Raw genomic sequence first — 115343 nt, 5'->3', positions numbered from 1 at the left:
TCCGGTTTCTTCCCAAACCAATTTTGCCAGAGTTTTTGCATGACTTTTTGCTGTCATCCGGATAGCCTCAATGATTCTGCGCCTGTCCTCAACTCTGTAATGTTCCACCCATTCACGCTGGGCTGTGTGGGCTGCACCAATCGCATCCTCCACACGTTCAAATACCCCGTTATCACTTTGAGCGGGAATATAAGAAAGCTTTGGGCCCCTGCTTTCTATGCCGGCAAGCACTTCCCTTACAATCAGTTCTATCTCTTTTGCCCCAATTTCCATAATCTGCCTCCTAGTTTAGCTGCTCTGTCACTCTTCTCACTACTTCGGCTATGATTTCCTCCTTTGCCTTGCCTAACGCCTCCGCCTGCACAGGCTTCACTTCCTCCGCAGGCAGAACCTGCCTTGTTACACCGGTGCATCCACAGCCGGTTGGCGCCAGGTTCTCTCCCGGCCTTACGATAGAGGTTACTCCCTTTAATACAGGCGCTGCCGTCTCAGCCGGACGGGCATCTGCAGCGGAAACCACATCCCTCATATTTGTTTCCTCTATGGCACAGGGTGGAATGCCTCCAGCTGTAATGCCAAGCTTATGCCGGATATCAAGCAGCTTATTTACCTGATCACAGGAAAGAAGATTCTGGCGTCCGATGATATTACCCGTATACATCAATATCGTCGCATAATACTCAATGGATTCCAGTCTGTAAAATGCCTGGTAAATATCTTTTCCCCAGGTAAGCGCCCCGTGATTTGCAAGAAGTACACCATTATGGGTATTCACAAAAGGGGCAATGGAATCAGGAACTTCATCCGTGCCGGGCGTTGCGTATTTTGCAACCGGGATAGATCCAAGCCCCAGGACCGCTTCCGTAAGGACCGCCGCATCCAGGCTGATTCCGGCAATGGCAAAGCTGGTGGCAACCAGCGGGTGGGCATGGGTGACTGCCTGCACATCGGGATTTTCCTTATAGACTCTCAGATGCATTTTTACTTCCGATGAGGGCTTCCATCTTCCCATCAGCACTTTTCCGTTTAAATCCATTTTCACCAGCATATCCTGTGTCATAAATCCCTTAGATACCCCGGTCGGCGTCGTCCAGATGGTGTTCGGCCCTACCTTACAGCTAATGTTTCCATCATTCGAGGCTACAAAGCCTTTGTCGTACATGCGTCTGCCGATGTCCAAAATTGCCTTTTTGGCTTCAAAATCAGACATGTACTTTTTGCCTTGAACTGTCATCATATCTTTACCTCCAAAGTCCAAACAATTACGCATTCTCTCTGTCGGAACTCTCATCTTTTATACTGTATTTTTACCACTTTTATGTTTGTTTGTCAATGTTTTATGTTGTTTTATTTCCGTTTATACCGTTTTATTTTTATTTCATCCATTTCTTCTTTACATTTCGTCAAAAAAATTATACAATATACTCATATACCACCTGATTCTTATGGTTTTATATTGTATTTTATTTTTAAATAAACATTTTTTGTTATAAAGAAAGGAACATGCCTATGTTAGCAGTAACGAGGAAGGCCAAGATCAAAGATATTATTTTAGAAAAGAAAAGCGTAACAGTGACCGAACTTTCCAAAATTTTCTCCGTGACCGAAGAAACCATCCGGCGGGATTTAAAGCAATTGGAAGATGACGGGTTCCTGACCAGAACATACGGCGGTGCATTCATACAAGACGGGGTTGAGAATAACGTAGATTTAACAATCCGGGAAACCGCATATATGGAAAGCAAGCAGTCCATCGCAAAGAAGTGCCTGTCAATCATACACAACGGGGACTCAATTTTCCTGGATGCCTCTACCACGGCCCTTCAACTGGCTAAGACCTTACAGGGAATGCGTCTCACTGTGGTAACAAATTCCCTCCTGATCATCAATGAGCTGTATGACAAAGAGGATATCCGCCTGATTTCCATCGGAGGCTCCTATACCCCCCGGGACAAGGCTTTTGTAGGCAATACAGCCCTTAAGAATTTGGAATCCTTTTACCTGGACAAAACCTTTATGTCCTGCCGGAGCGTTTCCATGGAGCACGGGATCACCGATTCCAATGAAGCCATTGCCGCTATACGCCAGATACTGATGACCAGGAGCAATCACGTTTACTTAATTGCAGACCACTCCAAATTCGATAAGACCTCATTCATACGGATATCAGGCTTTGAAACCATCACGGGTCTGGTCACTGACAAACGAATGGACGAACAGTGGAGAGAATACCTTTCCAAAAATGATGTAGAGCTTTACGAAGCAACGGAAGCATAGCCTGATTTTGGCAAGAGGATGTCCCAGTTCCTTTGAGACATCCTCTTTTTTCTTATGCAAAGTTCAGCTTTTGCCATCATAATCCGGCGGATATACTGTATTTCCCTATGGCAGGTATGTATGCTGCCTCATGTTCCTTCATGGCCAGACTGCAGTTTACATTTCCTTAGCTTTCAGGGCCTCTTCCTTTTTTCTGAATATTTCTTTTAATGATTCTGTGTAAGGTGCTTTGGCGATCCCGTACTCCGTCACGATTCCTGCGATCAGATCATTGTCCGTCACATCAAACGCAGGATTAAATACCTTTACCCCTTCCGGTGCCATCCGCTTTTTATACCACATTTCAACCACTTCCTCAGCAGGACGCTCCTCAATGTGGATCTCCTTGCCCGTAGGGGTGCTCATATCAATGGTGGAGGTGGGGGCACAGATATACATGGGCACTCCATAGCGCTTAGCTGCCAGGGCCACCATGGAGGTCCCGATTTTGTTTGCCGTATCCCCATTGGCCGCTACCCGGTCACAGCCTACAAATACAGCATCCACCCAGCCGTTTCTCATGACGGTAGCCGACATATTGTCACAGATCACTGTGACATCAAGGCCTGATTCCTTTAATTCGAAAGAAGTCAGCCGCGCCCCTTGAAGAAGGGGTCTGGTCTCATCGGAAAAAATGCGGAAGCCATAGCCTTTTTCGTGACCTAAATACATGGGAGCGGTTGCCGTTCCGTACTTTACAGTTGCCAGCTGTCCGGCATTGCAGTGAGTCAGCAGACCGTCTCCCGGCTTTACAAGAGACAAGCCATATTCTCCTATCATCCTGCAGACCCAGATATCCTCTTCCCTGATCTCGATTGCTTCTTTATGGAGAAGTTCTACGATCTCAGAAACCGTTTTATCCTTGTTTTTTAAAACCACCTGCTCCATCCGTTTTAAAGCCCACGATAAATTAACTGCTGTAGGACGGGCGGAATCCAGATAGTCCTTTGCCTTTTGAAATTTTGTATAAAATTCATCAAAACCATCTGCCTGGATCTCCCTTGCAGCCAGATAGATACCGATGGCGGCTGCCACACCGATGGCAGGTGCCCCTCTTACCTGAAGAAGATAGATTGCATTCCAGATATCCTTCTGTTTTGTCAGGGAAAGAATTTCCGTATGATACGGAAGCTGTGTCTGGTCTATGATTACCAGGGCGTTGTTCTCCTCATCAAGTGCCACGGTATCATAGTCCATGATGGATTTTTTTGTTTCTTCGCTCATGTTTATCCCTTTCTTGTTTACCGGCTTTCAATCCTGTTGCCGGCCTCAAAACTTGCCTGTTGCCTCTTTTACAGCCTTTAAATAATCTGCTCCGCACCGGAAACTACGGCGGTTCATAATATAATTCTTCGCCAGAGTAATGACAATTTTTTCCGCTCTCGCCCGTTTTTCCGCATCGGGAATCGTGGTAATATCAATAACGTTGGCCATTCCCACGGTCCGGCGGATGGATTCAAGTCCTGCCACTCCCGCAGTATCGGAAAGAATGCCTTCCAGATACCATTCTTTAAATCCCGGGACCTTTGCCATGGTTTCCGTGACATGTTCATCAAAAACTTTATTATATTTTTCAATGAACAAGTCCACAATGTCGGAAATCGTATTTAAGCACCAGCCGCAAAATTCTTCTTTTTCCTTCTCATCTTCTATGGTTGCATCACCGTTGCACCATGCAAAAAACATGTTTGCAATGACATTGCCGATATCATAGCCCATAGGTCCGTAGAAAGCGAATTCCGGATCAAAAATATAAGTATGCTCCTTGTTGATAAACACAGAGCCTGTATGCAAATCCCCGTGGATCAGAGACTGTGCATTGTTCATAAACTCGAATTTCAGCTTGGCAGCTTCCAGATGAAGGGCCTGGTCCTCGTACAATTCCTTTTTTACAAATTCTGCATTGGGTGGAAATACATTGTTCCTGTGGTTGTAATCAATAAATGGCTCGCTGTACACCAGGTCCTCTGATATCTCACACAAATCCGGATTGATAAAGCTTTTAACCAGCTCTTTCTTCTCCTTATGCCCCATGACAACATCCGTTGTGCGCAGAAGGGAATTAACCATAAAAGTGGTTACATGATCTGCGAACCTGGGATAAATCTCATGTTTTAACAGTCCGGTACGCATCATGGTATGGCCGGTCATATCCTCCATAGCCATGGCACACATGGTTCCGTCATACAGATAAACCTTCGGAACAAGCCCAGGCGCATAAGAATCCTGAATTCCCAGGATCTTAGCTTCAATTCTTCCCCGGTCAGTGGAAACATGCATTTCTGCTGAAATACGAAGTGCTTCTCCAGCCTGCTTTACGATGATGGATTTCCCGCTTGCCGGATCCTTGACACGAAATACATAGTTTAAGTTTCCGTCTCCAATCTCCTTGCATTCCAGCCTGGCATCCTTATCAAAATAGGAGAGCTTCTCCTGAACATAATCCGGTACCTCTTCCGCTTTCATCAAAAAATAACTGTCGTATTTAGACATTTCCGTCACCTTCCCCTGTTCAATATAACATATGTATGGTTAGTTTGCATTTTTTGTCTTGCCGCTTGCATAAGTCATAGCAAGAGCAATGGCAAGGACTGCACCCTTGATGATATTCATTGCATAATATGGTACGGACATCATAATCAAACCGTTTTCCAGCATACCCACTAACACCGCTCCGGCAAAGGTACCGAACGCATTGGCTTTTCCGGCGCCCATTACAGAAAATCCGATATAGGCAGCACAAACGGAAGGCATTAAATAGGCATCGCCCGCTGAAATCTGAGCGGTTCCCACACGGGCCGCAAGACAGATTCCGCCAATGGATGCAAAGGTAGCTGACAGAAAATAGGCAAGAATTTTATACTTTGCAACCGGAATTCCGGAAAGCTGGGCCGCCTCAGGATTCCCGCCTACTGCATACATGTATCTGCCGTGTTTTGTATAATTTAAGAAAAAGTATGCGAACAGCACCACGCAGATCATAATGATGATCAGCCATGGTTCCTTCCCCAATGCCCGGAATGCCTCCGGAACAAGACCGGGAGCCTGAGTCCCATCGGCACGGGTCATACGTTCCGTGATGGCACCGCCCTTGGAATACGTCATGGAAACTCCCTGATACATAAACATTACGGAAAGTGCCGCAACCATATCCGGTATTTTGAATTTAACAATCAAAATGCTGTTGATGACTGCAACGCTTAAACAAATAAGCACCGTTAGAATGACGGATACACCGATATTGATGTTGTGCCACACAAAGCATGTCATAACAAAAACATTGGCAAACTGAGCCGTAGCTCCAATGGAAAGATCCATGCCGTTTACCGCCAGGGCAAACGTAAGACCGATTGCAATGATGGTGGTAATGGATACCGCACGAAGAATCGTGATCATATTAGACTGGGTCAGAAACATGCTCGATCCCGTATCCTTACTCCAGTTCCCAAATGTAAACAGGATGAACATGATGAGCATTGTTGCGATGGTACCCCATTTTGTCACAAAATCTCCAACGTTCCTTTTCTTTTTTACCTTCTCTGCCCCAGACATATCATTTACCTCCTGTCGAATAATAAAGCAGTTCTTTTTCGTTCGTATCCGCTGCGTTTAATTCTTTGATGACCTCTCCGTCGTACATTACATAGATGCGGTCGCAGATACTCAATATTTCCTGGAATTCGCAGGTGGCATAAATAACACCCTTTCCCTTGGCTGCCAGGCCTTCAATCAGTTCATACATATCCTGCTTGGCACCCACATCGATTCCCTTGGTAGGTTCATCGAAAATATAAACCTCGGAATCCTTGTTCAGCCATTTTCCAACGACCACCTTCTGCTGGTTGCCGCCGGACAGCAGGGCAACGACCTGGTTTTCTGATGGAGTCTTGATTCCAAGGCCCCGTATCATATTTTTTGCATCCTCTTTTTCCCGCTTTTTGTTCACCACAGAAAGCCAATTCGTATACTTCTCCATGGCTGCCACAGAAATATTGGACACCACCGGGTCCGTGATCAGAACGCCTTCTTTTCTCCGTTCCTCCGGTACCAGCGCCAGCCCATGTTTCACAGCCTGGGTCGGCCCTTTTGCCTTGATCACTTTTCCGTTGAGCTTCATGGTACCGCCTGCCTGCTGGTATGCAGAAAACAAAGTCTTACAAAGCTCTGTTTTTCCTGCGCCAACCAGCCCTGCCACTCCGATAATTTCTCCTTTGCAGACGGTCATATTGATATTTTTAACTTTCCCTTCCTTTTCGGTAAGGTTTTCTATCTCAAGCAATGGCCCGCCGATTTCGCATTTTTTCTTGATGTAATTATCCTCATAGCTGCGGCCTAACATATATTCGACAAGAGTATTCACTTCCAGTTCCTTAGTAAGCGGCAGATTGGTTACCAGTTTGCCGTCTCTCATAATGGTAATACTTTCACAAATCTCGTAAAGCTCACTTAACCGGTGAGAAATAAACACAACTCCCACATTCTCTTTTGCAAGTTCACGCACAACCCGGAACAATTCCAATGTCTCAGAATTGGAAAGAGGGGCTGTCGGCTCATCCAAAATCAGGAACCGGCACTTTTCCGCCACACATCTGGCAATGAGAACCATTTGCTTTTGTGCAAGAGTAAGTCCTGATACCTGTTGATTAATATCCACATCTACATTTAATTTCTTTAATACTGCTGCTGCTGCCTGCCTGATTTCTTTCCAGTGTACAACCTGTTTCCGCCCCATTTTATTAACCAGCGTGTTGAACATTACATTCTCAGCTACGGACAGATAGGGGATCAATGCGGTGTCGACCTCCTGAAATACGATTTCTATTCCAAGATTTTTTGCGTCTTTGGGGCACCGGATTTCCACCGGTTCCCCTCCAACGTAAATTTGTCCTGTATAGTGCGTATTAACACCGGCAAGTACTTTCATCAAGGTGGACTTACCTGCGCCATTCGCACCCACGAGCGCATGAATCGTACCACTTTCCAGACTAAAATCAACTCCATCCAAAGCCTTAACTCCAGGAAATTCGATGGATATATCTTTCATTTCAAGTTTTACTTCGGTCATGGCATCTCTTCCTTAATTATGTAATGAATACAGAGCATTTTCCTTAATTTACATATTTGTTCTTGATCTCATCGGTAAACAAAGCACCCTTTGGATCTTCAGCATCGCCCCAGCCATCAATGATGCTGCCTAAATCGTTCATAGTGGTTTGAGCGGTAAGCTGAGTTGTTTCAATATTGCATGCATTTAAGTTAAAGTAATCCGGTGTCTCTTCTCCCATAAACTTCAAAGCCAGAAGGCGGGTATCGACAATACCGATCAGTTTCGGATCAACGGCTGCGGTAGATTTCCAAACATCAGGATTCTTAACCATTAACTGAATGTCATCGTTGGATACGTCAATGGTGTACATAGGGATATCGGTACGTCCTGCATCGTTTAATGCCTGAAGTACGCCCTTAGCCAGCTCATCGTAGCAGCCCCAGATGGCATCTACGGAGCCTTCCGGATACTTTGGAAGAATAGCAGCTGTCTTGTTGGTCATATCACCGCGGGCATTGGCTGAATCAGATGGTGCAATTACTTCCAGAGTCTGGATCTTGCCATCTGCTTCCAGCTTGGTATAGATTTCATTACGTCTGTCCAGCGGAGGGATTCCAGGGCCCATGAAGGTCTTTAAAACTTTCATCGGGTATTTTCCGCCTTTTGCTTCAAATTCCTTCATCATGTAGCCAAGAGAAAGTTCTGCAAGAGCCTGGTCGTTCTGAGCGGTAGAAGTTACCCCTTCAAGAAGCTCGCCGCTTGCATCGCCGCCCTTAAATGGCATGGTATCAAAGGTAACAACTTCCATGCCTTTGTCTCTGGCGGGTTTTAACATATCATAGGAATAAGACAACTGTCCATGAGATACGATAATTCCCTGATAATCCTTTGCAATGACCTGAGCTACCGTCTCCTGAGCCTTTGCATCATCGCCATCCGTTACAAAGGTGTCTACGGTCCAGCCAAACTTCTTTCCTTCGGATACACAGCCGTCTAAAAACTGCTGGGTATGATCTCCTGCTGCCAGGTTCCGCACAACGGCAATCTTCTTTCCTTCCAAAGAGCCTGTGGCCTGGGCTTTTTCTACCTTCTCCGCTGCAGTTGTCTGATCCGTCTTGGCAGCTTCTGTTTTTGCTTCTGTAGCTGCTGTTGTTGCGGCTGTGCCGCTGCTGCCGCATGCAGTTGCTGACAATACCATTGCCGCTGCAAGCACCATTGCTAACTTCTTTTTCATAAAGTAAACCTCCTTAAAAAATATAAAATATAGTTTTCTATTCCGGACACACCCATCATGTCCTTCCTGTAGAAATTGTAGCATATTATATCTGGTTTTGCAATATTTTTATTTGATTTTATTTATTTATTTTGTTTTATAATGTATTTTATTGTGTTTTTTGTTGTTTTGTGTCTTGTTCATGTTTTGATTTTCACCATTATATCTATTCATCCATTTTCTTCCATATAAAACAATATCAAATTAATAAAAATTATTTGCAATCAAATCTAATCTCGCTTTATCCTAGTTTAAAATCATGTTCTGGTTGTTTTTTACCATTCTCCGGGGGGCCAGCATCTCTCTTATGGATATCCATGAAAAGAGAGAAACGGCATCCTGCCAACCGAATCCAGCTAAAAAGCTGTCCCGTCCGGCAGGGTACTGTTTCTCTCTTTTTCTTGATCCATTATAATTTAAGAAGTTTTTGAAAATAATACCCTTAAGTCATGGTTAAATAATCCGCTACCGCTCTCACAACCATAGCGGCAGCCGCCCGGACCTCAGGATCAGCCTGCTGCATCGCGGCTCCGCCATAGTCCTTTATCATCTGCAAATCATTTGCGCTGTCACCAATGACCCTTATTTCATCAAAGCCGCCCCACAGTCTTACAATCCAGTCCACAGCAGCAGACTTGTTTACACCTTTTGCCACAATGTCCCCGTTCCAGACATTTGCATAGGCAGATATTAACGGAAACATGGCGTTCAGCCGGGCGCATAGCTCCTTAATCCACAGCACATCCTTCCTGCGCCTGTGAATTTGTAGAATTTCCTTAAGGTCATGGATCTGATCAATGGTAACCTGCCCGCGGCAGGGCTTTTGAGTGGTGGTACCGGAGCCTGAGAGTACATTTACCTTGGTCTTTCGCATGGATACGCCGCTTCCTTCATCCCCAAGGCCGTGAAGGAACCAAAGCACCTCCTGGGCTGTGGAATCGTCTATGGTCCTGCAAAACAGCTCTTTCCCTGTTTTATCCAGAATCAAGGCACCGTTGTTAAGTATGAGATAATCAGGCTTCAGGGAATAATTCTCTAAAAAACCATGGAGAGACGCTTCATTCCGCCCTGTGGCAATGGCAAACAGGTTTCCGGCTGCCTGCCACTTGTTCATAGCTCCTATGTTTTCAGGGCTGATCCATCCGTCTATATACAGGGTCCTGTCAAAATCACTTACCGCAAATTTCATCCCTTTCCCTTATCTCCTTCCCCCTGCAGAACACACTGATCAGGTTCAAATTTGAATCCACAACCGTCAGGTCCCCATCCTTGCCCGGGGCTATGCTGCCTTTCCGATCATCCACATAAATATATCTGGCAGGATTTAAACTGGTCATCCTCATAATATCAAACCAATCCACCCTGGAATGCTTTGCCATATTCCGTATGGATCCTATGTAACTTAGCTCAATCTCTCTGACCGCCTGATAATCCTTGGGGTCCATCCACTCCTCCCTGCCGTCATAATGAACGATCCGGACCATATCTCTATCCTTTATGAATTTCATTCTCCTGACATAATGGTCAAATTCCGTTTGTGTCTGGGCAAGTCCGCTGCAGTCAGTGGTCATGATGATTCTTCCGCTGCCCTTGATCCGGTAAGCGATGTCAAAGACTTCATGAGACACGGTCATGCCTGTCTGTTTGGCAAATTCACACATCATATCATCAAAATACAGAGCAGCTCCTGCTGCTCCCGGCTCCCGGTGATGCAATCCCCTCATCCCGCTGAAGGTATGAGTAAATCCCCCTACACCAGCATCTTTTATTTCCTGGATCTGGGCGAAGGTGGCCCCGCTGTGGCCGATGGCAGTCTGTATCCTGTGCTCCTTGCAGAATTTCAGCACCTCTCTTGCTCCCTCCAGTTCCACTGCAATGGTCATATGACGGCAGAGCTCCTTGTTCCGGAAGCCGTTATATAGGTCCTCCATCACTTTAAGACTTGGCAGAATGCAGCATTCCTCCCGCTGCATTCCGCGGTACCGGGGATTGATAAAAGGTCCCTCCAGATGAACCCCCAGCATCTCTGCCCCCGGATAATCTGCTTCATAGGCTTCGTCTGCCGCCTTAATGCATCGTTGAATCTCTTCTATGGTATCTGCTCCTGAAGTTGCCAGATAAGAAGTGACTCCGGCATAAGGAAGGGTACGGCACATTTCCTTTAATGCTCCTGCATTCTTTTCAAACCAGAAAGAGCCTGTTGCCCAGCCATGAATATGGATGTCTATAAATCCCGGCAGAATAATAAAATCAGAAAAATCCTCATATTGCCCTGAAAATTCCTTATGCAGCGCCTTTATTTTTCCATGCTCCAGTTCTAAAAATCCGTCAAATTCCTCATGTTCGAGAATAATATGCTTTGAATAAAGTACCATACTCCACCTACCTTAATATCCAATAATCTTTATTTGCTGCCATCAGGTCATCAAGCACTGCTTTTGCCTTGGAAGGATCCACCACGGTGCGGTTTAAGGTCAGGGCCATCAGCGCCTTCGTATAATCCTCTTCCATAAATGCCTCCACGGTCAGAAGCTCATAGGCGTACTGCCCTTCCATCAGTCCTTTGTAAAAAGGCTTGATGGTTCCATAGGGATATCCCATTGCCCCTTCCTTTCCAATGGTTCCCGCCACCTCTATAATTGCCTCCGGCTCAAAGTTGTCAATGATTCCACGGTTTTTCACCATTACAATAAATTCGTTGTTCAGGTCATAGGCAATGGATTCCGCCACTTCCACCATTAGGTTTCCAAACACACTGTTGGTAAGCATATCAAGCCCATCCATATTATCCTTTCCCACGGCCCTAGCGCAAATGTCAAAGACGTCTTTTTCCCTGGAATCCCTGGATTCCTCAGCGCGGGTGTAATTCGGGTCGCTTTCCGCCACAATTTCCTCAGGAAACATGTAATATTGCATGTAGGTGGTAGGGATGTATTCATCCAGCAGTTTCATGTATTTGTTCACTCTTACATAGGTGTCAAGCCAGGACTTTGAGCGCTGCTCCGCATTAAAGGGTTTAAAATCATGATTCTTTAAATAAGAACGCAAAGCATTAAAATAATCTTTTCCATCCGTGTCCTTCAGCTCCGTAAACCATCCGAAATGATTCAGACCAAAATAGCGGGCCCGGAGCCTTTCCTGAGGCACTTCAAGAATTTTAGAATAACTCTTCATTAAGGAGAAGGGCTGGTCGCAGAGGTTTAAAATGTGCTTATCATCAGGGAACATCCGGTCAAGACCCAAAGCCACGATGGCCGCAGGATTGGTATAATTTAAAATCCAGGTGTCCTTGGAATAGGAACGGACCTTTTCCACCATCTGCTTCATAGCTCCCAGGGAACGCATCCCATAGGCAAATCCGCCGGGTCCGCAGGTTTCCTGTCCGACCAGGCCATAACGCAGAGGAATCTTTTCATCCAGAGAACGCATGCTGGTCTTTCCCACCCGCATCTGGCAGAAAATAAAATCTGTATTTCTGTAGGCTTCCTCTTCATCCGTGGTAAAAACCACCTGGCATTTTGGATAGCGGCATTTTAACACCAAACGGTTATAAGCTTCCATCAATCCCATACGATCCTTATCTATATCATAAAAAATAATTTTTGAAAGAGGAAATCGTTCCTTATAATTCACCAGCGTACCCACAAGTGCAGGAACCCGGGCACTTCCCGCTCCGGAAATCGTAATCACGTGTTGTTTTCTCATGTTACTCTCCTTGTACTCTTAATGATGAAAGGGAATGCCGCAAACTTCTGCCGCATCCCCTTATTTGAATAAATACTGCTCCTTTATTCGTCAGCCGCAGCTTTCCTGTCGCCGTCTATTTCTTCCGGCTTCCTTGATTTTCTTATTTTTACCGCCCTCTCCAATGCCTTCCGAGACATCTCCTCTGCGAGCAAGCTGCATAGCCCCGTATAATTTCCAGGGTCGATCATGGATTTTAATTCATCTGCCGTAAACATGGATGCCAGCGTTTCATCCTTTGTCAGCACATGATAATAATCCTCACCTTCCAGCTCCGCCTTCATGGCCTTTTCGTACATAAGCTCATGTGCCTTGTCCTTACCGATTTTTTCAGCCACATGCATCATTATCCATTCACTGTTGTCCAGTCCCTGGTTTATGTTGGCATTTTTAAGCATCTGCTCTTTATTGACTTTAAGGGTGCGGCTTAGTTCTTCGGCCCGGATGAGTACCTCTGCAGTCAGCTGAAGCCCTTCCTCCATGATTCCGTCAAACAGCATATAGGAACTGCTGTCCCCCTCAAACATCCGCACCGCAGAATAAAGCCCTACAGCAGGAAGGGAATATAGCTTCTGAGAATTGGCGATAATGCCCTTTGCCAGCTTGGGGTTAATCTTCTGAGGCATGGTGGAGCTGCCAATGGTTCCCGGAGCAAAGGATTCACTGATCTCTGAAAACTCTTCCATTCCGGTATAATAAACCTCTTCCGCCATTTTATGAAAGGTATTGCACAGCAGCGCCAGATCCATCAGATATTCCACCTTCATCTGACTCATGTTCCGGCTGGGCACCTCCATGGAGCCCATGCCAAGCTTTCCGGCAACCCGTTTCTGAACGCTGCGTCCCGGAGCACCTGTGGCATGAAAGCCTCCCGCAGCCCCTCCCATCATTGCCACAAAAACCCGCTTCTCGCTTTCCTCCAGACGTTCCAGAGACATAATCAGTTCGCTGATCCAGACGGAAACCTTATAACCATAAGTAATGGGGATGGCATGCCTTCCATGGGTCCGTCCTGACATGACCGTATCTTTATGGTCCATAGCAAGCCTTCCCAGGTTTTCCAAAATATCTGCAAGAAAGCTTTTAAAAACAGAATTCACCTGCATTGCAGTATAAAGCTGGGCGGTTTGCTGGATATTTTGTGTGGTAACCCCATAGTGAACGTATTTTCCGCCGTTTTCCCCGCAAGCCTTAACCAGCACCTTTATAAAAGGGACAAACCCATGGCCTACCCTGGCTTTAATCCGCTCCATTTCTTCAAGGTCCAGATCTTCAAGCCGAACCGCCCCAATGTCCCTCGCAGCTTCCATAGGGATAAAACCTTCCTCTGCCTGAGAAAGTGCCAGGGCAGCCTCCACCTTCAGCCACGCTTCATATTTGGCCGTTTCAGTTAACAGCTTTTTAATTCCCCTGTCATCCAGTTTACTCTTTGAATCATAGAAAGCTCTCATCCTTCACCTCTGATTTCTTCATGGCGTCGTCCACAGCATGGCGGACAAATTCCACATGAGGCCCAAAAACAACATGAATGTGATCTGCTGACGGGAAAAAAATACCTGCACAGCCAGAATCCTTTATTTTTATCTGATCTACCTTAGATGGATCTTTTAAGTCCACCCGCAAGCGGGAAATACAGTTTTCCACACTGAGGATATTGTCTTTCCCTCCCAGTCCCTTAATAACGACTTCGGCAATGGCCCGCCAGTTCTTTTCCTTTAACAGAAGGCTGGCGGATTCTTCAATTTCAAACCCTTCTCTTCCTGGTGTTTCCAGATTAAATTTTACAATAAACCATTTGAACACAAAGTAAAACACAATAAAGTTTCCAATGCCTAAAAGAATTAAGTGAAACCAATGGGTATTTTCATACAGAAGTCCAAAAATTCCAAAGTCAAAAATCGTTCCGCGGATATAACCGATGGAAATATGAAGCATCTGATAAGGAATGGCGCCAATACCGCTCATAACGCAGTAAAGAATAAACAGAGGCGGGGAAATAAACAGGAATGAAAATTCCAGCGGCTCTGTGATATTTCCTAAAAACGCAGTCAGACAGCAGGTAAGAATGACTCCCTTAGCAATCTTTCTGTTTTTCAGATAAGATGTTCGGTACATGGCTAGGCCAACAGCAGGCACCCGGAACAGGGTAGTCAGCATCTGCGCACCTCCCAAGTAACTGGTAAGGGTGGGCATAAGCTGGCCCCAGTATTCGCTGCCGGGTCCTAAATGGAACAAAACTTCATTGGTTGCATTAAGGATACCCACGTATTCGGTTCCATTGATCATATACGTTCCGCCGGCCTCGGTAAAACGGACCATGGAAGAAAGAACGTGATGCAATCCAAAAGGAATCAGCGCACGGTTTAAGGCATAATAAACCGCGTTTCCTATGTACGGCGTGGTAAAGATAAAAGAAATGCTGATGAGGAAATTGGTCAGCAGATTCCAGAACACCGGAATCATCAGCCCGATAGGAACCATTATTCCAAAGGTGATAATGGGAATGGATTTCTTTCCTCCAAAAAATGCAAATGCAAGAGGCAGCTCCAGACGGTAAAACCGGTCCGCCGCCTTGGCGGCCACCAAACCTGCGATCAGGCCCCCCAGTGCCTCAATCTTCAGTGTCTGGATGCCTAGAACCGTTCCCTGCCCTACCTGAGCCGCAACCTCCGGGTCAGCCAGGGTTCCCGTCTGCTTTAAATAAATGCTCATAACCACATTTAAGGTCAAATAGCCCACAACGGCCGAAAAGACAGCTATCCCCTTTTCATTCTTTGCCATGCCCTGGGCAACGCCCATGGCAAACAGCAGCGGGATATTATTAAAAATGATACTGGTAATGGTCTGCAGACTGGATAACATAAGCTTCAGACCCTGACTTCCCAAAAACGGGAATTTCTCTATCATGTAGGACTGCCCTAACGCACTGCAAATACCCATAACCATACCAATAGGTGCAAGGAGCGCGATTGGCAGAAGGAGTGAACGGCCAAAGGTTTGAATGCCGTCCTTCCAGCTTGACTTTTTATTGCTCATATTTTTTCCCTTCCTTTGTTATGACATAGTGGTTTTAGGCGCCTTGAAACTGTGTTCATTATGGCAGATAACATCAGTTGCTTCAAGGCAAAATATTAACATTTTATTATTGCATTTCGTTGCCCTCAATTTTATAATAGAACCATTATCAACACTACAGCAAAGGAGGTGGGATTATGGGATTAAGTTACAGTGATTTAAGCCTGCTTCGGTTTCTGCAGAAAAGGCAGCGCATTTCCTTATCAAAGGTGGCCCTGGAGTTTCAAAAGGATGAGATATCCATACGGCGGACCATTGAGCGGATCAACCTTTTCTCCCATCAGCCCTTGGTAGAAATACAAAAGGGCATCTGTTTAAGCCGTTTCAGCTACAAAGAATTTGTGGACTTTATCCAGCAGATCACCATGAGCGACTATACCAGTTCTTACATCGAGCGGATCAGAGTCATGATTGTGACCATTTTTTTCAATGGCTATGTCAATGCTTCTTCCCTGTATGAACATTGGGGTCTTTCCCTGACCACAAAAAAACAGGACACGGCCCATCTCCGCCAACTTTTGGCCGGACACGGCCTGTCCCTTCTGACCTTAAAGAAAAAAGGACTTACCATTGAAGGGGATGAGCTGCAGTTAAGGTTTCTGGTCATTGATATCCTTCATCCCCTGCTGGAGTTTACGGCTGAAAACCGGATTGAAGCCCGCTACGCCAACACCCCCTTAGAAAAACAAAGCTATGATCTGGCCGGTGCCTATTTACAGCCTGTATCCCGCCAGGCAGTGGAGCAGCTGAATTCCTTTTTAACAGAATACAATCTGTCAGTGAATTATCCATCCAAAAAGTTTCTCCTGCTGTTTATCTGCATCATGGAAATCAGGCCCGTTGACAAATCCATGGTTTTTAGCTACCGGCTGCCCCTGTCACCGCTTCATATCAACTTTGTTGGCGGAATCCGGGAGAACAAGCTGTACAATGTGGCTTTCAGCATGATGAACTTCTCCCGCAGCCTGGATTTTCCCTTTGACAAACGGCTTTGGCATACTACTGAACAGTTTACAGAGCAAGTGGTAAGCCATCTAAATAGTCCGTTTGCCATCCAGGAAGAATTCATCAATGAGCTGTACGGCTATTTTTACCGGGAGATCACCCTGAATCATTTTCATTGCACCTTTGTGGATAAGACTGTAGAAAATACGAAAGGGCAGTTTTCAGCCCTGTATGAAACCATCAAAAAATATGAGGTATACTTTAAAGCCTCCTATAATTTTTCATTTATGGACGAGCACCTTTCCACTCTGACCCTGCTGGTGCAAAAGCATATCCTGCGAAACCGTATTGTAACCCGACAGCATAAGAAGATTGTGGTAATGACCAGCATCAATTTTGAACGGGTCAGCTTTTTTTTGGAGCAGATCAAGGAATATGTGGAACTGCAGTGGATGGGCACCCTGAATATAAACGAGATCCATAAGCTGAAAGATCTGGATTATGATCACATTTTCTGCTTCTCATCCCGGATTTATAATCTTCTCCATGGTCAGAACCTTCCTGTCATCCGAATGAACTTTTTTGTGGATAGCAGCGATATGAAAATCCTTGCGTCACACGGCTTTTCCACACGGAAGCATCGTTTTCTGACCGCCAGCTTTGTATCCGAAATCGGCGGGAAAAGTGAGTCTGAATTAGAAGCATATTTAAAGGAAAATTACGGAGATTATTTTGTGTAAGATGAAATAATGATGAGCTGTAACCTTAAGAGGAATATAAAAAAGCGCCAGAACTTGTTTGCAATGATGGATTTTTGATCCATCATCGCAAACAAGCGGCGCTTTTTTCATTTTTATTTATATTGGTGATAATCTTCTGATTATCCGGAATCTCTAAAGCAATTCCTCTATTGGCTCACCGATCATATCCTTGTCTTTATGCAAGCCGAAATTGTCCAGCACCGTAGCTCCGATCACCGCAAAGGTATTCCGTTCTTTTAATTCTTTGCAATTTCCATAAGAAGGAGAATAAGCCAGTAACGGCACCCTTTCCTTGGTGTGGTCGCTGCCCTTAAAGGTTGGATCATTGCCATGGTCTGCCGTTATCAGCAGAAGATCATCATCCTTAATGAGAGGAAGCAGCTCTCCAAGCTTTTCATCAAACCGTTCCAGCTCGGCCCCATAACCAACCGGATCCCTGCGGTGTCCCCAAAGTGCGTCAAAATCTACCAGATTCACAAAGCACAGTCCGTTAAAATCCCTTTTTGCGATCTCTATGGTCTGTTCCATGCCATGAACGCTGCTTTGGGATTTGTTGCCCTCCGTGAGTCCTTCGCCGTCAAAAATATCAAAGATCTTACCAACGCTTATCACATCCAGGCCTTTATCCTTCAATAGGTTAAGGGCAGTGGTTCCAAAGGGCTTTAAGGCGTAATCATGACGGTTGGCAGTTCTTTTAAACTCACCCTTTTTCATGCCTACATAAGGCCTGGCAATGACTCTGCCCACCTTCCATTCATCTTTTAAGGTAAGCTCTCTTGCAATTTCGCAGCAGCGGTAAAGCTCCTGCAGGCCAAAGGTATCTTCATTGGCGCATATCTGAAGAACCGAGTCAGCTGACGTATATACGATCATGTCTCCAGTGGCTATCTGATGCTCTCCCAGTTCATCCATGATTTCCGTACCGCTGGCAGATTTATTTCCTACGATCTTATGTCCTGTGCGTTTTTCCAGTTCTTCTAACAGTTCCTTTGGGAAACCTGTATCCGTAAATGTCTTGAAGGGCTTTGTTATGTAAAGCCCCATCATTTCCCAATGACCTGTCATTGTATCTTTTCCCACACTGGCTTCATTCAGCCTGCCATAATACGCCATAGGCTCTGCGACTGGCTTTACATGATTTAAGGCGCAAAGATTTCCCAAACCAAGCTTTTCCAAATGAGGCAGCAGCAAATGGTCCACAGAAGCATCAATATGCCCCAGGGTATCACTGCCCTCGTCACCGTACTGGGCGGCATTATCCATGGCTCCTATTCCCAAAGAATCAATGACAACAACAAAAATACGTTTAAATCGCTTCATATTCCCTCCCTGCAGATTGATCACAGCACCTGTTATCTTTTTATTCGTCTGAAGCTGCTAAATGATTCACTTAATTTCTGTCAGACTTTCATATTTCGAATTTGGAAACCGATATCCATCAAAACAACACTGCATGGTATCAAGGATCTTTTGATGATATCTTTCCACTTTTATTATACAATTTTGTAAAATTTTTGCAATCTTTTTCTCTATTTTCTCTAAATTTACCCAACTATGCTTATGACATCCGGATCATACCCGGCTGCAGTCCTGATTCCTGCATATCCCCACAGTCACTTCGAGTTGACAAAAATCAAGGGAAGATTTAAGATGTTTGTAAATGTGAGTATACAAAATTCGAATCAGCTGCGTCAGAGGAAGCTCAAATCAGCTAAAAGGAGTATAATTTTGTGATTAATGTTCTTTTAAGCATCCTGTTAATTATATCTTCCACATTACTAGGGAATTTAGTCCTCTATGGAATCAGAAAGAAGAAAATTCCAGGAGTTTTCTTTTTCTCTCTTCTCATGACAGCCATGATCATTCATTCTGTCGGTTATGCCTTTGAACTGCTGAGCAATACCCTGGACCAAATGTATTTCTGGATCAGAATTGAATACCTTGGAGCTGCCTTTTATCCGTTCCTGATTATGCTGTTTGCCAGGGAATATGCGGATGAGAAGCAGTTTGCCAATAAATATATGCTGACCCTGATGCTGACAGTAGGCCTTATTACATTAATATTAGTCAACACCAATTCGTATCATTGGCTGTATTATTCTTCCGTAGGCATTGATTCTTCCCCCGGTTTTCCTATACTGGCATCAAAAAAAGGCATGTGGTACTATGTACAGGTATTTTGCCTGTGTTTTGCAATCTTTTACAGTATCATAATCTTTAGTATCAAAGTAAAAATCACGAGAGGGGATTATAGAAAAAAGGTTATATTTATGCTGGTGGGGGTATCCATCCCTATGGTAACATTAATCATTTACATGCTTGGGCTGGGACCGGTCTATATTGATTTATTACCGTTTTCCTATTTTTTTATGAGCACATTCATAATCATCGGACTTTTAAGATATGACATCTTGTTTCTTGCGCCGGTCACTCATGAAATGGTATTCAATTCCATCGAAGAGGCCGTTCTTGTTGTTGATAAGGATGAATTGCTGGTTAACTTCAACAATGCTTCCAAACGGTTCTTCCCCTCCCTCGCAAAGATCAAAGTTGGAAATTCCATTCATATGATCCAGGAATTAAAGGGCTATGACTTTTCTTCCAAGCAGCCTGTTTACCAGATTCATGACAAAGTGCTTCGCTTTAAGGTCATACATATAAAAAGTGGCAAGGTGTGTATTTACGTTGTCGATGATATTACGGAATCAGAGCGCGTCAAGAAGCAGCTTGAAATTCTCGCTACGGAGGATGCTTTGACTGGGCTTTCTAACAGACGTTATTTTATGGAAAAGGTAGAAACCAGAACGGAGCAAGGGATTTTCGTGATCATTGACCTGGATCATTTCAAGTCTGTGAATGATACCTTCGGCCATGTGGAAGGTGACAGGGTTTTAAAGGCTTTCGGCGAATCGCTTAAGGAAACATTTGCTCCCCAGACCGTGTGCAGATATGGCGGCGAGGAATTTGCTGTATTTATGAACGGCCTTACCATGGAGGAAGCGTTTCAGCAGGTGGAAGCCATGAGAGAAAAAACCGCTTACATGAATTTTGCCCGTAAGGTGACTTTTTCGGCTGGAATGGCAGAATGCAGGAACTGCAATGTCTCAGAGGCCCTTATCATTGCAGACAGAAAACTATATGAGGCAAAGAAAAATGGAAGAAATCAGACCAGGTACTAGATAGCCGAAAGAAGCAGTTATTGATTATCAATTAATTAAATTTCTTAAGCAGCAGAAAAAGCAGCTGGATTACGAAAAAATCCAGCTGCTTTTTCTGGCAAAGAGTCAGGGAAAACCATTGGTTCAGTCAGCGCCTTTTTTAATCTCGTTTTTCATTTTCCGTTCAAAACTGCCGGAGATGCCTATCTCTTCACGATATTTTGCAATCACCCTGCGGGAAAGACTATATCCTTTCTTTTTAAGCAGTTCTGCAAGCCTTAAATCACTATACGGCTTTTCTTTGTCCTCTTCATCCACCAGTTCACGAATGAATTGCTTGATGCCATCCGAATTGATCCGGTCACCGTTACTTGTGGGAACCGATGTTGAAAACAGGTCTTTCATCAGAACACAACCTGCGGGGAACTGAAGGTATTTATCTTTCACGGCACGGCTTATGGTGGAGGTACTAACCGACAGTTTTTCCGACATTTGAGTCATGGTACAGGGTTTTAGCTTGCCGGAATACCGAAAAAATGCTTCCTGCTCTTCCAGTATTGCATTAGTTATTTGAATAATAGTCTTTCGCCTCTGCTCAACTGCATGGATCAGAAATCTAGCCCTCTCTAATTTTTTCTTAAAATATTCAAAAATTTCCGGATCTTTTGCTTCTGCCATCATCTGCAGATAATAATCGTTCAGTTGGTAATTCCCGCACCAATTATCATTGATCTCTATATACCATTTGCCATCCGGTTCCATGGTAACGATAACATCCGGAATAATATATTGTTTTTCGCTCAGTCCAAACCCTTGCAGCGGTCTTGGATTTAAAGTACTGATTAGAGCAACATATCTTCTAGCCTGCTCCGATGAGATATCCAGTTCACGGGTGATGGAACTTAATTTTCCCTGAGAGATATCCGTTAAATGATGGGAAATAATATGTTTTAGATTTGCATCATCCAATCCCAGCCGTTCAATCTGAATTAACAGGCATTCTGCCAGATTTTTTGCAAAAATACCGTCTGGTTCCAACTTTTTCAAATCCAACAAACAGCTTTCGATTATCTCCTCCTTTACACCGGTTAATTGTGCAATCTCAGAAACCTCCAAATCTATATATCCGTTACTATCCAGGCTTTGAATTAAATAATCGATCACTTGCAAATGTTGGTCAGAGTAACGATCCAGCTCCAGCTGCTCATAAATGCAGCTATAGATATTTTCCGTATTTAAAGCCTCCATTGCAAGACTGCCTTCTCCACTGACTTCCTCATAAAAGCCGGCAGTATTTTCAGATGGTCTGCTGTAATTTGAACGATACCATGCCTGATCATCTTCTTGAGTATAAGATTCCGCGTCAGTATTGGTATGTTCCAGCAAAGGATTTTCCATATATTCATTTTCCATATACTGATACAAATCACTGTTGCATAACGCGAGCAGTTCCAAAGAAGATATCTGATTTTGAGACAGCAACTGCCGTTGTTCAACAGTTAATTTATGTTTCATGGCAATCGTCCTCCTTATTTCTCCCGCTTATTATCCTATTGCTATTGCAATATTATCGTTATTATACCATCCGAATATATGAAATGCAGCATTATATTCCCCATCGCCTAAGCCAAAAGAGCGAAGTTTCATGAACTCCGCTCTTTTTACCATGGAGCAGGTAACGGTTATAGGAACCTGGCCTTAACCCTTACTTGATTCAATCAAGAATTGTAACCCCATCAATTAATTCCTTTTCAAATTCCACTCTATGATGCTTTGTGTATAATCCAGGCATCCCCCCTGTATGAATCATGATGATCTTCTCACCTTTTTTAATCTTCCCTTCCTTCATCATATCAATGATTGCGGCGAAACATTTTCCTGTGTAACACGGATCAAGTAAAATGGCTTCTTTTTCAGCCATCAGACGCACCGCCTCCCTGACTTCCCTTGAAGGAAGGTTATATCCTCCCCGGACATAATCTTTTTCAATATTAAAATCTTTTAACCCAGCGTTTATTTTCATTCCATATGCTTCTTTTACTCTGTCAAACAGCTTAACAATGCTCTGCTCTTTGTTATGATCAAACGGCATAATCGCTACACCGGTTAATTGCAGTCCGGAATTTTCATTATTAAACCCGCAGTACAGACCCATGTAGGTCCCCAGACTGCCTACTGCAGTTATGACCCGTGCATCACCGATTCCCATGGCAGCCGCCTGGCTGGTAAGCTCAACCGCACATTCATAGTAACCAAGGATACCGTTATCATCGGAACCGCCAAGGGGTATATAATAAACGGTTTCTCCCTGTGCTTCATATTTTTTGATGGTATTATTAACCAACTCTTTATACTGTACCGTTGATGGACGTCCATCATCTTTTTTTATGATTACTTCAGCACCCATTAACCGGTCCAATAGTAAGTTTGCCGACAATTCACCAGGGTAATCCCCGATCGCAACAATCCCGCACCTCATATTGTATTTAGCAGCCACAGCAGCCGTTAACCGGCCATGATTTGTTTGTACTCCGCCCTCCGTAATGAGCATTGTGGCTCCTTTGTCCAGCGCATCCTTTAATATATACTCCAGCTTACGAAGCTTATTGCCTCCCATACCAAGACCAGTCATATCATCACGCTTAAGATATAATTGGATTCCCAACTCATCTGAAAGATTTTTAAGATATTCCAAAGGAGTGGGTAAATTCAATATTGAGACTTTCTCCTGACCTAAAACCATCACCATACCTCCTGATTTCAATAGACGATGAATCTGCCTTTTGGGCTATGACAGCCGTTCTAATACCTCATTGAGGTTTAAGGTTTTGGTTCCATCTTCAAGAATAAAGAAGGGAATTCCAATGCCGCCGTTACTTTTTACCGCCTCAAATGCCGGTTCTGTTTCACGAACTGCAAGGTACGCCTTTAAATCCTTTAAATCTGCCGATAAATTTTTGAAATCCACGCTGGCCTTCATGGCTATCAGTTTATTTAATGCATACAGTGTATCCGGGCATAAGTGACTTCCAATGATTGTAATCTTCATAATGATCCTACCTTTCTTTTAAACTGTAATATCTGTATTTTCAACCAATTTTTCGTTGTTACCCTTTAAGCGGTTATGAATCCACTGTTTCCCCTCAACCATTCTGGCTACCATCATGGAAGCAATTGCATCACCGGATGCATTGAGGCAGGTAGCCGCAGGATCAAACAGGAAACCTAACGTTGCAATTAACGGAAATGCCTCCGGCGGAAATCCGAAAAGACCCACGATGAGCATTTCACCTACCAGACCTCCTCCCGGCGCTCCGGACAATACAAATGCAGATAAAATCGCTACAACAATTGACATGGCATACGTTCCAACACCAGCAAACGGCTGATTAAACACTCCAAACAAAAATGCAATCTTAACAATCGAAGATAATACCGATCCATCCATATGCATGGTTGCTCCCATGGGAAGAACAATTTCTCTGATATCCTTTGGAACTCCCATTTTATCACAGGCATCCAGATTTACCGGCAGAGTAGCCATTGAGCTTTGAGTTGCAAAAGCCGTCAATGCAGGGGTGGGAACAAATTTCAGCATACGGCGAATCCCTTCTTTACCGCCTGCCATATAGGAATACAGGGGAAAGAATACAACCACATAAATCAGGCAGAGCGGATAATACAAGATCATGGAACGTCCGTAATCACCAATCAGGCTCGGTCCAAACTCCCCTACCAAGTTTGCAAAATATGCACCCAAACCAATGGGAGCAAATTTCATGATTAAATTGACCATTTTCATGATGATATTATTTAAGTTTGCAAGCATTTTTCCAACAGGGCTTTCGTCACCCCCGCAGGCACTTACACAAAATCCGAACATAACAGAAAAAATAATCAATGGAAGCATGTTCTTCCGGCTTAATAGATCCGGAAAATCAGAAACCGTGAGAGCGCCGACAATCATGTCACCAACGGCCGCAGATTCCCCCACTTCCGCTGCCCCCATTGCAATCGTCGTGTTTGCCGCAGGCGGAAAAAGGTTCACCGCAAACAGGACAAGGACAGCTGCAACTGCACCAGTACCGATAAAAACAATAATAAGATTTACTAAAATGCTTCCCAGTCGTTTCATATTTACCATGCTTCCCACGGCACTGGAAATAGAAACCAAGACCATCGGCACAACTATTGTAAACATCAGGTTAAGGAAGATATCGCCAAGCGGCTTAACAATTGCAGCTTTCTCTCCTGCTACCAGCCCAAAAACTGACCCGATCAAAATTCCCAATACCAACAGAATAGGAAACCGATAGCTTTTCCAAATTTCACTTCTATTCATAAGTACACTTCTCCTTTTCACCCCATAGTTTTGACTCTAAGTGACTTTCCATAGTTCTCTGACTCACAGACGATTTACAGCGGCCTCCAGCCGTTCCATGGCTTTAACAAGAATGCTTCTTGAACAGGCCGCATTCAGTCTCATAAAACCTGAAAGGCTGCGGCCAAAGGTATAGCCTTCATTTAAGCCCAGCTTTGCTTCTTCGATCATGAATTTTCTTAATTCTTCATTATTCATACCCAATTCCCGGCAATCCAGCCATACCAGATAAGTGGCATCCGGTACATTGGGTTTAATTTTAGGAATGTACTTTTCACAATAGTCTTTGATAAAATCAAAGTTATCAGACAAATAGGGGAGCAATTGCTCCAGCCACTCTTCCCCTTCAAGAAACGCCGCCTCCATCGCCACCGAGCTGAAGGCATTATTCCTGTGAATGTCTAAATTCATCCAGAACTTATCAAATGCTGCCTTCATATCCAGGTTGGGAAAAACGTTGGTTGATGCCTGCAATCCTGCAAGATTGAATGTTTTAGTACCTGATATGCAGCTAATGACATGATCTCTGGCCTTGTCTGATATCATAGCTGTGGGAATATGCTTTTTGCCATGGAATACCAGGTCTGAATGTATTTCGTCAGAAACCATCAGCACATCATTGGCATAACAAATTTCAAACATCTTCAGCAGCTGCTCTTTCGTCCATACAATCCCAAGTGGGTTATGAGGACTGCACAGAAGAAAGATCTTCACCTTTGGATCTTTTGCCTTTTCCTCGAAATCGGCAAAATCAATGGTCCATTTCCCCTCCTGTTCAACCAGTTGATTTTCTACCACCGTTCTCTCCCACGCTTCGGTAATATCATAAAATTCCGAATACACAGGAGTCTGGATCATAACCGAGTCTCCCTTATTGGTAAACACCTTGACAATGGAAGATAATGCAGGTACCACTCCTAAGCTCCAGCTTACTTTTTCCTTGTCAATCTTCCAGCCGTGTCTGCGGTACTGCCAGCCAAGTATTGCATCAAAATAAGAATCAGGCCGATAGGTATATCCCCAGATTCCTTCCCTGGCCTTTTCCACGCATGCATCAATGATCGGCTGTGCCGTCTGGAAATCCATATCTGCAACCCATAGAGGAATCACATCCATGGTACCAAACTTTTTTTGCCTCTCATCATATTTTCCCGCGCGGTTTTTGCTTCGGTCAATAACGATGTCAAAATTGTATTTCATATGAAGCTCCTTTCGGTTTTATACTTTTATATAGAGCAATAAGCGTGCCAACTTTTTATCATCAAGAGGTTAAAAAAATAAAAACGTAGAAAAGAGCCTTTATTGCTGACTTTTCTACGTCTATTTTTTTACTAAGCCTGGGGGCGTTTCAGTGAGAAATGAAACTTTTCTTTTTTGATCATTTTCAGGTTGTTAATTGGTCGTTATTGGGTTGTTAATTGTTTTATATATGGTTACCCTCAGGCTGTCTTTATTCATTAACCGGTGATCCAATCAACTCCTTTTTTCGTAATACTGCTTCCGCCTCTGCCCTTTGTAACTGTTACGTAGCCGTTTTCTTCTAATCTGCCTAATATTTTGCGCACCTGAGGCTGGGTTAACCTGATTTCACGCATCTGAGCCTCCTTAAGAATTTTTTCCCGTCCAATGGATTGTCCCGAACGTTCCGCTTGATAAAGAAGTTCCAGAATTGCCCGTTCCTGTACCGTGGGTAAATGCGATTCATTTTTACACTGAGACAGCTTTTGAAGGACAGGTATATTCTGATCTGCATCTTTTCTTTTATCCACTGCTTCTCCGTTTTTATCGATGCAAAAAACCGGAGGCAGATCATCGATCGTTATCACGGTATGACCGGTAAAACATAAATATTCCACGACATTACGCAGCTCCCGTATATTCCCGGGCCATTTATATTTACGAAACAACTCTTTGATATCCTCACTTAAAAGGAATCCTCCCCCAAGTTCTTTCCGAAAACGATCCAAAATTAAGAATACGTCTTCTCCTCTCTTCCGAAGCGGCGGGATCAATACCGGCAAGGCATTCAGTCTGTAATAAAGGTCCTGCCGGAAAGTTCCTTCCGCCACCTTTTGTTCAAGCTCTTCATTGGTTGCAGCAACAATACGCACATCAACATGAATGATTTGATTTCCTCCGACCCGCATGATTTCCCGTTCCTGCAAAACACGAAGAAGCTTTACCTGTAAGGCAGGACTCATGCCTTCCACTTCATCTAAGAACAGCGTCCCCTGATGGGCAAATTCAAACAGGCCTGGCCGTCCACCCTTTTTAGCACCTGTAAAAGCACCTTCCTCGTAACCAAACAGCTCACTCTCCAATAAATTCTCCGGCATAGCAGCACAGTTGATCGCTACAAACGGTTGATCTCTGCGCTTTGAAGCATTATGAACGGAGTGTGCAAACAGCTCCTTACCGGTTCCGGTTTCACCAATTAACAAAACCGGAGATTCCGTAGAAGCCATTTTATTTAAAATAAATTTAGTCTTTACTATGGATTCGGATGTCCCAATCACATCATCAAAACAATATTTAGCCCTATGCCCCTGGCCTTTTTTCATTAACTGAACCCGCAGTTCGTTCTGACGGCGCTCCATCTCATTAAACTTCTGCAATATGGCAAACGCACCAACGCAAGCCTCCCGCCTTAACACAGGACGCACGTAAAGGCTGACCAGATTTCCCGCAACTCTTACAACCTGGGGACTGGTCTCCTTTTTCTCCTCCAAACATTTCCGGAATGGGATATAGGGAAACACTTCTTCTCCCACGTTTGAAATACTGAGATTTTCCGGAACCCGGGTGATATCAGCCGCATTTTTGTTGACCGCATATATTTCTCCGTGCTCATTCACCGCGATGACGCCCTGGTCCAGCACCTCCATGAGAATATCAAACTGACTTTCCAGTCTCCTGGAACGGTTAAACATCTGGTCAAAATAATAGGTATTGGTACATACAGACTCCTGATACTGTTTAAACTCCACCTCTTCAAGCAGATCGTCAAAACCAAGCCGGAACGCAGCTTCAATCATTGTATCGGAAGAACAGGTTCTCTGTCCCAGATTGATAATTGTGGGAATTCCCCTGGGCACATAACGCTCTTCATCCGGTGTAACAGCAATCTCTGCTGTATCAGTCAGCTTGCTTCCCGGCGCATAGAGGATAAACTTTAAGTGGGTAATTCCCAGTTGTTCCAGCTGCGTCACCGCTTCCCTTGCCATAACCTCAGTGATATTCACATAAAGAACTTTCGTCCCCTTTGGGATCTCTTCCAAACGGCGTACCGCTTCCTTTAAATAAGTAACCTGAATTTCCATCCGTTGTGCTTTCGGCGGAATATACCGGCTTGGATCTCCCATGGCATCAAACGCATCCGTTGAACCCATATACAAATCGCAAGGCTCCATATTTGCTGCCGTTCCATCCATCATGCTGTAGTTACGTACCACCGCCCGTTCCCCAAATACTGACCGGACCTGCTGGGCATATGCTTTTCCCGCAAAAGGGTCTAATGCAATTACCGCAATACTTTTTTTCATGCTTTCCCTTCCTGTGACGACAAAAAATCCAATATCATCTCACGATTCTTTCTCCTGTTGTCACAAGTATAACACAATCAAAAAAGCTGGTAAAGCCACTAAAAAATCGTCCGGCGGGAAGGGAGATATTTACCGTGCATCAGCTTTCTCTATGACAGCGTCACCGGTGGTTTTTATCTTTTAAAAGAATAATAATAAGTTCTCCCATTTTCTGTCAGCCGTCGGATATCCACTTGAAAAATATCACGGATACAGCTATGGACCCTGGGGGCGGAAGCTTCCTCAAAAGCAACCACTCTCCCATTTTCCATCACAGCTAGCCGGTCTGAGTAATTAACAGCCAGATTAAGATCATGCAAAACCAGAACAATGGTTTTGCCCAGCTTTCTGTTTAAATTGCTGATAAGCTCCATAATTTCATAGGACACATGAATATCAAGATATGTTGTGGGTTCATCGAGAATAATAACCGGCGTATCCTGAGCCAGCACCATGGCAAGAAAGACGCGCTGACGCTCTCCCCCGGAAAGCTGTCGTATGTTTTTGTTACGGAACGACTGGCAGCAAGTCATTTGCATGGCATATTCCGTCATCTGTTTATCCTGATAAGAGGAGAAACGGATGGGAGACTGATGGGGATATCTTCCTGCCATTACCGCATCTTCCACTGCCATATCCGGTATATGGCTGCTTTGAAGCAGCATGGATACGTTCCTGGCAAACTCTTTCCGCTTCATGGCTTTGATCTCTTTATTGCCCAGAAACACCTTCCCTTTATCTGGATGCAAAAGCCGGGAAGCCAGCTTTAGCACCGTGCTTTTTCCGCATCCGTTGGGTCCGACGATGGTGGTTATCTTTCCTTTTTCAAAAGTTAAGTCCATCTCACGAATCAGCGGCTGCCTGTTATAAGAATAAGTCACATCCTCAAGCCTGATCATAATTTCCATCATTCCTTCCGCCTGTTTTTAAGAATCAGATAAAGAAAAAACGGCCCTCCTATAAAGGACATCAAAATGCCTACCGGAAGCTCATAGGGCAGGAATACAGTTCTGGCCAGCAGATCGCACAAAATAACAAACATGCCTCCGGTCAGGGCACTGGCAGGAATCACGAACCGGTTGTCCTGTCCGATCACCAATTTCACTCCATGAGGAACCAGAAGGCCTACAAAACCGATCATACCGGCAAAGCTGACGGCTGCACCGGCAAGGATGGCGGCAATGGCCAGGTAGGCACACCGGCAGGCATTGACATTCATGCCCAGGGCTTTTGCATTGTCTGCGCCCAGATTTAGAATGTTCAGGCCCTTGGAACCAAGCTGTGCCATAAGAACACCTGCGGCAATAAAAGCCGAAGGATAGACAAGAACATTTGGAGTAACGAAGGAGAGACCTCCCACCAGAAAATTTCCTGCACCAACATAGGCATCCGGGTACAAAATCATAACCGTATTCATTCCTGCACTGAACATACTGTTGACCGCAAAGCCTGTTAAAACCAGCAGGACCCTTGACAGTCTGCCGGTCATGGCAATGGCCAGTACCAGCAAACAGGCAAGGAGAGCACCGGAAAATGCCGATAATGGCAGGGCAAGAGGATCTGGGGGCAAAAATGCCGATGCAAGCAGAACCAGTAACCCTGCTCCTGCATTTACGCCTATAATATTAGGACTTGCCAGAGGATTGTTTAACACGGACTGAATGATTGCGCCGGACACTGCAAGTGCACTTCCTGCAAGGAGGGCGGCTGTCACCCTTGGCAGCCGGACCGTAAGAAGGATCCGGTATAAAAAATCATCAGGTTTTCCTGCGGCCAAAGTTGCAAGGAGTACCGCCGGCCGGATGTTGCTGGCTCCAAGGCACAATCCCAGCAATACGGACACCGCCAGTCCTGCGGTTGATAAAAAGATGAGCAGCCGGGCTTTGTTATTTCTTTCCATAAAGAATCTCCGAAAGGTATTGATAGCTTTCTCCCCACTTTTCATTGGGTTTATATAGAAACTTTTCCTTTGGCAAAAGGATGTATCGGTTGTTTTTTACGGCAGTAAGGCCATTCCATGCCGGATTCTTTTCGATACTTTCTTTTAAATTTTTCATGGCAAGAGCATCATCATTTCCCATGGGGATCACAAAAATAAAGTCAGGGTCCTCCTTAACAATGCATTCCATGCTAAACTCCTTTAACAGACTTTGGTTTTCATCGGCTATATTTTTACAGCCTAAGTCATTTAGCATGTTACCTGTCATGGTTTTGGAATTCTGGGCCACCGCTCCGCCGGAGTAGGTAATGAGAAGCAAAACAGAAGGCGGCTCCTGAGCTTTTGTACCGGAAAGAATTTCTTCAATTTCTGATTTTACAGCCAATCCTTTTTTCTCATACATCTCCCTCTTCCCGGTTATTTCCGTACAGGTTTTCAGCATGGAAAGATAATCTTCAAAATAGGTCACTTTAAAATAAGCTGTCGTAATCCCCGCCTGTTTTAAAACTTCTTTCAAGGCCGTATGTTCCTTTGTTTCTGATGACAGTATGACAAGATCAGGAGCTATGGCCATGATTTTTTCTACATTGGGGCGGTTGTATTTTCCCACAGAAACGGTTTCCTCTGAAAGTCCCAGACCTCTTTCATCAAATGCGTCGTCCGTTACGCCGGCAAGGCTGCCTCCGGCTGCCTGCCAGACCTCCGCAAAGCTCCCCATCAAAGCCACCACACGCTCCGGATTCCGGACCGTCACCTCCTGCCCAAGCGCATCCGTAAAACAATAACCCTTCCCAGCACTGGCAGCCGGTTTCTCTGTCCTGACGCCGCATCCGGCAAGGATATTTAATATCAAAAGAAAGATTCCTGCATAGACCATCATTTTATTTTTCATATTCTCTTGGCACCTTCTTTGCATCTTTGTTTTCCGTAAGCGCAATAGCTGTCTTCCGCCATAAAATCGCCGTCATGATAATATCCTGCCCGCGCACGGCATCCTCCGCACTCTTTTCCATAAATGCAGTCACGGCATGTCCCTTTGTACTCCCGTGTGCGAAGAGTTTTAAACAGTGGGCTGTTTTTCCAGATCTCATCAAACGGTTCTTTGCGGATATCTCCTGCTTCCTCAACCATGTAGGCGCAGGGCCGGACCTTTCCCACGGGATTAACCACACAATAGGAAAGACCGGCTAAACAGCCTCTGGTAAATCGGGTTTCTACCTCCAACTCCCTTGCCACCCTTGTAAACTGAGGGGCACAGGTAGGCTTGATATCAATGGGAACCTCCTTCTGCTTCTTCATAATGATCTGCAAAAGCTTTTCATACTCCATGACTTTCAGCGAGGTCTCTTCCAGAAATCTTCCTCTGCCAACCGGAATCAGGAAAAACAAGTAATTGGCCACAGCTCCTGATTGCATACCGAAATCTATAATCGCTTCCACTTCCTCCTGGTTCCAGTCCATGATCGTGGTATGGATCTGAAAGGGCAAGCCGGCCTTTTTACAATTTCCAATCCCCTCTAAGGTCAGCCGGTATGCATTTTCATCTCCCCGGAACTTATTATGCTTTTGTTCATCCAGGCTGTCAAGACTGATTCCCATAACCGCAGCTTTGCACTTTTTCAGCCTGATGGCCGTCTCCTCCGTGATCAGCATACCATTGGTGCCAAAAACAGGCCGAAGTCCCGCACCTGCCGCATAAGATACCAAAGTAAAAATATCCGGACGCATCAGCGGTTCCCCTCCGCTGAATATCATAATCCGAAAACCCGCTCTGGCGATTTCATCAATCAGCCGTTTGGCTTCTTCCGTTGTTAATTCATCTGTCTTTTTATTACCGGCATCCTGGTAACAATGCTTGCATTTAAGATTACACTGATTTGTTGTCATCCATGAAACGATCATATGCTTTCTCCTTGTACTATTTTTAAAAACCATTTAATTCATCATAATTGCCGCATCCCTTTTTCATACCAAATTTTTATAAAATTTACCGGTATAATGGGAATAATTACTGCCTGCACGATTTAATCCAATTCCAGGACCAGTAATTTACTGCTAAGATCGTTCAGCGGTTCATAGATAGGTTCTTCATTGAGCTATTCATAGAAAACAGGCGTTATTTAACAGAATTTAATAAAAAATATCAATAACCATTCTACATGCGTTGTAATTACAACAACCAAATGGGAAATCATATGTTATGATAAACATATTGAAAAACCCAGACTGTTATCACAAATAGAAAGGAAGAAAAATGGATCATTATATAAAAGCTACCGACACCATTTATGATATAACTGAAAAATACCCCGAAACAATCGGATGGTTTGTTACAAATGGTTTTGAGCATTTAAACAATCCCATAATGCGTAATTCCCTTGGAAAGACCGTCACTCTGGAAATGGCTTTATCCATGCGCAAGCTCAATCAGGCGCTTTTCATAGAAAAACTGGAAGAAATCATTAAGCAGAACGCCCCGGATCTCACTTCCGGTCTTACACCTACCAGAAAAGAGGAAGGCGGTGACATCCGCATGGAAGGCGTACTGCCCTGTCCCATCCGTCTTCCTCTTCTGGAGAAATTCGAGGCCTGGATGGCTTCCCGGAAAGATTCCATGGACTATAAGGTAGACTACAACTTAAAATCTGCCAACCTTGGACTGGATGACGTGAAAGAACGGATCATTGCCGCAGACGGCAATGCTGATGCCTTGTCAGACCTTTATCTATCCGCCGGCTTTGATTTATTCTTTGATAAAAACCTGATGGGACGCTACCGGGATCTTGGTACCTTTGAAGATATTTCTGATATGACGCAAATAAATCCTGATTTTGACAATGACACCATTTCGTTAAAGGACCCAAGGAACCAGTATGCCATCATCGGCATTGTTCCGGCGGTGATCATGGTTAATACTGCTGCTTTAGGAGACCGTCCTTTTCCCGAGAGCTGGGCGGATCTAATGAAGCCTGAATTTGAAAACAGCGTCAGTATGCCTATGAAGGATTTGGACATGTTCAATGCATTTTTGCTGCATATCTACCGGTATTATGGAGAAGAGGGCATAAAAAAAATGGGGAAAGCTCTTCTGCGCAGCATGCATCCGGCCCAGATGGTTAAATCCCATATTTCAAAGGATGGAAATAAAGTTCCTGCCATTACAATTTCTCCCTACTTTTTTGCCAGCATGGCGGATGAAAAAAGTCCTCTCCGCCCCGTATGGCCAAAGGATGGTGCCATTATAAGCCCCATCTTCCTTTTGGCAAGAGCAAAGAACAGGGAGAAGGTCAAGCCATTTGTAGACTTCCTTTATTCTAAGGAAATAGGCGAAATCCTTTCCTCCAACGGAAAATTCCCTTCTACCAATCCACTGGTAGACAATCACTTGAAACCGGATCAGAACTTCATGTGGCTTGGCTGGGATTATATTCACAGCCATGATATCGGAGAGCTGATTAAGACTACAGAACGGCTGTTTTTTCAGGCAGCAGTAAAGGAGGCTTTATGAATCTGATTATTGTTTCAGGCCCTCCTTCCTCCGGGAAGACGTCTGTGATTTTAAAAACCATTGCTTCTTTTCAGAACAGAAATATAAAGGTGGGTGTTGTTAAATTTGATTGTCTTTATACCGATGACGATGCCGCCTATGAAAAAGCCGGTATACCGGTAAAAAAGGGGCTTTCCGGTGCCCTGTGCCCTGACCATTTTTTTGCTTCCAATATTGAAGAGGTGGTAAATTGGGGCAATGGGGAAAAGCTGGATCTTCTCATCACAGAATCTGCCGGTCTCTGCAACCGCTGTTCTCCTTATTTAAAGGAAATCAAGGGAGTCTGTGTCATTGATAACCTTTCCGGCATCAATACTCCAAAAAAAATCGGCCCCATGCTAAAATCCGCTGATTTTGTGGTGATTACAAAAGGGGATATCGTCTCCCAGGCAGAACGTGAGGTGTTCGCCTCCTGTGTAAGCTCCGTAAATCCTCGGGCCGTCACCATGCATGTAAACGGACTGACCGGGCAGGGAGCTTACGAGCTGGGAAGCCTTCTCTATGATGAAAACCAGAACATTGAATCTGTCCAGGGCATGCAGCTTCGCTTTCCCATGCCTTCCGCTCTCTGCTCCTACTGTCTTGGAGAAACAAGGATCGGAGAAGCATTTCAGATGGGAAATGTTAAAAAAATTAATTTGGGGGCAGATAAGACATGATGGAATTAAGCTTAGACCAGCTTCTTAAGGAGTATCCCTTTGTAATTGCGTATTTTGAACAGAATAAGCTGGACATTGCCGGTTACGGGGATAAGACCTTTCAGGAGTTTTTAGAACATTTTACGGAGGAGGAATTGGAGGACCAGGCCATTGACAAGGATAAACTTCTGTCAAATCTTCCTGTTTACTTAGAACAGATGCGTGCATTTCTGGGCCTTGAAAAAAACAACCGGGTCCTTTCCATGACAATCCTGGCAGGATATGACAAATCCGGTAACCCGGAAGGTTTCACAGAACTTACGGTGGAGACCTCCCAGATCATTTCTATCGTAGGGCCTACCGGATCCGGGAAAAGCCGCCTTTTGGCGGACATCGAATGGGCGGCGCAAAGAGATACACCTACCGGCCGCAGCATTTTGATCAATGGAGAGAAGCCGGATAATAAATGGCGTTTTTCCTCCAATAACCGTCTGGTGGCACAGTTATCCCAGAACATGAATTTTGTCATGGACCTTACGGTAGAGGAATTTTTAAGAATGCATGCCGTAAGCCGTCTGGTAGAAAACCCGCAGACTGTCATTGAGCAGATCATCCTGGCCGCCAATCACCTGGCAGGAGAAAAATTTGACTTGACCACACCTGTTACCAGCCTAAGCGGAGGACAATCCAGAGCCCTGATGATCGCAGATACCGCTATTTTAAGTGCTTCTCCCATTGTTCTCATCGATGAAATCGAAAATGCCGGTATCGACCGCAAAAAGGCACTTGAGCTGCTGATCTCTTCCGATAAGATCGTGTTAATGGCAACTCACGACCCTCTTCTGGCACTAATGGCAGACAAAAGAATCATTATTAAAAACGGCGGAATCAGCAAAGTTCTTCATACCAGCCTGGAAGAAAAGCTCTTGTTAGAGGAGCTTGAAAAAATGGATTCTATGATACAAACTGCACGTCAGGAACTGCGAAAGGGAAGCGCCTTGTCTTCAAAGACCCTGGTCATGGAACATAATCCTGAGAACAGATAAAAAAGAATCCTGTTTGGCAGCGGAGGTGCCAAAACATTCGCTGTCAGACAGGATAAGTGCTCTTTTTAAATCCAATCATTGATTTACGATGTTCCCAGGCCGGCCATTCAAATAAGACTTAAGATTATCCACTGCAATATTCATCAGTCTCTGTCTCGTTTCTTTTGGCGCCCAGGCGATATGGGGGGTAATAATACAGTTTTTTGCTTTCAGCAGCGGATTATCTGCTTTCATAGGCTCCACAGATACTACATCAACCGCAGCACCGCCGACTTTGCCGCTGTTTAATGCTTCCATTAAATCCGTTTCTGCAATAAGGGGGCCTCTGGAACTGTTAAGGATCATAACATTGTCTTTCATCTTAGCGATGGTCTCTTTATTGATGATCCCGAGGGTACTAGGAAGAAGGGGGCAATGAAGGGATATTACATCTGAATTTGCCAGAAGCTCATCAAAGTCTGCATAACGGCAGGTTTCTGATTCCATGCTTTCATTTCTGTTTCTTGAAAAGGCCAGAATGTTCATTCCCAATGCCTGGGCAATTTTAGCCGTAGCCTGCCCGATCCTTCCAAAACCAATTATTCCCATGGTCTTTCCCGCCAGCTCTGTCAAAGGGTAATTCCAAAAGCAAAAATCCTTACTTTTTGTCCAGTCCCCTTCCATGACACATTGGGAATGGGCTCCAATGTGATGGCACAATTCCAATAAAAGTGCAATGGTAAACTGAGCAACAGCCTCTGTCCCGTAAGCAGGAATGTTTGACACCGGAATCCCCTTTTCCTTTGCAGCCTCAATATCCACCACATTGTAGCCGGTAGCCAGCACACCGATATACTTTATAGAAGGACATGCCTCCAATGTGGACTTACTGACAGGAGTCTTGTTGGTATAGACGATCTCTGCATCTTTGATCCTCTCTGCGATCAGCTCCTCAGGCGTCCTGTCATATCCCGTAACCTCTCCCAGTTCTTCCATCCCACTCCAGGACAAGTCTCCCGGATTTACTGTATATCCGTCTAATACTACGATCTTCATATTACTTATTCTCCTGTCCTGCTGCTGTATCCTCTTTTGGATTCATTTTACCACAGCGTATTAGAAGGGGCAATATTAAGTGCATCTGTAAATTTTCCTTCATATTCCTTATTTTCTTACCTAAAGATAAGAAATGCCTTCTCCAGGAAGACGATTCCTTAAAGAAGGCTGAAATACTTATTTTGCATTAATAAATCCTAACTTCAAAAATCACGGCTTCCCGGCTTCCGTATGTGGATATGGCTTTGATCCGGACTGCATTGCCTTCCCTTCCGTTAAGGAAAATCCGCTGAAGCCTCTGCCCCTGGGACTGAACTGCCATGTGCTCTATGATCTTCCCTTCCAGGAGGATATCCACTTCATACTCCTTTAACAGCTCCGAAGGCGGCCCGGACTTTTGCCTGGACAGCACATCCTGGTTGATGGATTGGGTGATTTCCCTGCTTAAATTAGAGTCCAGCATCAGGCGTATTTCCCGGATCGGTATCCTTTCCGGTAAGGTAAGGACCAGAGAAGGACCGCCCTCTATGGGGGCACGCCAGCCGTTTGATTCTCCCTCCACCGTTCTTGCCACTCCATTTATCACCTTTTCCGGTTCCCAGCCTGTGATATGGTGGGTGGCCGTTACCGCTGCCTGCCTGGCATAATCGGCCGGATCCTGGTTAACAACAAAGGGGATATAGCAATCATCCTTTAAAAGCTCCTGCTGAAGCTCTCCCACATAATCCAGAAGCTCTCTCGGCTCCAGATTCCTTTTCCCTGCCATGGCTGCGGCAGTACCTGCCGCCTGGCCCACCACTGCGCAGGTTCCCATAACCCTTGTGGAAGAAAATGCCACATGGGAACAACTGATGGCCCTGCCTCCCAAGAATAAATTCCGGATGTTTTTTGAATACAGACACCGGTAAGGAATCGAGTATATGCCGTTTACCTGATTCCAGACCGTAGGAGCACCGCTCTCATTTAAAAAGCCTTCTACCGTATGGATATCCATGGGCCAGCCCCCATAGGCTACGGCATCATCAAACCGGGGACTCTTCAGACAATCCCTTTCCGTCAGAACATAATCGCCTATCAGCCGTCGGCTTTCCCTTTTTCCAGGCAGAAAGCCTACCCATTCCAGTTCCATACGCTCCGCACCGTGTTCTCCGCCGTTTTTAATATGATCCCATACACCAAATACTGCCTTTAACAGCTCATCCCGAAGCTCTTCTCCATGGGAAATCACATCCCGCTCTCCGCCTCCCAGTTCGATCCACCAGTACCCCGAGGTAATGTCACTGTGATCCCGCAGCCTAAGCTGCTCCTCCGTATAGGTATTGGCCCAGAACGGCTTGATAAAGGGCACCTCATGCCCCATATCCCTGGCCTTGAACATGAGGGAATTCCCCATGGTGCAGGAATCTTCCATATCCGGCGCCAGAGACTCTCCATACCGGGAGCTGCTCTCTCTTCCGATCCGGTACTCCGCTCCCGCCTTAGCTCCCAGCACGCCGTCTCCTGTGGCATCTAAAAACAGGGTGCCGAAAATGCAGAAGGTTTTTTCCGTTGTCATTTGAAGGGCACATACTGCCTCAATCCTGTCACCATCGCATAAGACCTCTGTCATATGGGTATTTAAAAACAGGGTTAAATTCTCCTGATAATGGACCTTTTCCCACAGAACGGAATCAAAAATCGGATACACCATCTCCGGGTTTCTCCGCTTGTTTTCCAAAAGGATTTCTTCTAAAATTCCGGTTTCCCGGGCGTTGGGAACCGACATGTGATGGTCTGCCCCGCAAATGTGCATCCGGATTTCGGAGCTGGCATTGCCGCCTAATACCGGCCGGTCATGGATCAGGGCCGTTTTTGTCCCTCGTCTGGCGGCGGCAATGGCGGCGCAGACACCAGACATGCCGCCGCCCACTACAACAAAGTCATAATGATATGTCTTCACGGATTCACCCCCAATTCCATGAGACGGTTCTGAACCTTTTTCACTTCAAGGGCTCTGGGCACCACTCCGGAAGCGGCACACATGGCTGCCGCTATGCCAACAGCCTGCCCCATATTGGCACAGATGGGCATGACGCGGTAATTGGAATGGGCCATGTGAGTACCTGAAATATTTCTTCCTGCCAGATACAGATTATCAATTTCCAGAGGCACAAAACAACCATAAGGGATGGTATACCCTTTTATCTGCGGGAAATGCTTTTGGCAGCCGGTTTCATCAAGGCCATTGCCTGTCAGGTTGTGTACGTCAAAATTGAAGCTGGCCTTTGCCACCACCCAATGATCAAATACCCTGGCCTCCAGAATATCCTGCTCTGTTATGGTCTCTTCTCCTTTAAAATGCCTGGTTTCCCGGATTCCCACCAGGGAAGCAGAGCTGATCATATAGCAGTTTTCAAAGCCTGGTATAAACCTCTTAAGAAAAGCAATGATTTTATCCATCTGTTCTCTGCAGACCAGGGTTGCCTTAGTCAGATCCTCCGCACTTGTACCGTCCACTCCGGTGCAGTTGGTCATGTTGCAGGTAACCACGCCCGGCAGCGTTGTCTTATATAAGAGCACATGCCCGGCAGGACCCGGCAGATGCTTCTTCCCCAGCTCCTGCAAATCTCCGTCAGGAAGGGCAAAGCTTTCTTCAAAACCGCCGGGAAATACACCTTTCTCTTCATCCACGCCTGCCACCTTAAACATAATCGTAGCCGGCTGCATAAGCCCGTCACCTTCTCTGCCCTTAAAATAAGGTGCTCCGGCCTTTGCCGCTATGTCTCCGTCTCCAGTGGCATCAACGACGATCTTCGCAAGTACAGCCTCTCTGCCTGATTTGCTTTCCAGGATCACTCCTTTGATCACGTTCTCTTCCATGATAACGTTGCTGGCAAAGGTATATAACCGGAGACTGACTCCTGCCTCCATAAGCATGTGTAGGAAAACCGTTTTTAAGCGCTCCGGATTGATGATCTGACGCCCTTCCCCGGTCAGCTCTGCCGATCGGTTAAGGATTTCCTCGTAGAATCCTCCTTCTGTTTTTCCCGTCCAGTGGCTCATAAGACCAACCGTAGCGATTCCTCCCACATCTCCTGTCTGTTCCACCAGCATGGTCACAGCGCCTTCTCTGGCAGCCCCAACCGCCGCTCCGATTCCTGCAGGTCCTGCCCCCAGCACCAGAACATCCACTTCACGTATTACCGGAATTTCTCTCTTAGTTTCTGTTACATATTTCATATTCTCAACCTTATCCTTTCACCGCTCCGGCCACCAGGCCCTTGACAAGAAACTTCTGCCCAAGCAAAAATACAAGAAACGCCGGAACGAGGGCAGAGGCTGCTGCTGCCATGACCAGATTGTATTCCGTCACACTTTCTTCTATAAAATTTGTAAGGGCAATAGGAATGGTATACAATCTCCAATCGCTTAAAAACACCAGTGGCTCCAGATAGCTGTTCCAGTTCCAGAGGAACACCACCATTGCAAGAGATGCCATATTAGGCTTGGCAATCGGCACCATGATTTTTAACCATATAAGAAACTCATGAGCACCATCCACCCTTGCTGATTCCCTTAGCTCATCAGGGATCTGCATAAAATACTGACGCATGAGAAATGTACCTGTAATGGTAATAAGCCCCGGCAGGATCAAAGTCAGATGAGTGCCGGTCAGTCCCATTTTATTGAACATGACAAACTTCGGGATCAGCGTCACCTGACTGGGAATCATCATGGTGGCCAGATAGATCAGGAACAGAATGTTCCGGCCTCTGAATTTTATTTTTGCAAAGGCATACCCCGCCAGTGTGCTGGTAAGCACCGATCCCGTCAGATTAATGGCAGCGATTTTTATGGAATTCCAGTATGCAAGGCCAAAATGGTAATCTCTTGCTGCGAGGCCTCCCACATTCCACACTTTTTTATAATTATCAGGATAAAAATATTTTGGTATCCATTCAATCGGCAGCTTCATGACATCCAGAGGAAGTTTCATAGATGCCGAGATCATCCATAAAAACGGGGTGACCATGGAGACAGCCAGAGCCCCTATCACTACGGTGAACAGGACCCTAAGGATAATCCGTTGATAATTTTTCATTCCGGGCGCCTCCTTTCTTCTTAATTGCCCATGCCCCTTGGGCATACAGGTATACCCGCAGGGTGTTTCTTCTTAATTGCCCATGCCCCTTGGGCATACAGGTATACCCGCAGGGTGTTTCTTCTTAATTGCCCATGCCCCTTAGGCATACAGGTATACCCGCAGGGTGTTTCCTTAATAGCTGACCCATTTTTTCTGCCCCGCCCATTGGAACATGGTTATGCCAAAGAGAATCAAAAACAAGATCCATGACATGGCAGAGGCATATCCCATTTTATAGAAGGTAAAGGCTGATGTGTAAATATAGTAAACCAGAACATTGGTAGACGTTCCGGGGCCCCCCCTGGTCATGATCTGTATGGGCGCAAACACCTGGAAGGAGGTGATGAACGTAGTAATGATCAGGAAAAAGGTGGTAGGAGACAGAAACGGGACCGTAAGCTTAAAAAACTTCTGGATCTCGCCTGCTCCGTCAATGTCTGCGGCCTCATAAACATCCTGGGGAAGCCCCTGGAGTGCGGACGTATAGATCATATTGGCATAACCCACTCCCGACCATACGGTCATGAGCATCAGGGCCGGCAGGGCCCATGTTGTATCTCCAAGCCACTGGGGAGGATTCTCCACTCCAAATAGTTTTACCATCTGGGTGAATGGTCCCCAGGGGGAATACATCATTACCCATACAATGGCAACCGCCACGATATTGGATATGTAGGGCATAAAAAGCGCCAGCCTCATGGGAAGTCTGGCAACACAGTATTTATCGATGATGACCGCCAGCACCAGTGCCAGGAACACGGTTACCGGCACCACTCCCACCGCAAAAATTATGGTGTTGAACAGGGAACTGGTAAACCATTCATCCTGCCACATGTCGGTAAAATTTTTAAGGCCGATAAAATCCCAGTTACCGATCCCTTTGGTATAGTCCCAGTCCGTAAAGCTGATGATCAGGGAAAAAATCATGGGAAATAAGGTAAAAAGGCAAACACCGATAATATTGGGCAGGATGAAAGCGTAGCCTGTCAAATCCGTTTTAAACTGTCTGCTAAGCCTGATTTTTTTCATGTTCAGCGGTTCCCTCCTTTCTTCTTTTTTTCCTCGCAAAATTTGAGCATACCGTTACACCCAAAGGGTGTTACATTTTATGTTCCGGGGCTGCCGTTTTTCTTGGGCAGCCCCGGATTAATTTCTCTGATTATTTTTGCAACAGCGCATCAGCTCTGGTTTTGGCCTTTTTCATGCCTTCCTCCACGGTCTGCTTTCCGATAAAGATTCCTTCCAGCTCTTCTACCGCAATTTTCCTTACTTCCGCTATATGGTTGGTAATGGAAGGTACTGCATAATTATCGGCAGGTGTAATCAGTATCTTCTGGGTGGTTTCCGAATCCAGATAATCCTCGGCTCCCATAACAAACGCCTCCGTTACTTCCAGGGCATTATAGGTATTGGAAGCCGGCACACGGCCTCCTTCCACTACAGGAAGCATTCCCTCGGTAGCGTACCATTTTGCAAATTCCCATGCAGCATCAATATTCTGGGATTTTGGATTGATGCAAAGATGGTCTCCATAGCCACCCTGGGTGTAATTTCTCTGTCCTTCTTCTACCACCGGGTAAGGAGCAAACGCTGTTTTAAAATCATGAGGATAGCTGGCCTGGTCCTTTACGCTTCTTACAATCCATGGGCCTACCGTCATGGCAGACTTTCCGGTCAGAAACATGCTTTCCTGAGAGAGTTTCTGGGTCACGGAATCTGTATGTGTCGGGGACGTTTTATCCACATTCATCATGTTGTTGATCAGTTCAACGGATTTTAATACCACAGGATCGTCAAAGCTTGTTTCCTTGTCGTTTTTATACATCGGGTCTCCGCCGTTGGTCTGGGCCGCCAGATAGGTAAAGAGATAAGTCAGGTCCTGCTGGGAATTCCAGAACATGCCATATACCTTATCCTGACCTTCTCCATGAGTAAGTTTTTTTGCAATTTCCCGGAATTCTTCAAAGGTCCATTCCGTGGGAATCTCAATACCCGCCGCTTCAAACATGTCTTGATTTAACACGATTCCGTACTGATCCAGTTTTGTTGGTATGGAAAAAGGGTTTCCGTTAATGTAATACGCCTCCGCAAGGGTTCCGAAATATTTTGTCAGTTGAAAATCATCCCGTGCAATCAGCTCAGAAAGATCCAGCGCCATGTTTCCTTCCGCCCGCTTTGTCAGGGTATCGGTGCTGTAGGTCATGTAAAGATCCACTCCATCTCCTGAAAGAAGATTCGTTTCCAGCTTTAAATTTCCCGTATCATCATTTACAAACCGTTCGTACTCTACCTGTATCCCCTTATCCTTATAGAGCTGGTTGAAATTGTCACAAACTGCCTGAGGGCCTGCTTCCGCCGGAACGCCGCCCCACATTCTTAAAACCACAGGCTCTCCGCTTCCAGTTTTTGGAGTTTCTGTCTTTGACTCCTCTGTTTTTGCTGTTTCCGCCGGCGTAGTTGCCTGATCTGACTTGCGGCCGCTCTGGCAGCCGGCCATCACTGACATTGCCATCAGAGATGCCATGGCAAGAGCCCCTAATTTTTTCCAATTTCTCATGATACCTTCCTCCAATGATTATAATTTCGTTCAGACATGCAGAAATATTTGGCGATACCATATGCGCTTTCAGATCTATGTTCTAATTGCCAAATGATGTATGACTTGCCTGAACGGTAACAACTGTCTATACTATAGCAAAAACAGCAGGCAAGAGATATCCTTCTGCCTGCTGTCTTTCTTCCAATTTTTTCGATTTTTGCCTCTCCCGGCTTCTATTTTTTCCAAATCTTTCATATCCTGCTTGTTTTCTTTCACATCCTGTTATTTTCCTCCACTTTCTTTAACCGTGACTGGCGGTATTCCAATGGGGATTGTCCCACACTCTTTTTAAACTGAGTACTGAAATAATTGGGATTGATAATCCCAACCTCATCAGCAATCTCATTTACCTTTAAATCGCTGCTTTCCAGTAAGTATCTGGCATGCTCCATCCTCACCCGGTATACATATTCCACAAAGCTGATCCCTTCCTCTTTTTTAAATACGTGAGAAAAATAACTGCCGCTCATGTTCACCATGGCTGCAATGTCTGCAACCTGAAGTTCTTCCTTCATATGGCTTCGGACAAAACTCTTTGCTTCAGCAACCTCTTTCCTTAAGATCCTGCCGCGGTTTGATTCATACTCCTTTTTATACTGTCCCACCAGCTCCAATATTGATTGTCTGATTATTTCCAGATACGTATAATCATTGATGGAGGCCTCCATGTTCATCCCGTTTTTATCCAGGAACATATCAATATCAGCTCTGCTGCGGGCAAAAGAGGCTGCCATGGCCCCATAGGCCTTTCTCAGCAGATACCGGATCTCCTCCGGCTCCCAACGTTTTTTATCTTTGAGAAATTCAAAAAAGTCTTCGAGAAACTTCCTGATTCCGAAAAAATCATATTCCGCTGCCAGGCGCTCTAAGACTGAGCTGTGAAATTCCGGCGGCAGACAGGCCCTTTCCCTGACGGCCCTCTCGTATGGATGAAGCTTGCCGGGTTCCGAAAAAAAACGCAATTTCAGGGTATCCCGGTTCTGGGCAATGGCCTCCTTGATCCCCTGAATCCCAGCACATTCCCTGCTCAGTGCTCCGCTTACCTCCAGGCCGTAATACTGCCTGGCACAACTGGCAAAAATTCCGAACTCCCTTTCCATTGCCGTAAAAAAAGTCTTATTATCCTGATGTTCCTCCTGATTTACTGCCACGGCAAAATCATATTCCCCATATTGGAAAACCTCCGCCCGGTGATGCCGGTTAAACAGCTCACTAAGAATATTCTCCATGGTAAATATGAGAAGCTCCAGATCCATAAAATCCCCTTTTTTTCTTACCACCTGAAAATCATCAATGGTAATGGAAAGAATAAAAAAGGGCTTGTCAAAGCTAACGGCAAGGGGCAGCTTTGTCAGCTCCTCCAGATATTTCTTCATAAAGGTTTCTGAGTTTAAGATTCTTTTAAACAACCCCCTTTTTATGACTTCCAGATTCCGCTCTGTCAGTGCATTGGCTTCCTTGGCTGTGTCTGCCCCTTTACCGGAGGAGGTGGCCTCATCCATAATTTTCAGCAATTCCTCCGGCTTCACCGTCAACTTAAACACATAATCAAACGCCCCCATTTTCATGGCACTTCTTACGTTTTCAAAATCATTATAGCTGCTTAAGACAATGAACTGAATGTGAGGATATTTTTCCCTGCACTCCGAGATCAGCTCAAAACCATCCACCGGACTCATCTTTAAATCCGTAAGAACGATATCCGGCTGATACTGCCTGATCTTTTGAAGCGCCTCTTCCCCATCCGATGCGTCACAGACAATCCGGTATCCATAGTTTTCCCATTTGATCAATGACTGGATTCCCAGACGCACCAAAACCTCATCATCCACAATCATTACCTTTTTCATCCCCTGATTTCTCCTCTCTTATGACCGGAAGCGTAAATAGCACCACCGTTCCCCTCGTTTTAAGGCTTTCTATGGTCAGTCCATATTCATTGCCGAAGGTAATCCGGATATACTCATCCACATTCTTGATCCCGATACCTGTCAGCTTGCTTTCTTTTACCCGGTCCTTTCGGTAAGCCTCAAACTGCCTGATCATATTGGGGGAAATGCCCACACCGTCATCCTCCACATAGATGTTTAAGCTGCCAGCCTCCGCAAATCCGTAAATCCGGATCAGAATCTCCTCTCTGTCCTTGTCATATCCATGGATAATGGCATTTTCCACGATGGGCTGAAGGATGAATTTAGCTGTTTTTAAGTTCATGATAGATTCTGAAAGATCAATCTCCAGCCTGCAGTGGTTTCCATAGCGGCAATTCTGGATATAAAGATAGTTCCTGATATTCTCCACTTCTTCTGCCACCGTCACCAGGCAGTTTTCCCTGCTCATGCTGTATTTTAATATGTGGGCAAGAGCGTCAATGCCGTCTACAATATTGTCAGCACCTCTTATGATCGCCATCCAACGGATGGTTGACAGGGTATTAAAGAGAAAATGCGGATTTAACTGTGCCCTCAGGGATTCATACCGGTATTTTTCCTTTACCTCATGCTCGTTTCTAAGCTGTTCAAACAACCCCCGGATATTCACAGACATTTGACGGAAGGAACGGTTTAACTGGCCGATTTCATCAGACCGTTCCATATCTATATCTTTTATATCCATGTCCAAGGTATAATTTTCCATCTGGCCGCTGAGCTTGACAATAGGCTTTACCAGCATCCTGATGGAAATGTACAGAATCAGGACCAGTGCACATATGACGATCAGAAGGACCAGATTCATCCTGCGGCCGATCATTTCCATCTGATTGGTCACTTCCTGATAATTGGTAAAATGGAAAACTTTCATTTGCTGATCATTAAACACCCATGGTTTTGGTATGGTGTAATAGCTTATGAGAAAATTCCCTCCCCCTGTCTGATACCGCAGGCTCCCGCTTTTTTTCTCTTTTGTTTCCCGGTATAAGTGCTTTAAATCCTCCTCATGAACAAGCCCCTGGGTATCATTTTGCAAAAGCACGGTTCCTTCTCCCACACAGATGTAAGCCATGTCACCGTCATATGCGTATTCCATTAACAGATCACTGAATTTTTTCTGATCTATGCTGATGATAAGAGTTCCTATTACGTTTCCCGTGGTATAATCCTTGAGAAGGGATTTTGCCAGGGAAATATAGGTCTGATCCTTCTTCTCTCCAATGATATAGGCAGGATTAAACATGGCCCACACAATATGCCCATTGTTATCCCTGCTCTTCTTCACCCAATCCTGATCCAGCAGAAACTGGTAATCCTGGTAATTCATACTCCAGTTGGAATAAATCCTGCCGCAGCCGTCAAACAGAAGGATCTTCATGTCCTGAACAAAATCGAACCCGCTGGCAATGCTGAGCTTATGGATCATCTGGTCAAAGTACTTCGTATTCTCATATTGGGAGGTGTCCGGATCTGCTATGCGCTTTTGCAGCTCCTCATCATATACAAAGACATTGGTCAAGGCGGCGATATTCTGCAAATTATCGCAGATATTCCGTTCTCCCCTTGAAATATTCTGAATGACTTTTTCACTGAGCTTTTCCTGGATAAAATGCTCCATACTGACTCGTACATAAATACAGACTCCGGCAAGGGGCATGACCACACACAGCAGGAGCAGCAGGAACATCCGGACCGATAATTTAGAAGGCTTTTTCATCCCTTTTCCTCTTTCTGGTTTTAAATGATAAGCAGCTTTCAATATCCTGCACCCATGTTTTTGAAACACGGCAATTTTAATTATAACAAATATTTGATATCCTGCAAAGATAGGCATTTTTTTAATATGCAAAACTCTTCTCAATTTTTCAATGGCATTTTTGCCCCAAAACCAATATTTTCCCGTTGATTTTATCACTATGATGCTGAAATTTTACAGGCATCCCGCTGATATTCCGGTAACCAGAAAAATTGATATAAGCAAAACTTATATCATATATAAAAAGCATTAAGTTTACCAATACCAATGATCATGATATAATAAAGTGTAATAAAAAATAACCCATCAATATTCGTCATGGGTTTAAAGGAGAATCAAGCATATGGAAAGACTCATAGGTACTGTTTCAAGAGGTGTACGCGCTCCAATTATCCGGCAGGGAGACGACATTGCAGAAATAGTTATTTCAAGTGTACTTGATGCAGCAAAATGTGAAAATTTTGAATTACGTGACCGGGATGTTATTGCCGCAACTGAAGCCATTGTGGCCCGTGCTCAGGGAAATTATGCTACTGTTGACCAAATCGCCGCTGATATCAATAATAAATTCGGTCATGAAACCATTGGCATTGTATTTCCAATATTAAGCCGTAACCGTTTTTCCATTTGTCTAAAGGGCATTGCAAGAGGTGCCAAAAAAATCACTTTAATGGTAAGCTATCCTTCGGATGAAGTAGGCAATCACCTGATCGATCTTGACGCTTTGGATGAGAAAGGCATTAACCCATGGACCGATATTTTGACAGAAGCAAAATACCGTGAGCTTTTTGGTTACCGTAAGCATACCTTTACGGGAGTTGATTACATTGAGTACTACAAGGAGCTGATTCAAAAAGAAGACTGCGAAGTGGAAGTTATTCTTGCCAATGACTGCCGTACCATTTTAAATTATACGAAGCATGTTCTTTGCTGCGATATTCATTCCCGTTTCAGAACAAAACGTTTGTTAAAGGCTGCCGGTGCAGAGTCTGTGTATGGTCTTGATGACATTTTAAGCGCTCCGGTTAATGGAAGCGGATATAACGAAAACTATGGCTTGCTTGGCAGCAATAAAGCTACGGAAGACACCGTTAAGCTGTTTCCCCGTAACTGTGAGCCTATCGTCAAAAAGATACAGGATGGAATCCTTGAAAGAACCGGAAAACATGTTGAAGTTATGGTTTACGGTGACGGCGCTTTCAAGGATCCCATGGGTAAAATTTGGGAATTGGCAGATCCGGTAGTTTCCCCGGCTTATACAGAAGGTCTGGAAGGCCAGCCCAACGAAGTCAAATTAAAATATCTTGCTGATAATGATTTTGCTGATTTAAGCGGAGCAGAACTAAAGGCTGCCATTTCCAATTATATTCAAAGCAAAGAGAGTAATTTAGTCGGCAGTATGGTATCTCAGGGAACCACCCCCCGCCGGTTAACGGACTTGATCGGCTCACTGTGTGATCTTACTTCAGGCAGCGGTGATAAAGGAACTCCCATCGTATTGGTACAAGGTTACTTTGATAATTACACCAAATAAATACATCTGTACGGTACGGCTATTGTATTTTTCAATTTTACTTTGGAGTTATAACCGAGACGGCTGAAACCCAGTCCTTCTATTTTGTGAATTGCCGTAGGATTTTATCGTCTTACGGCTTTTCCCTTTCCTTACCCCCTGCCTAAATAAAAAATAATGTTAGGGGGGATTTAATCTTGACCCTAACACGATTTCATTTGGCATGGTTTGGTTTGGTATGGTTTGGTATGGTTTAAAATATTATTGTCCAAATAATTCATCCAATTTATTAAGTGGAAATGGGGTCATTGCCAATGGCTTAACAGCAATGGACATAAGCAGGGCCGGATTATCATCTGCTGCTATCCGGTTTGAACTCAAGGTTCCGCACGTCCGGCATCTGTGAATAATTGCCCATTCACCTCCCTTGCGCACCCAGACACTGACCGGCTCCATAATTCCTTTGCACAGGGAAGCCCGGTCCCCCGGATCATTGTCTTCATGAACGCTGGATAAACACTTGGGACAATGGTTGCGATGCCGGCTTCCTGCCCCATCCGGCATTACAATCGTCCCGCATACTTTGCATTGGAAGCTCTCAGCGCAGGCGGATTGCCGGTAATCAATTTTAGGTTCAGTCTGTGAAAGGACTTTGGCATCAATCATGCTCTGATAGGCATCATATCGTTCTATTTTAGTTACTTTCTTCTTCATCTTAAATTCCTCCTGATAAGGGATACGCATTGGGAATACACCTGCTCTTTTCATAGTTATTATAATTTCTTTTTGTTCTGGACAGCAACCGAATTAACATTTATGAAACAAAGAAGCACCATGCAGTTTCATGGTGCTTCTTTGTTTACTGATTCTTCAATTTAATTTTTGCAATAATTTTTTGTATGCTTTTCGGAGATAAACAATAAGCCTCTGAAAGATGGTCAATGGTCATTCCTTCTGTATATTTTTCGTAAATCTCCTTGTTTCTGAAAAAAACCATCTCCTTGCTTCTGGTATTTTCTCCCCATGCCTTTCGATTGCATTCTTTTCTTGGTATGTAAATATATTCACCGTCAATATAATTTTGAATTAAGTCAATTATTTCTTTGGGCAGCACATCGGCCGCCTTGATATAGCTCATTATGCTCCTCCTAATCTGTGTTTTCAGGAATGAGCAAAGGCTATTTTACAGGATCAATTTTCAGATGCTATGCAATAGCCTTTGCTAAGCATAACGAACCGGGCTAAACTTCATAAAATGCTTCCTCCTCTCAAAAGGTTATTGGTCAATGGTACTAATGATTATTTCAAATATTAATATTTTGAACAACAAAAAAACAGACAACTCCATCACACAGAGTTATCTGCTTACTTATAACGCAATCATATGAAGAAACTCACTTTGCAAGTTTCTCACGTGATTGCGACATTCACCAGGTAACAAAAATCCATGGTTACCTGACTCATTGACTGCGAAAATAAAACCTATAAATTTTTCATTTCATTACAGGCTGGCTGAATTTATCTATCCGCAAAATAAGCACAACAAAAAACCCCATGTAGTATGAGACAAATTTTTATTGTTCATGATCTTACCGAATAGACGACATCAAGCCACCTCCCTTTGTACATTTAGTTAACTATAACAAACTTTTTATTCCTTTGCAAGATACTTTTTTTATTTGGTGTTTGTTCCAGCAAACTGAATGCACTTAACTGGGGAAATTTCTTAATCCTCATCATAGCTTTTGCAATGAGCCGTATATGGATTGTTTTTATACTCGTAATACTCAATTGGTACCGGTCCCCTGACTACGGTTCTGTGTATACGCAAATCTCCATTTTCACCGGCAGCAATTCTCCAGTCAACCATTTGAATTTTACCATTGACAATTTCTATCCCGTTAATACCGCGAGTACGTATACAACAGCCGGTATTAAAATATGGGAGTTCATCAAGCTTCGGAAATTTAGGTCTGTGAGTGTGTCCACAGATAAGCATCATTTTATGTTTTTCTATCCATCTGCTATAAACCTTCTCTACCTTATGTCTTTTATACAAATTACGGGCCGGACTGGTTGGATTGCCGAATCCCACAATATGCAAATACCTCCACAGATATCGAAGCAGCAACATGGAAAAAACCCATAACTGGTCATTCATAATATCCCCCTGATGACCATGCAGCACGAAAATCGTCTGCTTTGTTTTCTTATGTTTTAGAATGATAGCCTCCTTCGGCTTTAACCCTCTAAATAAATCCACTCTTATTTGATTATACTCATCATAATATTGAAAATAATTTTCTTTTATAAAGCGCTTTGATTTTAAAAAAATATTATGATTCCCATATAACATGATAAACCGGCCTGCATCATAAAATTTTTTTATTACAGTAAAAACATCGCTGTGAGCCAAACGAATTACACTAAAATTCTTGTATTCCCAAAGCTCATCTCCATCACCAACCTCAATATATTCATAGCCTTCTTTATAGTAATAGTTTAATGCATGCAAAAAAACATTCTGATTTCTTGTGAATTCATCTGAGATGCTGTCATCCCCCCTATGGATATCACTAAAAAATATATATTTTGAATCATCATCAAAATATACCGTATCAGCATGTTTAAAAGCATTTGTCAATCGTCTGTCAGTCTTCATATTGCCTCCATTACTATCAAATTCATAGAATCTATTATTGGAAATTTTACCGATAACTGCTGTCCGATTTCCCCATTCCTGCTGAACAGGACTTGGTTTTCCATGATCAGCAATACAAGATACTAAACTATGATCCGATGCTTTTCTCCATCATCCACCAACGGGACTCTGTTTCCATCAACAGGCTTACCATCAATAAGGATTGATTCCGTCGTCAGCACGCCTTTGCTTCTGCTCTCTACCCGGATCTCATATAGGGACTTCCCATATTTATATTCAATGGTAAAATCTCCGAAACCTGCCGGTGTGCCAGGATCAATGACCAGTTCATTCCCTTCTTTCCGGAAGCCCAGAAACCAGCTTAACAGCCCCTGATACATCCAGCCTGCGGAACCAGTATACCAGCTCCAGCCGCCTCTGCCGGTATATGGCGGACAAAGGGATATATCCGCAGTCATTACATAGGGTTCTTTCTCGTACTTAAGCACATCTTTCCTGTTTTGCGTCACGTGAATGGGATTAAGCAGGGTGAATAAGGTCTGGGCCATGGGATATTCACGAAGCATGGATGTGGCGATGGCCAGCCAAACTGCCGCATGGGTATACTGGCCTCCGTTTTCCCGCATACCGGGGATATAATTCTTTATATAACCAGGATTTTTGCTTGTCTTATTAAAAGGCGGCATCAAAAGCAGGGAAATGGCATCTTCCTCTCTTACCAGGTAATGCCATGCGGACTGCATTGCTGTTTTCGCACGTTCTTCCTTTGCCCCCTTTGAAATTACGCTCCAGGACTGGCTGATGGAATCGATTCTGCACTCATCATTTTCCTTGGATCCCAGCTTTGTACCGTCATCGTAAAAGGCCCGCAGATACCACTCCCCATCCCAGGCATTTTCTTCAATGCTCTGTAGCAGTTTTTCCCGTTTGTGCTCCAATTCCCGGCTATAGGTCCCGTCCTCCTGCTGTAAGCACAAAGGAATAAAATCACCTAATACGGTATACAAAAACCATGCCAGCCAGACACTCTCCCCCTTCCCCATAATACCTACCTCATTCATGCCGTCATTCCAGTCCCCTCCTCCCATGAGAGGAAGTCCATGTTCTCCGAAGCAGGTCCGGTCAATGGTCTTTTTACAATGTTCATAAACACTTTCGGAAAGCTGAGAAATTTCCGGAGTAAACATCACATCATGCTGATCCTCTTCAAGCAGCGGTCCCTTGATGTAAGGCACCTGCTCCTTTAAAATTGCGGCATCTCCCGTGCTTCGGACATAGGCAGCGGTGCAATAAGGCAGCCAAAGCAAATCATCGGTTATTCTCGTTCTAACCCCGATCCCCATAGGAGGATGCCACCAGTGCTGGACATCCCCTTCTTCAAACTGCCTGCTGCAGGCAATGAATATCTGACTGCGCAGAATGCCAGGATCAGCAAAAAGAAGGGAAAGAGTATCCTGAAGCTGGTCCCGGTATCCATAAGCACCTCCGCACTGATAAAAGCCTGCCCTTGCCTGAATGCGGCAGGCCACCGTCTGATAAAGCAGCCAGCCGTTTACCAGGATATCCAACGCCCTGTCCTTGGTCTTTACCTGAACCGTCCCTAATAATCCGTCCCAATAAGCTTTTACCCTGTTAAACTCTGTTTCTGCAGCCACCACTTCTCTATACTTATGCCTGATTCGATGTATTTCGTCAAGACTGCTGCCCTGCCCCAGCCCAAACAGCACCGTTTTACTTTCCTGAGGCTGAATTTCTATTGAAACCTGGATTGCCCCGCAGGGATCATAGCATACCCCTGTATTGCAGGAAAGCTTGACCTCTGCTCCCCGCGGCTCCCGGATGCTGCCCTTCTGCCCCAGAAACTCCTGTCTGTCACCGGTATATCCGGTGATGGCTTCACTGGAAAACAGGTAGGAATAAGTGTTTTGAAAATTCATGGTGTAGATGTTCCTAGCATAGAAGCTTTCGTGTTCATTGTCATAAGACGTCAGGATATAAGGGCTGGTTTGCTCCCCCTGGGTGCCCAGCACCCATTCCACATAATAGGTCAGGCTTAAATATTTCACTTTATCCGAACAGTTGGTCAGCGTAAGGCTCCATAGCTTCACCGGCTCATCCAAAGGAGTAAAGACAGTCAGCTCCTGATTTATCATCCCTTCCTCATGAAGGAACCTGCTGTAACCAAAGCCATGCCTTACCCGGTAAATCCCCCGGTCAGACCTTCCAAGAGACATGGGAGTCATTACCTCGCCGGTTATTTCATCCAGAATATAAACCGCCTCAGAAGCTTTGTCACTTACGGGGTCATTGGACCAGGGTGTAAGCTTATTTTCCCTGCTGTTGATGCTCCAGGTAAAGCCGCCGCCTGACTCCGATATCAGAAATCCAAAGCTCTTGTTTGAGATAACATTAATCCAGGGTGCCGGCGGCCGGTTATTGCCCTCCAACAGAATTTCATATTCTCTGCCCTCACAGGCAAATGCCCCGAAGCCGTTAAAAAATTCATAATCTTCTGTTTCTTTTTCCTGTGTAGTTGGTGCATGCGCTGTGTCCAATGCCACTTCCTCCTTAAAGCCTAATATTCCTCAAGTAATTCATATAAGTTTTCTTTTCCATTGGCAAAATAAATACCCTTACTCTCTGAAAATACGACCCTGGATACCGTATAAAGCAAATCAATCTCCGCCGGTTTCAACTCATAGGTGTGCAGTTTAAAAAAGCTTGGCTTCTGGCTTCTGGAATCATAGATCCGCAGAGAGCTTGTCATATCGTTGATTAATTCATCCACCTCCTGATGATATCCATGTTTAGAATCAATCAGTATGATCAGATCAACCATAACACGGTTAATTCTCATATATTCGTAAGCCTTCAATACATCTTTTACGATTCGTTCCTCTTCCATGGACCGTACCATTAAAAGCAGAATGGGATTATCGCCGGATACACCGAATTTCCATAAGAAGCTCTGATTCATAAAGTTGCGTCTTATATTTTCAGCCGGCCCCCGGTAAATACCGGCAGGATAGAAGATGGGGCTGATCAGATCCTGAAAAGCATTTAGCTGGGCTCTGTTGATCTCCAGATATTTTAACTCCAGGTTCGTCTGAAGCCTGAATTTTTCCAGAATATCATCAATCCGGTAACCTACATTCAATTCCCCTGCAATTTTTATAGCTTCCTCCTTGCTGCCGCACACTCCGGTAATGAATGAAACGCAGATGCTTTCACCGGCCCCTATAAAAAATTGTACCCGCAGGCTCATAATGGGATCATTGCAAAAGCCGGATTGGTTGAAAAAAGCAATGCTGTTGACCACGGCATCCGGGTTCTCCAGCGTATTATTTCTCCCGATAAACCGTTTCCTGTCATTTTCATATTCTATTTTTTTGCACAGCTTCGCTCCCGTTCTTGCCATATGCATCACATAAGGATTCTCCCCCTCCTTCCTTCTTCGCCTTTTTGCAAGAAAGATTTCATGCTCTTCCAGATACTCACTTTCCAGAAACAGCTTGTTAAACGCAGGATGGCTTATTTCTGCCAGATGGGTATCATCCACCACTTCCAGATAACTGGTCACTTCCAGCTGCTTTTCCTCATTCCCGTGATTGGTAAATGTGATCTTTCTTATTTCTAGGTTATGGTCCGCATCAGGGCTGACAATCATGTGTGACGAGATGTCTCCATCCCTTCGTTTAAATTCCGCCTGGTGGGGGCAGAAAATCACCTGATAATCCTCCGGCTCTGTTTTCGTCGGATGATAGGCAGCACTCCAGATTTTCCCTTGTTTCATTTCCTTAATATAGATATAATTACCTGTATTTGCATAAATATCCGAACGCCATCGGTAAAGCATCCGGTCCTCATATTTGCTGAAGCCGTCTCCGTCGGAGGTTATCATCAGGGAATACCTGCCATTTGACAGATAATTCACAACCGGAGGGTTTATTCCTCTCCTGTTTACATAACGGTTACTGTAAACGTCTTCTTTAAATAAAGGCTTTCCGATTTTTATGGTATATCCCTGCTTTGCAATGGAGATCAAATAGGACTGGCGTTTTTCTTCCAGCAGGACCTCTGCAGCCTTTATCATCATTTCCCCGTGAAACCTCTCCCGAAGAATGCCATCATTCAAATAGTTATTAATCGCTGCCAGATTCATCCCCTGATGATGGGCCATATAGGATTTGACAATGCAGTATGGCGTCAGATCCACAGAGTTGGGAACGTTAAAATCAACAGACTCATAAAAGCCATAAGTGCCGAAAGCACCTAATTCCTTCAGCCTCCTCAAATTTTTCATGCATTCTTCTTCTGCAATATCAAGCGCCAGCATCGTAGCATAAGGAGCAACCACCATGGAATTTTTCCGGACCGGCTGAAGTCTTATCTTCGGTACTCCGAAAGCCTTGTACTGGTAATTTGCATGTAAATCAAAACGGTAATACTGGGATTCCGATATTCCCCAGGGTATCTCTGCCTCTTTTGCATACTTCATATGCTGGAGCACCGCTGCCCTGGAGGTCTGGGCGTAGACCGAGCCTTCATATTCTTTAAATACCAGATTGGGCATCAGATATTCAAACATGGTTCCGCTCCAGGATACGAAGCATGGAATACCCTGAACAACGGTCAAAGGCCGTCCCAGCTTATACCAGTGCTTTAACGGCACTTCTCCCATGGCTATGGCAAGAAGACTGGTAAGAGCCGATTCCGATGCCATGAGGTCGTAACATCCGTCATCCAGCATGCGGGAGGATACATGATAACCAATATGAAACAGCATCCTTTTTTCATTAAATAAAAATCGGAAATCCGCATTTGCTAAAATACAGTCTATTTTATTGCTCAGCGCTTTGATCCGTTCTATCATGCTGTCCGCATACTGATTGCCTTCCGCAGCCAAACGGCCAAGAGAAGGATAGGATGAAAAACTCTCTTCCTTCAGTTTTAAGGCCGCAGCTTCGTTTGCAGTGCTGTCTATAAGGTTCTTCAAATGCCTGGTCCACAGGTAATCCGCCGGCGGCCAGGTATTTCTTCCTATTAAGTCTTCCCAGATATCCGCAAGGTCTTCTATCATTTCCCCTATTCTTAGATATCCGTTTCTTAGCCCGTTTCCTGCAGGGTTACCAGTTCTGAGTTTAATTTCTTCCTTGCTGTTCTTAACCGCAATTCTAAGTTCTGACAGAAAATTATCCGGATAGACCGGCTGATTGATCTGCTCTAAGAGACCGTTTTTTAAGGCAACCAGATGTCCCAGGAAATTACCGCTGTCTACGGTGGATATATAGGCCGGGTGAAGTACCTCCAAAGTTCCCGTATGATACCAGTTATAGAGTTGTCCCTCCCATTTGGGCAATTTCTGCACCGTTTCCATCAGATTTTCCACAGCTTCCAATGTGGAACTGAGGGTTTCAAACCCAAAATCCCTGGCTGATAAAATTGCCAGAAACTGAAGCCCGATATTGGTCGGTGATGTTTTATCGCTGACCTTTTCCACCATTGAAATCTGGTAATTATCCGGACAGAGCCAGTTATTTTCTTTTGTGGAAAGCTCCTTAAAAAACTGCCAGGTTCTTCTCGCAGTGTCCAGAAGCAGTTCACGGTCCAGCGCCTTATTCTTCCGATGATGCTTCTCATCCGGCTGGCTGATCCGGTATGCTATTTCAAAGGCAAAGCTCCAGACTGCAATGACCATTGCTGTCAAAAACATTCCAGCCGGGCTGAAATACCCTGTAAATAAAATTACCACAAGCACAAACGCCGGTAGAAGTGAACTCCACATGGTAAGAAAATATCCTCTTCTTGTATTGACAATGGAGGCGTCCACTGCTTCTGCCGTATTCCACCGAAGCAGATTTTTTTTGCTGATAAAAATCCGGTACAGAGTTCTGATGATTGCGTCTGATGCCACATAGCCACGGTAAGGAGTAATGGTAAACTCCAGGAATGCCCGGTAAAGCATGGCAGCAAGCTCCTTAGTAAAGCCTTTATAAACAAGAGCAAGTTTTGGTCTGATCAATTTCTGGATGATAACTGCAAGCAGAAGAATCACCAGAGAAAACATGTCTTGAAAGAAAACAAGGGGAAGCCAGAGATAAAATGCTTTTGGTATCCATGCCAGATTCAGCAGTACAACTAGAGTTTTACTCAGAGGAACCAGGCTTCTTCTTAAGTTGTCAAAGATTTTCCACCGTGACAATGCACATAAGCTATCTCCTTCCTGGTTCTTCTTCATAAACAACCAGGGCACCAGCTGCCAGTCTCCGCGAAGCCACCGGTGCTCCCTTTTGGTAAAGGATAAAACACTGTTGGGAAAGTTGTCCATGATCTTTACTGTGCTGGAGAAGGCAGTACGTGCATAGCAGCTCTCAAAAAGGTCATGGCTGAGAATCCTGTTTTCCGGTACCTTATTCTGAAGCACCTTACGAAAGGCCTCTATGTCATAGATGCCTTTCCCGGTATAGATTCCCTTGTTGAAAATATCCTGGTAAATATCTGATATAACCGTTCCATAATGGGCAAGGCCCGATTCCCCCCCGAATATCTTCGTAAACCTGCTGCCGTTTTTATCAACGATATGGTTTCTGACCGAGGGCTGAATGATGACATAGCCCTCTTTCACCATTTGTCCTGCAGGATCCAGAACCGGCCGATTTAAAGGATGATCAATCAGTCCCACCAGTTTTGCAGCATTGTCACGAAGGAGATTGGTATCTGCATCCAGTGTAATCACATAACGGAAGGTGGTAAGAAGATTCTCATCGCAATATACGGAGGAAAATGTGGTATTCTCTTTTCCTGCTCCTTTTAAAAGGTTATTAAACTCTTCCAGCTTTCCTCTCTTACGCTCCCAGCCCATATAGCAGTTCTCTGCCTCATTCCATTTCCGGCAGCGGAAAAACAGGGAAAAGCGCTGGGGCACCGCCGGATAGAGCGCATTGAATTCTTTCATACGTTCAAATAGGGCGCTTTCAATCTCCTGGTCCTTTGTCATGCATTGGTTCTGGGAATCCTCAAAATCAAGCAGTAAAGCAAAATAAAGGTTCTCCTGCCGGTTTGCCAGGTAATGCTTATGAAGGCGGTCCATATACCCCAGTCCCTGCTCCTTGGATGAGACAATTACCGGCATAACTACAAAGGTTCTTGCCTCTTCTGGTATTTCCTTCAGATAATTCAAGGATGGAATCTTCCGGACTTTGATTCTTCTGGTAAATATGAAATTCGTGATCTCTATGGAAATGCCCATTAATAACGGCATTGCTGCCAGAAGAAAAATGATATACCTTCCAGTCCTCTCCAGTCCTCCAAGAATTCGGGAACGATTGAGAAAGCAGGCGCTTAACCCCAAAGTGATCAGGCACAGAATAAGGAAATAAAGGATGCCGCATACGTTCCGCCTTTTCTTAATGCTTTGGGGGACCGGTTTTCCTAATGCCTTAGCTTTCAGAACCGGATAACCCTTTCCCAATAAATAGGATCCTACATGGTGGGAGCAAAGCAGGTCCTCTCTTCCCTGAACCGCCAGTTCCAGGCAGTCCTTTGCTATCTTTTCCTCCGTCAGCCGGTAACGGAGGGATAATTTAACAATAACTCCCCGGTACATACCCCTGGACTCCAAATCCATCTTTGTATATACGCCATCCGGATCCTGTGATAAAATCTGCTCCAGACAAGAATATTCCTCAAAGAATTTTTCCTCATCCACTTCATTAATATCCCTCAGGCTGACAATCAAGGTCCGGATATTTGTTTCAAGATATGATTCAATATTTCCTTCCTCCAGAAATATGCCGGAGGCCCTCACCTGTCTTTCCATGGAGGAAAAATGATATTCCAGGTAGCTTTGAATAAAGGCCTCATCAAAAGACATACTTTTCAGCAGATATATGACATGAGCATGAAAGGAATAGTTGAGCCTTAAGTTATCCTCCGTTTTACAAAGCAGAGCCGAGATATCAGCCGGTCCCTGCTTTTCTGCCAGCCGGTCCCTGACAAAGCTTTCTGCCTTTGATTTCACATCAATCATTCGAAGGATTTCTTCCGCAATTATTATGATTTCTTCTAGAAGGCAAAAGCCCAGCACTTCCGGCAAAACCCAGATTTCCTTATCCGTGAGGGAAACCTTCTGCTGATAAGCCTTCAGCATCAGATCAATGTTTTCCTCGCTTAAATGTCCGCCGGTAAGAGCCACCATCTTTTTTGCCACAACATAAATACGGGGAAAGTTGCGGTATTCCTTTCCTGTAAGGACCGGCAAAACAGCATAGCTGGTTCCGGAAGTGCGAACTCGTTTAATTTCCCGGTACAGCATCTGAAAATTGTCAAAGAGCCAGCGTGCTGCCGGAATCAGAGAAATGATATCGGTGGATACCGATGAGATGCGGTTTCTGATTCGATTCAGTTTTTTATAGGCAGCCTGATTATAATCATTAAGAACAAAACTATGCCCATCCAGCCTGACGTTACCATGCGCTTCTGCCAGATTAACCATCTGCTTCTCCCATTCACAGGGGCCCGGTTTATCTCCTTCTTCCAAAAAGCAGGACGGGAAGTGTACATCCTTATTAAAATGATAATGACGATAATACAGAATAAATAGCACGACACAGATAGAAACAGCCAGGATCAATAAAAGATACAATAAAAACGGGGAATTTATATAAAAATCAATTTTTTCCAACAAGCTCAGCAATGGAAGCTCCTCCTTATTTAAGAAATCCATCCAACATGACGGCATCCTTTTACAGATAGTTTGTCTGTTTTAATGTAAAAATCAGCACAATATTATATTGTAGCATTTTTTATGTTTTTTATTAATTTCTTAAGAGAATTATAAAATTTACACCAACTTTTATGCTGCGGGCGATCTGATAGTTACCTGGCTTTGAAAGACCTGGTTTTAACCGGCCTCTCAATGAGAAGTATTAAATGACGGATTCCCCAAAAAAAGTTGGTATTTTCTTCCTGGCAATGATGAGTTATAATTGCCTCAGTGAAACGGATAGGAGTTGGAGAACCCAAAAGCAAGTTTTGTTCCCTGCTGCATTTGGTATGCGGAAAATGTCAGGCTTTATAAAAATCACAATGCAGACAAAATATAACACGATAAGTCGGGAAAAAAACCTTTGAAGATCGTAAGATACAGGTACAGACAGGAGGTGTTGCACATGGAGTGGACGGAATGTATCAGTAAAGCAATCAGTTATATTGAGGACAATATCACCGAAGAACTGACTATGGAAGATATTGCAAAACAGGCAATGATATCACCGTTCTATTTTCAAAAGGGGTTTGCTTTGCTCTGCGGTTTTACGGTCGGAGATTATATAAAGAAACGCAGGCTTACGCTTGCCGGCAGCGAGCTTGTTTCCTCGGAAAGAAAAATCATTGATATTGCACTCAAATACGGCTATGAATCACCTGATAGCTTTACAAAAGCTTTTACCCGGTTTCATGGTGCAACTCCCTCCTCTGTACGAAAAGGCGAAACAATGATAAAATCTTTTGCTTCGTTGAAAATCAAACTCATATTAGAAGGAGGTTTTACTTTGGATTACAAAATTGTAAAAAAGGATGAGTTTACCATTATCGGTGTATCAAAGGTTTGCAAATATGAGGAAGCGGCTACGGAGATCCCGAAGTTTTGGGCGGATTACTATCAAACAGGAAAAAGTGATCTTGTTTGCAGTATGTACGGTGTGTCCATTGATGAAAACATGGGCAGTAATGAATTTGAATATCTGATCGCAGATAATTACAACCCCATTGAGGAAATTGCCGAGGGATTTATTACCAGGGTTATTCCGAAACACACCTGGGCTGTTTTTCCTTGCAAAGGGGCAGCTTCCCATTCTTTGCAGGATGTGCACAAGAAAATATTTTCAGAATGGTTGCCCGGCTGTAAGGACTATGAAATTGCAGCGGGTTACAATATTGAAATGTATAGTGACCCCGCCGGGTATACAAACGGTGTGCAGGACGAAAAATATTACTGCGAAATTTGGATTCCTGTCAAACAGAAATAAAAACTAATGACGGCCTACGATCGGAAAGGTGGTTCAATAACGTGTGCGGCAGATACTATATTGAAATTGAGGACGCTGAGCTGCGTTCTATTATCGCTGAAGTTGAGAGAAAAACAACAGTAAAAACAGGCGAGGTATACCCTACTAACCTTGCACCTGTGCTATCCCCGAATGGAACCATGACGGCAATGCGTTGGGGATTTCCCAGGTTTGACGGGAAAGGTGAGGTCATTAATGCCCGAAGCGAAACGGCAGCAGAAAAGAATATGTTTCGTCGGCCCATGTCGGAAGGACGCTGCCTGATACCGGCCAGCTGGTATTTTGAATGGGAAAAGCGCGGCTCCCAAAAGATCAAGTATGCACTGTCAACTCCGGATAACCGCCCGGTATGGATGGCTGGAATATCGAGAACAGACTTGCAAACGGGGGAATCTCTGTTCGTTATTCTGACACGCCCGGCTTGGTCTGGCATTTCATTTATTCATGACCGAATGCCGGTAATACTTCCAGAAAAAATTCATGACCAATGGCTTTATGGACATGATCCGATTGAAACAATGAGCCGGGGAATGAAAGAAGTTCGTTATAAGGCAGTATCAGAGACCAGAAAGTAAGGCCCAAGAAGGATTCTGCATCCTGTCCAAAAAGCACACCGAAGGATTCCTCTGTTTGGTATAACTTATCCGATATCTGCAATACTAATACCAAAAGCAAAAGCGAGGAATCCTATGAAAAATAAAGCACATGGCCTTACTGCAGGCCGCTTAACGATGATGGCTTTGGGAACCGTAATCGGCGGTTCCTTTTTTTTAGGCTCATCAGTTGCCATACAGGCTGCCGGCCCGGCAATTATTCTTACTTATCTGATTTGCGCTGTTATGGTTTATTTCATTCTGTTTGCGCTTTCGGAAATGACGGTATCTAACCCGGATTCCGCTTCTTTCCGAACATATGCATCTCAGTATATCAACAATGGCACAGGTTTTGTAGTGGGCTGGGTCTATTGGACCGGTATGGTCATTTCCATGTCAAGTGAGGCTACCGCAGTTTCCTTATTGTTTCGAACCTGGTTTCCCTCGGTATCGATTCCATTCCTTGGCACTTTCCTGATCGCCGGAGTAACACTGTTAAACCTATTGGGCGCAAAGCAGTTAAGCCATCTGGAAAGCATTCTGTCAGCAATTAAAATTATAGCTATTATTGGTTTTATTCTTTTAGGTTCTATGATTGTATTGGGTGTTTTACCTGGCTCCCGCCCCATAGGAAACAGTATATTGCGATCCGAGCCATTTCTCCCCGGCGGTTTCAAAAGCCTGGCAGGAAGCATGCTGATCGTTTTATTTACCTATGCAGGCTTTGAAATCATCGGATTGGCTGCCAGTGAAACAGAAAATAAACAAAAAAATATACCCCGCGCCATTCATCTGACGGTTTTCTGGCTGGTAACACTTTATATTCTGTGTATTTCAGTTCTTTTGCTGCTGGTCCCCAGCCAATCCTTAAGCGAAAACGTCAGCCCTATGGTTACGGCTTTAAACCGCTATCAAATGACCTGGGCCGGCACTGCTATGACGGTGATACTGATCAGCGCAATTTTGTCTACTATGGTAGCTGCCATGTTTGGAATCGGAAGAATGCTCCGTTCTCTAGTGGAGGACCGGCTTGGTCCTTCATTTTTAAAAGACAAAACCGATGTCCCCTACCGGGGAATCTTATTTTCCGGTTTCTCTATGATGCTGTTTCTGTATATCGGTTTGCTTTTTCCCGAAGTTTATCTGTTTTTAATCAGCTCCGGGGGATTTGCATTGCTTTTTACTTATATTGTGCTCATGTATACTCATATCCGTTTCCGGAAAAAGAACGGAAAGCCGGAAGGAAACTGCCGCCTGTGCGGTTTTCCGTACAGTTCTCTGTTTACCATGGCAGGATTGATCATTGCCATGTTCAGCATGCCGTTTTTAAAAGGACAGACCTTGGGATTCCTTGCAGGTATCGCTCTTGTTGCCTTTTTTTCGGTCTGCTATGGTATTGTAAAGGTAACAAGCAAACGAAAGATGCCCCAACCCAAGCAATATCCGGCAGGAACACCGGAGCATCGTCGTATTTTAACGGAATTTTCGGAAGAAATCTATGATCCAGACATGAAAAAAGATTAAGCATTCCTCAAAATATCATGTATTTTCTGGAACACTGAGCTTAAACGGTATATAGAATTTAGTTTGTAAATTACTACAGATGCCTGCTATCACAGGGAGAGGCATCTGTAGATGCTTATACGGCCATAGTAAGACTGTTCTGTGCTGCTCTTGTTATTATTTTTTTTGCTGTTCCTGAATCAGGCGGATATTGAACCGCTCTGTTTCATTCAGCATATTTTCTAAGAAATCTTCTGGAGCAATCGTTCCTTCATACCAGCTGCATTGATTAAAATATTTCTGTAATTCTTCATCAGTAAATAACCTGCCGTGTCTTGCATAAATCTCGTTCTTTGCAATCCTCAGCCGGCCGGCTGAAAGATTCCATAAATCCGGCTCCTGCAGCATACTATGGCTGCTGTTCGGAAATACAAATTCATATCCGTCATATTTAGCTGTGTCAGACTGAATCCGGAAAGTATCCCGGATCTGACTAATCTCCCTTAGCATATTATGGTATTCCTCGCTTATGGCACTGTCTTCCATATAAAATGTTACATCTGTAGGCCTTGACATCACGTATACATAAGAACCATCATATCCCCATACTTCATAATCCGGCAGATTAACATAGCTGCAATCAGTATACACCTGAAGATAGAATAAAACTCCATCCCCTATCAAATCATAAGATTTTTTCTGATGGAAACTGCACCCTCCTTCAAACTCTTTTCTGACTGTAAGGCCATTCCAGTCTTTTGGCAAATCCATTTTAATGCCTGGCGCCTGAGAAGCAGGTATCTCAAACGTCGGCTCCTGCTCCGCTTCAGACTCTTCTGTTTCCATTGATTCATCTTCTGCCTTCTCTGTTACACTTTCGTTTATTCGCGGTATGATTTTTTCGGCTTTCGTCTCATCATATATTTCCGTTTCATCTGCTCCCCAATGATGTGGTCCCAGGAACATAACGCTCCCAAGCAGCACTATGTAAAAGCCAAGTACGCCGGTCATAACCATCCGTAATACAAAACCAGTCTTATCTTTGAGAAAACCCGGAGATTCCACATAGGTACAGGTTCCATATTCCATTGCCTCCCTGACAGCAATATTTTCAGGGCTGTACGAAAGAAGATGACTGCAGATGTTTTTTGCTTTTTCAATTTCTCCTGTCTGTTCATAGACTTTCATCTCAATAGGCATAAGGGGGATGTGATGATAGGCATCTGGATAACGTTCACAATATACATTTATGTATGCCTCTACCTGTGCAAATTTCTGATCCATATAAGCCTTCTTGATTGTAGTTAGCAGGATCAGTGCCTCTCCCATTCTTTTTAATCCGGGATATTTTTTTACAAGCTGCTTCTGGTTCACAAATTCTGCTTCTAAATCTTGTTGTCTTTCCAGTCCCAGGAAGCATACCTGGCGTAGATTACTGTGAGCCAGCTGCATCTGTTTCTTTTCCTCAACGCCTTTCCATTCATGATCAGCCAGTTTTAACGCCTGAACATATCTTCCGGCCCTGGCAAGCCCAACGGCAGCATTATGTACTTGTTTTTTGCAGTAGGACTGATGCCAATATGAACCATATGCTGCCTCCATCAAAAAAGCTGCTGCTGCCGTAAGTGGCCGGTTCTCTCTTGTAAGTACCTCCATATGCTTTTTGGCCCAATAAGCTTCAAACGCACCTCCTAAGCTCACAATCGACAGAGTTAACATAAAAACAAGTCCTATGTGGTCTTTGGAATTCAGAAAGAACCACTGATATAAATATTCCTGGAAAATGTAAAGACCTGATCCACAGGCAAATAACAGTATCAGACATCGGTTCCAATATCGTCTCCTGTCTTGAATGAAGAACCATCGCTTCCCTGCTTCAAATGCTGCCTGATTCTCTGCGCCATCCATAAATTCCAGCAGTCTTTCTTTTGCATAGTTTCTCTTTGTTCCATTATTCTTAAAAAGCAGGAAAAGACCAAGTATCCCAAATATTCCAGCGGCATACAGGAAAAGGTATGCCCGGATATTTATCATCTCACCTTTATCATATTGAATCGAAGACAGCCCCACAGAACTAAGCATTTCCCATTGCCAATTTTCTGTATTATCTAGACCAAACAGCAAAAGATGGACTGGTGTACTGTCTGATACTTTATCTCTGATAGTTCCCTTTATTGTCAGCCTCGTCTGCTGCTCTTCCAGTCCTTCGGAATAACCGATCTCGACATGAACGCCTTTTTCCGCAGCAAAAACCTCAACATTCTTGCCGTTTGCCCCAACGTTGATTACAAAATTCTGCTCTGATGGCATCATTTCCATTTCTAAAAAATGCAGCCTCTTTCCTTCTCTGAGAGAAACCCACAGTATCAAGCAACCGAACAAGATACCCAGCCCTTTATACAAGTACCGCATTTTGCTTAACTTTATCCCGCATTTTTTATTCATTCGTTCACTCCTGCAAAATACAAATAGAATCAATTAATTATATCATAGAAATGATGTTCCTACTACGGTTTACCAATCTCTATCAATGAACGTGCCCGGAGCAGTGCAAGACCGCTGACGAATATCACCATGCCGGACGCAATCAACAGCCACTCAATTCGCACTACATCACCCAAGGGTCCGAACACAACCATTCCCAGGGGCATTGCCAATCCACTGAACATCATCAACACGCTGAATACGCGTCCCATTTTATCCGGCTCGACGTTGCTCTGGAGCAACGTCATACTCGGCGTGTTGAACAACGGCATTGTAACGCCGCAGATGAGCATTACGCCCAAATATACCCAAAAATCCGGCACTACCCCCAGCAGAAAACCTGTCAAGCCGAATAGAGCACAAGCCATAACAATCGTGTGCGCCTTATTTTTGAATCCGCCCCACACAGAAATCAATATGCCGCCAACAATCGCACCGATGGAAAATACAATTTCAATCGCGGTCAGCCGCCAAACATCATCGCCGAATGTGCGGGCTGTCTGAAGTGGAGTAAGCAAAGCGGTGGGCGACGCGAAAAAGCTGAAGAACGCACTGTAAATGATAATAAGTCTCAGCCACGCTTTGGAGTTGATATACTGCACCCCCTCGCGCAGTTCGTGAAAATATGCCTTTACCCCATGTTTTACTACCTCTGTGTGCAAAACGCCGGACACCTTAACAAATATGAAAACGATGCTGATGCCTATCGCCGCAGTCGCCACATCAATGAAGAAAATATACTCAATCGGTAAAAAAGACAACAATGCTCCTCCCGCCATCGGTGCGGCAAACATATTCAGTGACTGGATTGAGCTTTGTATGCCGTTGAATCGTTGCAAACTCTCCGTCGGTACGATTTGCGGTATCATTGCGGATACGGCGGGCTGCTGCACACCTTGCCCAAACGACCGTGCAACTACAACGATGAACATAAGCCAGATATTTTTATAGCCGGAGATGTACGCGGCCGCCAAGCCGAGCGTGATCAGCGCAATACACGCATCGGATATTACGATAAGATATTTGCGATTGTACCTATCTGCCCATACTCCTGCAAACGGCGATATCAGCGTCATTGGCAATAACGCGGCACAGGTGAACAGCGTCATAATTACACCCGATTTGGTTTCGAGCGTGATTTGCCAAGTTATGGCGTGTTGCACGAGCATCGAGCCGAACATTGACACGAACTGCCCAATGATATATAACGTTGCATTGCGTTTCCAGTTAGTCATTTCAGTACCTCATTTCTTCTGTCAGTCTTGTAATCCATTTATAAGCCGCCAAACCGCTCAACCGCCTGTGAAACAGTTTTACCTGACCTTAGTATGTTGCTTACATTTTTCTCTTATTTTCTTCCATCACTTTCCCCCGATTTTCTTAGTCTTATGCAATTCATCCCACAAAGAGCCGGTTTCTATTCATACCCTATATTTAACCAGGTATCTTCCAACATGTCCCTCAAAATACCATAATCCAAGGTAGGTAATTCATTACATTTGGAACATACCAGCGTTTCATGCTCCAGTAAAACCATTAACGATTTGAAATTTTATCCCTAACTCCAATCCAAAGAATTATTCCTACAATGGCTGTAATAACTTCTGAAATCGTCATTGCCCAAATCACCCCATTTACTGCAAACATTATATTTCCTAATATCAAAATAGGAATGAATATGATTCCTCGGAGTATTGACATTACGGTAGCTTGAATACCTGTACCAAATGCCTGGAAGATGCCTGTAAATATTCCTGATAATGCTGCAAAGACAGTGGAACAAAGCTGCGCTAACAGGATTCTTTGTCCTATTTGAATTACCTTAGGATCAATGCTGAAGATTCCAATGACCTGTGCTTTCAGTATAAAAAGAATCGCAGATAAGGTCAATATAATACCGAGCATATATGAAATTGTTTTTTTGATAATTTCCAATAATCTCTTATTATTTTGTGCAGAAAACGCATATGCGATTAATGGAACCGACCCCATAGCAAAGCTCATACTGATAAAATCAACAATCTGAATAATTCTTTGAGAAATGCCGAATCCAGCAACAACATTGTCTCCATAGATCATGGAATAATTGTTGAATAGCAAACTGGTAATAACCATAAACCCATCCAGCAAGAAGGCTGAAATCCCAACTTTGAAAATATTAGCATAGATCTCCCTGCATGGCTCAAAATGTTTCAAGGATACACTCTGAACTCTGCTCTTATTTTGAAGAACATAGATATACCACACAACAGAAACCAGATTACCAAGTACAGTAGCAAGTGCTGAACCCATTACATTCATATGGATTACTAAAATGAATAGTGGATCCAGTATGATGTTAACAATTACACCTGATATCATACCAACCATGGAAGCTGTAGCTGCCCCCTCTGCTCTTACTGTTTCTTCCAGGGAAATACTGGCAATAACAAGCGGTGACCCAATCGTAAATATTAAAATATAGTGCTTGGTGTATAAGAACGTTTCGCCATTGGCTCCCAAAAGTCCTAAAATTGATGATAATAGCGGATAGCAGACCGCCATAAATATGATACCCATAAGCATCGATGACCAAAAATTGACTGAACTGACTTGTTTTGCCCTGTCAACTTTCTGTTCTCCTAAAAGTCTTGATATAAATGTACCTGAACCCACTCCAAACAAATGACCAAATGCCATCAGCAAAGACGAAAATGGTAAAGCAAGTGTTACTGCTGCCATCATTGCTGTGTTATTTAATTTACCAATGAAATAAGCATCCGTGATGTTATATATAAGCGTGGAAATAAAACTTAACATCATTGGAACTACCATGTGCATAATCGCTTTTGAAACCGGTGCTTTTTCTAAATAATAAAGTTCTTTTTGATCTAAGTTTACCAAATTAAAAACTCCTTTCCTATTTGTTGCTACAAATTTTACCGTAAGTTTAGGCGCAAAAAAATAAAGGCGCAGACTATTATACTTCTGCGCAGCGCCTCTATCCTTAACTGCAATAACTAATTATTATTTAAATGCCCTGTTTATTTCTAACCACAATCTTATTCAAAGTCCCTATTCATACCATGACCCGTATGAAATCTTGCCGGACCCGGACCGTCAGGATTATAAAAACCTCCTGGAAAATTACGTCTTCCACTTGGTAAACGAGGATCAAAATCCGGTTCTGGCTGTTCATCAACAATCTGTGACTCTAATGTATGAATCATACGGTCTAAATAATTGCTCAGGTTTAGTTGCTCCTCGTCATTCAAACAATCGAATACATGATCAAAGCTAAACTCCTGATGAGATGATTCCGTTGCCTCATCTCCTTCTTTTGTCAGTTTAATATTCATAGACCGACGATCGGTTTCTGATGGAGTCCGGCTGATATATCCTTTCTTTTCAAGCTTAGCCAGAAGTTCACCAAGTGATTGAGGTCTCATTTCTAATAAATACGACAGTTCTTTTTGGCTGATTTCCGGTTTCATTTTAAGGATACTCAAAATTCTTCCCTGGCCTTTGCGAGGATCTCCCATAGGGCCAAAATTAGCATGGTTTTGCAGATGATACTTATGAAGTAACCACTCAATACGTGTTAATTGCATAATTAGGTCAAATTTCTTTTCTTGCATAAATATTCCTCCATTATCAACAGTAATTAAAAAGGTACCTTACATTCCGCAATTATACAGGTACCTTATCTATTTGTCAATCTTTTTTTTCAGGCACCTTACTATTTTTCAATTTCCTTTCCTTATATAATCTTATTAGGGTATTTTATGGGGAATTCCACCCCAAAACGTATTGAATGCCAATGAGACACTCACCAGTTGATTATACTCTATTTATTTGTCAGGCATAAGGTTGGAATGTTTATTTTATCCAAAATAATAACAGAGGAATCAAGGTTGTTAACCCGTTTCCTCTGCATAATCTTTCTATCGTCTAAAAAGTTTACCATTTGACAAAACGTTACCGGGACAGCAGTTCGTTACTATATAAAGAAATTTATTAAATTTTTGTCATTACCATGTTCATATTTTTAATAGTTTCTTCTAATGACTCCATAAGAACCTTTGCCTTTTCAAATTCATTTGCTCGAAGCAGTTGTTGAATTCTGGTTTCTGTCTCTTTTTTCTTTTGCTCCAGCAGCAGGTAATCTTTGTCGAAATGATTGGCATAAATCATCTGGCGGAATTTTCGGATGCTCATTCTGCGCACAGTATTATTTTCTACCAAAAGCACATAGTCCATGGAATTGGCCACCGTATAATAATCATGGGACACCATAAGAATTGCGCCTTTGTACTCGGAGATCGCCTGTTCTAATGCAATCTGCGCATAAACATCCAAATGCCCTGTTGGTTCATCCAGAAGAAGGAGGTTGGCCTTTTCTAATGAGAGCACTGCTAATTGAAATAAATCTTTTTCTCCACCAGATAATTCACTTACCTTTTGGCCAAGCGTATCTCCTTCAAAACCATATTTTTTCAAATAGTCCTTTATATTTTTTATTGTATCAAAACCTTTATCTTCAAAAATTTCAAGCAACGTTTTTGCATCGTCAAATAATGAGCCCGTAATCTGGGAAAACATGCGAACCTTTGCATCCTTACTAATCCGGATCGTGTCTTTTATATTTTCAAAGATTTCACTTAGCATTGTTGTTTTTCCAGTTCCATTATTTCCCACAATTGCGACATGATCTGCAGGTTTCATTACAAAATCCACATGTTCTAAAAGCTGCTCATCAAATGCAACGCTGTAATCCGTCAATTCCAGAATGTATTCATCTGCCACTGTATTTTCCAGTCCAAAATATATTTCAGGCTGCTTGATATCCACAAAAGGCGCCTTTGTTTTTCTTGCTTTCAGCCGATCCACCAAGGTCTGTCTTGCATGTACGGCTCTTCCAAGGGATGCGTTGTCCATTTCCGACGCTCTCGCTCTGGATTTTTCTAAGATTTTACTCTGACGGTCAATCTCTGCCTGGTCTTCAGCTGCCGCTTCTTCTAAATCAATCTTCGTAGCGAGAAGTTCATAATTATATTCTGAATAAGTCCCGTCAAATTCCTGAACATCCATATTTTCCATGTGAAGTATCTTGTTAAAGCAATGGTTTAACAAGTACCGGTTATGCGTGATCATAAGCAGCGTTCCCTTGTGAGCGTTGATCAGATTCCTTAACGCATTCAGATGTTTAAAATCCAAAAACACATCCGGTTCGTCCATAATAAGAAATCTTGGACTCAGCATCATCTCTCTGATTACCTGTATCAGTTTAAATTCTCCACCACTCAGACTGCTGATCTTCTGTTCTTCTAATTTTTGTAAATTAGCCAGTTTTAATTGCTTTTTTATATTGATTTCATAAGACTCCCCATCAATCGCATTCCACTCATCTAATTCTTTTTGATATCCCTCAAAGACCTTTTCCAGATCTTCAGCGGTCTCCATTTCTTTACAAAAATCTAAAATTTTCTGCTCATGCTTTACAAACTCATTGCTGATATACTGAAACACAGTCATATCTTCATTTGGATCTAATTGAGAAAATTGACTGACATATCCGATTCTGTCTGTGTTGTCAATTATTATTTTTCCATCGTATAGATACTCTCCGGAATGCATCAGCAAATCGAGTAATGTACTTTTTCCTGTACCGTTAGTACCAATCAATGCACAATGCACGTCATCTTCTATTGTAAATGAAACTTTTTTATATAAATCCTTTTGCGGATACGAGTAGGACAAGTTCTGAACCTTAATCATAATTATCTCCTTGGCATTTATTTTCAGCATAATTTGACACAAGCTTTACGATGCGGTGCAATCTACGTTAAATATTTTTAGTACTAAAAGTATATAATTTGTAAATTGTACATCAAAAAACAATATAAAACAAGGCACAGATTATTATTCCTGCCCCTTGTTTTATAATATAGGTTCAAAAAACAATTTGTAATTAACTTATAATATTATTTTCGACTCAATTCAACTACTGTTTCCACGTTCCTGTGAACAACCAGCCAACAATACCATTGAACGTCTGAACCGGGAAATTAAACGCAGAACCCGGGCTATTGGTGCTTTCCCTGATGGGCAAAGTGCTTTAATTATGCGAAACCTCCTCTGTTTTGGAGCAGAAATAAAGAGCCTCTTAAGCTCAAAAAATGTATTGAAAAAGACACCCATCATTGCGACAGGCGCCTATGTAATCCTTCTTTAACTATGATTAGATATACTATTTTTGCTTTACGATAAGGTCATAGCTTTCCGCAATCATCCGCTTTATCTCTTCATCCGGAATCGTCCCGTCCAGAATGACAGTGTTCCAATGGTCTTTATTTTGATGGTATCCCGGTAAAATGGACGGGTAAGCATTCCTCCAGAAATCCCGCCACTGCGGATCCACCTTCACATTTACCCTCATCGTTCCATCTTTCTCATAAGTCCATGCAAACGCCTTTTTGTTCTTCCTGAAACGGAGAAGCACCCAGTTGTCATCATGGAAAGGCGCATCCATGTATGCACCCGGTAAAGCCATGCCGTAATCTAAAACTTCCTTTCGCTCAGTCATGTACGCCACCTCCCGGATAACAGAATTTACTTAATTTATCTGCGGATACGGATGAGTTTTAACACATCGCTATATACTGCCCCGCGAGTCTTTAAATCAATCATCAGCCACCTTTGCCCGTTTCCTTCTTTTGTTTCAGCATAAATTTTCTGAATCTCGGCGGACATTTGCGGCAGCAGATTTTCCACCTGTTCCTTTTCTTTATTGCCAACAACCACCAGCACAGTAAAACCGTGTTTTTTTGGGTAAACCGTGCATAATGATTTCCCTGCTTTTTTGAATTTTATGTTCCAGCCCCGCAGCCAGACATCTTTGCTGTATTCTGTCTTGCAAAGAGCCTTGTATTCTTTCTCTAAATGCTGGCATAACTCAGCAAACAATGGATTGTTTGCTGAACTTCTTCGGGGCTTCGAGTCTCTTTGCTCTGCTCGTTTCTTTGTTAGATTCCACCTCTGCCAATACAGTGGCTTTCTTCATTTCTGCCTCTCTTAATAATCGATTGACCTTAGTTTCTTTACCTGCCATTGCATCTATGAATGCCTCAACATAGAATCCCGTATTTTCAGACAGTTCTTTTACTGCTTTTTTTGCAACTGGAATCCCTTTTGTGGAAAGTAACTGTAGAATTTATCTGCTCCTCTGTGTAATCCATAATCTATAAGGAGATCATAAATATCATCTATCACTAACTTGACTAAAGGATGGATATCCATTGACCTTGATTGTTTTATCAATTCATCAATGTCAACTTCCATTAAGTCTACGGGACCGTCCAGTCCATTATTCCCATCAGTGAATTGCATAGCCTTTCAAGTTCCGTCCTTATTTACCTTTGTATTCATGTGGTTTTTCTTTCGAACCACCTTAAATATTCCATCTTCAAATTCTTTATCATCCATCAAATCACCCCATTCAACTCTAGTTTCACGCTGACTTTGTCAGCCTCCTTCTGCTACCAGTATAGCAGGAAACGGCTACTCAATCAACGCAAGTTTGCCGGAGTCTATGCCGACCAGGGAATCTCCGGCTACTGCGAGAGCCGTCCACAGTTCCAGAAAATACTGGGAAAGGCAAGGGCAGGGGAAATCGAATTAATCATAACAAAGTCAATATCAAGATTTGCGAGAAATACCGTCACCGTTCTGAAAGTTGCAAGAGAGCTGAAAGAACTGGGTGTCGGTATTTTTTTTGAAGAACAGAATATCAACACCCTTTCAGGGGACGGTGAGATGATGCTTGCTTATAATTTCCCCATATGGTTTCAAGATACATACTGTACTTTTTTCTTTTAATACATCAATTCCTACACTTATCATCTGTAACCACCAAAACGAATTTGCAATTGTTCCCTTCCACACTTATTACAATTCATTTTAGTTCGTTACACGAAAGCACCTTACGGGTTTCAACCTGCTTAACCGAATGATTATAATAAGGGGTGGTTGACGGTTTTTGTGACGGATGTGGTTAATCCAAAAAACAGCTCGCCAGACCAATTACTCTCTTATTATAAAAAATAAGTGTAAATGTTTAAGTACTAATGGTATGCTTTAACAATTACACATTTATGGTACTAAAAAGAGCCGGTTAAGGCTCAAGATATAAGAAAAGACACCCGCCGCTTTTGGACAGATGCCTATGTATAAGTAACTATTCTATTTGTGATTATGCTCACTGTAAAACTGGAAACTATATTTCTGTTTTCAGTAGTGAATACATCTTCATGTCGATCACTTCGCCGTTCTTTACAGCGTTACTTCTTAATGTACCTTCGTATTGAAAGCCTGCTTTTTCAAGCACACGGCAAGATGCGACATTGTATGCGAACGGTTCTGCATAGATACGGATAATATCGCTCTTGTCAAAAACATACCCGCAAATTTGTTTTACGGCTTCTGTCATAATTCCTTTGCCCCAATATTCTTCTGCGATGTAATATCCCAACTCGGCAACCTGCCTGTGTATGTTCCCCTGGCGAAAAATCCCGATACTGCCAATCACTTTACCATCTACTGTAATAGCAAAAGCAAAAGTTTCATTTTCATCTGTGGAAAGCATCGCAGAGATATAATCCGTTCCGTCCTGCTCGGTGTAAGGGTATGGCAATCCGTCCCGAAGATTATCTTGTACTTTTTTATTGGAAAGAGCCGCCGCTAAATCCATTGCATCCGACAACTCCCATTTTCTTATTTTGCAGATCATTCTCTTTTCTCCACATCCCCGATAAATTTTCTTCATTCTCATACACTTGTTATATCAATCTCAATGGGATTTCCCCATATGTCCTCACCTCTAATCAAAAGTATGCCGTTAATAAAAGCAAACTTCTGATATTCGTTAGTATATCTTGCGTAATAATCTCGTTCAAATTGCGCGTCTCCGATTATATCAATAAATGAATTATTAGTTTCTATTCTCGGAACCACCTTCAAAATACTGTTGTACTTGGTTTCTCCTCTGGAAGAAACTAAAATTCTCGCTTCATGCATATAGTCGTTTCCCGCTTTAGAATGCATATAATTGCTAATGGCAAGTTTCGAATCAGCAAACTGTTCAAAATCAACCCTTTTTTCCATAATACCCCTCCTCGTATTATAACTTGCTTCTCTATGTTCAACTTCCCGATAAATGAGAATTCATCTAAATACTTTTCTCACTAAATCTTTTATTTCAGCCGGACAACACATCTATAGTTATCCCGAATTTTCCTTTTTCAAAGAAATCGTACATATTCAGTGTTTCCTTCAAATCAGGTATTCTATAGCAAGTGCAATTAGTGATAAACAACGATTAAAAAGATAATCGTAATAACGGACATCTGTAATATCAATCTTATTAGTTTCATGATGGCGTATGCGATATTTATTTCCAATGTCCGTCAACATCTTAAATTCATCATTAAACAAATTAACAAAGTCATCATTTCCGTTTGCTATATCATTCACTATTTTTTCTGATGAATGTTTCTTATCCAATGTTGTATAGTAAGTTTTAAGACGTTCAAACGCATCCCATATCATTTCCACTGAATCTTGTCGTGCTGAAGGATTTGGTGTCTTATATAATGCAACAGCATCTTTCAACAACTCTCTTGTGCCTACCTCATGTACTGCTGCAAAACATATTTTTACTCTAAACTGTCATCATGATTTTACAGATAGTGACTATGTTGCATTTGATAAATCTTTTACAGCAATCAAAAAGTAATGAATACATATCTCTGTTAATTAAATATGTCTTTTCCCGTGGTGCTCTTATACCATGCCTTTCAGTATATAATTTCATAAGCCATCTCCTTAAATCCCGATTTTATACTGACCAATCCAGCCATTTCCCTTACTAGTATAGCAGGAAACAGCCAGCCAATCAACGTAAATCAAAAACTGTCCATATCCTCCTGCGTAGCCATCTGGGCATACTTACACTCAGGTGCTGTCCATGGATTCCAGTTCCCTGCAGTACCGCACAATAAAATAGAGGGAAGCCTCCTGGTTCACCTGTGCCGCCTCCCAGTATTCCCGGCCGGACAGGTTATTCACATAAGCGTGGCAGGAATAGTAGTCGACCCACACGTTCTTCTGGTTTCCGGTCTTATCCTTCGTGATGTTATTTTTCTGGATCAGGATACTCTCCCGCCACTGCCCGATCTTCATCAGAACACCTCGTCCCTCTGCCCGAACAGCAGGCACTTCAGCATCAATATCAAATCTTTGAAATCCTCCTGTTCCCGGTTCTCATACAAGTACGAAATGCCATACAACACAGCGGTCTTCACCGGATCCGGCACTTCCTCCATCTCATCAAACGTCCGGTGTAAAATGTCACTGCACAGACTTTCTGATGTGGCACACAAGCCCAGCAGGAAATCGTCCTCACCAATGCTGTCAATCCGTACATATTCCTTGATTTCTTCCAATGTGGCTACCATAGATGCCTCCTTTCCACATAAAAAAAGACCTGCTCACTAAAGCAAATCCTCAAAAATTGATTCAGGTACCGTTTGCTGCCTTCATGACCAGCACTTTCACCGCTTCCGGCAGAATCAGCTTACCGTCCACTTTCTGGCTTCCAAGGAAGCCAACCTGACCGGTGGCTGCAAATAACTCATTCAGACGTTTAAAGGAACGCCCCTGTCTGTCGGCAATCCAGTAATACTTGAAATCACCAAAAGCAATGACTTTTCCCCCTGTTGTAATGGCCGGCGCATAAGCAGACGTCACCACTGGACGGTTTAAAACCGTATCTGGCTGTCCTGCCTGCACGGAAGGCTGCCAGATGTAGGTGCCGTTATTATCCTTCAGCTTACGGAGTGCCTTTACCGTGGAATCGTTCATTACAAAGGTGGATTTCTTACGGTACGGGCTTTTCACTGAATAGAACAGATCCATCACATCATCAAAAGTAATGCTTACCGTGGCTGTGGTCACACCCTCAGAAGCTCCGCCGACGGAATTGAAAATTCCAGTAGGTTTCCCCTTACCATCACCCACAAGGAATGCTTCTTCCTCTTTCGCACCGATTCTTCTTGAAAACTCATTGGAGATATAGGCTTCCATGTTAAACACGCTGTCATTCAGCAGCTCGTCAGAGACTTTAATCATGGTTGCTACCTTATAAGCCGCAATGGATACCTGTCCGAAAGAATCATCAGACTCTGGAATCTGTCCTTCCTCATCTACCCAGGAAGCCTCTCCCTTCGTTGCCACCACCGGAATTTTCCGGTCACCGCTGGAAGTCTGGATTATGGTTGCCAAAGTACGGAACACATTTTCTTCCTCCAGTCCCTGCACCAGCGTCTGCTCAAACTCATCCGGCACTAAATATCCACCCTCGGAATCCGTGCCAATCTGTAGTGCATTATTTACATCGTAGTAGTTCTTCTTTCGCATGGCATTCCAAAACTCCCTGCGGTATTCCATGCCTGCCCTGCCCGTCTTTTCTTCACCAGATGGATTTCCGTTTGGTTTGTTGGTAATCGGTGTACTGGTTGGCTTTGACAGTTCCAGGTCAATGGCAGCCTGGCGTTCCAGGCGCTCAATTTCTTTGCCCAGGTTCATCACATCTGCCTCCATCTTTTCATACGCAGCAGTATCCTCCGTATTAAGGCAGCCGTCATCCCCACGCTTCTCATCCAGGAATTTCTTTGCCGATTCCCACGCCTTCGCTCTTTTTTCCCTTAATTCTAAAATCTGTTTCATAGATTCTTCCTCCTCAATGACTTAATAGATTCAAACGCTTTTCTAACTGCTCTGCCGGAATTCCCTTCTTTTCCGGTTTCTTCGGGATTAACTTATCTAATAGGGAATTGGCAACCGCCGCTCTGGAAAACATCAGTCCTTCCAGTTCCAGCCTATTTTCCTTCTCCCTGTTTCCACTTTTGTTCTCTAAAATCTCATCTGCAAATCCAAGTTCCACTGCCTTCCTGGCATTGAACCAGCTCTCTGCATCCATCAGATGGGAAACCTTTGTCCGGTTCAGCCCAGTCTTGATTTCATAGGCGTTCATAATGCTTTCCTTCACCTCGTCCAGCATGGCTCCGGCTTTCTTCATCTCCTCCGAATCCCCGATGGCAACCGTCATGGGGTTGTGGATCATCATCATGGCAACCGGGGACATCTGCACCGTAGTTCCTGCCATAGCAATGACAGAGGCAGCCGAAGCAGCCAGGGCATCCACCTTCACGGTCACATTTCCCTTATAGTCCATCAGCATGTTGTAAATTTGTGCCGCCGCAAACACATCTCCGCCCGAAGAATTAATCCAAACCGTAATATCACCGTTGCCGGATACCAGTTCTCTGCGGAACAGTTCCGGTGTCACTTCATCGCCATACCAGGTTTCGTCTGAAATTTCCCCGTCCAGGTACAGCGTCCTTCCTCCTTTGTCCTCATTCTTCACCCAGTTCCAAAACTTCCGTTTCACCCGTATTCCTCACTTTCTTACACACAAAAAGGAACCTCCCCCAGCAGCCTCATACCGCTAAGTTGGTTCCTCTTCTTTTTCTGTGTCATTTCTGGCAAACAGCCCGGCATCCTTTAACTTTGTCATATTCCCATTTATCAGATAGAGGTTTCCCCCTTCCTCCTCCGGTATCGGGTTTAAATCCTCCAGTTCCCGGATATCGTTGGCGGACATCCAGCCATTCTGTCTTGCTGTGGCATATCCGGTCATCCGGCTCTGGTAATCCCCACGGAGCAGTCCGTCCACATTTAATTTAATGAAGTATTCCTTCTTCTCCTCCGGAAGCAATAGTGCCTTCTGCAAGGACTGTTCCCAGCGGATGACCCATGGGTTCAGAGTATACTTCACGAATTCCAAAGACTGCTGCTCTATGTTGGAAAAGCTGGACTTTTCCAAGTCCCCTACCATGTGGGGCGGAATCCGGTATAACCGGGCAATCTCATTAATTTGAAACTTGCGTGTTTCCAGAAACTGTGCTTCCTCCGGTGGGATACCAATCTGCTGGTATTTCATCCCTTCCTCCAGCACCGCAATCTTATGTGCATTATTGGTACCTCGGTAGACCGCATTCCAGCTTTCGCGAACCTTGCCGGGGTCTTTTAACACTCCGGGATGCTCCAATACGCCGCCGGGATTTGCCCCGTTGGCAAAGAAACTTGCTCCGTACTCTTCACAGGCCTGTGTCATTCCCACAGCGTTCTTCGCCATAGCAATGGGCGAATACCCCACAAGACCATCAAAACCAAGCCCCGGGATATGCAGAGCATCCTGCCGCCAAAGATAAATCTGACCGTAAGTGCTAAAGTTCAGATTTTCTTCCGAATCCCTGGAATAAATAAAGATAATCTCCCCATTATCTGCCCGGTCCACCTTCATCTTGTTTGGCAGGAGCGGATACAATCCAAGCACCCTGCCTGCGCCATCCCGGATAATCTGTGCATAAGCATTCCCCCAAATCAGCAGATGGCTCATTAGTGTTTCACGAAATACAAAAGAAGTCATTTCCTCATTCGGCTCATCGTGTAGGATAGGATAAAGCGGATGGTCAGCCACCCGCTCCTTCCCCTTGTCCGTATATTGATAGATATGAAGTGGAAGTGAAGCCACCGCCTCTGCCAGAATCCGCACACAGGAATACACTGCCGTAGTCTGCATGGCTGTCCGCTCATTGACTGGCTTACCGCTGGTGCTTCTTCCAAATAAAAAGAATAAGGCAGAACCTGCATAAGAGTTCCTTGGCTTATCCCTTGCTCCACGGATTCCCATTAAACTTCTGATTCCCATCTGCTTTCCTCCTGAAAATAGACAAAAAGAAAGCCTTGAGACACCATACTCCCAAGGCTTCTTATAACCCGCTTACTAATAAAACAATTTCGTATATTCAGTTTGCGTATCTGCGATATGATAAACATAAACAGATGTTTCTATTGTCTTATAAATTACCACATGCTTTTTACATATCACCATTCGGTATTCTCTTTCATTGAGCCAGTTGTCAGGTGTTAGGGAGCCAGAATCCGGGAAATTCTCTAAACGTTCAATGGCATCTAAAATATGGTCACTGACTTTTAATGCCGTTTCTACATCAAACTGTACTGTATAATAGTCTTCAATTCCCTTCAAATCCTCCCAGGCAGATGGAAGAATTTCCACCTTATGCTTCATTTAAACGCTCTCTTAATGCTTTTCTGGCTTCTGAAACACTCATGGTTTTTGCTCCGCTAAGACGCTCCTGCTCTGCCTGCAGCACCCTCGACCGTAGTTCTAAAATCTGCTCCCGTTTTTCAAAGGCGTCAATGCTCATCAGCACCATATCACCTTCACCATTTTTAGTTATATAAATAGGTTCTTTTGTCTCTTTTGCCAGATTGGAAATCGTTGTATAGTCATTTCTCAATGCCGCTGATGCTTTAATAATCATATACTGCACTTCCTTTCATATCATTATTATGATATTATTATAACTCTTTTTTTCTATAAAGTAAATAGACTTCTAACTCTATTCTGTGCAGATGACTTCTTTAAAATACTAAAATCCCTCTATCATCGTATACACTTCCTACGTTGTTCCGGATATTCCAGATTGCACGGTCCAAAGCCATAATTGCCGCCACCGCACCATCAATCTTTTCCGTGGACTTCTCCTTATCCGGCTTAATATTCCCTGCCGGGTCCTGACGGATAAAGATGTTATCCATCATCCAACGCAAAACCGGATGTCCGCCATGTGCCAGCTTCTTCTCCAGTGTCAGCTTCATCAATTCCTTGCTGGGCGGTGACATATCCTTGAAACCCTGCCCGAATGGAACCACTGTGAATCCCAGTCCTTCCAGGTTCTGTACCATCTGCAATTAAACGTATAATTAAACCCTATACCCCTTTTTTGAGAATATGTAACATAGTCTTCAAGCTCTTTTAAGCCTACTTGAGGTAAAGATTCACACATTCTTCCTGATTGCGTTAATTTCCCTTCTACCCTCTGCCCATAAGTTTCAACTATTTGGGCAGAGGGATACATATCGTTAAACTCTTCATATATTTCCAATGTTGATTTTCTAAAATCAGCTGGAACGGTAAATAATTTCATAAAACCTCCTATGATATGCTGCGTAATATATTTTCTATATCATTTTTTCTCATTGTTTTTTCTAATAATAAAAGAACTTCTTTTTTGGCTTTTTCTTTTGTATAATTTATATCGTGCAGCTTCGTACATTGCTCCCATTTAAAGCTAGTTGTATAAGGGAATGATGACCAATTTATATTTATAGACTTGTAACTAGAAAAAGCTGTTATATACAATTTCTCCAATAGCTCCATTTGAGCTCTATTAAATTCATCTTTATTTAAGCAACTTACTATTTTGAGCATCTTATAGTAGGTATAGATTTTACCGCCACGGTTATTGTTGTTTCGCACCATACTGCGTCTGCAATCTCCGCAGAACAGCAGTCCGCTGAACAGATATACCGTTTGCTCCTGTGGTGCAATCCGGGTATCTTTCATGAGAAGGCGGTTTACCGTATCAAAGATTTCTCTTTCGATAATCGGCTCATGGTTATGTTCAATACACACCCATTCATTTTCAGGTTTTTGCATGAGTTTTTTGATCTTATGGTTTGGTGTACTTCGCTTACCCTGCACCAAGGTACCAACATAAAATTGGTTTTTCAGGATACGATCAATGGCAACAGCCGTCCATCTTGCCTTTGGGTTGATTTGAAAACCGCTCTTATACTTCATACCGCAGTAACGCTTATACTCCATGGGGGATAAGATACCTTGGTCATCCAAGCGTTCCGCAATACGCTGCTGGCTGAGTCCCTCCAGCTTCCATTTGAATATATCCCGTACCACATCGGCGGCATACTCGTCTATGACCAGCTTGTGCCTGTCATCAGGGTCTTTCAGATACCCGTATACGGCAAAAGAGCCGATAAAGTCTCCCTTTTTCCGTTTGACTTCAAGCTGGCTCCTGATTTTTACAGAAATGTCACGGCAGTAAGCATCATTCACCAAATTTTTGAAGGGAAGTACAATATCATCTGCTCCGCCTTTTCTCTGGATAGAATCATAGCCATCGTTAATGGCGATGAAACGGACTCCATACAGCGGAAACTCCTGATCTAGGAATCGCCCCGCTTCTACAAAATTTCTTGCAAAACGGGACAAATCCTTTACGATGACACAATCAATCAGACCACCCCGTATGTCCTTCAGCATTTGCTGAAAGGCAGGGCGGTCAAAATTGGCACCGCTGTATCCATCATCAACACGGACAGAATGCACTTCAATATCAGGCTTATCCTTAAGATACTGCCTGATTAACTCCTTTTGGTTCACAATGCTGTCGCTCTCTACCTTATCGCCATCTTCCTTGGAAAGACGCACCTAGATAGCTGCACGATAACATTTCGCTTTTATTAACTTTTCCATAGTGGAACCTCCTAATCGTTGAATTTCCAATCAGCAGGACTTTTCAACAACAGGCTTCCACCGTTACGTCTATTTGCGACTCATTGTAGCATAGTAACAATTTCGCGTCCAGACAAAAAGAAAAATCCGCTACAGTATGTCTGATCCATTTTCCGCTCCTAAAATGTTTTTAAGTAATTTTCAATGCGATCCTCAAGGGTCGCTGTTGTTTCGGAAAAACTAATTTTTACAATGGCCTCTTCGCATTTGTAGCAATACGGATTTCCAATCTGGCGGACATAATCCTCCAGCCGCTGTTCCCTTGGGAGCTTTTTATCTATATTCACATCATTGATATCAACCAGCGCATTCCGATCTGCTGTTCTTATATCCACATCCTTGCAGGATGGATTAAGTGTAATGATTTGTGGCTGCATGGCATGACCTCCTTTACCGCTTCTCTCACACTGTATGAAAAATCCTGATTGTCCTATGCAAAGTAACTTTCATCCTTATGGGACAGAATAAACCGCCCCACATCCTCAATCCGGTCAGTTACCGGCATGTCGGGCAGAGCGGCTAAAATATCATTTAGGTAGCGTCCACCGGCACGGCTGTCCAAGATGGAAAACACACAAGTATCGGTTTCCCGGCGTATCCCGCGGCCGAACTGACAGTGTTCCTGATGTCAATACATAAGGCATTGTCTTATCCCAAATATCCTCAAACAATAAAAAATCCAGTTGCTTTGGCAAGGTGCAGACCTGACAGGCGGTGGTACCGGTATGCTCCAAGCCAGCAGATTGACTGAGAGTAGTCCAGCAAAATCATCAGCTTGGAGAGCTTTTGCTCCATGCGGCTGACCAATCGCCCATAGGCTGCGGCTTTCCTATCATCTCTGGTAAAGAAAAGCACTGACACTCTGCGTAAAATCTCTGTCAGTGCTTTTAGGTTCTGTATGCTGTCAAAACGGAGTTCTACCGCTGAACAGGTTTTGTCATAGGTCACGCCTGCGGAGCTTTTCAGATTTTCAAACAATGCCGTATTCTGCCGCAGCATTTCTTCACAAAGTCTTAAAATCTCACCCTTATCCGGGTTCTGGCTGCCTATGGAGCGGTAGATGCTGGAGGTAAGCCGTTCCAGCTCCACACTTTCAAGGGTCATTCGTACATCTGCCTTGCTACATCAAGCAGTTTATGAGCCTCATCAAAAATCATCAGCCCGCAGGTTGGAAACAGTCGGTTTCTTCCGCCTTTTTGGCTCAGCACATCCGCTAAGACCAAGTTGTGGTTTGCAATTTGAAAATAAAACGCATTGGTCTGCGATTTAAGGATAAAATTGCGATAGCGGCAAATATCGGAGAGGTCGCAATTCAGATGGCAGCGTTCCACGCAGATACGTCCCTTGACATAATCGGTCAGAGGCAGGCTGTCCAAATCAATGGAGCAGGCGCCGGTATATAAGCAATCCAGCGTTTCAATCAGTTCTTTATCTTCCTCACGCCCATTATTCAAAATGGAGGAACGATAATTTCGCACCCGGTCATCACAAGCATAGTGCGATTTTCCCTTACGCACCACAAAAGATAAGGGCTTTTCAATAATACGATGTTCCATTAGAATATTAGAAATCTGAGGAATGTATTCTTCGGTCAATGCTTTTTGCAGGGCAATAGTGGAAGTGGAGATAATCGTCGGTTGACTGCTCCCGTGGAACAAACGGTAGATTGTTGCCGCTAATATGTAGGCATGGATCTTGCCCGTACCCACCTCTGCCTCGCATAGTGCTACTTTGGTTTCTTCCATGGCATCCAGCATTGACAAGGCAAGGGACAGTTGGTTTTCCCGAAAGGTCATACCATGCTTTGGCAGAATGTCGGTAAAAGTATAGGTCAGAAGCTCTCTTGCACGGTTATGCTTATCTGCGGGTATCGGTTCTTCCACCTCAGATATCTGTGCCAGCATTTTTTCAATGGCTTTCTGATAGCCAGAGGACGATAACGGCTTCTGGCTGGAAAACAGTCTTTTCGCTTTTAATGTAATCAGATCTACCATACGGTAGCTGTATGTTTTGCCGGTGTAAAGCTCCAGCAGGACGCAATTTGGGGTGATCAGCACCACCTTTTCTTCCGGTCGAAGCAAACCGGCTTCATAAATCTTATTTTGAATGTCTGCCATGCAGAGCTTTTTCTCATTCATAGCTTTTATGCCTCCTTTGAATCCTAAAGGAGCGACACAAGAATGCGGCGGAGCAGGAAAGGTTTTGAAAGTCTGTTGACTGAAATGCCTATTCCGCCGCATGGTTTCTATCGCTCCGATAGAGGTTTTATAAAAAAGATGGTGTGTTGAGCGTTCCGCGCGGTTACACGGAATCCATAAAAGCCGCCCCTCATTCTTTCTCAAACGAGGGTGATGCGTTCTCCCGGTCATCCTGCCGGGCTGTTCAATGCGGTGAAGCGTTCAAAACAGAAGTATCATAATCACCGGCAAGGATCATCGCAATCCGCTCCACCACGGAGCGTAACAACCGCAGACATTCTCGCTCGGAGGGCTTGCCCTCGTCTTCGCGTGTCCCGTTATGTCGCTTTTCCTGCCGGTAATGTACTCAACACACCCATATTCTGTTTTCAATGTTCAGGCGAAAGGAAGCTTGGAAAATTTCCTTTCACCCAATGTCAAAAAAACAGGGGGGGGTAATTTTTTTGAAGCCCAATATAAACTATCCCATACTGCTCGATAATCGACCTCATCTAAGGCGGCAATCTGGCGAATGGATAGCCCTTGAAAGAAATGCAACAGGAACCGCCGCCGCTGAACTTCTGTTAATCCACCGCTGTCAAGAAGCTGTCTGGCGGCTTCTATGGCCTTTTCAGTATCTTTTTTATGTATCAGCTCCGTATCGAGAGAAGCCGTAGCAAGCGCCTCCGTATCCTCTAAGCCATTGATACTGACATCCAAACGGCTTGTCCGATTTTCGTCTATCACCTGCTGATGATAGATTTCGTCCGACAGCGCTTTTAGTTCCATAAAGTCCTCTGCGGTTTTGCCGGGATTCTCCGAAAGGTAGTCCTCCAATGTAATTTCCACAATACGGTCGGCAAAGCGGTACACAATGCCCTCACTGAACTTATTCAGTGCATAATCACTATCTTTATAATTCTTCATATTCCTTTCCTCCGATCTGTTTTGCTAAAATGCGAAACAAATCGGAGGAAGGACCACGGCAATAGATAGCTGAAAAATGTCGTATCCACAGGAATTTTGTCAAATACAAAAAGACAGCACTCTGCCTGTAAAATGAACTGACCCCCATAAGTTAGACCGAAAAATCTAATTTATGGGAGGTCAGTTTTTTATGGCAAAACACAGTTTTGGTTTAAAGAAAAGAATGGTATTGGCTTATGAGTCTGGTGAAGGTGGTTATGCTTTTTTGTCCAAGAAATATAATGTTTCGCGGATAATGATACGAAAATGGGTTGCTGCATATAAAGAATTCGGTGACGAAGGACTGAGACGTTCTCGTCAAAATGAAACGTACTCTTTCGAATTTAAGCTTCATGTGGTAGAGTTATATCTATCAACAGAGGTTTCTTATCAGGAGCTCGCTCTTACAGTTGGAATGAATAATCCACCGTTAATTACCAAGTGGGTTAATGATTTCAGAATTGCTGGTCCTGATGCTTTGAGACCAAAGCGTAAAGGACGGCGAAGAAAAATGGATAAACCTAAAGAGATAGCCCGGGATGTGCCAGATTCATTAAAAGATAATAATGAGTATATCAAGCAACTCGAGGATGAATTACTAAAACTAAAAATAGAGAATGCGTATTTAAAAGAACTGAGGAGGCTGCGTTTAGAGGGAACACCTCAGAACAAAAAGCGAGAATCATCCACAGCCTCCGAGGATCATTCAAACTAAAAGACATTCTCGCAATCACAGGTTTTCCTAAAGCAACATATATGTATTGGCAGAAACGTTTTGATAGAAAAAACCAAAATCAAGAATTCGAGCAAAAGATCCTTGAAATACGAAAGAATAACAAAGATTTTGGCTATCGCCGCATTTATGGAGAGTTAAGAAAACAAGGACTAATTGTAAACAAGAAACGGGTTCAACGGATTATTCAAAAGCTTGGTCTTCAGGTGATATCGTTCACGCGGAAAAGCCGCAAATACAGTTCTTATAAAGGCAAAGTAGGAAAGGTTGCTCCGAATAGAATTCACAGACGATTTGAAACTTACATTCCACACCAGAAGATTACGACCGACACCTCTGAATTTAAGTATTATGAAATAGATGAAAAAGGAAGAATGAATATCAGGAAGCTTTACCTGGATCCATTTATGGATATGTGTAATAGAGAAATAATCAGTTATGGCATATCACAGAAACCATCTGCAGAAAGTATAATGGATGCCTTAAACAAAACAATAGAAAAAACAGAGGATTGTAAATATAGACGTACATTCCACTCAGATCAAGGCTGGGCTTATCAAATGAAAGCGTATGTTCGTACGCTTAAGGAAAACAAGATATTTCAAAGCATGTCCAGAAAAGGAAATTGTCACGATAATTCGGTTATGGAAAACTTTTTTGGACTTATAAAGCAAGAAATGTATTATGGTGTAGTTTACTATAGTTATGAAGAGCTTAAGTCAGCTATTGAGAAATACATAAAATACTACAATGAGAAACGAATTAAAGAAAAACTGGGATGGATGAGTCCTGTAGAATACAGACTCAGCCTCCTGGCTGCATAAAAAATAGCGAAGCAGTTTAAAACTACTTCGCTATAAAGTCTAACTTGTTGGGGTCACATCAAAAGCAAAATGCTGTCTTTTTGTATTTGTTTATATAAATTTGTCGTGTGCCGTCTTTATTTCCACCCCTGAAAAGGATGGAAGTTTGGAATGCTCATATGGGTACCCCTTTTGCTATTACGCATAGCGAAAGGGGATTGTACTTCAAATAATTCAGCTAAAACTGCTTATGACAAGAGCCTGCCCTTAGAATAGAGAGCAGGCTCTTTGCAGTTTTTTTGCAGCCAGACTATCATAGCACAATGTGCGCCTTAGACCCTCGGCTTTGCGTCCCCATCTTTAGATGGGTTTGCCCTTAATTCAATTTTGTTTATTATGGTTGCCGGTTACTTTGCTTTTCTTACGCCTTTTTCATCGACTTCATAGCCGTCGATTTTGGTGCTTCTGGCAAGAGAACCATCAGTGTAAAAGTAATAGCATTTACCGTCAATCTCAAGCCACTTACCGGATACCATCAGACCGTCCTTGGTAAAGTAATAGGTCTTATTGTTTCCGTTTGCACCAAGATCCCAAAAGCCGACTAACATGGTCTTACCGGAATAAAAACGCCAGTTATCGCCGTCCTTGACCCAGCCGGTTTTCAGCGTACCATCGGTGCTGAAGAAATACTTCACACCGTCGATGGTCTGTGTACCGGTTAGAGCTTTGCCATCCTTGTAGTACAGGTACTGTCCGGCATCGTTTTGCGCCCATCCCTGCGCTGTGGCAGGATTGATGGTAAGCTTGATATAACGGCCTAACATGGAGGAAACCTCGGCGCGGGTGGCATTTCCCTTTGGATTGAACTTATTGTCACTGCCTCCCATCATAATTCCTGCCTGCTGCATGGCTTTTACAGCGTCTTTGTACGCACTTCCAATACCGGAAGCATCAGCGTAGATGCTTGCTTCACGGGTGATTGGCAGCGTATAGCCGGTTGCCTTTGCATAGTTTGCAAAGATTACCGCAATTTCCTCACGGGTAATCGCCCTGTCCGGAGCAAACTGGCTGTTTCCGATGCCCTGAATGATGCCCTTGCTGTACGCCCACTCAATATACGGACGATATGCACTGTCTGCTTTTACATCTGTGAAGCTGTTCTTTGTATAGGCTTTTGTATCCACTCCTGCTAGTCTGCCAAGAGCTGTTACCAGCATTCCCCGCGTCATAGCGGAATTTGGTGTAAATGCTGTTTCCGAACTTCCGGACATCAGCCCTCTGCCCACCACATAGTCAATGGATTCCTTTGCCCAATGGGTACTGGTATCTGTAAACTTTGCTGTCGGTGCAGTGTAGCCAATGCCGTACTGCGAAAAGTGCGTGGTTGTGAAGATAACACAGCCGCTGTTTGCATCATAGGCAGAGCCTGCAATGCGGTTTGCGTTGCCCTTTGCATCGACATAAACTGCATATAGACCACCGACTGCCTCATTCTTGCCCAGCGTATATGGAATAGATACTGTTGCAATTCCACCGCCAAAGCTGGATACTGTTTTTCCGCTTCCATAGCCTACCGTAATGTCATAGACCGGTCTTGTGCCGATTATCTTTTTCGCCGCATCGGAAAGGTTTGTTTTTGGTGCAATGGCAATACTGATATTACCACTGCTCTGCTTCTGGATTTCAGCCAGCGCCTTTTTATCAAAGCTAACCTGTACAAGGGAGCAGCCTATTTCAAGGCTGCTGACTCCGGCGCTTACAAGGCTATCCAAAGAGCTGCGGGTAAGGGTTGCTGTCAAGGAAGCTGTGCCCTTTGGCATAGTAACGTTCAGTTCCACTGAAATTCCATTTGCAGTTTTGCCTTGGCTAGTTGCATCCGCCTGTGCTTTGGAAATCGCATCGGTTACTGCTTTATCCGGGATAGATGCACTTGCCGCACCGTTCGTCCCTGCTGTTGCCGTGACAGGAGCCGTTGCTGTTACCGGCTGATTTGGCATCTTTTCCGGTGTTGCGACAGGAGCAGGAGTTGTAGTCGTACCTCCTCCTGAGGATGTGCTGCCGCCAGAAGAACCACCGCCGCTGCTTGGTGCGGTATAGCTTCCTGTTTTGATTGCTGCTTTGAAGCTTACCACTGCATCCTCCAGTGTCTTTGCTGCCGCCTGTGCTTCTCCTGCTGTGTTTACCATGACTTTTGCCTCTGTTGCCGTTTGAATTGCAGCGGTCAGTGCGTTCATTTCTGCCGTGGTAACAAATCTTGTGCCACTGGATACTTGGTTTGCCGCTCTATCGTCCACTGAAACACCGCTCTTTGCGGTATTTGCCGCTGCGATTGCCGAATCAATGACGGACACATCAATACCTATCGTCAGCGTGCCTGTTTCGTAGGTGATATTGTAGTTGCCGTTACCGCCGCCGGTGATTGTGCCGTTTGAAGGAGTAATGGTAAAGCTGCCCTTGGTATTGGTATTAGGAGCATTGTCCGTAAAGCTAATGCCACTGATTGTTTCGCCGTTTACCAGTCCTGTAACCGTTGCAGTGTAGTCAGGCTTTGCTCCGCCAATCAATATATGCTTGTCATCGGCTTTAATAATAAGGTTAGCCTTGACGATTTCAAACGGCACATTAATACTGCCGATATAGTTAGGATCATCTGCCTTGACGGATACCGAAAGCTTATAGTTACCCACTGATTTAGGTGCTTCTAAAAGCGGTGTGCCGTCTGCCTTGCTCCATGTATAGTTATAACCGGAAACAGTGACTTTATGTTCACCATCCTTTGCAATAGGTGTACCTGTATATACCGCCGGTGTGCCGTTATAAGTCTTGCTTGCTGCGGCAATACCGCTGATACTTACAGGCACTTTATCGACGATTTCAAAGGTCAAAGTAACGGCAACATCTCGATAATTATCACTTTTAATGGTCACAGCCACTGTGGCTGTACCGCCCGCAGTACTCACACTCTTGGAGGTGAATTTAAGCATACTGCCGTCAACAGTTGGATTTACAGCAAACAAATCAGCATTACTTGGAGATGCCACCACGTAGGTCTTCACACCTGCATTCTGCGGCATGGTAAGAGTGGAGAGGTCAAAGGTATAGGCTCTTTCCTGTCCTTTTACCATGGCGATATTGTCCGGAGCCGACACCGTTGGTGACGCCGCCTTGGTTATGGCGAAATTCGCCGTAGCTGTTCCGCTGTAATTACCCTTTAGGCTTACAGTAACGCTGCCTGTTCCCACATTGGTATTTGCACCATAGCTCACGGTATAGTCAGTATCCTTGATGAGCGTTGTGCCGTCATTCTCTACGGTAACATTCGGAGTAAGCTGTGTTCCTGTAAACGTTCTGTTTCCTATGGCTTCAATGGTTGGTGTAACTGCTTTAGGTGCAATGGTAAAACTTCCGCTTGCATTACCGCTGTAATTACCCTTTAAGGTAACCTCTACACTTGCCGTTCCTACGTTAATGTTATTACTTGCGGTAAAGCTGTAATCTGTACCTTTTGTGAGAGTGGTTGTTCCGTCCTTTACCACTACATTCTCATCTGTCGGAACAATCGCACTGCCGGTATAGATATAGCTGCCGTTTACGGTAACAGTAGCTGATGGCATACTCTTCGGGGTAATCGTTCCGGTCAAGCCTTTCGGCAGAGCAATCTCGTACCAGTCCTTCGCATCTCCCGTAACAGTTGCTCCGCTTATGCTAACGGTTTTGCCTGTTCCTGCATCCGCACTGTTATAGATTCCCTCCGCCACTACGGTGATATCATCACTCGCATTTACCTTAGTGATGGAAAGAGGAATATTGACCCACTTATTTCCGTCATAAACCTTTGTGATACTGCCTGCTGTTGCCGTAACCTGTTTTTTCCTAACAGACGGAGTGGTTGTGCTTATCAGCTTACCGCTGTAATTTGCAGCCGTTATCTCCACATTGATGATTTTGCCTACCAAAGAGCCGGAGATAGTAAGCGTATTTTGACTGCCGTTTTGTATTTCTTCTCCGTTTGCCTTCCACTTATAGATAAGCACTGCATTTGCCTGCTGTCCTTCAACCTCTGCCGTAAGGGTTTCACCGTAAACCGTTGTTCCTGTGATGTCCACGCTTCCCTCTAAGCTTGCGGTAAAGGCGGTTTTATTCGATAAAACTTCGCCTGCCTGATAATTTGCCGTTTCTTTAATGCGAACCTGAAGCTCGCCTATTGCAAGAGCCTTATTTCCGACTGTAATAACTGTTTCTGTGCCGGTTGCGAAAATATTCGTCCAATTTTCCGAACCGATTTTGTATTCATAAGTCGTGCCGACTACGCTGTCAAAGATAAAAATATTTCTTTCATCATCTACAATTCCGCCTGTCGGCGCATCCGGTCCGTCCCCACGAGTAATCACGCCGTTTCTGATAATGTAATTACCCGAAATGAGATTGTAGTTTTTAGTTTTTTCATTTAATATAAGCGATGCAGTTCCACTGACAGTTTTTTCCGTGCCCACATTTGCATTGTCATAGGCAGGGGAACCTACTAAGTAATCCCTGCCAAGTTCAAGGGTTTCACCGTTTTGCAGTCCGCTAAAGATAAGGTCTGTCACTATGGCGTCAGCTCCGCCGTCATATTTCTTTGATGCCGCAGTGCCGCCTGCAATGCTGATTCCTTTCTCTTTGATACTGAATGTTTTCGGTTGACTGTAATATGCTTTTGTATTTTCAGTTTCTAAGATTCTTGCTTTTACATAATAATTAATGCCCGCATCCTTCGGCGCTTGTGCGGTATATGGACCTGACATAACTGTGCTATATAAAAACTCGACATCCGCATAGTCGGCGCCCGTAACCGTTACCTGCTCCGCTGTAGGATTTGTAACTGGTTTGCCGTTATATATATAATATGAAACCTCGTTGATGGTAACCGTAGGCGTCGCCTTGCCGATAGCAATATCCAGTGTAGCTGTCGCTTCGTTAAAGTTATTATCCGCCGCTTTTACAGCTGTTACCCGTACAGTTCCTGCACCGATAATGGCTGCCGTATCTCCGATTATAGAAAGCACCTTGTTGTCCGCAGGCACTGAAAAGCTTGCATCAACCGGAGCGCCTGCGGCGGTCGCCTGTAATTTGAAAACTGCGTCCCCATATTTTTTGCCTGTAACTTCTGTGATGGCAAAGTCCGTCAAATTCGCCTTGGCAATGGTCTTGCTCACTGCCGCAGATGTGGCGGTGAGATAATTTTTGCCGGGGTCGTTTTCGCTCGGCGTATAGACAGCGGTAAAGCTGTGATTTCCCGCATCAAATATCTTGCCGCTTGATAAGGTGTATTTCTCTGTGCCAAAATCATAGTTCGCCGTTTCAAGTGTGTCGCTTCCCTTTTTAAAGGTAACCGTTCCGTCAGGCATTTCGCCATTTACGCCAGTTACAGTCGCTTCCAAAAATACTTCCTTGCCGTATTCAAAAGGCTCGCTGTTCTTGGTAAATACATTAAGTTCCACTGTCGGAAGAGCTTTTTCCACGGTAAAGGTAAAGACCTTGCTCCTTAAAATCGCTCCGTCGCACTGGGCTGCTATATAAAATTTGTTCTCTCCTGCGGAAAATCCCTTAGGAAGTGTTTTAGAGGTTGAAAAATTCGCATCGCCCATAGGTGTGTCCACGGTTTCAGCTCCGCTTTTTACTTTCCACAGTCTGTACATTACAGTAGAGCCGATAGGTGCAGCTAACGTCCTATCCGCAAACATACTTACCTCAGGAGCAGCTGCGTAGCCATAGACCGCATTTGCAGGATTTTGAGGCTCTCTTTTGATTTCCAGAGGAAGCTTTTCCACTCTTGTCTTATAGGTTAGAAACTGATGAGCCAAGTCATTTACATGGCTTTGTGCTCCCTCGATTTGGTTGACCCACTTGCCGTTATCAGGGGTTATAGTATCTACGGTTCTATAGCCGTAGCCTGCCTTTAACAATGCAGCAACAGTGCCGTCTGCATTTCTGATAGAGCCGCCGAACTCCCCGCCGGAAAGCTGAGCATTTACTTTATTAAAGTAGCTGGAAGCTAAAAATTTACCGCCGCTTATATTTACGGTTGCATTTTCAAAATATGTCCCATACGAACTGATAGGTTTATCAAGTGAAAACTCTCCGCCCGATATATTTATCTGTACTATACTGTTCGGGATATCCAATTCATTACTGCTATATATAACATTTCCCATGCCTGTATTGTGGCATATATACTTGCCGCTTTCGATATTAAGCACTACAGGTACTGTATATGATGTTGCGTCTACCCAAATAAGACCATATTCAGAACATTGGAGTATCCCGCCATCTGCGCTGTCCTTTAGCGTAATGTTCGCACCGGACTTTAGAAAAAGTGCCTTTTTCGCCGCCGTCCATGTACGTCCGTTTAGGTCAATGGTAAACTCGCCTGAGGTAAGCTCGATGGCTTCCGCTGTATTTACATCTCCCATCAGTTTTACGGTAGAGCCTGCCTTTGTCTTTGCAGCTTCGACTGCGGTTTCTATGCTCGGATACGCTGTAACCTCTCCGCCCGCTTCATGAAGCTGTGCCGCACCGCTGCCGTCCACAACATAAAGAGATACCGTTTTGGTACGCACCTTGTAATCACCTAAAGTTATTTCACAAAAATATTTTGAAAATTGAAAAAGTAAATTCCACTACCATTTACCCAGGTAGAGTTTACCTCTGCACAGTTTATATTTACTCTTTCATACATACATGGTATCTTTATAACTCCTTCTGACAGCAGTAGAAGGAGATTTTATGAGTAAATATATTCCTGGTAACCAGAAGCATCTCACTCTGAAGGATCGTGTTTTTATTGAAAACTCTTTAAATCAAAATCATACTTTTAAAGATATTGCAAAATACCTGTGCAAAGATCCAACCACCATCTCTAAGGAAGTGAAGGCCAGGCGTTCCTCTGACTGGTATCATAAAGGCACCTTTTACAATACCAAGAACTTCTGCATTTACAGGTTTAGCTGTCGAAAAGTAAATGTCTGCAAAAAGATTCTTGTCTGCGGGATCAAATGTGCTTCCTGTCCGACCTGTAATCAAACCTGCCGGGATTTTGTGAAGGAACGCTGCTCCCGACTGGATAAAGCTCCCTACGTTTGCAATGGCTGCGACAAAAAGATCTCTCACTGCACCATTGCTCACAAATACACATACAATGCACGGTTTGCTGACCGCAAATATCATGAGTTACTCACCAATTCCAGAAACGGTATCTGCATGACAAAGCACGAACTGCATCAAAAAGATATGATTGTTACTCCTCTAATTGAGCAGGGGCAGTCTCCCTATCAGATCTCCATAAATCATCCGGAACTGGATATGTCTGTCCGCACAATCTATACCTACATTGACAAGGGTCTGTTTTCCGCCAGAAATGTAGATTTAAAGCGTAAACCTAAGTTCAAACCGCGAAAATGCCACAAGACACAGATTACGGATCGCTCTGTTTTTGTCAACAGAACCTATCTTGATTTTCAGTCTTTGGATCTTGAATACTTTGCAGAAATGGACACGGTTCATTCTTCCCGTGAATCTAAAAAGACTCTGCTGACGTTCTACTTTACAAAGGAAAAACTTTTTCTTGCATTCCTGATGAACCGATGTACCAAAGGCGCCGTACGACTTGTATTTGATCAGCTTGAGAAACGACTGGGAACCTATGAATTCGTTTCCTTATTCCAATACGTATTAACTGACCGTGGCTCCGAATTTGGCGATCCTATAGGCCTGGAGACTGGGATCAATGAAATTCAGCGCTGTAATCTTTACTACTGTGATCCAATGCGTAGCGGTCAGAAGGGGGGCGTTGAAAATGTTCATACCATGCTTCGCATGGTGCTTCCAAAAGGAACCAGCTTTGAATTTCTAACTCAATGGGACGTGAATCTGATTGTTAATCATATCAATTCCACACCACGGGAGAGTCTGGGTGGTGAAACGCCATATAATCTGGCTCTAGAATCATTTGGCGAAGACACCTTAAAAGGACTTCAGCTTAGGCGCATTGTCCCTGACGAGGTCAATCTGACACCTAAGCTGATTCGCTACAACCGTTAACTAACTTACTTAAATCTGCTGTCGGACTGGAAGTTAACTTTTCACATTTTTTGAATGTGGCCGGTGGAATTTAGTCTCGCACACGAAACTCCAGTGGCCTGTTTTCTCTGCCCTAAAACATGATTTTTGGTAAGAAGTTAGCTTAATTATATCAGAAATCTTAGAACAGTGCGCAAAAACCTCTACCATTTATGACAACTTTTAAAGGGCGGTGGAATTTAGTCCTGCACTGGAATTTACTTTTTCAAGTCAGCCACAAAAATATTTATATTGTCCTGCCGATTTTCCTGCTTCCACAGCAAGTACAGCCGTTTCTTCTCCATCCATGGCTTCGTCCGCTCCGCCTGTGCCTGTACCCACAGAGTACCATTTGAAAGTAGGATTTTCTGTAACTGTCTTGCTAAAGCCTACTGTAAATGTCGGAAGCTCGGTATAATCAAATTGCACCGTCTTATCCTGCGGCTGATTGGTAATTTTCAAAGGAGCAGGGACTACCTTGACGCTGCCGATTTTGTATGAGCTTGTATCGCTGATATAGGCATTGTCGCTTAAATTTCTGTAAATATATCCCTCTACCAGCAAATCTCCTATATTCCTGTCTCCAAGAACATTAATGCCTTCTCCGCCGCTCTTTGCGTTTTCATAAGTGCCGCCTTGTAGCTTTGCATTTGCATCACCTTGAATATATATAGTCGCCCAAATAGAAGAATTGCTGATTTTTCCTGTTCCTACACTGTCCTTAAATGTAATGCTTGCACCTTGCTGCAGCATTACATTACCACTACCTGTGAAGGTCAAAGTATGACCGTTTAAATCAAAATTGAATGTTCCGCCTGTAATCCGTAACTCACTATTCAGCGAGATATCCTTGTTCAGCTTCAGCGTACTTTCGGGAAGGCTGATTGCTCCCGATATAGCCTCGGTAATGGTATCATAGTAATGCACACCACCGCCCTGCTCGGATACCTCGACTGCGGCTGGCATTTTGCCTACACGCACATTTCCGACATGTTGCATATTAAGTAAGGCAATCGTCGCTCTGCTAATCCATTCGTCGGTATTGTCAAGGTTTTCAAAATCCACTCCCTCTGCCAGTGCCGATGAAACAAGTTCCGGCATGGTGTCAATCCCTGTATAGCTACCGGCATAAAGCGTAAGCGTGCAGCCGCTGCCTGCTGTGATGGAGTTTCTCGCATTTGCTGCTGTAATGCCTCCGTTTCCCACGCTGTCTTTTACGCTGAGCTTAGCTCCGCTTTTCATCTCTATCGCTGTTGTACCCCTGCCGGAAGCATCGGTATAGGTCATGGTTTTGCCGTTTAAGTCTAAAATGAAGCTTCCCGTGGTGATTTGTATAGGGCTTTCGGTTCCTGCATCTTTGAGAAGCTTGACGGTGCTATTCACCTTGCTTTGTGCCACAAGAATCGCTTCTTCAATTGTGTCATAATAGGTGACTGTATCTGCTGAATCGGTCACGCTGGCTTCTCCAGTCTCCGCCGTGGCGGTCAGCATTGCCACCGTATACAGAGAAAAATGCTCTGCTGTTGCTTCTACTGATTTTGTCTCTTCATTCACAGTGGTATCCAACTTCGTTGCTGTGCTTAAGGTATCATCCATATGAAAGACCTTCAGCTCCTGCGTGGATGTGGCAGCCTCCGTCACCATAGGTAGCTGTGCAAAGGAGACCTTTACCTCGCCCTTACTGGTATCGGGCTGAAGCTCGTTGCCCTCCGCATCCGTGATGGTGATGTCGAAAGAAACCAGTTTCGTTACGGTTTTAGCAGAATTCTCCGCTTTGACTTCTTCACTGATCGCACTTTGGATTTTCTCTTTGTCCTCTGTATTGTTTACTTTCTTGGCATGAAGAAAGGCTCCCTCCGGGAAGACACCCTTTTCGGCCTTGACCGTGATTTTGATTCCGTCTAGGGTCTGGTTCTGACTAAACGCCCACTGATTGTTTTGCTCAATTTGCACCTGAATCTGTGGCAGGCTCACGCCATCTGCAAGCACATAGCCCTGAGGTAAAACCGGCTCATAGAAAAATACCGCACCAGCATGAGCGGAATTAAAGATATCCGAGCCACTGCGCTGTGTGTTAATTTCCCATGTGATGCCCATCAGCGTCCGTTCTTCTGCGGTGATTTGTACGGCTTCCGCTGGTTCAGTATCCACATCCCCTGAAACTGCGCTGATGGCAAAGCCATCGGTGTTTGCGGCTAAAGGAACTTCGCCGCTGTCCATTACCACGGTAGCTTTACTGTCCGTAGCGGTGTTATTCTCTGGGCTGTTTGCGCCTGCCTGTGATTCTTCTGCAGAATTATCCCAAACAGTAGAAGCATCAGCAGGGGACTCGTCAGCTTTTACTTCTTCGGTGAGGTTTTCCTCGGTCTGCGGTGTTTCCGCAGCATTTTCTTTGGTTTTAACAGAAGAAACACCTATGGTAACATTAAGCGTTTCCGGCAGATAAATATCCGATTTTTTTGCACCCACTGCAAGCTGCTGTGTAGTAATTTCGCTGGACAACTTTGCGAAAGCGGTAATGGTTTCCCCTTCCTGTGCATGGGCAGTAACACCATAGCCTGTGACCGGGTTCACCATCAGCATAGCTAACGTCAGCGCTACGATTCGTTTTGCTTTTTGTCTGACTGAAAAGCGGTTTAGCCTTTCTGCCATTTGTTTTATTTTCATAATATCCTCCACTCTCTTTGCCTTTCTTTTTAAGGCTGTATTTTCCTTACTGATATTTTTCATCTTTGCACTACGACAAGCACCTGTTTTCGCGGTCACCTTGGAAATGTCAATCGGTAATTTTGTATCAAGTAGACTTGTGGTGAGTGAATCGGTGTCGTAAAAGGCAACGCCAATCCGTTTTGCTTCCGCCTCAAACTCTCTGCGGCTGCACAGCCAAAGGATAGGCAGTTCGCGGCTTTGTGTTCGCAGATAATCACAGGCGGCAAGTCCTTTTGCTCCGGGATAGCCCACGACAGCCAATGACACAGGTGGACCGTCCCGCAGAAAGTACGCCAGCTTTACATCACCTCGCCGTTCCGGTTCGTCACAAAAGCGTAAGAGACGGTATTCTCCCCACCGTTCCGGTGTACTGACAAGTTCTTTCTCTATTCCGCACAGCGCAATGTTTTTTGTCATTTCGCTGTTTCCTCCTTTCCTTTTTCAGAAATCTCCAAACATCCTGCTACAGCTTCGTGCAGCTCCGCATCAGATACCGTTCGTTGCAGGAAACAGGTTACACGGTACTGATAGCCGAACAGGCTGTAATCCTCATCGGAAATCCACAGAAGAGAAACGTCTGGTGCCTTTTCCCTGAGATGACGTACCGCTTCTAGTCCCGCCACACCATTTAACACAACAACCAGCAGTGAAAACGGCTTTAATTCCAGTATCCTTAGAAGTGCTTCTGCACTGTTACACTCCGTAATTTCAATCCTTTGTGGGAGAGCCGCCGTTACCAGACGGTTTTCCCAGACGTCCTCTTCCAAGAACGCCGCGCACAATGCCACATTCACACGGCGACCTCCTCCTTCCTTAAAATGCAAATAAAAAACTACCACACCTCTTCCACCGAAGAAGTATGATAGTTTTTATTAGGGTATCATTTTGTCAAGTGTTTTTCAATGGGTTATGATCAAGCGGTCGAAAATCTGCACAAGCGGTTATTTTTTTCCTGAAATATATGGTATAATGTTAACTGGATAATTATGTACAGAAGGAGGGATTTCAAATGAATGCGGCAATCGTAGATGATATGGCTACTGAGTGTGAAATACTCCGCAGCCTTTTGAAGCAATATGAAACCAATCAACATCAACCAATGCAAATTACAGAATTCCATAGTGGCAGGGAATTACTTGCCGATTACATACTGGGCAGCTATGACGTTGTCTTTATGGATATTTATCTGAACAACGAAAACGGCGTGGATTGCGCCTTGAAGCTGCGACAACTAGACGAGAATGTCAATCTTATTTTCCTAACCACCAGCTCGGAATTTGGTGTAAAAAGCTATGATGTACGGGCAGCGGATTACATCGTAAAACCAGCCACATTGGACAAACTCTCAAGGGCACTGCACTATTGTAAGATTGCAGAGCCGCAGAGCGTTCCCTCCATCACGGTTACCACAAGGAATCAGCTGCTGGAAATCACGCTGGACAGGATTCTCTATGCGGATTATCAGAACCGCTGTGCTTGTATCCATTTAAAGGACTGTCTCGTTCCGGTATCCGGCAGCTTCTCAGAGCTTACCGATAAGCTTTGCTCCTATCCGCAGTTTATGTCCTGCTTTAAGGGCATTGTTATCAACCTAAAGGAAGTGCGGGAGCTTGGCAGCGATTATCTCATCCTGAAAAATGGGGAGCAGCTGCCGGTCAGCCGCCGCCTGCAACGGCAGGTACAAGGGCAGCGCCTGAGTCTCTCCGCCGGTTCGCTGCGGGGGGAGGGAATATGAAGCAGATACTTGCACTGATTTTAACCGCTTTTCTGGTTTGTACAGCACTTGCACCGCCTGTACTGGCGGCAGAGGAACCGGTTGTACCTGCCGAAACCACAGATACTGTTACCGATTACGGCAGCGGTTCTGTTTCGGATGACAGCATAGACACCGCGACTCCTTCCGATGCAGATATGGTTACGGATGGTGATGAAACCGGCGGTACAGGCGACAGCACTGTTAGAGCGGGCGGAACTGAAGACAGCGCCGTTCCTGACACCTTTGACTATACCGGCAGCATCATTTCCTATACTACCCCGAATGCTTTCACAGGTACGTTCCATACGGATTGCGGCGATACCGACTTTACGCAGTTACAGAATGAACTGGATTCTATCAGCATTTCCGCCACAGCGGAAAAGGAGGGTTCTTCCTATCCGCTTACATTGTCTGTTACATGGGATTTCAGCACAGTGGATGCAGAAACACCCGGTACTTACATTGTGATTGGAAACATTTCTGTTCCAGCCGGAGCAACGCTTTCCGAAGGACTAGAAAATACGGTCTCCATTTCCGTACAGGTAACTGCTCCGCTACTTACCGTAACGCCTGCTGCAATCACTCTGACCAGCTTTGATGAACCAGATCGGACAGATGCCGTGGCATTCCCCGTAGGAACCACGCAGGAGGAGCTTTCCACTTGGTTTGCCGATTCCATCGCAGGCTTCATCGGCTATGACGCAGAGTGCAATCCCTATGACTTAATCTCAGGTGCATGGTCTTTGGATACCGTGGATACTGTTACGGCTGGTGTGTACTATGCTTTTACATCACCTGACCTTGGAACAGAATATACTCTGGCAGATGGTGTTTCTCTGCCCCGGCAGCTTTGCGCGGTTTCCATTCAGGTTCCCGGTGAACCGGATATTAACTGCTGTGTAGCGGGACGCGGCTTTCTGCGCTTTCCGTGGGTGCTTTCTGCCGCACAGGAGGAACAGCTGGTGGAGTTTGCTGTATGGCTGCGGCAGGATGGCGGAGAATGGACAAGCCTAAATGATGGCTTCCTGTCTGTCTCCGATGGTCTCCAGCTTTCTCAGCGAGTACTTACCTATGGAAGTACTTATGAGCTTAAGGTGACCTATCCCGGCGGTCAGACCGGTGTTCTGACCTTTCAATATGACGGGGAGCTTAGTATTCTTGATTATTCCGGTGGTGATCGGGATGGCGGCGATGTAAACGGCGGAGGTTCAGGAACCGGTACACAACCTGCTCCACCTCCAACCAATCCGCCCGATAATTCCAATGAGGATAACAATTCAGGTAATGATAATGATTCGCCTGATACGAGCGATTCCTCCTCAGATACAGATGAGCCCTCACAGGATTCAGGTTCCTCATCAGGAAAACAACAGAAACCGCAGGGAGGACAGAATTCCTCAACTGGTGAAAATGAGCCGTCTCCATCTGCTCCTGAGTCCTCCGGTGATTCCCAAAGTAACGACAGTCATAACAGCGATAGCAATTCACAGGCTCAGGTTCCCGTAACAGAGAAACCAACAGTCGTGGCACATGCCAATCCGACTGAATCAGCGGTACCAGTGTTTTCCGATGCTTTCTTTACACGGGAAACAGAGAGTACCTCTGCTGAGCAAAAAAACGATACAGTTCCCAAACCGAAGGACAGTACCCAAACAGTAGGCAACCCAGTACCGGACGATAACACTACACAGTCGGAGAAAAGCTTAGAATCTCAGGTATCTGCCACTGTTACAGAATCCTATTCTCCTACCCAGACGGTCATTTCCGGTCTGCGTCTAAAGGATCTCTGTAAAGAGGAAGAAAGCGTCGTATTTGGTTCCGGCGATGTAACCGTCAGTATTCCAAGCAAACTGCTTTTAGCACTGAACCTGTCGGATACGGATACTCTGACTGTTAGGCTGACCCAGCCGGAAAGCAATCAGATTGTGCTTGCAGTGGAGGTTTCAGGCAAACCGGTTACGCAGCTCTCGGGAACAGTATTGCGGCTTCGATACATGCCGCAGTCGGAACATACTGATATCACCATCCAAAACGACGCTGGCGAACAAATTACAGATGTTTCCTATGACGGGGAACTTCTGCGCTTTGCAGCAGATACGGCAGGCACTTATACCATTACAGAACTATCAAATACACAGGAGACTGGAAAAAGTACATCGCCGCTGCTTCCTGTATCCGGTGGCTTACTTTTAGCTGCGGGAGGAATTACACTTTTCAGGAGGAAACGCCATGGATAAAAAACCTTTTGTATTACGGCGGTCTTTGGCGCTGCTTCTGATGGTTGCCCTTTCCTCCGCTCTGTTTCTCGCCCTATACCATTTTGACAACAAGTACACAAAAGCTGCACCTCAGGCTATTAACGGCGCGCTGTATGTTTCAGAAGCGGACTGGACGGACATACCCATCCGCTATCTGCGGGACGGCTGGCGTTTCTATGCAGACCGCCTGCTGACACCGGAAACCTTAAAACAACAAGGTGACAATTATCAGTACCTGTCCATTGGAGAACAGTCTAATTTTGCCATGGGCGACTCTCGCCGCTCCCCTCATGGAAGTGCCAGCTACGCCTTAACGCTGTACCTGCCGGAGGAGGAACATACCTATGCCCTTGAACTGCCCGAAATCTATTCCGCTTACCGGTTTTACATTGATGATAAACTGAAGCTGCAAATGGGCAAACCGGACCCGGACGATTATCAGGACCAGACCCAATGCCGTGTCATTACCTTTGAAGCCTCCGGCAAGGTGACACTTCTGCTTGCGGTCAGTGACCACTCCTTTTTATACAGCGGCCTTGTTTATCCGCCTTCCTTTGGCGAACCTCTGAATACTTACACAATCCGGGGACTGCGGTTCGGGATTTGCCTGATTTTGGTCACGGTAACACTGATGCTTGCCATTTTTAGCTTTTATCTTGCCATCCGTACCCGTCGGGGGAACAATATCTGGCTCTTTTTCCTTTTGTGTCTTTCGACCGCAGTGTTTACTTCCTACTGCGTGGTGCATGGTATCCTGCCGCTTCCAATCCAGCCATGGTACACGGTAGAACTGGTCAGCGGATATCTGGTAACGCTGCTTGTGATCATTCTCCACAATCGCATCTGCGGCACAAAAAGAACTATGCAGGTAATCAGCGGTGCCGCCTCCGGAGTTGTCTGTGTGTTGGCGCTTCTTTACGGAGTATTTGCTGCGCAGCTTACACTTCCGGTAATGCTTGCTTTTTCCAATCTGGTTTTCGGTTTCAAGCTGCTTACCGCTGTTTATCTTCTGTTTACCGCTGCTATGGCGGTACGTCAAAATATAGAAAAGGCGACCATACTGCTCTATGCGGATATTATCTATGCCTGCGCCTTTGTCTGGGATCGCCTCCTGCCGAACTACGAGCCAATCCTTAGCGGCTGGTTTCAGGAATGGGGAAGCCTTAGCCTTGTCATCGCAACCGGCGTGGTGCTGGGGTATGATATTACCATGGGTTACCGCCACAGCCTTGTCTATGCCGAGGAACAGCGGCAGATGAAACGACAGCTTACTATGCAGGTGGAGCATCTGCGGCAGATGAACCAGAAGGTGGAGGAAAGTGCAAAGCTGCGCCATGACTTCCGCCATCACTTACGCACCCTGATGACACTGGCCGGAGAAGGACACTGTGAGGAACTTGAAAACTATATCCGTGGTATCACGGAAATCAACGAGGGTACCCGGCTTGGCCGTCTCACTGACAACATCGAGCTGGACGCACTGGTGCAGTATTACAGCAATCTTGCACAGTCAGCCGGTATCCAGTTCCGCGCAAGGCTTTCGCTTCCCGCAGTGCTGAATTTTCCGATTGTGGATCTGTGCGGTCTTCTTGGAAACCTGATGGAAAATGCAGTGGAGGCCTGCCAGCGCCAGCAAACTGGGGATAAGACCATTTTTATCGCCGGACGGGTACAGGACGGCCAGCTTGAATTTGTTGTGGACAACAGCTTTGACGGGGAACTCAAAACCAGAGGGGGGAAATATCTATCCTCTAAGCGAAGCGGCTTCGGCCTTGGCGTTTCCTCCGTCTTGGAAACCGTGGAGCGGTATAATGGCGTAATCAATCTGTACGCCGATGAAAAGGGATTCCACGCAGAGTTATCCCTGTCGACAGGGGTAGAAAAAAAGAATACCTTCACCGGTATAACCAAAGTCTATTATTGAATCCATGTAAAAGTACAGTGTGAACGGGGGTGTCTATATGGTAAATGCAAGGTTTTGGCTCATGCTGTGACGGTTGTTCCGTTGTTGTTTCCTGCGGCTCATGGTCGCACTTCTTCTGTTTAGAAGCTATAGCGGCAAATGTAATACGTTCTGCCTTATATTCGCCTGTTGGTATGCTCTGTGCAGCAGGCTCTATGGAGTCCCTGTGGTCAGGGTTGTTGTCGTTTTCAGGCGTGGGAGATTCTTCTCGGAATATCAGCGTATAGAGATTCGAGGTCTGCCCACGGTTATTTTCGCAGAAACGGCTGTCTTTTTTTAGAAAGCCTGTGTCCACAAGCTCTTTTAAGGCACGTTTCACGGTAGATAACGAGATATGTAGTTGCTCTGCCATGGTTGGAATGGCAGGAAAACAGGTTAAATCAGCATTGGAACGGTCAATCAGATAAATCAGCACGGAAAGCGCACGGCTTTTCAAACCGCTGGCATATGCCTGTTGTTTTAGTTCAGCTTGCTTTGTCATCATAAATTCTCTATATGCCGGAGCATTACGCTCCAGCGATATACTTTGTCATCATGGCTTCATATACATAACAAACGGAAGCTCCTACCGCGGCAAGCCAAGAGGAAAGACCGATAGCCATGGTGGTAGCTCCCATTCGCGGCTGCGAGGAAATAACGGCGATATGGATATTCTTACAGTCAAACCGATAGCGTTTGATTCCCTCCGCTTTTTTTGTCCGCTCCTTTGGATGATAGCGTGTCATACCCTGCTCACCCAGGCACTCGGTTATTTCACGTTGGATAGCGGCAATTTCCGTTTCGCAGACGATATTGCCCACACCACTGTTCAAAAGAGCCTGAAACAAAGAACTGTCCTGTTTTAAACTGCACTCATATCATTCCGCCCGCAGTGGCAGACCATCTGCCCATACAGGCGGCACTGCCATAAGCCTGCACAGTTCTTCCACGGATCCGCTTCCTTTCGGCGCTTCTGCTATAATCTCATCATGACAGTGCATGATAATTTCATACCCTGCTTTATCCACCCTCAGCATAGCCTCCGCCAATAAATCTCTGGCTGTCCCCTGCACGATGTTCTCAACCAGTTTCGGTCCATAGGTTTTTATCCGGCACCACTTCTTGTTCACGCCGATTCCCTCATAGGTCAGTCCTCTCCGGTCAAACTCATCTCCATTCTTGGCTTCACATAGGACAGCTTTCTGCCCGAAGGAAGAATCACAAAAAGAATCCCGCTGTAGTATTCAAACATAATCCTTCCTGCCTTTGTCCTCTTTTTCTCGGTGACTGCCTGGATTGCAGCCTTATCCACCTCCCACCAGAATTGTGTGATATGGGGATTGGCTCTTCTCCAGGTTGAAACCAGGGAAGAAAGTTCTTCTTCCTTATTTCCCATGTCCATCGCTCCCATGGAGATAAGCGCACCTGCGGCTCCTCCATAACCAAGTGCCAGCTCTGAAATTTTCCCTTTCTGCCGCAGTGAGGAACCTTTCGTAACCTCTTCTATCGGCACATGAAACATAGCGGACGCGGACGCCTCATAAATCTTGCCGTGCGTAGCAAACACCTCCAGTCTCCACTGCTCCCCGGACAGCCATGCCAGCACTCTGGCTTCAATGGCAGAAAAGTCCGCTACCAGATACCGATAATCCTCCTTTGGAATAAAAGCAGTGCGGATAAGTTCTGACAGCACATCTGGTATAGACTCATATAAGAGCTCCACTTCCTCAAACCGCCCATTCTTCACCAGCTTCCTTGCAAGTTCCAAATCAGGGAGATGGTTCTGAGGGAGATTCTGTACCTGTACCAACCGCCCTGCCCATCGGCCTGTGCGGTTTGCCCCGTAAAACTGCAATAACCCATGCACCCTTCCGTCTGAACATACGCTGCGTTCGATAGCTTCATACTTTTTCACTGAGGTCTTTGCCATCAGAAGCCGTAGTTTCAGCAATTCCTGTACTTCCCCTCCGGATTCCTGGATCAGTTCCCTGACCGCCTTTTTCGCTAGGCTTTCCACGGTTTAGCTCCTTTCCTGTCAATGAGTTAGTTGACATATGGTACAAAAAAATAAGCCGTTATAAAATTTCAACTATGTACTTGACACGCTCTCTTTAAAATTAGCACTCTGTCATTCACAGAGTGCCTGGCATCTGCCGGAATATGTTAAGCCGCCTTTCATCATGAGTATTTGCGTTCTTGCCTTCATATTGGGAGAATCCCAACTGGGATAACCGAATGCTGGCAGAACTAGGTGAAACCTGAACTATCCTTGAAAGTTGCTCTGGCAAATCTGATTCATTAAAATAAGAGGTGGTAGTCAAGTCTGTTACTGCATTAATAAACGGTGTTCTGTAGGTTTGTCAATCATGTGTTACACTCACCCCAAAAGTAAACCATCTGGTCAAATGTATTTATCTTCAAATAAGGATTTCGCTAATTTATATTTACATTTCAGCGAAACCCCTATACGTTTTGGCAAAAGCATTAATTTAAACAATCTGGCATTACCCCATCCCCATGAAAAGAATTATAAATTTATCTTTGCCTATACAATAACACAGGTTCATTTTTTACTTGGTATTCCCTCAACACCGCATAAAATCAAGGTTTCTTTGAAAGCAGACAAACGGTCTCAACGTTCGCCGTAGATGGAAGTTAGATACTTCATGGCAAAATTATATTTTTTTATTACGGGTGAGGTAAAAACCTTACCCCATTTGATGCCATATCAGAAGGTATTCCCACTGCTTTTATATTTGCTCATTCTCAAACCTCCTTGATCAGATCAAGCACCTCCCTAATATCCTTTGCAATCAGGCTATGCATGGTGTCCTTGTACCGCAAATAATTTATTTCATACACAGCCTTTTTCACGGTTTCTCTTAAGTCCGGTTTATATCTTACAACATCTGATAATGCTGCAAGAGCCTGCCTTACTGCAGTTGGCTTTTCATCATTCAGAATATGCAGGGCAGCATCTATGTTTTCATCGAGAATATTATTCCTATCCCATTTGGCCTGCTTGCAAAAAAGCCGGAAACCACGAACCCGAACCACATATTTGTCACTTCTTATCATGTTTACAAATTTCTCTATATAAGCATATACAGACCCTGTTTCATCTGATATTCGCTCCAGTTCCTGTAAGGCTTTATATGCTATTGAAGTATCTTTATATTCAAGCATTGGAATAAGTGATGCAATATCGTATGTATTCTTTTTATATATCATCGGGATGTATCTTATACCATCTGTAACCTGTTCAGGAGCAGTATCCTCAAAGCCCAAATGATGATAGACTTCTTGGGCATATGGTGAAGAATTAACAGTTAGCTCGTCCGCTGTGCTTTGTTCAAGCACAGTCTGAAACAATCTCTTTCCTATTCCCTTTCGATGGTACTGTCCGTCAACAAAAAATAATGCTATGTGACTGCCGTTATTTCTCATTGCTATAACACCCACAATTTTATCATTTTTATAAGCACCATACATTGTAATGCTTTCCATATAGTCTTCGTTATATACTGCTGTCCTTTTAAATGTTTCAACACCTTCATCAGAATAATAAGGAGCCTCATATTTCATAAATACCCTTATAACAAGTTCCAATGCCTCTTCCTTTTTGTTTTCGTCAATTTTTTTAACGACCACTACGCATACCTCCGATTAAAATGTATTATCCTTTAGATACGGTGCAAGTGCTTCTTATAAATCTTCTTCTGGAAAAAGCAAAAGATAACTCTTCCCAATTTTCGCAAAACTCATTCCACACTTCTAAATCTAACTTGCTTCCATGAGCCATTGCTTATATTCCTCTTCCTTAATTCAGGATCGAAATGGGCAAGGTCGTACATTTTAAGTGCAACTACCCCAGATGTTCTTCCAATCAATTGGGCCAATTCTTTAATATCATTATTGGATGATGATATTTTTCCAAAAGGTGTTCTACAATACAAATCGAAAGCTAAGATTGTTTCCTCTCTTAACCATTTAGTTCCTGTCTTATCCAACTTAACCACCTTAATCGTTCCCATTATTTCTTTAATAAATACCTTTAATAAATCTGATAATTAAGCAAATACTCGTAATATAATTATATCACGATTCTTAAAACAATTCAGTAAGTTTTTCCATGTATCCTTTCCTTCTATTATCATTTTACTCAAAAATATAGGACTTTTACCATTTGTATCAATTTTCGCGGATTTGTTCACACAATCCGGCGAAACTCAATACTTTTTGGCAAAAGCCCTATTTTAACATTTTGGCATTACCCCATCTCCATCTGAGATTCGGTCACACTAAACAGATTTTTACAAAAACACAACTCCATTTTTCTCAATCAATCCCGCAAGTCCCCATAAAATCAAGCTTTCCTCTCCAGCACAAACGGTTTCAACGTTCCAGTTGCCGGGAGTTTTATACTTCATGGCGAAAACTTACCAGTGAGGATAACCTTTCTACCCCATCTATTAAGTATCTGTGCTACAATCCATTTCTGATAGATGTCTCTAATTATTTATATAGTCTATTGCTTAATTCTCCTCGTAATTATTTCATATATTCCGCTTTTAGTTTAATCTTTCCGCGCAAATTAACAACTACTCCAGCATTATCAAGTATTGCTGCTAATGCAAATATCGGATCAAATGTTGATTCGCCTTCCCTATGACCATAGATTTCTGTAGCCACAAAATACATCAAAGTATCTTGTCCACAATGCTTTCCACCGACCTTAGAATCATGTCCATTTCCTTTTCTTACTGTTCCACCACTTTTTCTTATAAAATCAGCAACTTTATCAAAAACGGAAAATTCCAGTTTCTGATTTGGCAATGCTGAGTCAGAATAAATATATTTATCATCCTGACTCATATGAAAATCGTGCTTATTACCAAGTAATGTAGTTACTGTAAAAACGCCACCATGTTCCTTCATCATTCTATATACTGCATCTGATGCTTTCATCGTATGTACCCCCTAAACACTTTTCTCAATTATATCAAATTAACAGGATACATACAATTATCAGCGACCTTAAAATAAATCAAAATCCGACTGTGCAGCCAATGTCCGATACCCTTTAAAATCATCATTCAGTGAAAGGTGTTTTTAATACTACATGTCAAAACTCCTTTGACCAAGCATTAAGTGGCAAGGGTATTTCTCCCCCGAAAATAATATCAATAAAATCCTTCTTTAATATACAGGATAAAATAGTCGCCATTATATCATATTACGCCTGATATATATTTTCCTTCGCAAAATATAATAATTTCTACTTTGATTCTATGACTATATTGGATATCAAATAAGAAATACCATATATTCCTTCATCAACTTTTTTACAAACCTCCCCTTTAACAGATGCCTGGAATTGAACTTCCTTTTTTGCATTGCTATATATAATACGCAGAACATTATTAGGTAACTTCGTATAAATACTATAAAGAAATTGTGTAGCATGTATATGGCGCATTTTCAACTCCTCTTCGTTTAGAGTACCATCATTCTTTAAATCTTGTATTATAACTTGAGATACATATTCATCTACTTTGTAATCTGTTATCAAAAAGCCTTGAGTCAATAGAGATGTTTTTAACTGTGAAATTTTCATAATAGGTCTATCTGTTGATTTATACTCTATGTATCTACTTGCCATTACACTGAATTTATCAATATTATCATACAAAAAAATTCTGCGGGCTAAATCTATACTATTACAAGCTCTAATAATTTGACTAGTATATTCTTTTAATTCATCAATAGTAACTTCAAATTTATCCTTTTCTTTTCCAAAACAACAAATTATCTTATTCTTTTCTATGCTATATGTATGATGGTATGCAATATTTCTCCAATCGGATAACTTGATAGATATAGGACTTGTTTTTAAAATCTGAAGTAATCTTCCTTGTTCAATAATGTTATTAATGGTACTACCAAAATTGACTTTCTTTATCTTGAGATAATCTATATCTTTACGCTGTATTATCCTCAACAATGTATAAATTTCTTGTGTTTCCATTTTTACTGCCAATTCCAATGTATCACCGATATGTTTCATATATGCAAAGGTAGATTCATATATATCATCGGATACCTTATTGGGTGTATTAGATTTCACATTCCACATCATATTGTCTTTTTGGCCAAATTCTTCACTCGAAAAGAAAATAATCTCATATAATAGCATTTCATCAGTCACAAATGCTGTTCGATAAATTTGCAGCACTTCTTCTAAACTATCCTTGAACACATTGTCATTCCCATAAAGTATTACATATCCAAAAATACTAAGTATTTGACTATCAAATAGATTTTTTCTTAGATTATCTTTATTTATAAAAAAAGGATCTAGTATCTCAAGTATAGCCGCCTTAATTTCATTTGATGTATACCCTTCTTCAGAAATACTTTTTAGTAAATCATCTACAATAAAACCCATATTTTAGCTCCTATATTTTTTATGCGACACTTTAAAGTTCTTATTATAGTAGTCAATCTACATTTTTTTAAATTGTCTTTTGCTAAAATGTACATTTTCCTTACCCCACCATAGTAAGTGGAAACATATTTTATTGTTTTCAGGCTCAAAAACACAGACTCATATCAACCTAAAAATATCGAAATCCTTTGATTTACCGGGCTTTCCGCTCAAGCATCATAATGGTCTCAACGTTTGCCGTCGAAGGAAACATATCCACACAACAAGCCTTCTCCACCTTATACCCTCTCTCCTGAAGAACCACCAGATCCCTTGCCAAGCTGGTAGGCTTACAGGAAACATACACCAGCCTGTCCACCCCAAAATCAATGATCTTTCCTAACGCCTTCGGATGAATCCCATCTCTTGGCGGATCCAGTATAATCAGATCCGGCTTATCCGGTAACTCATCAATGACCTTAAGAACATCCCCGTCAATAAATTCACAGTTCTCAAGCCCATTCAGCCTTGTATTCTCTTTTGCGGCATCCACTGCCTCTTTCACGATTTCCACGCCCACCACCTTTTTGGCTACCGGAGCGATCATCTGAGCGATGGTACCGGTTCCGCTGTACAAATCGAATACCACCTTATCTTTTGTCTCCCCCACATATCTTCTTACAGTCTCATACAAAACTTCCGCCCCAAGGGAATTGGTCTGGAAAAAGGAAAACGGGGAAATTTTAAATTTCATTCCTAACAGCTCCTCATAAAAGTAATCCTGTCCATATAGAATATCCGTCCGGTCGCTTTTCACCACATCAGCCAGACTGTCATTAAAAATATGAAGGATCCCTACAATCCTGCCATTTAAGGGCAGTTCCAGAAGCATTTCCGTAAAAGGCTTTAAGTCCACATCTTCCTGAGTCGTAGTAACCAAAGCCACCATAATCTCTCCGGTCTTTACTGCCCGGCGTACAAGCAGATGGCGCAGATAGCCCGTATGCTGCATCTTCTTATAAAAACCGGTTCCCAGGTTTTCAAAGTAATCCTTTACAGCCTTTAAAATATTACAGAAATCCGGATTAACGATTCTGCATTCTGTAGTGGTTACCACATCATAAAAACTCCCCCTCTTATGCATACCTAAAGCAAGGGGGCCCTCCTTATATTCATCACCAAAGGAAAACTCCATTTTATTCCGGTATTCTGCCTCTGCAGGACTTGGCAGTATGCCTTCAAACTCATAGTCCTCACAGACTCCATCAAGGAGAGCCTTTACCTGCTGCTCCTTGATCTTAAGCTGCTCCTTATATGGAATGGTCTGATAAACACAACCTCCGCAGCTTCCAAAATGAGGGCAGGGAGTTTCTGCTGATTCCAGACTTGAACGCTCCAAAACTTCAAGAATTCTTCCCTCACAGCGCCCTCCTCTCTTTTTATTTATCATGACCCGCACCTTCTGGCCGGGAAGCCCATGTTTTACTCCAATTTTTCCTTCCGGGAGCTCAATGAACCCTTTGTCCGGAAAATCAAATCTTTCTATGGTTCCTTCGTATATCTCACCCTTTTTCACTATGCGTACTCCTCTTCTATCCTTATTTCTGCAGCCTGAAAGCCAGGCTCATTCGAGCAAAAAAGCGTGTCTCACTTACTGAGGCACGCTCTCTCTTTTATAATGCCGATCCTACTCTTCAGAACCTTCCCCCGGTTTATCGTCTTCAAAGAAATCATCGTCGAAATCATCATCAAAATCGTCTTCGAAATCTTCCAGATAGTCCGGTGTGAAGAAACGGTATACGGTATAAGCAATTCCTGCTACCGCCGCCACTGCACCAATAATAGCCAGTATCCAGAGGATACAGTTCTTCTTATCGTCCTGTTCCTTTTTATGAAGCAATTCATTCATTCTGCTAGAGTTCATAAAATCTTCCAGCCTGCTCATGGCTTCTTTACTCATTGCATCAAATCTGTTCATGTCTCCACGTCCTTTCTGAGAGCCCTGATTTTTTCTGCCATCCTTTTAGGGCATAAAGGTCTGCCTGTAAGGCATTTTTTTATATCTTCCGGCTAAGTTTTAGTCTCTCTGCCTGTCGCAGTTATTATACCATTATATTAATTCTTTTACTATCATTTTTGCTTTTTTTTAATAAATTATGTATTTTATAAGTTAAATTCGTACCTGTTTCAGCTTTGCAAAGGAAGCGAACATTTTTTTGACGCCTGCCTGGTCAAACCGGACCGTGACTTCAAAATCCCTTCCTCCATCCTTGATCTCCAGCACTTCCCCTTCCCCGAACTTGATATGGCTGACCCGGTCGCCCTCTTTGTAATTTAAAGAAGCCGCCTTTTCTACGGTAAATGCTTTGCCAAATCCAGGTGAAGATGCAGGTAGTGAAGTTTTGGAAGCATATGCATTATTTCCGGGCCCAAAGCTGCTGACCGCTGATGCTCTTCCCGTTGCCCTTGCTTTTCCCCAGGGCAGGCCGCTGTCATCATAATTAAGGGTCCTGGAAGCAGACAACCTTGGTTCCAGCTTATTGGAATCCAAAAGTTCACCAGGGATCTCTTCTATGAAACGACTGATCTTGGAATATCTGGTCTCTCCATTTACCATACGCTGTCTTGCTGCCGTCATCATCAGGAAATTCCGGGCTCTGGTGATTCCCACATAACAAAGACGCCGCTCCTCCTCCACAGCCTCCTTGTCATCCGAAGAAATGGACATCATACTTGGAAACAGCCCGTCTTCCATACCGCTTAAGTATACTCTTGGAAACTCCAGACCCTTGGCACTGTGCAGGGTCATAAGAGTTACCCTGTTTTCTGAATCATCCATACGGTCAATATCGGCCACCAAAGCAACCTCTTCCAGAAATTCGTTTAAATTGGGGTGCTCATGCTCCCCCTCAAAACTGACCGCCTTATTGATCAGTTCTTCAATATTTTCCAGGCGGGTCTGATATTCGATTTCGCCTTCCGTCTCAAGCTCCTTCTGGTAGCCGGTTTCATCCAGGATGTCCTCAATCAGATCATGAATGGAATATGTCTCTTCATCAAGCCTATTCCTGAAATCTTCAATCAGTTCCGTAAATTTAAGGATTTTCTCAGCCGTTTTTCCAAGTCCTGGTACGGCCTTTGCCCGGCAAAATGCATCATAAACAGCAAACCCATGTTCAGAAGCAAAGGCCTGCACTCTGCCCAGGCTGGTCGCTCCGATTCCACGCTTGGGCACATTGATGATTCTTAAAGAGGATAGGTCATCCCTTCCATTGGCAATGGTCTTTAAATACGACAGAATATCCTTGATTTCCTTCCTCTGATAGAAATTCACCCCTCCAACCATGCGGTATGGGACGTTGTGTTGAAGGCACTTTTCTTCAATCAGACGGGACTGGGCATTGGTCCTATAAAGAACCGCACAGTCCTGATATTCAGAAGAGGAGTTTCGTATATCCCGGACAATGGCATCCGCTTCCTCGGAAGCGTTCTCAAACTGCTTAAACTGTACCAGGGGGCCCTCTTCATTGGCTGTCCACAGGGTTTTGTCTTTACGTCCCCGGTTATGGCGGATCACTTCATTGGCTGCATTTAAAATGCTCTGGCTGGACCGATAGTTCTGCTCCAGTTTAATCACCTTTGCCCCCGGATAAGCCTTTTCAAAATTCAAAATATTTTCAATGTTGGCCCCCCGGAATTTATAAATGGACTGGTCATCATCCCCTACCACACAAAGGTTCCTGTATTTTCCTGCCAGCAGGCTTATGAGTTTAAACTGAGCTGTATTGGTATCCTGATACTCATCCACCATGATGTATTTAAAGCGTTCCTGGTAATAATCTAGAATTTCAGGATTGTTCTGGAACAGCTGCACCGCCTTCATGATCAGATCATCAAAATCCAGGGCATTGTTCTTTCTTAGTTGGTTCTGATATTCCTTATAAATCTGAGCCACCTTTTTCTGCCTGAAATCACCGCCGGCATTCTGTTCAAATTCCTCAGCCGTCACCAGCTCGTTCTTTGCTGTGGAAATAAATCCCAGCATCGCCCGGTCCTTATAGATCTTGGGATCCATATCAAGACCCTTTAGCACATGACGCATCAGTGTTTTCTGGTCATCGGAATCATATATAGTAAAATTCGTCGTATAACCAAGGCTCTCAATATGCCGCCTGAGAATGCGGACACAGGATGAATGAAAGGTGGAAACCCAGATACTGTCTGCACCAAAGCCCACCAGGCGGTCTACACGTTCCCGCATCTCACCTGCCGCTTTATTAGTAAAAGTAATAGCCAGGATATTCCATGGATTGATGCTTTTTTCTTCGATTAAATAGGCAATGCGGTGTGTAAGAACTCTGGTCTTTCCTGACCCTGCTCCTGCCAGCACGAGAAGCGGTCCCTCCGTATGGAGTACCGCTTCCTTTTGCATTGGATTTAATGTATCATAAATACTCATAAACTATACCGTACTTTCCTTTCCGCCTTTATGCCCGTCTTCTCAGGGTATAAAGGTATGCCTTTTAGCTCCTCTTTTTTACCCGGTTTTACGGGGTTTTAAGGTATGCCTTTGGCCTTCTTCTTTTTGCCCGGTTAGCGGAACATAAATATGCCTTTGGCCTTCCTCTTTTTGCCCGGTTAGCGGAGCATAAAAGTATTCCTTTGGCCTTCCTCTTTTTGCCCGGTTAGCGGAGCATAAAATATACCTTTGGCCTTCCTCTTTTTGCCCGGTTAGCGGAGCATAAAAGTATTCCTTTGGCCTTCCTGTTTTTGCCCGGTTAGCGGAGCATAAAAGTATTCCTTTGGTCTTCCTCTTTTTTGTCCGGTTTTTCTGGATTTTAAGATATGCCTACGCCTCTCTCTTCGCTGCCCGTCTTATGGGATCAAAAGTATGCCTACACCTTCCTCTTTTTCCCGTCTTTAAAGGCAAGAAGGTATGCCTGATGTCCTTCCTCTTAAATACCCGTATCTCCTCATGGCATAAAGGCTTGCATCCATGGCATTTTCCTAGGCTTCGATCTCCAGATAATTTTTCAGCTTCTCCATATGTTCTTCCGCCAGTCGCCGTCCATCCTCGTAAAGAGCCTCCAGCTTCCGCTTATCCTTTTCGGTTCTATGTACTGTAACATGCTTATCTGGACGTATGACATAGATTCTTCCTTCTTCCTCCAGCCGGTCGATTTCCTCCTGCATCTGGTTATACCGGTCAGGTACCTCTCTTAAGGCCTTCATAAGCTCCGGTAAAGGAGCAAAATAT

General features: G+C 44.0%; 90 protein-coding genes, 3 pseudogenes and 1 riboswitch (2 of these 94 cut by a window edge). Of the genes and pseudogenes, 17 read left to right on the top strand and 76 right to left on the bottom strand.

Annotated features, from left to right (window positions below; all coding sequences use genetic code 11):
- Both CLOSA_RS09195 and CLOSA_RS09190 read right to left on the bottom strand, forming a co-directional pair.
- Positions 1-273, bottom strand: the beginning of a protein-coding gene (locus CLOSA_RS09195) for an aldehyde dehydrogenase family protein (protein ID WP_013272491.1). The gene continues 1149 nt to the left of window position 1, outside the view; only the first 273 of its 1422 coding nucleotides appear in the window; its start codon is at positions 271-273; the stop codon falls past the left edge of the window.
- Between the two features lie 10 nt (positions 274-283).
- Entirely contained in the window at positions 284-1237 is a 954-nt protein-coding gene (locus CLOSA_RS09190; protein ID WP_013272490.1) for a class II aldolase/adducin family protein, read from the bottom strand.
- Positions 1238-1509: 272 nt separating this feature from the next.
- Here CLOSA_RS09190 and CLOSA_RS09185 point away from each other — a divergent pair, with 272 nt between their 5' ends.
- On the top strand, positions 1510-2277 hold the full coding sequence (locus tag CLOSA_RS09185; protein WP_013272489.1) for a DeoR/GlpR family DNA-binding transcription regulator: 768 nt from the start codon (positions 1510-1512) through the stop codon (positions 2275-2277).
- A 156-nt stretch (positions 2278-2433) separates the two neighbouring features.
- Here CLOSA_RS09185 and mtnA read toward each other — a convergent pair whose 3' ends face one another.
- The 10 genes from mtnA to CLOSA_RS09135 all read right to left on the bottom strand — a co-directional run bounded on the left by mtnA (position 2434) and on the right by CLOSA_RS09135 (position 15416).
- Entirely contained in the window at positions 2434-3540 is a 1107-nt protein-coding gene (gene mtnA / locus CLOSA_RS09180) for an S-methyl-5-thioribose-1-phosphate isomerase (protein WP_013272488.1), read from the bottom strand.
- Positions 3541-3585: 45 nt separating this feature from the next.
- On the bottom strand, positions 3586-4809 hold the full coding sequence (gene mtnK / locus CLOSA_RS09175; protein WP_013272487.1) for an S-methyl-5-thioribose kinase: 1224 nt from the start codon (positions 4807-4809) through the stop codon (positions 3586-3588).
- Between the two features lie 39 nt (positions 4810-4848).
- Entirely contained in the window at positions 4849-5868 is a 1020-nt protein-coding gene (locus CLOSA_RS09170; protein ID WP_013272486.1) for an ABC transporter permease, read from the bottom strand.
- A gap of 1 nt (position 5869) precedes the next feature.
- Entirely contained in the window at positions 5870-7381 is a 1512-nt protein-coding gene (locus CLOSA_RS09165) for a sugar ABC transporter ATP-binding protein (protein WP_013272485.1), read from the bottom strand.
- Between the two features lie 43 nt (positions 7382-7424).
- The gene (locus CLOSA_RS09160) at positions 7425-8597 is read right to left on the bottom strand and encodes a sugar ABC transporter substrate-binding protein (RefSeq protein WP_013272484.1); all 1173 of its coding nucleotides are present in this window, start codon (positions 8595-8597) and stop codon (positions 7425-7427) included.
- A gap of 481 nt (positions 8598-9078) precedes the next feature.
- Positions 9079-9825 (bottom strand): HAD family hydrolase, encoded by a 747-nt coding sequence (locus CLOSA_RS09155; RefSeq protein WP_013272483.1) that lies wholly within the window; start codon positions 9823-9825, stop codon positions 9079-9081.
- Positions 9806-11011, bottom strand: a complete 1206-nt coding sequence (locus CLOSA_RS09150; protein WP_013272482.1) for an N-acetylglucosamine-6-phosphate deacetylase — start codon at positions 11009-11011, stop codon at positions 9806-9808. Before CLOSA_RS09150 ends, CLOSA_RS09155 begins: the two co-directional genes overlap by 20 nt.
- A gap of 7 nt (positions 11012-11018) precedes the next feature.
- Complete coding sequence (locus CLOSA_RS09145) at positions 11019-12341, bottom strand: family 4 glycosyl hydrolase (protein ID WP_013272481.1); 1323 nt, start codon at positions 12339-12341, stop codon at positions 11019-11021.
- Positions 12342-12424: 83 nt separating this feature from the next.
- On the bottom strand, positions 12425-13831 hold the full coding sequence (locus CLOSA_RS09140) for a class-II fumarase/aspartase family protein (protein ID WP_013272480.1): 1407 nt from the start codon (positions 13829-13831) through the stop codon (positions 12425-12427).
- A complete protein-coding gene (locus CLOSA_RS09135) occupies positions 13815-15416 on the bottom strand; it encodes a PTS transporter subunit EIIC (RefSeq protein WP_013272479.1) in 1602 nt (533 codons plus the stop codon). Before CLOSA_RS09135 ends, CLOSA_RS09140 begins: the two co-directional genes overlap by 17 nt.
- 176 nt (positions 15417-15592) lie before the next feature.
- On the opposite strand from CLOSA_RS09135, the gene CLOSA_RS09130 reads away from it, so the two are divergent.
- Complete coding sequence (locus CLOSA_RS09130) at positions 15593-17140, top strand: helix-turn-helix domain-containing protein (RefSeq protein WP_013272478.1); 1548 nt, start codon at positions 15593-15595, stop codon at positions 17138-17140.
- A 153-nt stretch (positions 17141-17293) separates the two neighbouring features.
- Here the strand turns inward: CLOSA_RS09130 and CLOSA_RS09125 are convergent, their stop codons facing one another.
- Positions 17294-18481, bottom strand: a complete 1188-nt coding sequence (locus CLOSA_RS09125; protein ID WP_013272477.1) for a phosphopentomutase — start codon at positions 18479-18481, stop codon at positions 17294-17296.
- A 410-nt stretch (positions 18482-18891) separates the two neighbouring features.
- Between CLOSA_RS09125 and CLOSA_RS09120 the strand changes: the two genes are divergently transcribed.
- A complete protein-coding gene (locus CLOSA_RS09120) occupies positions 18892-20340 on the top strand; it encodes a histidine kinase N-terminal 7TM domain-containing diguanylate cyclase (protein ID WP_013272476.1) in 1449 nt (482 codons plus the stop codon).
- Positions 20341-20463: 123 nt separating this feature from the next.
- Here the strand turns inward: CLOSA_RS09120 and rpoN are convergent, their stop codons facing one another.
- The 10 genes from rpoN to nirJ2 form a co-directional block, all read right to left on the bottom strand.
- Positions 20464-21834, bottom strand: coding sequence for an RNA polymerase factor sigma-54 (rpoN, locus tag CLOSA_RS09115; protein ID WP_013272475.1), 1371 nt, complete (start codon positions 21832-21834; stop codon positions 20464-20466).
- A gap of 199 nt (positions 21835-22033) precedes the next feature.
- Entirely contained in the window at positions 22034-23062 is a 1029-nt protein-coding gene (locus CLOSA_RS09110; RefSeq protein ID WP_013272474.1) for a 1-aminocyclopropane-1-carboxylate deaminase/D-cysteine desulfhydrase, read from the bottom strand.
- A 45-nt stretch (positions 23063-23107) separates the two neighbouring features.
- Positions 23108-23368 (bottom strand): glutaredoxin, encoded by a 261-nt coding sequence (locus CLOSA_RS09105; RefSeq protein ID WP_013272473.1) that lies wholly within the window; start codon positions 23366-23368, stop codon positions 23108-23110.
- An 18-nt stretch (positions 23369-23386) separates the two neighbouring features.
- Positions 23387-24661: a dicarboxylate/amino acid:cation symporter gene (locus CLOSA_RS09100; protein ID WP_013272472.1), complete on the bottom strand. Its 1275-nt coding sequence runs from the start codon at positions 24659-24661 to the stop codon at positions 23387-23389.
- Between the two features lie 63 nt (positions 24662-24724).
- Entirely contained in the window at positions 24725-25900 is a 1176-nt protein-coding gene (locus tag CLOSA_RS09095) for a MalY/PatB family protein (protein ID WP_013272471.1), read from the bottom strand.
- A gap of 257 nt (positions 25901-26157) precedes the next feature.
- On the bottom strand, positions 26158-28242 hold the full coding sequence (locus CLOSA_RS09090) for a sigma 54-interacting transcriptional regulator (RefSeq protein ID WP_013272470.1): 2085 nt from the start codon (positions 28240-28242) through the stop codon (positions 26158-26160).
- 173 nt (positions 28243-28415) lie between these two features.
- The gene (locus tag CLOSA_RS09085; protein WP_013272469.1) at positions 28416-29192 is read right to left on the bottom strand and encodes an ABC transporter ATP-binding protein; all 777 of its coding nucleotides are present in this window, start codon (positions 29190-29192) and stop codon (positions 28416-28418) included.
- A complete protein-coding gene (locus tag CLOSA_RS09080; RefSeq protein WP_013272468.1) occupies positions 29189-30181 on the bottom strand; it encodes a FecCD family ABC transporter permease in 993 nt (330 codons plus the stop codon). Before CLOSA_RS09080 ends, CLOSA_RS09085 begins: the two co-directional genes overlap by 4 nt.
- Positions 30168-31112, bottom strand: coding sequence for an ABC transporter substrate-binding protein (locus CLOSA_RS09075; protein WP_013272467.1), 945 nt, complete (start codon positions 31110-31112; stop codon positions 30168-30170). The genes CLOSA_RS09080 and CLOSA_RS09075 overlap by 14 nt, the downstream gene beginning before the upstream one ends.
- Positions 31109-32122: a putative heme d1 biosynthesis radical SAM protein NirJ2 gene (gene nirJ2 / locus CLOSA_RS09070; protein ID WP_013272466.1), complete on the bottom strand. Its 1014-nt coding sequence runs from the start codon at positions 32120-32122 to the stop codon at positions 31109-31111. The genes CLOSA_RS09075 and nirJ2 overlap by 4 nt, the downstream gene beginning before the upstream one ends.
- Positions 32123-32474: 352 nt before the next feature.
- Between nirJ2 and CLOSA_RS09065 the strand changes: the two genes are divergently transcribed.
- The 3 genes from CLOSA_RS09065 to CLOSA_RS09055 are packed head-to-tail and all read left to right on the top strand — an operon-like array spanning position 32475 to position 35451.
- A complete protein-coding gene (locus tag CLOSA_RS09065) occupies positions 32475-33728 on the top strand; it encodes an ABC transporter substrate-binding protein (protein ID WP_013272465.1) in 1254 nt (417 codons plus the stop codon).
- Complete coding sequence (locus CLOSA_RS09060) at positions 33725-34426, top strand: GTP-binding protein (RefSeq protein WP_013272464.1); 702 nt, start codon at positions 33725-33727, stop codon at positions 34424-34426. The genes CLOSA_RS09065 and CLOSA_RS09060 overlap by 4 nt, the downstream gene beginning before the upstream one ends.
- Positions 34423-35451, top strand: a complete 1029-nt coding sequence (locus tag CLOSA_RS09055) for an ATP-binding cassette domain-containing protein (protein WP_013272463.1) — start codon at positions 34423-34425, stop codon at positions 35449-35451. Before CLOSA_RS09060 ends, CLOSA_RS09055 begins: the two co-directional genes overlap by 4 nt.
- 75 nt (positions 35452-35526) lie before the next feature.
- Here the strand turns inward: CLOSA_RS09055 and CLOSA_RS09050 are convergent, their stop codons facing one another.
- The 8 genes from CLOSA_RS09050 to CLOSA_RS09015 form a co-directional block, all read right to left on the bottom strand.
- Positions 35527-36486, bottom strand: coding sequence for a D-2-hydroxyacid dehydrogenase (locus CLOSA_RS09050; protein ID WP_013272462.1), 960 nt, complete (start codon positions 36484-36486; stop codon positions 35527-35529).
- Positions 36487-36673: 187 nt separating this feature from the next.
- Positions 36674-38425, bottom strand: a complete 1752-nt coding sequence (locus CLOSA_RS09045; RefSeq protein ID WP_013272461.1) for an FAD-dependent oxidoreductase — start codon at positions 38423-38425, stop codon at positions 36674-36676.
- Positions 38422-39705, bottom strand: coding sequence for an FAD-dependent oxidoreductase (locus CLOSA_RS09040; RefSeq protein WP_013272460.1), 1284 nt, complete (start codon positions 39703-39705; stop codon positions 38422-38424). The genes CLOSA_RS09045 and CLOSA_RS09040 overlap by 4 nt, the downstream gene beginning before the upstream one ends.
- Positions 39706-39715: 10 nt before the next feature.
- Complete coding sequence (locus tag CLOSA_RS09035) at positions 39716-40567, bottom strand: carbohydrate ABC transporter permease (protein WP_013272459.1); 852 nt, start codon at positions 40565-40567, stop codon at positions 39716-39718.
- Positions 40568-40741: 174 nt separating this feature from the next.
- Complete coding sequence (locus CLOSA_RS09030) at positions 40742-41638, bottom strand: carbohydrate ABC transporter permease (protein WP_013272458.1); 897 nt, start codon at positions 41636-41638, stop codon at positions 40742-40744.
- A gap of 130 nt (positions 41639-41768) precedes the next feature.
- Entirely contained in the window at positions 41769-43166 is a 1398-nt protein-coding gene (locus tag CLOSA_RS09025; protein ID WP_013272457.1) for an ABC transporter substrate-binding protein, read from the bottom strand.
- Between the two features lie 254 nt (positions 43167-43420).
- Positions 43421-45058 (bottom strand): response regulator transcription factor, encoded by a 1638-nt coding sequence (locus tag CLOSA_RS09020; protein ID WP_013272456.1) that lies wholly within the window; start codon positions 45056-45058, stop codon positions 43421-43423.
- Complete coding sequence (locus tag CLOSA_RS09015) at positions 45033-46856, bottom strand: cache domain-containing sensor histidine kinase (RefSeq protein WP_013272455.1); 1824 nt, start codon at positions 46854-46856, stop codon at positions 45033-45035. The genes CLOSA_RS09020 and CLOSA_RS09015 overlap by 26 nt, the downstream gene beginning before the upstream one ends.
- 382 nt (positions 46857-47238) lie before the next feature.
- Here CLOSA_RS09015 and CLOSA_RS09010 point away from each other — a divergent pair, with 382 nt between their 5' ends.
- Entirely contained in the window at positions 47239-48429 is a 1191-nt protein-coding gene (locus tag CLOSA_RS09010; RefSeq protein ID WP_013272454.1) for a coenzyme F420-0:L-glutamate ligase, read from the top strand.
- Positions 48430-48669: 240 nt separating this feature from the next.
- On the opposite strand, the gene CLOSA_RS09005 is transcribed toward CLOSA_RS09010, so the two are convergent.
- From CLOSA_RS09005 to CLOSA_RS08985, 5 genes are all read right to left on the bottom strand, one after another.
- Complete coding sequence (locus tag CLOSA_RS09005; RefSeq protein WP_334290392.1) at positions 48670-49074, bottom strand: RNHCP domain-containing protein; 405 nt, start codon at positions 49072-49074, stop codon at positions 48670-48672.
- A gap of 193 nt (positions 49075-49267) precedes the next feature.
- Positions 49268-49573 carry a CD3324 family protein gene (locus CLOSA_RS09000; RefSeq protein ID WP_330362218.1) on the bottom strand — a complete coding sequence of 102 codons (306 nt, stop codon included), beginning with the start codon at positions 49571-49573 and terminating at the stop codon, positions 49268-49270.
- A gap of 561 nt (positions 49574-50134) precedes the next feature.
- On the bottom strand, positions 50135-51070 hold the full coding sequence (locus CLOSA_RS08995; RefSeq protein WP_013272451.1) for a metallophosphoesterase: 936 nt from the start codon (positions 51068-51070) through the stop codon (positions 50135-50137).
- 122 nt (positions 51071-51192) lie between these two features.
- A complete protein-coding gene (locus CLOSA_RS08990; protein ID WP_049791651.1) occupies positions 51193-53625 on the bottom strand; it encodes a GH36-type glycosyl hydrolase domain-containing protein in 2433 nt (810 codons plus the stop codon).
- 20 nt (positions 53626-53645) lie between these two features.
- A complete protein-coding gene (locus tag CLOSA_RS08985; protein WP_166431300.1) occupies positions 53646-59765 on the bottom strand; it encodes a glucoamylase family protein in 6120 nt (2039 codons plus the stop codon).
- A 475-nt stretch (positions 59766-60240) separates the two neighbouring features.
- On the opposite strand from CLOSA_RS08985, the gene CLOSA_RS08975 reads away from it, so the two are divergent.
- The 3 genes from CLOSA_RS08975 to CLOSA_RS08965 all read left to right on the top strand — a co-directional run bounded on the left by CLOSA_RS08975 (position 60241) and on the right by CLOSA_RS08965 (position 63254).
- The gene (locus CLOSA_RS08975) at positions 60241-61098 is read left to right on the top strand and encodes an AraC family transcriptional regulator (RefSeq protein ID WP_013272450.1); all 858 of its coding nucleotides are present in this window, start codon (positions 60241-60243) and stop codon (positions 61096-61098) included.
- Between the two features lie 41 nt (positions 61099-61139).
- The gene (locus tag CLOSA_RS08970; protein WP_013272449.1) at positions 61140-61712 is read left to right on the top strand and encodes an SOS response-associated peptidase; all 573 of its coding nucleotides are present in this window, start codon (positions 61140-61142) and stop codon (positions 61710-61712) included.
- A 114-nt stretch (positions 61713-61826) separates the two neighbouring features.
- Positions 61827-63254 (top strand): amino acid permease, encoded by a 1428-nt coding sequence (locus CLOSA_RS08965; protein ID WP_013272448.1) that lies wholly within the window; start codon positions 61827-61829, stop codon positions 63252-63254.
- Between the two features lie 156 nt (positions 63255-63410).
- On the opposite strand, the gene CLOSA_RS23175 is transcribed toward CLOSA_RS08965, so the two are convergent.
- From CLOSA_RS23175 to CLOSA_RS08940, 5 genes are all read right to left on the bottom strand, one after another.
- Positions 63411-65678 (bottom strand): YARHG domain-containing protein, encoded by a 2268-nt coding sequence (locus CLOSA_RS23175; RefSeq protein WP_013272447.1) that lies wholly within the window; start codon positions 65676-65678, stop codon positions 63411-63413.
- A gap of 62 nt (positions 65679-65740) precedes the next feature.
- Positions 65741-66952, bottom strand: coding sequence for an MFS transporter (locus CLOSA_RS08955; protein ID WP_013272446.1), 1212 nt, complete (start codon positions 66950-66952; stop codon positions 65741-65743).
- A 301-nt stretch (positions 66953-67253) separates the two neighbouring features.
- Positions 67254-68600, bottom strand: a complete 1347-nt coding sequence (locus CLOSA_RS08950; protein WP_013272444.1) for an MATE family efflux transporter — start codon at positions 68598-68600, stop codon at positions 67254-67256.
- Positions 68601-68758: 158 nt separating this feature from the next.
- Entirely contained in the window at positions 68759-69334 is a 576-nt protein-coding gene (locus CLOSA_RS08945) for a MarR family winged helix-turn-helix transcriptional regulator (protein ID WP_013272443.1), read from the bottom strand.
- 379 nt (positions 69335-69713) lie between these two features.
- Entirely contained in the window at positions 69714-71474 is a 1761-nt protein-coding gene (locus CLOSA_RS08940; RefSeq protein WP_013272442.1) for an ATP-binding cassette domain-containing protein, read from the bottom strand.
- A gap of 259 nt (positions 71475-71733) precedes the next feature.
- On the opposite strand from CLOSA_RS08940, the pseudogene CLOSA_RS23675 reads away from it, so the two are divergent.
- A pseudogene (locus tag CLOSA_RS23675) lies at positions 71734-71823 on the top strand (transposase); the annotation flags it as partial.
- A 123-nt stretch (positions 71824-71946) separates the two neighbouring features.
- On the opposite strand, the gene CLOSA_RS08935 reads toward CLOSA_RS23675, so the two are convergent.
- Together CLOSA_RS08935 and CLOSA_RS08930 are read right to left on the bottom strand one after the other, a co-directional pair.
- Positions 71947-72282: an MmcQ/YjbR family DNA-binding protein gene (locus CLOSA_RS08935; protein ID WP_013272441.1), complete on the bottom strand. Its 336-nt coding sequence runs from the start codon at positions 72280-72282 to the stop codon at positions 71947-71949.
- 35 nt (positions 72283-72317) lie between these two features.
- Complete coding sequence (locus CLOSA_RS08930) at positions 72318-72662, bottom strand: DUF3788 domain-containing protein (protein ID WP_049791650.1); 345 nt, start codon at positions 72660-72662, stop codon at positions 72318-72320.
- A gap of 462 nt (positions 72663-73124) precedes the next feature.
- Here CLOSA_RS08930 and CLOSA_RS23570 point away from each other — a divergent pair.
- Positions 73125-73460: pseudogene (locus tag CLOSA_RS23570) on the top strand (recombinase family protein); the annotation flags it as partial.
- Positions 73461-73971: 511 nt separating this feature from the next.
- Here CLOSA_RS23570 and CLOSA_RS08915 read toward each other — a convergent pair.
- The 18 genes and pseudogenes from CLOSA_RS08915 to CLOSA_RS08840 form a co-directional block, all read right to left on the bottom strand.
- Entirely contained in the window at positions 73972-74484 is a 513-nt protein-coding gene (locus CLOSA_RS08915; RefSeq protein ID WP_013272440.1) for a GNAT family N-acetyltransferase, read from the bottom strand.
- A gap of 38 nt (positions 74485-74522) precedes the next feature.
- Positions 74523-74858, bottom strand: coding sequence for a hypothetical protein (locus CLOSA_RS08910; RefSeq protein ID WP_013272439.1), 336 nt, complete (start codon positions 74856-74858; stop codon positions 74523-74525).
- Positions 74859-75026: 168 nt separating this feature from the next.
- On the bottom strand, positions 75027-75365 hold the full coding sequence (locus CLOSA_RS23055) for a hypothetical protein (RefSeq protein ID WP_204593049.1): 339 nt from the start codon (positions 75363-75365) through the stop codon (positions 75027-75029).
- A gap of 342 nt (positions 75366-75707) precedes the next feature.
- The gene (locus CLOSA_RS08900) at positions 75708-75935 is read right to left on the bottom strand and encodes a phage head closure protein (protein WP_013272438.1); all 228 of its coding nucleotides are present in this window, start codon (positions 75933-75935) and stop codon (positions 75708-75710) included.
- A complete protein-coding gene (locus CLOSA_RS08895) occupies positions 75935-76210 on the bottom strand; it encodes a head-tail connector protein (RefSeq protein WP_013272437.1) in 276 nt (91 codons plus the stop codon). The genes CLOSA_RS08900 and CLOSA_RS08895 overlap by 1 nt, the downstream gene beginning before the upstream one ends.
- 61 nt (positions 76211-76271) lie before the next feature.
- Positions 76272-77480 carry a phage major capsid protein gene (locus CLOSA_RS08890; RefSeq protein WP_013272436.1) on the bottom strand — a complete coding sequence of 403 codons (1209 nt, stop codon included), beginning with the start codon at positions 77478-77480 and terminating at the stop codon, positions 76272-76274.
- A 13-nt stretch (positions 77481-77493) separates the two neighbouring features.
- Positions 77494-78204: a head maturation protease, ClpP-related gene (locus CLOSA_RS08885; RefSeq protein WP_013272435.1), complete on the bottom strand. Its 711-nt coding sequence runs from the start codon at positions 78202-78204 to the stop codon at positions 77494-77496.
- 57 nt (positions 78205-78261) lie between these two features.
- Positions 78262-79527, bottom strand: a complete 1266-nt coding sequence (locus CLOSA_RS08880; protein WP_013272434.1) for a phage portal protein — start codon at positions 79525-79527, stop codon at positions 78262-78264.
- Between the two features lie 75 nt (positions 79528-79602).
- Positions 79603-79908: a type II toxin-antitoxin system RelE/ParE family toxin gene (locus CLOSA_RS08875; protein WP_013272433.1), complete on the bottom strand. Its 306-nt coding sequence runs from the start codon at positions 79906-79908 to the stop codon at positions 79603-79605.
- A complete protein-coding gene (locus tag CLOSA_RS08870; RefSeq protein ID WP_013272432.1) occupies positions 79898-80164 on the bottom strand; it encodes a type II toxin-antitoxin system Phd/YefM family antitoxin in 267 nt (88 codons plus the stop codon). The genes CLOSA_RS08875 and CLOSA_RS08870 overlap by 11 nt, the downstream gene beginning before the upstream one ends.
- Positions 80165-80264: 100 nt before the next feature.
- Positions 80265-80594 (bottom strand): annotated as a pseudogene (locus CLOSA_RS08865) (terminase TerL endonuclease subunit); the annotation flags it as partial.
- Entirely contained in the window at positions 80501-80830 is a 330-nt protein-coding gene (locus tag CLOSA_RS22890) for a hypothetical protein (RefSeq protein ID WP_166431291.1), read from the bottom strand. The gene CLOSA_RS22890 and the pseudogene CLOSA_RS08865, both read right to left, overlap by 94 nt.
- Positions 80831-80838: 8 nt before the next feature.
- Positions 80839-82134 (bottom strand): recombinase family protein, encoded by a 1296-nt coding sequence (locus CLOSA_RS08860; protein ID WP_049791649.1) that lies wholly within the window; start codon positions 82132-82134, stop codon positions 80839-80841.
- Between the two features lie 203 nt (positions 82135-82337).
- Positions 82338-82595 carry a DUF6870 family protein gene (locus tag CLOSA_RS08855; RefSeq protein ID WP_013272431.1) on the bottom strand — a complete coding sequence of 86 codons (258 nt, stop codon included), beginning with the start codon at positions 82593-82595 and terminating at the stop codon, positions 82338-82340.
- 53 nt (positions 82596-82648) lie between these two features.
- On the bottom strand, positions 82649-82792 hold the full coding sequence (locus CLOSA_RS22645; RefSeq protein WP_157669010.1) for a hypothetical protein: 144 nt from the start codon (positions 82790-82792) through the stop codon (positions 82649-82651).
- Between the two features lie 89 nt (positions 82793-82881).
- The gene (locus tag CLOSA_RS08850) at positions 82882-83322 is read right to left on the bottom strand and encodes a hypothetical protein (RefSeq protein WP_013272430.1); all 441 of its coding nucleotides are present in this window, start codon (positions 83320-83322) and stop codon (positions 82882-82884) included.
- Positions 83319-84356, bottom strand: a complete 1038-nt coding sequence (locus tag CLOSA_RS08845; RefSeq protein ID WP_013272429.1) for an ATP-dependent DNA helicase — start codon at positions 84354-84356, stop codon at positions 83319-83321. Before CLOSA_RS08845 ends, CLOSA_RS08850 begins: the two co-directional genes overlap by 4 nt.
- A gap of 435 nt (positions 84357-84791) precedes the next feature.
- Positions 84792-85322, bottom strand: a complete 531-nt coding sequence (locus tag CLOSA_RS08840) for an RNA polymerase sigma factor sigma-70 region 4 domain-containing protein (RefSeq protein WP_013272428.1) — start codon at positions 85320-85322, stop codon at positions 84792-84794.
- 190 nt (positions 85323-85512) lie between these two features.
- Between CLOSA_RS08840 and CLOSA_RS22120 the strand changes: the two genes are divergently transcribed.
- Positions 85513-86918, top strand: a protein-coding gene (locus tag CLOSA_RS22120; protein ID WP_242647750.1) for an IS3 family transposase whose coding sequence is annotated in 2 segments (ribosomal slippage) — positions 85513-85987 and positions 85987-86918 — 1407 coding nt in all. Because the reading frame shifts where the segments join, the coding sequence is not laid out codon by codon here.
- A gap of 276 nt (positions 86919-87194) precedes the next feature.
- Positions 87195-87282, bottom strand: a riboswitch (cyclic di-GMP riboswitch).
- Between the two features lie 22 nt (positions 87283-87304).
- Here the strand turns inward: CLOSA_RS22120 and CLOSA_RS21725 are convergent.
- Positions 87305-93496: an S-layer homology domain-containing protein gene (locus tag CLOSA_RS21725; protein ID WP_013272425.1), complete on the bottom strand. Its 6192-nt coding sequence runs from the start codon at positions 93494-93496 to the stop codon at positions 87305-87307.
- Between the two features lie 166 nt (positions 93497-93662).
- Here CLOSA_RS21725 and CLOSA_RS08820 point away from each other — a divergent pair, with 166 nt between their 5' ends.
- A complete protein-coding gene (locus CLOSA_RS08820) occupies positions 93663-94976 on the top strand; it encodes an IS30 family transposase (protein WP_013271245.1) in 1314 nt (437 codons plus the stop codon).
- Between the two features lie 249 nt (positions 94977-95225).
- On the opposite strand, the gene CLOSA_RS23155 is transcribed toward CLOSA_RS08820, so the two are convergent.
- Together CLOSA_RS23155 and CLOSA_RS08810 are read right to left on the bottom strand one after the other, a co-directional pair.
- Positions 95226-98120: a response regulator gene (locus tag CLOSA_RS23155; RefSeq protein ID WP_013272424.1), complete on the bottom strand. Its 2895-nt coding sequence runs from the start codon at positions 98118-98120 to the stop codon at positions 95226-95228.
- Positions 98117-98497, bottom strand: a complete 381-nt coding sequence (locus CLOSA_RS08810; RefSeq protein WP_013272423.1) for a response regulator — start codon at positions 98495-98497, stop codon at positions 98117-98119. The genes CLOSA_RS23155 and CLOSA_RS08810 overlap by 4 nt, the downstream gene beginning before the upstream one ends.
- Positions 98498-98712: 215 nt before the next feature.
- On the opposite strand from CLOSA_RS08810, the gene CLOSA_RS08805 reads away from it, so the two are divergent.
- Genes CLOSA_RS08805 through CLOSA_RS08795 form a run of 3 tightly spaced genes read left to right on the top strand, consistent with a single transcriptional unit; the run spans position 98713 to position 103641 of the window.
- Positions 98713-99438: a LytR/AlgR family response regulator transcription factor gene (locus CLOSA_RS08805; RefSeq protein WP_013272422.1), complete on the top strand. Its 726-nt coding sequence runs from the start codon at positions 98713-98715 to the stop codon at positions 99436-99438.
- Entirely contained in the window at positions 99435-101696 is a 2262-nt protein-coding gene (locus CLOSA_RS08800) for an LPXTG cell wall anchor domain-containing protein (RefSeq protein WP_013272421.1), read from the top strand. The genes CLOSA_RS08805 and CLOSA_RS08800 overlap by 4 nt, the downstream gene beginning before the upstream one ends.
- Positions 101689-103641: an ATP-binding protein gene (locus CLOSA_RS08795; protein ID WP_013272420.1), complete on the top strand. Its 1953-nt coding sequence runs from the start codon at positions 101689-101691 to the stop codon at positions 103639-103641. The genes CLOSA_RS08800 and CLOSA_RS08795 overlap by 8 nt, the downstream gene beginning before the upstream one ends.
- Here the strand turns inward: CLOSA_RS08795 and CLOSA_RS22115 are convergent.
- From CLOSA_RS22115 to CLOSA_RS08735, 12 genes are all read right to left on the bottom strand, one after another.
- On the bottom strand, positions 103613-104164 hold the full coding sequence (locus CLOSA_RS22115) for a helix-turn-helix domain-containing protein (RefSeq protein WP_013272419.1): 552 nt from the start codon (positions 104162-104164) through the stop codon (positions 103613-103615). The two genes, CLOSA_RS08795 and CLOSA_RS22115, sit on opposite strands and share 29 nt — an antisense overlap.
- A 22-nt stretch (positions 104165-104186) precedes the next feature.
- Positions 104187-104507: a hypothetical protein gene (locus CLOSA_RS08785; protein ID WP_013272418.1), complete on the bottom strand. Its 321-nt coding sequence runs from the start codon at positions 104505-104507 to the stop codon at positions 104187-104189.
- Between the two features lie 30 nt (positions 104508-104537).
- Positions 104538-104789, bottom strand: coding sequence for a DNA polymerase family A protein (locus CLOSA_RS23480; RefSeq protein ID WP_330362199.1), 252 nt, complete (start codon positions 104787-104789; stop codon positions 104538-104540).
- 17 nt (positions 104790-104806) lie between these two features.
- Positions 104807-105676 (bottom strand): DNA polymerase, encoded by an 870-nt coding sequence (locus CLOSA_RS22110; protein ID WP_330362198.1) that lies wholly within the window; start codon positions 105674-105676, stop codon positions 104807-104809.
- Positions 105677-106425: 749 nt separating this feature from the next.
- Positions 106426-107310 (bottom strand): GNAT family N-acetyltransferase, encoded by an 885-nt coding sequence (locus tag CLOSA_RS23150; protein WP_013272417.1) that lies wholly within the window; start codon positions 107308-107310, stop codon positions 106426-106428.
- Between the two features lie 110 nt (positions 107311-107420).
- On the bottom strand, positions 107421-107669 hold the full coding sequence (locus tag CLOSA_RS08765; protein WP_157669009.1) for a hypothetical protein: 249 nt from the start codon (positions 107667-107669) through the stop codon (positions 107421-107423).
- Between the two features lie 541 nt (positions 107670-108210).
- Entirely contained in the window at positions 108211-108627 is a 417-nt protein-coding gene (locus CLOSA_RS08760) for a hypothetical protein (RefSeq protein WP_041708581.1), read from the bottom strand.
- Positions 108628-108937: 310 nt separating this feature from the next.
- The gene (locus CLOSA_RS08755; RefSeq protein WP_013272416.1) at positions 108938-110107 is read right to left on the bottom strand and encodes a hypothetical protein; all 1170 of its coding nucleotides are present in this window, start codon (positions 110105-110107) and stop codon (positions 108938-108940) included.
- Positions 110108-110300: 193 nt separating this feature from the next.
- Entirely contained in the window at positions 110301-111662 is a 1362-nt protein-coding gene (rlmD, locus tag CLOSA_RS08750; protein WP_013272415.1) for a 23S rRNA (uracil(1939)-C(5))-methyltransferase RlmD, read from the bottom strand.
- Positions 111663-111773: 111 nt separating this feature from the next.
- Positions 111774-112064, bottom strand: a complete 291-nt coding sequence (locus tag CLOSA_RS08745) for a hypothetical protein (RefSeq protein WP_013272414.1) — start codon at positions 112062-112064, stop codon at positions 111774-111776.
- A gap of 192 nt (positions 112065-112256) precedes the next feature.
- Positions 112257-114545, bottom strand: coding sequence for a DNA helicase PcrA (pcrA, locus tag CLOSA_RS08740; protein ID WP_013272413.1), 2289 nt, complete (start codon positions 114543-114545; stop codon positions 112257-112259).
- Positions 114546-115093: 548 nt separating this feature from the next.
- Positions 115094-115343: the end of a patatin-like phospholipase family protein gene (locus CLOSA_RS08735; RefSeq protein ID WP_013272412.1), read on the bottom strand. Its footprint extends 611 nt past the window's final position; only the last 250 of its 861 coding nucleotides appear in the window; its start codon lies off the right edge, out of view — the gene reads right to left on this strand; it ends in the stop codon at positions 115094-115096.

It is taken from the genome of [Clostridium] saccharolyticum WM1 (genome assembly GCF_000144625.1).
Classification (GTDB): Bacteria; Bacillota; Clostridia; order Lachnospirales; family Lachnospiraceae; genus Lacrimispora; species Lacrimispora saccharolytica.
Note: the sequence above shows the minus strand (reverse complement) of the source record. Positions and strands in the feature narration are given on the sequence as shown.

Excerpts from the sequence above, each read along its gene's own strand:
- CLOSA_RS09190 (WP_013272490.1), bottom strand. The coding sequence starts at position 1,237 with ATGATGACAGTTCAAGGCAAAAAGTACATGTCTGATTTTGAAGCCAAA.
- CLOSA_RS09185 (WP_013272489.1), top strand. The coding sequence starts at position 1,510 with ATGTTAGCAGTAACGAGGAAGGCCAAGATCAAAGATATTATTTTAGAA.
- mtnA (WP_013272488.1), bottom strand. The coding sequence starts at position 3,540 with ATGAGCGAAGAAACAAAAAAATCCATCATGGACTATGATACCGTGGCA.
- mtnK (WP_013272487.1), bottom strand. The coding sequence starts at position 4,809 with ATGTCTAAATACGACAGTTATTTTTTGATGAAAGCGGAAGAGGTACCG.
- CLOSA_RS09170 (WP_013272486.1), bottom strand. The coding sequence starts at position 5,868 with ATGTCTGGGGCAGAGAAGGTAAAAAAGAAAAGGAACGTTGGAGATTTT.
- CLOSA_RS09165 (WP_013272485.1), bottom strand. The coding sequence starts at position 7,381 with ATGACCGAAGTAAAACTTGAAATGAAAGATATATCCATCGAATTTCCT.
- CLOSA_RS09160 (WP_013272484.1), bottom strand. The coding sequence starts at position 8,597 with ATGAAAAAGAAGTTAGCAATGGTGCTTGCAGCGGCAATGGTATTGTCA.
- CLOSA_RS09155 (WP_013272483.1), bottom strand. The coding sequence starts at position 9,825 with ATGAAATTTGCGGTAAGTGATTTTGACAGGACCCTGTATATAGACGGA.
- CLOSA_RS09150 (WP_013272482.1), bottom strand. The coding sequence starts at position 11,011 with ATGGTACTTTATTCAAAGCATATTATTCTCGAACATGAGGAATTTGAC.
- CLOSA_RS09145 (WP_013272481.1), bottom strand. The coding sequence starts at position 12,341 with ATGAGAAAACAACACGTGATTACGATTTCCGGAGCGGGAAGTGCCCGG.
- CLOSA_RS09140 (WP_013272480.1), bottom strand. The coding sequence starts at position 13,831 with ATGAGAGCTTTCTATGATTCAAAGAGTAAACTGGATGACAGGGGAATT.
- CLOSA_RS09135 (WP_013272479.1), bottom strand. The coding sequence starts at position 15,416 with ATGAGCAATAAAAAGTCAAGCTGGAAGGACGGCATTCAAACCTTTGGC.
- CLOSA_RS09130 (WP_013272478.1), top strand. The coding sequence starts at position 15,593 with ATGGGATTAAGTTACAGTGATTTAAGCCTGCTTCGGTTTCTGCAGAAA.
- CLOSA_RS09125 (WP_013272477.1), bottom strand. The coding sequence starts at position 18,481 with ATGAAGCGATTTAAACGTATTTTTGTTGTTGTCATTGATTCTTTGGGA.
- rpoN (WP_013272475.1), bottom strand. The coding sequence starts at position 21,834 with ATGAAACATAAATTAACTGTTGAACAACGGCAGTTGCTGTCTCAAAAT.
- CLOSA_RS09110 (WP_013272474.1), bottom strand. The coding sequence starts at position 23,062 with ATGGTTTTAGGTCAGGAGAAAGTCTCAATATTGAATTTACCCACTCCT.
- CLOSA_RS09105 (WP_013272473.1), bottom strand. The coding sequence starts at position 23,368 with ATGAAGATTACAATCATTGGAAGTCACTTATGCCCGGATACACTGTAT.
- CLOSA_RS09100 (WP_013272472.1), bottom strand. The coding sequence starts at position 24,661 with ATGAATAGAAGTGAAATTTGGAAAAGCTATCGGTTTCCTATTCTGTTG.
- CLOSA_RS09095 (WP_013272471.1), bottom strand. The coding sequence starts at position 25,900 with ATGAAATACAATTTTGACATCGTTATTGACCGAAGCAAAAACCGCGCG.
- CLOSA_RS09090 (WP_013272470.1), bottom strand. The coding sequence starts at position 28,242 with ATGAAAAAAAGTATTGCGGTAATTGCATTAGACCCTTTTGCGGGAAAA.
- CLOSA_RS09085 (WP_013272469.1), bottom strand. The coding sequence starts at position 29,192 with ATGATGGAAATTATGATCAGGCTTGAGGATGTGACTTATTCTTATAAC.
- CLOSA_RS09080 (WP_013272468.1), bottom strand. The coding sequence starts at position 30,181 with ATGGAAAGAAATAACAAAGCCCGGCTGCTCATCTTTTTATCAACCGCA.
- CLOSA_RS09075 (WP_013272467.1), bottom strand. The coding sequence starts at position 31,112 with ATGAAAAATAAAATGATGGTCTATGCAGGAATCTTTCTTTTGATATTA.
- nirJ2 (WP_013272466.1), bottom strand. The coding sequence starts at position 32,122 with ATGATCGTTTCATGGATGACAACAAATCAGTGTAATCTTAAATGCAAG.
- CLOSA_RS09065 (WP_013272465.1), top strand. The coding sequence starts at position 32,475 with ATGGATCATTATATAAAAGCTACCGACACCATTTATGATATAACTGAA.
- CLOSA_RS09060 (WP_013272464.1), top strand. The coding sequence starts at position 33,725 with ATGAATCTGATTATTGTTTCAGGCCCTCCTTCCTCCGGGAAGACGTCT.
- CLOSA_RS09055 (WP_013272463.1), top strand. The coding sequence starts at position 34,423 with ATGATGGAATTAAGCTTAGACCAGCTTCTTAAGGAGTATCCCTTTGTA.
- CLOSA_RS09050 (WP_013272462.1), bottom strand. The coding sequence starts at position 36,486 with ATGAAGATCGTAGTATTAGACGGATATACAGTAAATCCGGGAGACTTG.
- CLOSA_RS09040 (WP_013272460.1), bottom strand. The coding sequence starts at position 39,705 with ATGAAATATGTAACAGAAACTAAGAGAGAAATTCCGGTAATACGTGAA.
- CLOSA_RS09035 (WP_013272459.1), bottom strand. The coding sequence starts at position 40,567 with ATGAAAAATTATCAACGGATTATCCTTAGGGTCCTGTTCACCGTAGTG.
- CLOSA_RS09030 (WP_013272458.1), bottom strand. The coding sequence starts at position 41,638 with ATGAAAAAAATCAGGCTTAGCAGACAGTTTAAAACGGATTTGACAGGC.
- CLOSA_RS09025 (WP_013272457.1), bottom strand. The coding sequence starts at position 43,166 with ATGAGAAATTGGAAAAAATTAGGGGCTCTTGCCATGGCATCTCTGATG.
- CLOSA_RS09020 (WP_013272456.1), bottom strand. The coding sequence starts at position 45,058 with ATGAAAAAGGTAATGATTGTGGATGATGAGGTTTTGGTGCGTCTGGGA.
- CLOSA_RS09015 (WP_013272455.1), bottom strand. The coding sequence starts at position 46,856 with ATGAAAAAGCCTTCTAAATTATCGGTCCGGATGTTCCTGCTGCTCCTG.
- CLOSA_RS09010 (WP_013272454.1), top strand. The coding sequence starts at position 47,239 with ATGGAAAGACTCATAGGTACTGTTTCAAGAGGTGTACGCGCTCCAATT.
- CLOSA_RS09005 (WP_334290392.1), bottom strand. The coding sequence starts at position 49,074 with ATGATTGATGCCAAAGTCCTTTCACAGACTGAACCTAAAATTGATTAC.
- CLOSA_RS08995 (WP_013272451.1), bottom strand. The coding sequence starts at position 51,070 with ATGAAGACTGACAGACGATTGACAAATGCTTTTAAACATGCTGATACG.
- CLOSA_RS08975 (WP_013272450.1), top strand. The coding sequence starts at position 60,241 with ATGGAGTGGACGGAATGTATCAGTAAAGCAATCAGTTATATTGAGGAC.
- CLOSA_RS08965 (WP_013272448.1), top strand. The coding sequence starts at position 61,827 with ATGAAAAATAAAGCACATGGCCTTACTGCAGGCCGCTTAACGATGATG.
- CLOSA_RS23175 (WP_013272447.1), bottom strand. The coding sequence starts at position 65,678 with ATGAATAAAAAATGCGGGATAAAGTTAAGCAAAATGCGGTACTTGTAT.
- CLOSA_RS08955 (WP_013272446.1), bottom strand. The coding sequence starts at position 66,952 with ATGACTAACTGGAAACGCAATGCAACGTTATATATCATTGGGCAGTTC.
- CLOSA_RS08945 (WP_013272443.1), bottom strand. The coding sequence starts at position 69,334 with ATGCAAGAAAAGAAATTTGACCTAATTATGCAATTAACACGTATTGAG.
- CLOSA_RS08940 (WP_013272442.1), bottom strand. The coding sequence starts at position 71,474 with ATGATTAAGGTTCAGAACTTGTCCTACTCGTATCCGCAAAAGGATTTA.
- CLOSA_RS08935 (WP_013272441.1), bottom strand. The coding sequence starts at position 72,282 with ATGACTGAGCGAAAGGAAGTTTTAGATTACGGCATGGCTTTACCGGGT.
- CLOSA_RS08915 (WP_013272440.1), bottom strand. The coding sequence starts at position 74,484 with ATGATCTGCAAAATAAGAAAATGGGAGTTGTCGGATGCAATGGATTTA.
- CLOSA_RS08910 (WP_013272439.1), bottom strand. The coding sequence starts at position 74,858 with ATGGAAAAAAGGGTTGATTTTGAACAGTTTGCTGATTCGAAACTTGCC.
- CLOSA_RS08900 (WP_013272438.1), bottom strand. The coding sequence starts at position 75,935 with ATGAAGATCGGGCAGTGGCGGGAGAGTATCCTGATCCAGAAAAATAAC.
- CLOSA_RS08895 (WP_013272437.1), bottom strand. The coding sequence starts at position 76,210 with ATGGTAGCCACATTGGAAGAAATCAAGGAATATGTACGGATTGACAGC.
- CLOSA_RS08890 (WP_013272436.1), bottom strand. The coding sequence starts at position 77,480 with ATGAAACAGATTTTAGAATTAAGGGAAAAAAGAGCGAAGGCGTGGGAA.
- CLOSA_RS08880 (WP_013272434.1), bottom strand. The coding sequence starts at position 79,527 with ATGGGAATCAGAAGTTTAATGGGAATCCGTGGAGCAAGGGATAAGCCA.
- CLOSA_RS08875 (WP_013272433.1), bottom strand. The coding sequence starts at position 79,908 with ATGAAGCATAAGGTGGAAATTCTTCCATCTGCCTGGGAGGATTTGAAG.
- CLOSA_RS08870 (WP_013272432.1), bottom strand. The coding sequence starts at position 80,164 with ATGATTATTAAAGCATCAGCGGCATTGAGAAATGACTATACAACGATT.
- CLOSA_RS22890 (WP_166431291.1), bottom strand. The coding sequence starts at position 80,830 with ATGAAATTATTTACCGTTCCAGCTGATTTTAGAAAATCAACATTGGAA.
- CLOSA_RS08855 (WP_013272431.1), bottom strand. The coding sequence starts at position 82,595 with ATGCAGCCACAAATCATTACACTTAATCCATCCTGCAAGGATGTGGAT.
- CLOSA_RS08850 (WP_013272430.1), bottom strand. The coding sequence starts at position 83,322 with ATGACCCTTGAAAGTGTGGAGCTGGAACGGCTTACCTCCAGCATCTAC.
- CLOSA_RS08845 (WP_013272429.1), bottom strand. The coding sequence starts at position 84,356 with ATGAATGAGAAAAAGCTCTGCATGGCAGACATTCAAAATAAGATTTAT.
- CLOSA_RS08840 (WP_013272428.1), bottom strand. The coding sequence starts at position 85,322 with ATGAAGAATTATAAAGATAGTGATTATGCACTGAATAAGTTCAGTGAG.
- CLOSA_RS08820 (WP_013271245.1), top strand. The coding sequence starts at position 93,663 with ATGAGTAAATATATTCCTGGTAACCAGAAGCATCTCACTCTGAAGGAT.
- CLOSA_RS23155 (WP_013272424.1), bottom strand. The coding sequence starts at position 98,120 with ATGACAAAAAACATTGCGCTGTGCGGAATAGAGAAAGAACTTGTCAGT.
- CLOSA_RS08805 (WP_013272422.1), top strand. The coding sequence starts at position 98,713 with ATGAATGCGGCAATCGTAGATGATATGGCTACTGAGTGTGAAATACTC.
- CLOSA_RS08800 (WP_013272421.1), top strand. The coding sequence starts at position 99,435 with ATGAAGCAGATACTTGCACTGATTTTAACCGCTTTTCTGGTTTGTACA.
- CLOSA_RS08795 (WP_013272420.1), top strand. The coding sequence starts at position 101,689 with ATGGATAAAAAACCTTTTGTATTACGGCGGTCTTTGGCGCTGCTTCTG.
- CLOSA_RS22115 (WP_013272419.1), bottom strand. The coding sequence starts at position 104,164 with ATGATGACAAAGCAAGCTGAACTAAAACAACAGGCATATGCCAGCGGT.
- CLOSA_RS08760 (WP_041708581.1), bottom strand. The coding sequence starts at position 108,627 with ATGAAAGCATCAGATGCAGTATATAGAATGATGAAGGAACATGGTGGC.
- CLOSA_RS08755 (WP_013272416.1), bottom strand. The coding sequence starts at position 110,107 with ATGGGTTTTATTGTAGATGATTTACTAAAAAGTATTTCTGAAGAAGGG.
- CLOSA_RS08745 (WP_013272414.1), bottom strand. The coding sequence starts at position 112,064 with ATGAACAGATTTGATGCAATGAGTAAAGAAGCCATGAGCAGGCTGGAA.
- pcrA (WP_013272413.1), bottom strand. The coding sequence starts at position 114,545 with ATGAGTATTTATGATACATTAAATCCAATGCAAAAGGAAGCGGTACTC.